We start from the raw sequence: 111,974 nt of genomic DNA, 5'->3' as shown, positions 1-111,974 counted from the left end.
GAGGACCCCGTAACAGGGCGGGCTCACACCTTCCTGGCCCCTGTTTGGGCAAAGAAGCTGGGAAAAACCCGCATGACGGCCCGGCAGATTTCCCGGCGGGGCGGCGTGGTGGCCGTCCGGCTGGAAGGAGGCCGGGTCTTCCTGGGGGGAAAGGTCGTTCTGTTTATGGAGGGGGAAATCCCCTTTGATTTGTAGGCGGGGCCTTCGGCTCTTTTCGGGAGCGTCATTTTAATGGAATCAAACGCACACAAAGGAGAAAACGCATATGAAAATTGCCGTCATCGCCGGGACTCCGGTAGACACCCAGATGGGCGTGGAGCTGCTGAAAAGCCGGGGGGCGGAGGCTCTGGGCTTCCCCATCTCCTGGACCCCGGAGGAACAGACCGCCTTTCAGGTGGGCTCCCAGTCCGCCCGGGAGGCGGCGGTGGGGGCTGTTTTAGAAAACATCAAAATCCGGGGGATGGACCGGGTGCTGCTCTACTGCAATTCCCTCAGCGCCACCATCGACGCGCACGGCCTGGCGGAAGGGAGGGGCCTTCGCATCTGGACGCCCATGGACGTCTACGGTGAGATCGCCCTCCAATACCGCCGCATCGGCGTGCTGGCCGCCAACTGCCAGGGGGCCGCCGGAGTGGAGCGGGCCATGGTGAACGCCTCCCCCGAGACTTTGGTCTTTGGGGCGGGGGTGCTGCCGCTGGTGCTGGGCGTAGAAGCCGGGACGCCGCCGGAGAAGCTGGCGGAGGACTGCGGCCTGGGGCTTCTTCTCCGCTTCTTCGAGGACAACGGGGCGGAGGCGGTGGTGCTGGGCTGCACTCACTTCCCCTATGTGAAGCAGGCCCTGGGAAAGCGGACAAGCCTCCCCGTTCTGGACCCGGCGGAGCGGCTGGCGGAGCTGGTCCTGGCCCCCTGAAGGGCGGAAATTTCCAGGTAAACGATTACGTACCGTCCCTCTGGAAAACGGAGGGGCGGCGCGTTTCTTTTTCCAGGGTCCGGGAGCCTTTGGGGCCGTAAAGGTTTCGCAAGAAAAGGCAAAAAATCCAGAAAATTTGCCGTTCACAGACTGGACATTTTTAGAAGAAGGGTGTACAATGCAAGGAAGTATGCGATGGTATGTCCAGGCACGTCAGCCCGTCCAGACGGTGGACGGCAGGACCGCCCCCCGCCCGGGCCGCTGCCAGCAGTAAAAAATGAGGTGAAATAATGGCACAAGCGTTCTTTGGCGGCGTTCATCCCCACGACATGAAAGCCGCGACCAATGAAAAGGCCATCGAGCAGCTGCCTGCCCCTGCTCAAGTGGTCATCCCCATGTCCCAGCACTTCGGCGCGCCATGCACCCCCCTTGTCAAGGCCGGCGACCATGTGAAGGTGGGCCAGAAGATCGGCGAGTTCCGCGGTCTTGGCGCCCCCATCCACGCCAGCGTCTCCGGCACCGTCAAGGCGGTGGAGCCCCGTCCCTATTCCATGGGCGGAAACGTCATGTCCGTGGTCATTGACAACGACGGACAGGACGAGGTCAGCGAGGAGGTCCAGGCCCCCGCGAACCCGGACGCCCTGAGCGTGGACGAGATGGTGGAAATCGTGAAAAACGCCGGCATCGTCGGCATGGGCGGCGCAACCTTCCCCACCCATGTGAAAATCTCCGGCGGCATCGGGAAAGTAGATACCGTCATCATCAACGGCGCGGAGTGCGAGCCCTACATCACCGGCGACCACCGGGCCATGCTGGAGCGCTCCGAGGAGATCATCGGCGGCGCGACCTACCTCGCCAAGATGTTTGGCGTGGAAAAAGTGGTCATCGGCGTGGAGGTCAACAAACAAAACGGCATCGACCGGCTGAACAAAACCATTGCCGAAAAGCACGCCCCCGTGGTGGTGGAGGGCCTCCGCTGCCGTTACCCCCAGGGCGGTGAGAAGCAGCTCTGCCAGGCCATCACCGGCAAGCAGGTGCCCCCGGGAGGGCTGCCCAGCAACATCGGATGCGCGGTATTCAATATCAATACCACCTGCGCCATCTTTAAGGCGATTACCACGGGCATGCCCGTCGTGAAAAAGGTGGTCACCGTCTCCGGCTCCGGCGTGGTGGAGCCCAAGAACGTGGAGTGCCCCATCGGCACCCCCGTGTCCCTTCTGTTTGACTTCTGCGGCGGACTGAAGGACGGCACCTATAAGCTCATCGCCGGCGGCCCCATGATGGGCATGGCCCAGTACACCGCCGACATCCCCGTGGCCAAGGGCACGGGCTGCATGCTGGCCTTCTGCGAGAAGGAAGAGCAGACCGTGGAGCATCCCCAGTGCATCCGCTGCGGCAAGTGCGTGGGCGTGTGCCCCATGCACTTAGAGCCCCTGTTCCTGTACCAGTATGCCTCCAAGGGCCTGGTGGACGAACTGAACGACGCCCACATCATGGACTGCATGGAGTGCGGCGCCTGCGCCTACACCTGCCCCGCCCGGCTGCACCTGACCCATATGTTCAAAACCGGCAAGCAGTTGGTGAAGGACGCCGCGGCCAAGGCCAAGGCCGCCGCCGAGGCCAAAAAAGCCGCCGAAGAGGCGAAAAAGGAGGTTGTCAACAAATGACGGACTATAAGAATCTCAAGCTGATCGCCACCTCCTCGCCCCATATCCGCGGAAGCGAGACCACCCAGGGCATCATGAAGGACGTCATCATCGCCATGGTGCCCGCCCTGGCGTTCGCCTGCTTCAACTTCGGCCTCCGGGCCTTGACCATGACCGCCGTGTCCGTGGCGGGGTGCATCTTCTTCGAGTGGCTGTACCGCAAGGTGATGAAGAAGCCCCAGTCCGTTCGGGACCTGTCCGCCGTGGTCACCGGCATGCTGCTGGCCTTCGTCAGCCCCGTGCAGATTCCCTATTGGATGATTCTCATTGGCGACGCCTTCGCCATCATCATTGTCAAGCAGCTCTTCGGCGGCATCGGCAAAAACTTCGTGAACCCCGCCCTGGCGGGCCGGGCCGTGCTGCTGGCCAGCTACGCCGGGTCCATGACCACCTGGGTGGACCCCGCCATGAATCAAGCGGCCCTGTTCGGGTCCAACGTGGACATCGTCACCGCCGCCACCCCCCTGGCCTACATGAAGGGCACGGACCCCGTGGCCCTGGCCGAGAGCTTTGGAAACCTCACGGGTACATACAGCGTCAGCCAGATGTTCATGGGCCAGATCGGCGGCTCCCTGGGCGAGGTTTCCGCGCTGATGCTGATCATCGGCGGCGCGTACCTCATCTGGCGGAAGGTCATCAACTGGCAGACCCCCGCGGCCTACATCGGCACCGTGGCCGTCCTCACCTTCCTGTTCCCCAAGGCCGGCAGCAGCCTGGACTGGATGCTCTACAGCATCTTCGGCGGCGGCCTCATGCTGGGCGCGTTCTTCATGGCCACCGACTACGCCACCTCCCCCGTCACCAAGAAGGGCCAGCTGATTTTCGGCGTGGGCTGCGGATTGTTCACCGTGCTGATCCGCTACTTCGGGTCCTATAACGAGGGCGTGTGCTACTCCATCATGGTCATGAACCTGTTCGTGCCCTTCATCGACAAGTACACCAAGCCCGTGCGCTTCGGCGTTGTGAAATCCGACAAGAAGGAGGGGGCCGCGAAATGAGCACCAAGAGCAAGGAAAAGGTCCAGATGGACCCCGCGTACATTATTAAACTGACCGTCACGCTGCTGGTCACCTGTGTGGTTGTGGCGGCGGCATTGGGCGGCGTCAACGCCGTCACCGAGGAAAAAATCGACGCCATCAACTGGGCTAAGACCGTGGAGGCCATGAAGGCCGTGGTGGCGGACCCGGACAACACCACCTTCTCCGACAAGCTGACCCTCACCGACGAGATGACCGCCGCCTCCGGCAGCGTCACGCTGGACTCCGTGTATGAGGCCCAGGTGGGCGGCGCGACGGCGGGCTACGCCATCAAGGTGGTGGCCAGCGGCTCTCAGGGCAAGATTGAAATGATGGTGGGCGTGGACGGAGAAGGAACCGTCACCGGCGTGTCCATCGTCAAAAACGCGGAAACCGCAGGCATCGGCTCCAAGGTCATGACCAACATGCCCACCGCCTCCGGCGTGGGCGTCCTGAGCCAGTTCGAGGGCAAGAGCGCCGCCGACGGGCTTCTGGCAGTGGGAACGAATGTGGACGCCATCTCCGGCGCCACGGTTTCCACCCGGGGCGTGACCAACGGCGTCAACGCCGCGCTGGCTGTGGCCGGCGTGATGGGCTGAGAAAGGGGGAGCTGAAACATGAATCTTGGTAAACAGCTGAAAGAGGGCCTGCTGACCCAAAACCCCGTTCTGGTGCAGATGCTGGGCCTGTGCTCCACCATGGCCATCACCACCTCCATCATGAACGGCTTAGGCATGGGCGTGTCCGTGCTTATCATTTTGACGGCGGCCAACGTGGTTATCTCCGCCATCCGGAAGATCGTCCCCGACAAGATCCGTATCGCCATGTTCATCGTGGTCATCGCGGGCTTCGTCACCTGCGTGGACCTGCTGCTTCAGGCCTTTGTCCCGGCGATTGCCGAGTCTCTGGGCGTGTTCATTCCGCTGATCGTGGTAAACTGCATCATCCTGGGCCGGGCGGAGGCCTTCTCCTATAAGAACGGCGTGGGCGCTTCCTTCTTCGACGGCATCTTCCAGGGCCTGGGCTACACCCTCGTCCTGCTGGCGATGTGCTTCATCCGGGAGCTGCTGGGCGCGGGAACTCTGGCGGGCTTCCGCATCATTCCGGAGCAGTTCCCCATCGGCATTCTGACTCTGCCCGTGGGCGGCTTCCTGGTGCTGGGCTTCCTCATCGCCGCCATGCAGTGGGCGCTGTCCAAGAGTAAGGAGGGCAAGTAAATGGATCAAATTTCAAGACTGCTGGCGATTACGCTGGCCGCCATCCTGGCGAACAACTTCATCTTCTCCCAGTTCCTGGGCATCTGCCCCTTCCTGGGCGTTTCCAAGAAGGTGGATACCGCCGTGGGCATGGGCTTCGCCGTGACCTTCGTTATGGGCCTGGCCTCCGCCATCACCTGGGCGGTGAACAAATTCATCCTGGTGCCTCTGGATCTGGAGTACATGCAGACCGTGGCCTTCATTCTGGTCATCGCGTCTTTGGTGCAGTTCATTGAGATGTTCCTCCAGAAGTCCATGCCCTCCCTGTATACGGCCCTGGGCGTGTACCTGCCCCTGATCACCACCAACTGCGCGGTGCTGGGCGTTGCGCTGCTGAACATTCAGGAGGGTTACAACTTCATTGAGTCCGTGGTCTACGGCATCACCGGCGGCATCGGCTTCCTGGTTGCCATCGTGCTGTTTGCCAGCATCCGGGAGCGGCTGGTTTTCGCCGAGTATCCCAAGAGCTTCGAGGGCTTCCCCATCGCGCTGGTCACCGCCGGTCTCATGGCCCTGGCGTTCATGGGCTTCTCCGGCTTGGTAATTTGGTAAGGAGGGCGGCTGAATTATGATGAATATTTTATTCGCGGTGGCCGTCCTGGGCGTTCTGGGCGCGATCTTCGGCCTGGTCCTGGCCGTGGCCTCCAAGATTTTCGAGGTAAAGAAGGACCCCCGTGAGGAGGCCATCCTGGGCCTGCTGGCCGGGGCCAACTGCGGCGGCTGCGGCTATCCCGGCTGCGGCGGCTGCGCCGCCGCCATTCTGGCGGGAGAAGCTCCCGTCACCGCCTGCGCCCCCGCCGGGGCGGAAAACGCCGCCGCCATCGCCAAGATCATGGGCATGGAGGCTCCCACCGGGGAGCGGCAGGTGGCTTTCGTCCGCTGCACCGGCGGCGTGAACGCGAAAAAGCGCTTTGACTATGTGGGCGTCAAGGACTGCATCTCCGCGACGAAGGTCGCGGGCGGTCCTCTGGAGTGCGCCTTCGGCTGCCTGGGCTTTGGCTCCTGCGTGGCCGCGTGCCAGTTCGGCGCCATGTCCATCGGCCCCGGCGGCACCGCCGTGGTGGACCCGGACAAGTGCACCGCCTGCATGGCCTGCGCCGCCGCCTGCCCCCGGCACCTGATTACCTCCGTCCCCGTGTCCAAGAAGGTTCACGTAGGCTGCGCCAACCAGGACAAGGGCAAGGCGGCTATGAGCGTCTGCTCCACCTCCTGCATCGGCTGTGGATTGTGCCAGAAGGAGTGCAAAAAAGACGCCATCCATGTGGAAAACGGCGTAGCGGTCATCGACTACGACAAGTGCGTGGGCTGCAAGCTCTGCACCAAGGTCTGCCCGAGAGACGCCATTCTCCCTGTGGCCACCGCCGAGGAGAAGGAAAAGTACAAGGCCATCAAGAAGGCTCAGGCCGAAAAGGCCAAGGCCGCGGAGCCCGCTGGAAAGTAACCCTTCAAGATGCTGGAAAACGCCCCGGATTCAGGTCCGGGGCGTTTTTTCGCCCGTTAAGGCGGACCTGGATTTTTATGGAATTTATCGAAGGGCCTTGTATTTTGACGGAAGCTGGTATATGATAAGGGCGTCCCCGGCGAAGGCCGGAAGGACAAAGGCAGAGTAGGGACACGCGTGTCAAAGTGCCGGAGAGACGGGGAGTTGCTCTTTGGACGAAGGAAGAAATTCCGCAGTGCGCGTCCCGCATCCCGCTGCCGCATATGGGAACGGGCTTCCTCTGTGCGGCGTGCTGCCGCAATTTTAGAGGAGGTTTTTGTTATGCCCAAAAGGAATGTGAAACGGATGTGCTACGCCGCGCTGCTGGCGGCCATGTACCTGCCCCTGTCGCTCTACGCGGCGGTGCAGGTGGGGAATGTGCGGATTTCCTTCGGCTCCCTGCCGGTGGTGGCGGCCGCCCTGCTCTTCGGCCCGGTGGACGCGGTAATCGTGGCCATGGTGGGCGAGTTCTTCAAACAGCTTTTGACCTACGGCGTCACCTACACCACCGTGCTGTACCTGATTCCCCCGGCCCTCCGGGGCCTGGTGGTGGGCCTGGGGGCCCTTGCACTGCTGTCCCTCCGGGGCCAGCGGCTGGAGGAGCGGCGGATGCTTTGCTATGCTGTTTGCATCGTGGCGGCCGTCTGCACCACCCTGGGGAACACCCTGGTGAACTGGCTGGACAGCGTGCTGATGGGCTACTATTTTCCAGGCCTGATTCTGGGGGATTTTGTCTGGCGGCTCATAGTGGGCATGATCAACGCCGTGGTGATGTCCTCCCTGGCAATTCCCCTGGTGAAGGCGCTCCGGCAGCGGAACGCGGTCAGCCTGTAAAGGAGGCGGCGCCATGACGGGAGAAGAGGCCGTGGCCTACGTCTGGTCCCACGGCTGGGAGGCTCATGCCCCGGGCCTGGACCGTATCCGGGAGCTGCTGCGCCGCCTGGGGGACCCCCAGAAGGGGCTGAGATTTATCCACGCGGCGGGCACCAACGGCAAGGGCAGCGTCTGCGCCTGTCTCGCCTCCGTGCTGGAGGCGGCGGGATATCGGGTGGGGCTGAACACGTCCCCCCATCTGGAACGCTTTCATGAGCGCATTCGGGTGAACGGGGAGGAGATTTCCGATGAAGCCCTTGGGGCGGTGATGGACCGGGTCCGCCCTGCGGCGGAGGCCATGGCGGAGCACCCCACGGAGTTCGAGCTGATCACCGCCGCCGCCCTCCTGCACTTTCAAGAGCAGGTCTGTGATATCGTGGTCCTGGAGACCGGCCTGGGCGGGGCCCTGGACGCCTCCAACGTCATCGAGACTCCGGAGCTGGCAGTCCTCACCGCCATGGGCATGGATCACGCCGCCATTCTGGGCCCCACCCTTCGGGACATCGCCGCCGCCAAGGCGGGGATTATCAAGCCGGGCGGGACCGTGGTCAGCCGGGGGGGCTGTCCCGAGGCGGACGAGGTGTTTCGCCAGGTCTGCCAAGAGCGGGGGGCGGACTTGACGGAGCTGGACCTCTCCCGGCTGCGGGTCCGGCGGCTAGACCTGGAGGGCGCGGTTTTCGACTTCGCCCCCTGGGAGAACCTGACCATCCCCCTGGCAGGGGCCTATCAGGCGGAGAACGCCGCCCTGGCCCTGACGGCCCTGGAGGCCTTGAAGAAAAAGGGATGGAGCATCCCGGAGGAGGCCGTCCGCCAAGGGCTGGCGGCGGTCCGCTGGCCGGGGCGCTTTGAGGTCCTGGGGAAACGCCCCGTTTTCCTCCTGGACGGCGCCCACAACGCCCACGGCATGCGCGCGGCGGCGGAGAGCCTGCGGGCCCTCTTTCCCGGGAAACGACTGACCTTCCTCCTGGGCGTCCTGGCGGACAAGGACGCCGGGGAGATGCTGGATCTGCTGGCCCCCCTGGCGGAGCGGGCCTTTGTCCTCCGGCCCGACAGCCCCCGGGCCATGGACCCGGCGGCGCTGTGCGCCCTTCTGGCCAAGCGCGGGGTGGAAGCCCGGCCCTGCGTTTCGGTAGAAGAGGGGCTGAACGCCGCCCTGGCGGCGGCGGGGGAGGCAATCTGCGCCCTGGGTTCCTTGTACCTCTGCGGCGAGGTGCGCGCGGCTTATACCGGGAAATTCCCGCCGCCGGGGACATGCCGCTGAACGAAGAAGCCTGAACAAGAAGCAGGTCCGCCGGGCGGGCCTGCCCTTGTTTTATGGAAGGAAAATTCTGCCATTTCTCAGAAAACAAGGGAAGAAAGCCCGCCTGACGGCTTGACAAGCCCGGCGGATCCCTTTATGATAAGAAAGAATCTACATTTTGCCGCGGCGACGGGGGTGGATTTCCGTCACTATGCCGGTACCGGCAGGAGAGGAGGCGCACCGTTATGGAGACCATCACCAGCAAGTCAAATCCCCTGTGCGTCCATCTGCGGAAGCTGGCCTCCTCCCGTTCCTACCGCGAGGAAACGGGAGAATTTTTGTGCGACAGCCCCAAGCTCCTCCAGGAGGCGGCGCTGTGGGGCGCGCCCATCACGGCGCTGCTGTACACCCAGGGAGCGGCGCTGCCCCCTGGGCTGGAAGGGCGGGTTCCCCGGATGGCGGAGGTCAGCGAGAGCGTCATGCGCTCCGTCAGCCCCATGGAAACCCCCCAGGGGGCCGTTTTTTCCTGCCGGTCCCCGGGCTGTGCCCCGCCGGAGCGGCTGGGGCCCGGCGCGGGGGGGCGGCTGCGCTTCCTGGTGCTGGACGGGGTGCAGGACCCCGGCAATGTGGGCACCATCCTTCGGACGGCGGACGCCTTCGGGGCACGGGTGATCGTGCTCCCCGGCTGCGCCGACCTCCATAATCCCAAAACCCTCCGGGCGGGAATGGGAGTCCATTTCCGTACCGAGATCTACCGCTGTACCCTGGAGGAGCTGACGGCTCTTTTGAAAGAGGCGGGCCTGCCCCTCTACGGCGCGGCCCTGCGGGAGGACACGGCGGATGTGCGGGAGGTGGATCTCCGCCGCTGTGCCATGGCCGTGGGCAGCGAGGGCCGGGGCCTCTCGGCGGCGGTGCTGGCGGCCTGTGACAAGACCGTCCGCATCCCCATGGACCCCCGGTGCGAGTCCTTGAACGCCGCCTCGGCGGCCTCGGTGCTGCTGTGGGAGGCGGCCCGGGGAGAATATTAAAAATTTGACGCTTGCAATTTGCTTCTATTTAATATAGTATAAAGAACCTTGGAAAAAGGAGGGGCGGGATATGCTGAAATATTGGGTGTGGCTGGCAGAGCTTCCGAGGCTGAAGGGCCCCTTCCGGCTGGCGCTTCTGCGGCACTTCGGTTCGCCGGAGGATATTTTCTTCGCCGACCGGGAGGAGCTGCTGCTGGCGGAGGATGTGCCCCCGGGCCAGGCGGAACTGGCCTTGAACCGGGACCTTTCCGCCGCAGACCGTATTTTGGCGGACTGCCAGCGCTTAGGCCAGCGGATTTTGACCATTCAGGACGCGGAGTATCCCCAGCGTCTGCGGAACATCTTCGACCCGCCCCTGGTGCTCTACGTCAAGGGCCGGATGCCCGCAATTGATGAAGAGGCGGCCATCGCCGTGGTGGGCACCCGGGAGTGTACGCCCTACGGCGTCGCCTCTGCGGAGCGGCTGAGCCAGGAGCTGGCGGCCTCCGGCGCGGCGGTGGTGACGGGCCTTGCCAAAGGCGTGGACGCCGCCGCGGCCAGAGGGGCCCTCCGGGCGGGAGGAACCGTCGTGGGCGTGACGGGCAACGGGCTGGACGTCTACTACCCCTGGGAGAGCCGGGACCTGTACGACGACGTCGCCGCCGCCGGAGTCCTGCTGTCCGAGTACCCGCCGGGCTCCGAGCCGGAGAAGCACCATTTCCCCGCCCGGAACCGGATTATGTCCGGCCTCAGTGTGGCCGCTCTGGTGGTGGAGGCCCCGGAGCGCAGCGGCGCGCTCATCACCGCCCGGCTGGCCCTGGAGCAGGGCCGGGAGGTTTACGCCGTCCCCGGTCCCATCGACGCCCCGGACAGCGTGGGCTGCAACCGCCTGATCCGGGACGGCGCGGGCCTGGCGGCGGAGGGCTGGGACATCCTCCGGGATTTCCAGGAGCGTTTCCCGGAAAAGCTGCGTCCCGCTCGGAAGCTCCCGGCCTGGACGCCCCTGCCCACCCGGCGGCGGGCCGAGCCCCGGCGGAAGCCTGCTCCGGAGCCGGAAAAAGCGCCCGCGCTCCGGGCTGTGAGCCGGGAGGGCCTGACGGACGATCAGATCGCCCTTCTTGGGGTGCTGGAGCCGGAGGGCCCCGTTCAAGTGGACGATTTAATCGAAAGCACCGGCATTCCCGCCCGGCGGGTCTCGTCGGCCCTGACCATGCTGGAGATTGACGGCTGCGTACGGCAGCATGACGGCAAGCGGTACACACGGACCGTGGCGCTGACGGAATAACGCGAATTTCATTCCCCCTCCCGCGGGGCGGGAAACAACGGAGGTAACTATGTCAAAGCAGTATCTGGTCATCGTGGAATCCCCGGCGAAGGCCAAGACCATCGGAAAGTATCTGGGGAAGGAGTACACCGTTAAGGCCTGTATGGGCCACCTGCGGGATCTGCCCAAGAGCAAGCTGGGCGTGGACCCGGAGCAGGATTTTGAGCCGGTTTACCAGCCCATCAAGGGCAAGGAAGATATCATCAAGGACCTGAAAAAATCCGCCAAGGCAGCGGACACCGTGTTTCTGGCAACCGACCCGGACCGGGAGGGGGAGGCCATCTCCTGGCACTTAAAGCACCTTCTGGACCTGCCGGACGAGAAAACCCGGCGGGTGACCTTCAACGAAATCACAAAAAAAGTGGTCCAGGAGAGCATCCAGTCCCCCCGGGCCATCGACCAGAACCTGGTGGACGCCCAGCAGGCCCGGCGCATCCTGGACCGGCTGGTGGGCTATGAGCTGAGCCCCCTCCTGTGGAAAAAGGTCCGCCGTGGCCTCTCCGCCGGGCGGGTCCAGTCCGTGGCCACCCGGATGGTGGACGACCGGGAGCGGGAAATCGAGGCCTTCCAGCCGGAGGAGTACTGGACCCTGGACGTGAACCTCCTGGGCGGCCACAAGCCCTTTGCCGCCCGCTACCACGGGAAGGACGGGAAGAAGGCGGAGCTGAAAAGCCAGGCCGAGGTGGACGCGGTGGTCCGGGAGACGGAAAACGCCGCCTTCTCGGTGAAGAGCGTGAAGCGCACCGACAAGCAGCGCAGCCCCTCGCCCCCCTTCACCACCTCCACCATGCAGCAGGAGGCCTCCCGGAAGCTGAGCATGACCCCCCGGCGGACTATGGCCATCGCCCAGCAGCTCTATGAGGGCGTAGACATCGCCGGAGAGGGCACCGTGGGCCTTATCACCTATATGCGTACCGACTCCCTGCGCCTTTCCGAGGAGGCCCTGGCGGAGGCCAAGAGCTTTATCCTGGGCCGCTACGGGGACGCCTACGCCAAAACCAACCGCTATAAGGCCAAGGCCAATGCCCAGGACGCCCACGAGGCCATCCGCCCCAGCAACGTCCGCTGGACCCCGGAGGATTTGAAAGCCGACCTCACCGGGGAGCAGTACCGGCTCTACCGCCTGATTTGGAGCCGCTTTGTGGCCTGCCAGATGTCCAACGCCGTGTACGACAGCGTGTCCGTGGAGATCGAGGCCAGCCGCCACGACTTCCGGGCCAGTTCCTCCAGCCTGAAATTCGCGGGTTACACCGCCGTTTATGAAGAAGGCAAGGACGAGGAGAAGGAGGAGAAGGAATCTCCCCTGCCGGAGCTCCAGGAGGGGGACGCCCTGGAGCTGAAGGACTTCGCCCCCAGCCAGCACTTCACCCAGCCCCCCGCCCGGTATACCGACGCGTCCCTCATCCGGGCCATGGAGGAGCAGGGCATCGGCCGGCCCTCCACCTACGCCCCCACCGTGTCCACGATCCTGGACCGGATGTATGTAGAAAAAGAGGGCAAGTATTTAAAAATCACCAACCTGGGCCGGGTGGTGACGGAGCTGATGAAGGATAAGTTCACCGACATCGCCGATCTGAAATTCACCGCCCACATGGAGGAGAAGCTGGACTCCGTGGAGGGGGGGAGCATCCCCTGGAAGGGGGTCCTGCGGGACTTCTACGGGGACTTCGACAAGAACCTCAAGCAGGCGGAGCAGGACCTGGAGGGCGTGCGCATCAAGGTGCCCGACGAGGTGTCCACGGAAGTGTGCCCCGAGTGCGGGCGGAACCTGGTGGTGAAAATGGGCCGGTTCGGACGCTTCCTGGCCTGTCCCGGCTTCCCGGATTGCAGCTTCACCATGCCCCTGGTGGTGGAGATGCCGGGCCGCTGTCCCAAGTGCGGCGGGCGGCTGATGAAGCGGACGGGCAAGAGCAAGAAAAACGGGAAGCAGTACACCTACTACTGCTGTGAGCACACCACCAGCAAGGTGGAGGCGGAAAAATGCGACTTCATGACCTGGGACGTGCCGGTAAAGGACGACTGCCCGGCCTGTGGGCAGACCATGTTCAAGAAAGCGGGCAAGGGAGCCCGGAAGCCCTTCTGCATCAACCCGGCGTGCTCCAACTTCCTGCCGGAGGATAAGCGGGGCTATCCCCGCTTCGCCGCCCGGAAGGAGGGGGAGGAGCCCCCCGCGGCGGAGGAGGCGCCGGAGAAGCCCGCCGCCAAAAAGGCCGGGAAAACGGCCTCCGCCAAGAAACCGGCGGCGAAAACCGCGAAAGCCTCCACGGCGAAGAAACCCGCGGCGAAGAAACCCGCCGCGAAGAAACCCGAGACGCCGGAGGAGGGCTAAGAGAGCTCTTTCGCGGCGGCGAAAGCGGCCTGGAACATGGCTTCCTGCTCCATGAGGGCGCGGGCGTTCAAGGCAAGGACGTACTGCTGGAGGATCGCCTGGAAGCACTCCGGCAGGGCGGCGGACAGCGCGCCGTAGAGCTGGGCAAGCTCGGCGGCGTAGGCGTCCCGCTCGAAGCCGTCTATGTAGCGGTCCAGAGCGTAGGCACGGAGATCGTCGCAGATGGTTTGCATTAAGGGTGACATGGGGTTGCCTCCAATCTGAAACTTAGTTGCATATTATTATATATGCAACTAAGTTGCCTGTCAAGAGGAAATTATGGAGATTTTTGCAAAGCGGCTCAAAGGATTGCGAAAAGAGAAGAAACAGACTCAGGCACAGATGGCAGACTATCTGCAATGCAGTTTGCGGGCCTATCAGTATTATGAATCCGCAACACATTATCCTGAGATCCCCGATTTGTTGAAGCTGGCCGATTTCTTTGGAGTGTCTACCGATTATTTGTTGGGAAGGTCCCAAGAGAGATCGGTGGAAACCTGGGGGAGGGCGGACACATAGGTCCGCCCCTACAGGTCCGTTTATCGGAGCATCAGCGGCAGCGAAAAGAGAAGGACAGGCCTTTCGACAACCACCAAAACCCCCGCTAAGGCTACGCCGCGGGCTGGAGACATTCGTAAAAAACGGAAGCACGCCTTGCGCGTCCCCCGTCCTTCGTCCCCCCGCAGGGGCGATACTTCTTTTTCTCTTTTGGACCGTGCACGGCCCGTTTTCTCGTTTTCTTCTGGAAGAAAAAGAGAAAATGGGGGGTGCAATGAACCAGCCATCGCTGGTATCCACCCCCCCCGCCCGAAGGGCGAGTACAACCCCCCACCTAGGAGGTGACCCCCATGCAGGTAACCGTAATCGGCGCCGGCCTGGCCGGCAGCGAATGCGCCTGGCAGCTTGCCAAACGAGGCGTCAGCGTGACCCTCCGCGAGATGAAGCCCGAAAAAAAGACCCCTGCCCATGAGACGGCGTACTTCGCGGAGCTCTGCTGCTCCAACTCCCTGCGGAGCGACCAGCTGGAAAACGCCGTAGGCCTTCTCAAGGAGGAGCTCCGCCGCCTGGACTCCCTGATTTTGTCCTGTGCCGACGCCACCCGCGTCGAGGCCGGAGGGGCTCTGGCGGTGGACCGCCACGGCTTCGCCCGGCTGGTGACGGAGCGGATCGCGGAACATCCCAACATCACCGTGGTCCCCGGGGAGGTCACCGAGCTCCCCGAGGGCGAGGTGGTGATTGCCTCCGGCCCCCTGACCTCCGACGCCCTGGCAGAACGCCTCCAGGCTTTGCTGGGGGACGATTCGGCCCTCCACTTCTACGACGCGGCGGCCCCCCTGGTCTCCGCCGAGAGCATCGACATGGAAAAGGCCTGGATGGGCTCCCGCTATGACCGGGGCACCGCCGACTACGTGAATTGCCCCATGTCCGAGGAGGAGTACGAGGCCTTCTGGCAGGCCCTTACCACCGCCCGGGAGGCGGAGGTCCACGGCTTCGAGGACCAGAAGGTCTTCGAGGGCTGCATGCCCGTGGAGGTCATGGCCCGGCGGGGCCGGGAGACCCTTTGCTACGGGCCCTTGAAGCCCCGGGGCCTGACGGACCCCAGGACGGGGAAGGAGCCCTATGCCGTGGTCCAGCTGCGGCGGGACAACCGGGAGGGCAGCGTCTATAACCTGGTGGGCTTCCAGACCCATCTGCGCTTCCCGGAACAGCGGCGGGTGTTCTCCATGATCCCCGCCCTCCACGACGCGGAATTCCTCCGCTACGGGGTGATGCACCGGAACACGTTTTTAAACTCCCCCCGGCTTCTGGACCGCTATTACCGCCTCAAGGCGGAGCCCCGCATCTCCTTCGCCGGGCAGATGACCGGGGTGGAGGGGTATGTCGAATCCGCCGCCAGCGGCTTCCTGGCGGGGGTGGAGACGGCCCGGCGGCTCCGGGGGCTGCCCCCGGTGGACTTCCCCCAGGAAACCGCCATCGGGGCCCTGGGGCTGTATGTCTCCAACCAATCCGTGGTGGCTTTCCAGCCCATGAACATCAACTTCGGCATCATGCCGCCCCTGGGCCGCCGGGTCAAGGGGAAGCGGAACAAGAACGCGGAGCTCAGCCGCCGGTCCCTGGACATCATAGAGAAGCTGCGGGAGACCGTGCTGGAATAAACAGAAACGACTCAGGGGAGGGTTCAAGCATGAAAATCATCGTGGACGCTATGGGAGGAGACAACGCCCCCCTGGCCCTGGTTCAGGGGGCCCTGGAGGCCCATAAGGAATACGGGACCAACGTGATCCTGGTGGGCCGGATGGCGGATATCCTGAAGGCCGTGGAGCAGTGCGGGGAGAAGAATCTCCCCTCCGGCGTGGAGATCCGGGACGCCGCGGAGGTGGTGGAGATCGCCGACGACCCCGCCACGGCCTTCAAGAAGAAGAAAGACTCCTCCCTGACGGTGGGCCTGAACCTGCTGAAAAACGGGGAGGGGGACGCCTTTGTCTCCGCCGGGTCCACGGGGGCCCTGCTGGCGGGAGCCACGCTGGTGGTCAAGCGCATCCGGGGCGTCCGCCGGGCGGCCATGGGGCCCGTCCTGCCCACGGCGGAGGGGCGGATGCTCCTGTGCGACTGCGGGGCCAACGCCGAGTGCACGCCGGAATACCTGCTCCAGTTCGCCTACCTGGGGAATTACTACGCCAAGCGGGTGCTGGGGGTGGAGCGGCCCCGGGTGGCCCTGCTGAACATCGGCGCGGAGGCGGAGAAGGGGGACGGCCTCCGGCAGGAGGCCCGCGCCCTGCTGGCCCAGGCGGCGGAGGCCGGGCGGCTGAACTTTGTGGGGAACCTGGAGGCCAGCGACGCCATGCTGGGCGGGGCGGACGTGCTGGTGGCCGACGGCTTCACCGGAAACGTCATGCTGAAGTCCCTGGAGGGCACCGCCAAGTTCCTTTTGAAGGAATTGAAGAAGGTGTTCCTCTCCAGCATGAAGACCAAGATCGCCGCGGGGCTGGTGAAGGGGGACCTGGCGGAGATGAAAAAGCTGCTGGACCCCAGCGAGGTGGGGGGGACCCCCTTCCTGGGCATTTCCAAGCCCGTCATCAAGGCCCACGGCTCCTCGGACGCCCGGGCCATCCGCAACGCCATCCTCCGGGCGGAGGAATACGCCGCCAGCGGCTTCATCGCCGACGTGGAGGAGAACATCGAATTGATGAAAGTTGGAACAAACAGGCAAAATTTGCCGGATGCCCCTTGACAGCACGGCGGCTGTTGCCGTATGATAGGCTTCATGAAAGGGCTGTTGTTTCAAGGCAGTCAAGTCTATAAGGAGTGAAACGGCAATGTCAAACGAAGAGATCTTAAGCGTACTTCGGGGACTGGTGGCGGAGCAGTTCGCCAAGGAACCCGAGGAGATCAACATGGACACCGCCTTTGAAGGAGATCTGGGCGCGGACTCCGTGGACCTGGTGGAGCTGGTCATGGCCATGGAGGAGGAATTCGAGGTCGGCGAGATCGAGGAAGAGGAGCTCTCCTCCCTCAAGACCGTGGGCGACGCGGTGAACTACCTGGCGGGTAAGCTGAATAAGTAAAAAGCGCGCCTTGGAAAGCAGGCGCGGAGGAAGCCCGCCCCGTGCCCCTGCGGGGCGTCCTTTCAGAGAGGACCGGACATGCAGGAACTGGAGAAAAAACTGGATTACGTTTTCCGGGACAAGGCGCTGCTGGAGGAGGCCCTGTGCCACAGCTCCTACGCCAACGAGCACCGGGCGGACCACCTGTCCAGCAACGAGCGCCTGGAGTTCCTGGGGGATTCGGTACTGGGCTTCGTGACGGCGGAATTTCTCTTCGCCCAGCACCCGGACCTGCCGGAGGGGGACCTGACCCGCATCCGGGCGGCCCTGGTGTGTGAGCAGAGCCTCTATGAGGTGGCCCGAAAGCTGAACCTGGGGGCCTATCTGCGCCTGGGCCGGGGCGAGGAGTCCGGCGGCGGCCGGACCCGGACCTCCATCCTGGCGGACGCCACGGAGGCGGTCTTCGCCGCGGTCTATCTGGACGGGGGCATCGCCGCCGCCTCGGCGCTGATTCACCGCTGCGTGCTGGACGCGGAGCGGGAAGAGGTAGTGGAGGAGCGCCGCCGGGACTACAAGACGGCCCTCCAGGAGCTGGTCCAGCGCCAGGCGGACCAGGTGCTCTCCTACCGCATGGTGGGGGAGCGGGGCCCGGATCACGCCAAGACCTTCGCCGCGGAGGTGCTGCTGAACGGCGCACCCATCGGCTCCGGCTCCGGCCACAGCAAGAAGGAGGCCGAGCAGGCCGCCGCCCGCAGCGCGTTGGAGGGCCTTTCTGAATAAGAAGACATCCCCGGCGGAAGTTTCCGCCGGGGATGCTCCTGTCTATGGGCGGAAAAGAACGCGCCTCATCGTTTCAGAAAAGCGTCAGGCCAGCAGGGCGTTGATCTCCTCGATCTCCAGGTCCTGAAGGGCCCAGTTCACGCCGTAGCCCACCACCTTGCTCAGCTCCCGGACCTGCTGGTCCACGTCCCGGGTGGTCACCGTCAGGGGATTTTTCCCATGGCGGAGCCGGGTCTCGTCCAGCTCGGCGACGCCCGACTCCTCCAGCAGATCCGCCGCCAGGGTGGCGGCGTCCACCACCGTGGGCACGCCGACGGCGAAGACCGGCACGCCCAGAGTCTCTTTGTTCAGCGCCGCCCGGTGGTTCCCCACGCCGGAGCCGGGGACGATGCCCGTGTCCGAGAGCTGCACCGTGGTGCACATCCGGCCCACCCGCCGGGCGGCCAGAGCGTCGATGGCGATGACCAGGGAAGGCTTCACCTGTGCCACCAGGCCCCGGACGGCCTCGGCGGACTCCACGCCGGTGGTGCCCAGCACCCCGGCCCGGAACACCGCCACGGGCCGGAACCCGGCGAAGTGCTTGGGGCTGGCGGCGATGAGGTGCCGGGTGACCAGCACGCTGTCCGCCGCCAGGGGGCCCACGGCGTCCGGGGTCATGGCGGCGTTCCCCAGGCCCACGATGAGGGCGGGGCCCTTTTCGGGGAGCATGGCCTTCAACTGGGACCCCACGGCCCGGACGGCCCGCTCAAAAAAGTCCGGCTTCCGCTGCCAGAAGCTGGTCAGGTCGATGGTGAGATAGGTCCCCTGGGGCTTTCCCAGGGCCTCCTCCCCCCGCCGGTCCAGGATATCCACCCGGGTGACGGGGTAGCCCTCCTCCTTGGACTTCGTGGCCTTTACGCCGGAGAGCCGGGTGGTCTTCTCCGTGGACTCCTGCCAGAGCTCCCGGGCCTCCAGGGCCAGATCGGTGCGCTTTGCAAACATAGGACCGCCTCCCAAACCGAAAATGATCGGCCTTAGGTTTTGCGCAGAGAGGCGAAATATGCGGAAAGAGCCTTGAAAAAATTCAAGGCTCCTTCAAAATTAAGGGCAGGTCCACGATGGGGACCCGGCGGCTCATGGCGTACTGCATAGTGTACCGGGTGCCGCCGGGGGTGCCGTCAAAGGCGGCGATGAGCAGGGAGGAATGGTCCACCATGTAGCGGTCCCGCCGCTGCATGCAATAGGGCGTGTACTTGGCGGAGACCAGGGTCTCGAAGTCGCAGGCTTCCACCAGCCTTTTGTACCGCTCCCGCTGGTCCGGGGCCCAGGCGTCCGCCTGGGTGGGGCAGGGGACGGCGGCCTCTACCGTCACATCCGGGCGCCGATCCCGGAGGGCCAGGACCGTCTCGCAGAAATAGAGGTCGCAGCCCAGGGCCATGCCGCAGAGGAAGTGGCGGTGGCCCTCCTCATAGGCGGTCTCCACCGCGGCGGCGATGCGCCGTTTCAGGGAGAGGCACCGGGGGTCCGCCTCGTCGTAGCGCCAGGGCAGCTTCTCGGGGCGGTGGCCGGTGAAGCAGCAGCTGATTTGTCTGGACCGCATGGGGAGGCCTCCTTTCCCGGCAAAGTGATGGAATCATTATAGAACATTCGTTCTGAAATGTAAAGCCTTTTCTTTTCCGGCCGGGAGGAGTATAATGAATTTTAGAGCAGCACCCAAAAATCATGAGAAACGTTCAGCGGTCCAGGAATCGCAGGGCCGCGCTGCCGCGGGAAGGAGAGGACGGCACATGCTGTATTCCACCTTGTGCTATCTGGAGCGGGGAGACGAGTACCTGATGCTCCACCGGGTGAAGAAGGAGCACGACGTGAACCAGGGGAAATGGATCGGCGTGGGGGGGAAGTTTCAAGACAGAGAGAGCCCCGAGGACTGCGTCCTCCGGGAGTGCTTTGAGGAGACGGGCCTGACTTTGACGGACTACCGCTACCGGGGGCTGGTGACCTTTGTCTCCGACCAGGCCCCCACGGAGTACATGCACCTTTTCACCGCCTCCGCCTGGACCGGAACGCCCCACCCCTGCGACGAGGGGGAGCTTCAATGGATCAAGAAGGCGGACCTCCTGTCTCTGCCCCTGTGGGAGGGGGACAAGATCTTCCTCCGCCTCCTGGAGGAGGACGCACCCTTTTTCTCCCTCAAGCTCCGCTACGAAGGGGACAAGCTGGCCGGGGCAGCGCTGAACGGGAAGCCCCTGAACTGAGAAAGCCGCCCCTTTCGGAGCGGCTTGAAAGTCCTCAGGCCCCCCGGTGTTCCCGGAGGGCGGCTTCCCACTTCTCCCGGTCCGCCTCCGTCAGGGGGCGGATCACCCGGCAGGGATTTCCTCCGGCCACCACCCGGGGCGGGATGTCCCGGTTAACGATGGACCCGGCGGCGATGACTGCCCCTTCCCCGATGGTCACCCCGGGGAGGATCACCACGTTGCCCCCAATCCACACGTTGTCCTCAATGGTGACGGGGCGGCCGTATTCCAGATCCGTGTTCCGCACCTCCGGCACCATGGGGTGGTTCACCGTGTAGATGCAGACCCGGGGGGCGATGTAAACCCGGCTGCCGATGGTGATGGGGGCGATGTCCAGGAAGATGCAGTCGTAGTTGGCGAAGAAATAGTCCCCCACGGAAATCTGGGTGCCGTAGTCGCAGTGGAAGCTGGACTCCACCCAGGCGTCCTTCCCGGCGCGGCCGAAGAGCTCCCGGATGGTACTGTCCCGGCCCTGGAAATCATCCGGGGCCAGGGCGTTCAGCCGGTGGCAGAGCCGCTTGGCCCGCATCCGGGCCTCCGTCAGCTCCGGGTCCGGGGGATAATAGAGCTTTCCCGCCAGGCGCTTTTCCTGTTCGGTCATAGAGATCCCCTCCTGCAAGATTATTTGGGCCATTATAACAGAGCCGGGGAGGGCGGTCAAGAAGGGCTTGCAATTTTTGGGGGATCTGGTATAGTGATGGAAGACAAAAAACGAGCGGAGCCGAAGCTCCGCCCGTCTTGAGGCTAGGATGGTTTTTTCCGGGAAGACTGCCCTTACAGCGTCTCCTTCCGCTTGGGGGAGTTGATGGCCACCAGCCAGGACACCAGCAGGATCACCGCGCCGATGCAATAGCCGATATAGTAGACGCTCTGTCCCTGGGTCTCGGCGTCCATGGTGAAGAAGTCGCCGATCTGGCCGCCCAGGATGAAGGCCATGGCAATGGGGACAATGAATTTCAGGCAGATGTCCATGAACCGGTTCAGCCAGTGAATCTGCTCCGCGCCGTGGTGAATCTCGTCGGTGATGGGCTTGGTCCGCAGCTCCCAGCCAATCATGATGCTCATAATCAGCGCGCCGGCGGGCATGGCCAGACCCTCGGAGAAGGCGTCCATGAAGTCCAGCCAGCAGTCGTTCCAGGGGCCGACGCCAATCATCTGCTGGAAGGGGACGGGCACAAACTTGTTGCTGCCCAGGCCGTCCAGGGCCACAATGGCGGCCTCCACCATGATGGCGGCGCACACCCAGAACACGGTCTTGGAGCGGTTGCCCTGCTTGCCCTTGCTCTCCGCGTGGTCCAGCAGGAAGGTGACGACCACCTCGATCAGGGCGATGGCGGAGGAAATGGCGGCCACCAGCACGAACAGGTAGAAGATCACGCCGAACAGGGGGCCGATGGCGCCCATGGCCTGGAACACGTCCTGAAGGGTGATGAACAGCAGCTTGGGACCGCTGAGGGTGGCGCTGGGGCCGTAGGTTGCCACGGCGGCGGGAATGACGGCGATGCCCGCCATGATGGCCACCAGGGTGTCCGCAAAGACCACCACCACAGAGTTCTTTACGATGTTCTGGGATTTTTTCATATAGGAGCCGTAGGTGATGGTGATGCCCATGGCCAGGGACAACGAGAAGAACATCTGTCCGCCCGCCGTAGCCAGGACGGAGATGATGCTGGGCGCCTCCTCAATGAAGCCTGCCTGCACCGCGTAGCCGGGGAGGAACATGAATTTCAGGCCCTCCGCCGCTCCGGGCAGGGTGACGGAACGGATGATGATGATGACCAGCATCACGAACAGGGCGGGCATGCCCACGTTGTTGAACTTCTCAATGCCCCCGGAGATGCCGCCCCGGTTGATGAGATAGCAGAGGATCATGAACAGGAAGGTGAACATGACGCAGCCGAAAGGATTGGTCAGCATGGCGCTGAACAGGTCCGACCCGGTTTTGATCTCCGCACCGGCGAAAGCCAGGTTGCTCAGGTTCAGGGACATGTACTCAATGCAGTAGCCGCCCAGAACCGTGTAGAAGCTCAAAATGACGAAGGGGGAGAACACCGCCAGCCAGCCCACCCACTTAAAGCGCGCGGACAGGGCGTGGTATGCGCCGATGGTGCCCTTGCCGGTTTTCCGGCCCATGGCCAGCTCGCTCATCATAATGCTGAAGCCCACGAAGATGGCCAGCAGCAGATAGATGACCAGGAAGGCGAAGCCGCCGGACTTGCCCATTTTGTAGGGGAATCCCCAGATGTTGCCCAGACCCACGGCGGAGCCGATGGCAGCCATCAGGAAGCCTAAGTTGCTTCCCCACGAACCTCTCTCATTTTCCACAAAAAAACCTCCTCTTATCGGTAATTATTAACAAATATACTATACCCGAATCCATTCGTCAAGAAAAAATACAAAAAAAATTCACAAAATGTTTTTACTAGATGGAAAGCTGTCCATTTCACGCTTTGACGTGGCATGGTTTTCTATACAATACGCACAAAATACGGCTGTGTATGATGCTTATGCAACAGTTTAAATCCGCGCGGCGTGGTAAGCTTTTTCATGGCGTCATGACAAACGAACACTAAGGATGGGACTTATGCAACAGTTTAAACCGGTGACCAAACAGGACGGCGCCAAGCTGCGGCGCTATTATAAGGACTGCAATTACGGCCTCTGCGAGTACTCTCTGGGGACCAAGCTCATGTGGAAGAAGGCGCTTCACCCGGCCTGGGCGGAGATCGCGGGCTGCCTCGTGGTCCGTAACCGGGACGCGGGCGGGTGGAACTTCGACTACCCGGTCCCCGGGCCGGAGGGGGACGTGGACGCGGCTCTGAGGGCCATTGAAGCCTACTGCCTGGAGGCGGGGCAGCTTCCGGTCATTTCCATGGTGCCGGAGCACAAGGCTGGGGAGCTGCTGGGCCGCTATCCCTATGTCCGGGTCAGCGATATCCGCACCTGGCGGGATTACGTGTATTACCGGGAGGACCTCCAGTATTTCACCGGGCGGCGCTACTCCGGCCAGCGGAACCACATCAAGAAATTCCGGGCCCAGTGGCCCGAGGCGGAGGTCCGCCCCCTGACGGCGGAGAACGCCGGGGCGGTGGAGCAGTTTTGGAAGGACTATGAGGCGGAATTTCCCAAGGGGGACAACGCCAAGGCCCTGGACGAGCTGAAGCTGGCGAAGAAAATGCTGAAGCTGGCGGGAAAGCCCTGGTTCACCGCCGGGGGGATGTTCGACGGGGACAAGCTCATTGCCCTGGCCCTGGCGGAGCGCTGCGGGGACACCCTCATTATCCACATTGAGAAGGCGCTGTATTCTTATACCGGCGTGTATCCCGCCTTTGTCCAGGCCTTCGCCCTGGCCTTCGGCGGAAACTGCCAGTGGATTGACCGGGAGGACGACGCGGCGGACAAGGGCCTGCGGACCTCCAAGCTCCAGTACGGCCCCGCCAAGCTGGCCCCTAAGTACCGTTTCGAGCCTATGAACGAGCTGATGCGCCACATCAAAGAGATCCCCAAGGTGGAGACGGCCCGGCTGACCCTCTCCGCCCTGACGGAAAAGGACATTCCCGCCTACAACGCCCTGGTGCTGGACCAGGAGCGGAACCGCTGGTGGGGCTATGACGACGTGGCGGGCCTGGGGGGCCCGGTGGAGGAGCGGAGCTTCTTTGACGTTGCCAGGCGGGACTTTGAAAACCATCTGGCGGTGAACTTCGCCGTCCGGCTGGAGGGAAAGCTCATCGGCGAGGCGGTGCTGTATAATTTCGACTGCCGGGGCGGCGCGGAGCTGGGCTGCCGGATTGACAAGGCCTGCGCCGGGAACGGCTACGGCGTGGAGGCCTTTACGGCGGCGGCGGAGTGGGGGCTTTACAAGCTCCACCTGGGAAGGGTTTTCGCCAAGTGCTTCAAGGAGAATCAGGCGTCCTATAAGATGCTCTCCGCCTGTATGCGGAAGCACGGGGAGGACGAGACGTTTTTCTATTTTGAGAAGCTGGTGTAAAAAAGCGGGCCCCCGGCGAAAAACCGGGGGCCCTTGCTATGCGCAGGCTCAATAAAATTCCTTGATGTACGCGTCCACGTCCGCCCGGGTGCCCATGTAGGGGCCCGGGGTCTCCATCTTGAGGGAGACCAGCGCCGTGGCGGTTTGAAGGGCGGCGGGGATGTCCTGGGTCAGCCGCTCGTTGATGTAGCAGGCGAAGGTGGTGTCCCCCCGTCCGGTGCGGCCCCCCAGGCTCCGGGCCTTGATGGGGCAGGTGTAAATCTCCTTGCCGTCGTAGACCAGCACTTCCGTGTTGTGGGTGATGAGGATTTCCTTCGCGCCCCAGCCGTAGAGGACCTTGGCGGCCTCCACCCGGTCCGCGAGGCCGGTGAGGATTTCCGCCTCGGCGGCGTCGGTTTTCAGGAAGCGGACATAGGGGAGCAGTTCCTTCTTGGCCTCCCAGTCCCGGTAGACCATGCCGCCGTTCTCCTCCCAGCGGAGCATGCACTGCACGTCGATGGCCAGCATGGCCTTCTTGGCGGCGAAGGGCAGAAACTCGTTGGGGATGTCGCCCCCCACCAGGCCCGCCAGGTGCCAGATTTTCGCGTCGATTTCCTCCGGGACCTCCTCGGGCCGGTAGGGGTCGATTTTGCTGTCCACGGTGGAGGTCCGGCGCTCCCGGTCCGGGGTGTGGTAGACGTTTTTGGTGACGAAGGAGTGGGTGCTGTGGAGGGGGAACACCGTGATGTTGGGGGCGGCGGCGAAGGCGTCCTTCAAGTCCACCTGGGCGGTGTCCGCCTTGGGCAGGACGGCGGTCTTATGGCCCATGTTGGCGGCCGCAAAGCCGGAGTAGTACACCGCGCCTCCGATGGCCTGGACGGTGGTTCCGTCATAGTCCACATTGGTGTCCTGGGCAATCTCTCCGATAATCAGGGTATTGAACTGGCTCATTTCGCTTCCTCCTTACGGATGGCCTCGTCGGCCTCTACAAATTCCTGGAACGCGGGGCTCCAGAGATGGAATTTATGGCTTTCAATCATGCGCTTGTAGGCGAAGGAGTCGTGGACCCGCTCCGGCAGGAGGACGGCGGTCCGGGCCTCATCCCCGTCCCGGTGGGTGTCGGACCCGGCCAGGCGGTAGTACTCGGGGTGGCGGCGGCAGAGCTCCAGGGCTTTGTCGTTGTTGTTTTCATGCCGGGGGTTTCCGTTGATGATCTCCGCCCCGTGAATGGCGGTTTCCTGAACCGGGGCGCTGCCCTTGCGGAAGGGGTGGGCGTGGATGATGAGGACCTGGCTGTGATACTTGTCGAAAAACTCCTGGGCGCTCATGCAGCAGATATAGGGGTTGGAGCGGAGCCACTGCTCGTCGATGCCGTAGACCAGGTAGTCGTTGTCGTTTTCCGGGAAGCGGAGCTCCGCCCCCAGGATGACGTCCAGCCCCACCTCGTCGCCCCGGCGCTTAGAGGCGTGGTAGCCGCTCAGGTAATGGTCGCAGACCAGGTCCCAGTTGTGCTCGGTGTCGATGCGGGAGAGGTACTCCGGGTGGAGGTGATCCGTGACCACCAGGCCGGTGAAGCCGTTTTGGACATAGCGGTCCACCACGTCGGCGGCGTAGAGGTGGCCGCAGCGGCTGGTTTCGGCGGTGTGGGTGTGGGGGTCGTAGCGATAGCCGTTCATAGTGAAAATTCCCTCTTTCCTCACGGGGAGCGGAAGCTCCCTGTGTGTGATAATTTAAGACGCGTGCAGATCCCGGCAGGTGCTGCGCTTGATCAGCGTCGGCATCAGAATCTGATGGACATAGCCCTGGGTGCCGTTTTCAATTTTGTCCCGGAGCATATCCACCGCCTGGACGGCCATGTCCCGCTTGGGCTGTTCCATGGTGGTCAGCTCAATCCGGGGCAGGGCGGTGGAGGAGATGTTGTCGAAGCCGATGAGACTCAATTGACCGGGAATATTAATGCGGGCGTCGTCCGCCGCCTTCAAAACGCCCAGGGCGTTGGAGTCCGTGGAGGCGAAGATGGCGGAATAGTCGATGGGCTTGGCAAAGAGCTCCTTGGCCAGCTGGTAGCCGCCGGTGATGGAGGAGCGGGTGAATTCGCTGTTGAAGAACCGGGGGGTCAGCCCCAGCTCCCGGCAGGCCCGGATATACCCCTCCGCCCGGAACTGGTGGGTGGTGGTGTGGCGGCGGCCAAAGTAGAGGATATCCCGGTGGCCCAGCTCATAGAGGTACTTCGTGCCGATATAGGTCCCCCGGCTGTTGTCCACGGCCACGTAGCTTTGAGGCTGGTCCCGGAGGTTCTCGCTGAGGAAGACCGTGGGCACCTGGTCCGTGTAAGCCCGGATGTTCTCATAGGTCTTTGGGCTCTGGGGGACGATGAGGATGCCGTCCACCTGCCGGCTGAGAAGGAGCTTCACCACCGTCTTCTCCTGCTTCAAATCCGGCCCGGAGTTGCAGAGCATGATGTTGTACCCATGCCCCCTGGCGCTCATCTCGGCGTAATAGGCCAGCTCCGACATAAACTGGTTGTCGATGGAGGGAACCACCAGCCCGATGAGCCCCGTGCGCTTGGTCACCATGGAGCGGGCCACGTAGTTGGTAGTATAGCCCATCTCGTCGCAGAGCTTGATAATGCGCTCCCGGGTGTCGCTGCCAATCTGGTGGCTGCCGGAAAGGGCGCGGGAGACGGTGGCGTAAGATACGCCGGCGGCTTTGGCCACGTCCTTCAAAGTTACACTTTTCATAGCTTTTCATCCTTTCCGCGCCACTGGAAATTGTAAACGTTTCCGCTTTATTTTTTGGAACCGGCCAGACTCCGGCCGGTTCAAGTTGTCAAGTAAAGAATATCTGATTTTCCCGGCAATGTCAATAACAATCTGGATTTTTCCCATCTTTGGGCAGAAAAACGAAAAATGATCGAAGTCTTCGGCGTTTGGCATATTGACAAAGGACCTGTGTTTCATTTAGAATAAAGCTGAAAAGGCCGCAAACGTTTACGGTTGGGCCGGAGACGGCCCGGCCGCCTCCTGGAACGCCGTTCCAGGGACCCGCGACGTCTACCATATTATAAGGAGGAATTCTTATGACCCCCGATATCAAAACGATCTTTTTCGACGTTGGCAACACGCTGCGCATCGTGCTGAAGGAGCAGGACTTCATCGACCGGGCCGAGGCCGGGCTGATGGAGCTCATCCACACCACCGAGACCCATGACGAGCTCTTTGCCAAGCTGGAGGAGCGCTGGAAGAAGTACCGCAAGATGTCCAAGGAGACCCTGCTGGACGCCTCTGAGGGCGAGCTGTGGACCCAGTACATGCTGCCGGAGTACGACGCCAACATGATCTTTGCCAACGCGGCGAAGCTGACCCGCCTGTGGCGGGATCACGACGGCCGCCGGGTGGCCCGGGCCGACGCCGTGGATACCATCAAGGAGCTCTGCGCCCGGGGCTATACCCTGGGCATCATCGCCAACACCGTCACCGAGACGGAAATCCCCGACTGGATGGCCGCCGACGGCGTGGCCCAGTGCTTCAAGACCACCATCCTCTCCTCCAAGGTCCGCCTGCGCAAGCCCAACCCGGAGATTTACCACCTGGCCTGCCGCTGCATCGGCACCCCGGAGGCCAACTGCGCCTACGTGGGCGACAATCCGGTCCGGGACGTGGAGGGCACCCAGGCCGCGGGCTTCGGCATGATGATCCGCATCGACGAGCCGGACACCCTGAACATGGAGCACGCCACCGGCAAGGAGTTCACCCCCGACCATGTGATTACCGCCCTGAGCCAGCTTCTCGATATTTTCCCCGCCCGCGCTTAAAATACATAAAGATACACAAGGAGGGAACACGCCATGGATACGACTAAGCGTTACAAGGCCGTCTTCTTCGACCTGGGAGGCACCCTGCGCATCGCCCTGCTGGAGGAGGCTTGGATGAGGCACGCCCGCCGGAAGATGGCGGAGATTGCCGGGTCCCCCGTGTCCTACGAGGAGTTCTACCAGATGATTGAGGAGCGCTACGAGCCCTACCGGGACTGGGCGCTGCGCGAGAATAAGGAGTCCGGGGACGAGGAGCTTTGGTGCAAGTGGCTGCTGCCGGACTATGACCAGGCCCGCGTCAAGCAGGTCTGCCATGAGCTGAGCTACCAGTACCGCCAGTGCAAGGGCCGCCGGATCGTGGTGGACGGCGGCGTGGAGGTCATCAAGGGGCTCCATGAGCGGGGCTACAAGCTGGGCATCATCTCCAACCTCATCGGGGAGAACGAGGTCCCCGACTGGCTGGAGGAGGACGGCCTGGCGGAGTACTTCGACACCGTTATCCTCTCCTCCGTCTGCGGTCTGCGCAAGCCCTGCTCCGAGATTTACAACGTCGCCTGCAGGGACATCGGCGTGGCGCCGGAGGACTGCGTGTCCGTGGCGGACAATGTGAAGCGGGACATCACCGGGGCCAAGGAGGCGGGAATCGGCTGCAACATCATCTTCCGCTCCCCGGAGAAGAAGCACGCCGTGGAGTTCACCGAGGCCAACCGCCCCGACGCGGTGATCAGCGGCTTCCGGGAGATTCTGGATTTGCTTCCCCCCTTGAATTAAAACCAATTTGGGATGCGTCCGGGGAGACCCGGACGATCCCGCGTTTCAGAGGAATAGACTGAACAAGGAGGCCGATAGGAAATGAACACCGATATTCGTTACATCTTCCTGGACCTGGGAGGCACCTTCCGGGTCATCGACGAGGACCCCGCCTATCTCTCCGCCGCCCGGGCCAAGATTGCCGAGCTCTGCGGCGTGGAAACCGACAACCCCAACCAGTGGTTCAGCGATGTCATCGACAAGCGGTACGACAAGTACCGGGACTGGGCCCTGAAATTCATGTGCGAGGCGCCGGAGGAGGTCCTGTGGACCCGGTGGCTGGCCTATGACATGGACCGGGAGCGCATTTTGAAGAACGCCGCCGAGCTGACCTACCAGTACCGCCAGACCAAGGGCCGCCGCACGGTGGTGGAGGGCGGCGCGGACACCGTCAAGGAGCTCTGCGCCCGGGGTTATACCATGGGCATCATCAGCGATCTGGTTGGCAAGCGGGAGGTGGACGAATGGCTGGACGCCGACGGCCTCCGGCCCTACTTCAAGACCGTCCAGCAGTCCTCCATTACCTATATCCGCAAGCCCGGCCCCGCCATCTACTACTACGCCATGGAGGAAGCGGGAGCCCAGCCGGAGAACTGCTGCTACGTGGGCGACAATTTGAACCGGGACATTGTGGGCGCCAAGGCCGTGGACTTCGGCATGACGGTGGCCGTGCAGTACGACCGGAGCAAGCCCCTGAAGCTGACGGAGGAGAACATGCCCGACGGCAAAATCTACACCTTCCCCCAGCTGCTGGACATCTTCCCCGAGGGGGGCAAGGTGGCCGTGGATAAGCTCATCTCCCCCAACGACGGACAATAAGGATTTGATTGGCTAATTGACTATAGGAGGTTTTTCATATGGCAGACATGAAACGCGGCGGCGCTCAGCTGGCTGAGGCCGTCAAGAAGGCATACGAGCTGGGCCAGGACGACTATCATCTGGAGCCCATGGTCCTGGTGGAGGACGGCAAGCCGGTGGGCAAAATCGGAGACGGCGACGCGGCCATCTTCTGCTGCCGCCGGGGTGAGCGGGAGATCGAGCTCACCGAGATGTTCACCGAGCCGGATTTTGACAAGGCAGATCGCCGGATGCTCCGGGATCTGGACTTCGTTATCATGACCATGTACCACGACAAGTTCAAGGACCTGCCCATCGCCTTCGCCCCCGCCAAGGTGGTGAAGCCCCTGGCCCAGGTCCTCAGCGAGGCGGGGAAGACCCAGTTCCACTGCGCCGAGAGCGAGAAGTTCGCCCATGTGACCTTCTTCTTCAACGGCGGCGAAAACAACCCCTTCCCCGGGGAGGACGACGTGTGCATCCCCTCCCCCAAGGGCATCGACTTCGACCAGCAGCCGGAGCTGTCCCTGCCCAAGGTGGCGGACACCGTTATGGACGCCCTGGGCAAATACGACTTCGTGGTGACCAACTTCGCCAACGGAGACGTCATTGGGCACACCCAGAACACCGAGGCGAAAATCAAGGCCTGCGGCTATGTGAGCCAGTACCTGGATAAAGTGGTCAGCGACGCCCTGGGCAAGGGCTACGTGGTGGCCATCACGGCGGACCACGGAAACATCGAAAAGCTCTACACCGCCGCCGGGAAGCCCGACGGGGCCCACACCACCAATCTGGTGCCCTTCATCATGATCGACCCCGCCGACAAGAGCCCCATCTCCCTGCGGGACGGCTCCCTGGGCGACGTGTCTCCCACGGTGCTGAACGTCCTGGGCATCCCCCAGCCCGCCGAAATGGACGGCAAGCCCCTCTGCGAGGGCAAAACCTGGGGCGAGGGCCGGAAGATGCTCCTCATCATCTGCGACGGCTGGGGCCTGGGCACCGGAGACGACGGCGACGCCATCCATCTGGCCGACACCCCCTACTGGGATTCCCTGCTGGCAGACCAGTCCTGGTCCAAGCTCCACGCCTCCGGCGAGTTCGTGGGCCTGGGCGCGGGCAAGGCCGGCAACTCCGAGGCGGGCCACTCCAACCTGGGCGCGGGCCGCTGCGTGATGCAGGACGACGTCCGGCTGGACGCCGCCGTGAAGGACGGCAGCTTCAAGCAGAATCCCATTTTCCTCCAGGCCATTGAGCACGCCAAGAAAAACGGCACCGCTTTGCACCTGCTGGCCTACCTGACCTACAAGTCCTCCCACGGCTGCATCGACTACCCCCTGAACATCTGCGAGATGGCCCGGGACAATGGGCTCAGCCGGGTGTATCTCCACATCATCTTCGACGGCCGCTCCACCGAGCCCGGCTCCGCTCCCGCCCTGCTGGCGGAAGTGGATGAGAGGCTGGAAGCCATCGGCGTGGGCCGCGTCGTGGACGGCGTGGGCCGGGGCGTGGTTCTGGACCGGGACAAGAACTACGACAAGGTGAAACGGGCCTACGACGCCATGGTCGAGGGCGCCGGAACCCAGTACGAATAAGGTTTTTGGAGGGAAGGCCGGGACGTATTATCCCGGCCTTCCAGAATTATGAAGATGCACGCAAATTCGAGGAAAATTGCACGCAGAAAGTTTGTTAAAAATATAATTGTCATTGACGGGAACGGCGCTGGTGGAGTAAAATAATGCCCGAGGAAAAGCTCCGCAGCGTTCAACAACAAACTTGGAAAGGAAGCGACACCCATGAATGAGAAAAAGCTAAAAGTCCTGGCGGCTGAAATCCGGCTGGAGACGCTGAAGGTGATCCACAGTCGGGGCTTCGGCCACGTAGGCGGGTCCATGGACTTGGCGGACCTGATGGCGGTGCTGTACGGCGAAGTCATGAAGTTCGACCCGAAGAATCCCCGCTGGGAGGACCGGGACTGGCTGGTTTTGAGCAAGGGCCACGCGGGACCTGTGGCCTACGCCACCTTCGGCCTGATGGGCTTCTATCCCATGGAAGACGCGTACACCCTGAATCAGCCGGGGACCAAGTTCCCCAGCCACACGGACCGCAAGCTCACCCCCGGCGTGGACCTCACCACCGGCTCCCTGGGCCAGGGCGTCTCCACCGCCACCGGCGCGGCCCTGGGCAATAAGATCGACGGACGGGACAGCACGGTCTTCTGCGTCATCGGCGACGGCGAGGCGGACGAAGGCCAGGTCTGGGAGGGCTTCCACTTCGCCTATGCCCACAAGCTGGACAACATCATCTACTTCATCGACAACAACGGCTACCAGCTGGACGGCTCTACGGACGATATCCTGGCCCACGGAGACATCGCGAAAAAGGTGGAGGGCTTCGGCCTGCACACCCAGGTCATCGACGGACACGACGTGACGGCCATCTACGAGGCCATCCAGAAAGCCAAGGAAACCAAGGGCGTGCCCTCCTGCATTGTGCTAACTACCAGCAAGGGCAAGGGCGCGACGTTTGCGGAGCCCAAGCACGACCACTCCTCCCAGCCCAAGGAGGAGCAGTGGCTGGAGGCCATCGCCGCTTCCGAAAAAGAGCTGGAAGCCGCGAAGAACGCTTAAAGGAGGGTGAGAGAAATGAATGTGAAACTGATTGGCAAGCATGAAAAGGATTCCCGGGCCTGCCGGGACGGCCTGGCTCTGACCCTGAACGAGCTGATGGCCGAGGACAAGAGCATCGTGTATGTAGACTGCGACCTGATGGGCTGCATTAATACCAAGCAGCTGGTCAAGAATTACCCCGACCGGGCCTTTGAGGCGGGCATCGCCGAGGGCAACGCCGCCGGCGTGGCCGCGGGCCTGGCCGCCACGGGGAAGAAGGTTTTCTTCCACTCCTTCGGCACCTTCTCCAGCCGCCGGTGCTATGACCAGATCTACATGAGCGCCGCCTACGCGGGCCTGAGCGTCCGGGTGCTGGGTTCCGACGCGGGCGTGACGGCGGCCTTCAATGGCGGCACCCACATGCCTCTGGAGGACGCGGCCATGTACCTGAGCATCCCCACTGCCACGGTGATCGACCCCGCCGACTACGACCAGCTGGCCAGCGTCACCAAGGGATTGGTGAATGTCGAGGGCGTGAGCTTCACCCGCTTCGTCCGCAAGGACGTGATTCGGGTCTATGACGAGGGCTCTGAGTTTGAAATCGGCAAGGGCGTGGTGCTCCACGAAAGCGATAAGGACCAGGCCACCATCATCACCTCCGGCATCATGGTGGACGAGAGCCTGAAAGCCTATGAGGCCCTCCAGGCCGAGGGGATCAGCGTCCGGGTGATCGACATGTTCACCTGGAAGCCCCTGGACGAGGAGCTGGTCATCAAGGCCGCCAAGGAAACCGGGGCCATTGTCACCGCCGAGAACCACAATACCTGCTGCGGCCTGGGTTCTGTCGTGGCCAACTGCCTGGCGAAGAACTGCCCCACGGTGCAGGAGTTCGTGGGCGTGCAGGACGAGTTCGGCCAGGTGGGCCCCCAGAACTTCCTGATGGACACCTACGGCCTCCGCGCGGCCAACATCGTCGAGGCCGTGAAAAAGGCGATTGCCCGGAAGTAATTTTAGGCAACCCTACAAAATTGGCAGGTATCGAAAGACGGGCCGCCGAGCACCCGCAAGGGGTACGCCGCCGCCGTAAGCGGCAAAGCCGCTAACGGCGGGCGCAGGGCGGCGGCCCCTACGGTACGCCTATCGTACAACGCAGCCTGTAGGGGCGGGCCCCCTGGCCCGCCTGTCCTCCGCAAATGCCGTTCTAAAAATTTAAAAGGAGACTGATTCATTATGGCTCAGAAAATGGACGCTTTTTCCGCCGCTCTGATGGCCGACAAGCGTGAAATCATCTTTGCTCCCACCGTGTACAAGTTCGACACCTTCGCCGCCATGGCGGAGGAGTTCAAGCTGGGCGAGCGGGACGTGGTGCTGACCAACGAATTCATATACACCCCCTTCATGAAGGAGCTGAACCTCAAGTGCCAGTTCGTGTTCCAGGAGAAGTTCGGCGCGGGCGAGCCCAGCGAGGAAATGATCCAGGTCATGTACGACGCCATCCCCTATGAGAGCTACGACCGGGTTATCGCCGTGGGCGGCGGCGCCATCATGGACCTTTGCAAGCTGCTGGGCTGCAAGCGCCCCGACACCGTGCACAACCTGTATTTCAAGCGCTTCCCCGTCCAGCATGAAAAGGACGTCATTGCTATCCCCACCACCTGCGGAACGGGCTCCGAGTGCACCAATATCTCCGTGGCGATTGTCAAGGACGAAAAAGACGGCGTGCTCACCGGCGGCGAGACCAAGCTGGGCCTGGTGTCCGACGGCATCATCCCCAACAAGGTGTGCCTGATTCCCGACCTCATCAAGACCCTGCCCTACAAGCCATTCGCCTGCTCCGCCATCGACGCGCTGGTCCACGCCACGGAGTCCTTCCTGAGCCCCCACCGGAAGACCATGACCAGCGAGCTGTTCTCCGAGAAGGCCATGGACATGATCCTCAAGGGCTTCAAGCTCATCGACGAGAAGGGCCAGGACGCCCGGTTCGAGTATCTGGACCAGTTCGTCACCGCCAGCTTCTACGCGGGCATCGCTTTCCTGAAGGCGGGCTGCGGCCCTGTCCACGGCATGAGCTTCCCTCTGGGCGGCACCTACCACGTGGCCCACGGCGAGAGCAACTATATGCTCTTCGGGGCCATCATGGACTACTATGACGAGAAGAACCCGGACGGGGAGATCATGCGGTTCAAGGAGCTGGTGGCCGGTATCTTAGGCTGCGAGGCCAAGGACGCCATCCCCGAGATGAACGCCCTGCTCCAGCGTATCCTGCCCCTGCGCCCCCTGCGGGACTGCGGCTTCACCGAGGAGGACTTCAAGAAGTTCCCCCAGAGCGTGGAAGCCAACCAGCAGCGCCTCATGACCAACGCCTACTATCCCTTCGACCTGGAGAGCGAGGAAGCCATCTACAGAAAGTGCTTCTAAGCGGTTCGATGTGAATGAAAAACCGCCCGGCATGTCAACATGCCGGGCGGCTTCCTGTTCTCACTGGCTTAGCGGCGCCAGGCAGCGGGCGCGTTTGTCAGGCGTGGTAGCAGCCCCCGCCGATGAACTCCCGCATCAAGGAGGTCTTGGGGATGTTGTCCGCCGGAATGGGCAGGAAATAGTTCAGGAATTTCAAAAGCCGCTTGGCCTCGATATACTCCTCGCTATCCCTGGGAACGCCGAACAGCAGGGGCTGGACGTAGGGCTTCAGCAGGGCCGTCTCATAGATGAGGGCGGAGTTGAAAATCATGTCCGCGCTGTCCTGGAAGGGGAAGATGTTGTTTTCCTCCCCCCGCCGGACGGAGGGCCACATTTTGATGGTGGCCTGGGCGCTGTAGCCCCGGGTCCGGGCGTCCCGCTCAATGCGCCGCAGGAGCCGGGCGTCGGTGGTGGGAATGCGGTTGTGGTCGTCGATGTTCAGCGTGGTGAGACAGCTGATATAGATTTTGTATTTGCTTTCCTTCGGGAGGGCATGGGTGAAAGCGTCGTTGAGGCAGTGGATGCCCTCGATGACCAGCACGTCGCCTTCCGACAGATGCATGAAATTGCCGTTGTACTCTCTTGCGCCCTTCTTGAAATTGTAGGTGGGAATTTCCACAGTCTCGCCGTTGAGGAGGCGGATGCAGTCCTGATTGAACTGCTCCACGTCCATGGCCCCCAGGCCCTCGAAGTCGTAGTTGCCGTTTTCGTCCCGTGGGGTTTTGTCCCGGTTGACGAAATAGTTGTCGGTGGCGATGGGATAGGGCCGCAGGCCGCAGGCCCGCAGCTGGGTGGACAGCCGGTGGGAGAAGGTGGTCTTGCCGGAGGAGGAGGGTCCGGCGATCATGACGAAGCGGACCTCCTTCCGGGAGGCGATTTCGGCGGCGATGTCGCCGATCTTCTTTTCCATCATGGCCTCGTGGGCCAGGATGAGGGGCGTCGCTCCGCCTTGGGAGATGGTGGTGTTCAGCTCCGCCACGTTGGAGGCGTTCAGGGCTTCGGAGCGGAGGGTGGATTCGTAGAGCTCCCGGAAGACCTTGCGAGAGGGCTTGAAGTCCCCTAAATGGTTGGGGTCCTTCTGGGTGGGCAGGCGGAGGACGAAGCCGTTTTCAAAGAGCTCCAGTCCGAAGCACCGGATATAGCCGGTATCCGGGGCCATGTAGCCGTAGAAATAGTCCACAAAGCCGTCCAGGGAATAGACGTTGACGTGGGAGTTGATGCGGAAGCTGAGGAGCTGGGCCTTGTGGATCAGCCGGGCCCTGCGGAACAGCTCCATGGCGTCGTCGGTGTTGATGGCCTGCTTCTCGATGGGCAGCGCGGCGGCGGACAGCTCCCGCATCCGCTCCTCCACCCGGTCCAGCAGGGCCTGGTCCAGGGTGAAATTTCCCCGGACCAGGAGAAAGAGGGCGCTGCTGAGGGAGTACTCCACGGAGATGCGTTCCACATTCTCCCGGCCCGCCACGTCATAGAAGGCCTTCAGCATCAGGAAGACGGCGCTGCGCTCATAGGTCTGGATGCCGGGCCTGTCCTGGGCGGTGACCATTTTCAGCGAGCAGTCCCGATCCAGAACTTTGTGGAGCTCGCAGAGCTTCCCGTCACGGTTGACCAGCAGGATGTCGTAAGGGGTCCGGCCCTGAAAATCCGCCGCAATGGCGCGGTAGGGCGTTCCGTAAGGATAGGCGTATTCCACGCCGTCCACGGTGACCTTGATCATTTTTTTCTCTTCCATAGGATGGCCTCCTTCTATATGTGATGGTTCCGCCGGGTGAAGAGACGCTTGCGCCTTCTTCAGCCGGGCTGACTCTATCATACGATATTTTGGCGGAAAATACAAGGAGGATTCCGCTGTAAAAAGGCCGGGCGGACAGTTCCGCCCGGCCTTTTGCCGCTTGGTTCCGCTCATGGCGGAAAGCCATGTTAGTCCTTGGCAAGCGCCGCTTCCTGAAGCGCGTCGAAAGCGGCCATGCACTCGTCCACCGACGCGCCTTCCAGAAGCTCCCGCACGATGAGGCAGGTGTTTCCCCACTGCTCCACATTCATTCCCGCGTTGGAGCCCAGGACGTAGATCCCTTCTTCAATCCGGTCGTTGAGGGGCCGCAGGGAGGGGACGCAGTCCACCTTCACGTTTTTGGAGGGGGAGATGACCCGGTTGGTTTCCGAATAGAGCTGGAGGGCCTCGTCCGAGGTCATGATGTCCAGGGCTTTGGCCGCGTCTTCCCGGTGCTCCGCCTCCGCGCCGATGCCGTATCCGGTCATGGGTATCACCGGCATCTGGCCCCGGCTGCTGGGGAAGCCCACAACCTGCATTTCAAAATCGGTTTTTCCATAGCCGGTTTCCGAGTTGGCCGCGCCCCAGTAGGCCATGACAATGGGGGTTTTTCCCGCCAGGAAGTCCGGCCCCTCCGCCTCGATGGCCTCGCTGACCAGAGCCGTCTCCGCGTCGATGTAGCCCCGGTCAATCAGGATTTGCAGGAACTCAAATCCGGGGCGCATATAGTCGCTGTATTTGGCCTCGCCGCTGTTGAGGGCCGCGATTTCCGCCTCCGCGTTCCCGCCGTTGTACAGGTCCGCGTAGGCCTGGGCGAAAACGAACGTCTCCAGCCACCAGCGGTTTGCCCCTATGGGCGTCTCGAATCCGTTTTCCTTGAAAACGCGGCAGCACTCCAGGAACTCCTCCGGTGTTTCCGGCTGGGATAAGCCATACTGGTTGAAAAGATCCATGTTGAGGAACAGGCCGTAGGCCACGATCTCCTGGGGGATGGCGATCAGCTTCCCGTCCACCGTGTTGGCGACCCGGATGATCTCCCGCAGATTTTTCGCGCTGTCCAGCCCCGAGAGGTCCATCAGCTTTCCCTCCGCCCCCAAAATCAGGAGGGTATCCGGGTTCAGCAGATACAGGTCGTCCATATTGCTGCGCGCCCGGTCGAGAGTGACCTCGTCATAGGTCTTGTCCTGATAGTTTTCCGCCGTGTAGGTCCTGTACATCATGCTTACGCCCAGTTTTTCCTCGGCCATTGCCACCGTCAGGTCCGACGCGGTCCGGGCGATGTTTTTCGCGTTGGGATCGGTTTTTTCCATGGGGCTGAACAGGTTCACCACCCGCGCCGCTTCCTTTTCCTGGGAAATCAGGTTTTTGGGCTTGGCGGAGCCTTGGCAGGCCGCCAGGGACAGCGCCGCCAGCACCGCCAGGAACAGAGCGGACCATTTCCGGCTCACGCTCTTGATAGGCGTCATGATCCATCTTCCTTTCGCTTGGTACATTGCGCAATAACGCTCTTCAAATGCTCCATATTCAGCGGCTTGGCCACATGGGCGGTCATCCCCGCGTCCAGGGCCGCTTTTTCATCTTCGGCAAAGGCGTTGGCCGTCATGGCGATGATGGGAATGCGCCCCGCGTCCTCCCGCTCCAGGGAGCGGATGGCCCGGGCGGCCTCGTGACCGTTCATCACCGGCATCTGCACATCCATCAAGATGGCGTCGAACGCACCCGCTTCCGCCTCCTGGAAGCGCTCCACCGCTAAACGGCCGTTTTCCACGATTTCGCAGGAGGCCCCTTCGATCTCCAAAAGCTCCGCCAGGATCTCCGCGTTGATTTCGTTGTCCTCCGCGGCGAGGAAATGGAACCCCCGCAGGCCGCTGTCTTCCGCCGGGGCGGGGGCTTCGCCGGGGTCCGCCCAGAGCTGCGCCACCTTCTCCCGGAAGGCGGAGACGAAGAACGGCTTTGTGAGAATGCCCGCGGATTTGATTTGCAGCGCTTCCTCCAGTCCCTCCGCGCCGGATTCCGCCAGGAAGAGGATGGGCATGGAAAACGACTCCCGCAGGTCCCGTGCCGCCTGGAGGCCGCAGGTCTTCCAGTCCAGCAGGACGATTTGGCAGTCTCCGCCGTTGTCCCGCAGCCAGGCGGCGGCTTCCTCCCAGCCGGCGGCGGTGTCCAGGCGGATTCCGGCGTCCTGCATCAGGGATTGAATGCTCTCCCGGCTCTCCGGATCGGCGTCCACCGCCAGCACGCGGGAAATGCCCCGCTGTTCCCAGAAGCGCCGGTCCGCGTGCCCCTCCTGAATGCGCAGTTCCAGGTCGACCCGGAAGAGGGAGCCCCGGTCCACCTCGCTGAACACCTCAATGGTGCCGCCCATCAGCTCTACGATGCTTTTGGTAATGGCCATGCCCAGCCCGGTGCCCTGCACCTTGTTGGTGGTGCTGTTTTCCGCTCTGGTAAACGCGTCGAAAATGGTTTCCAGGTATTCCGGCGTCATGCCGTAGCCGTCGTCCTCCACCTCCATGCGGATATGCTCATATTGGCTGGAGCGCTGCTTGAGCTCCATGATGCGGAAGCGGATATGCCCGCCCTCCGGCGTGTATTTTACGGCGTTGGAAAGGAGGTTGATCAAAATCTGATTGATTCGAGTTTCGTCGCCAATCAGGCGCTCGTGCCGGATGCCGGTTGCCTCCAGATGAAAGTCCTGCTTTCTGGCTTTGGCCATGGGCTGGATGATGGCGTCCACGGAGGAGATCACATCGTTCAGGGAGAATTCCTCCAGGTTCAGCACGACTTTTCCGCTCTCGATTTTGGAGACGTCCAGGATGTCGTTGATGAGGCTGAGAAGGTGCTGGCCGGAGGCCATGATCTTCTGGGTATATTCCCGGACCTTGGCCGGGTTCTCCGCGTCCTTGGAGAGGAGGGCGGTGAATCCCAGCACCGCGTTCATGGGCGTGCGGATGTCATGGGACATGTTGGAGAGGAAGGTCGTCTTGGACTCGCTGGCGATCTGAGCGGCCTGGAGGGCCTCCGCCAGCTGCTGGCTGTGCAGCTTCCGCTCCGCCTCCTGCTCCTTCCGGAGCTTATCCTGCTGCCTCCAGCTGAGGTAGTACAGCAGGATGCACAGGAAGAAGGCCGCCAGCATGGAGGCTACCACGATGAAAATATTCTGGCTGACGGTTCGCCCCTCCTGCTGGATGGCCTGGATGGGCACGTAGCCCACCAGGAAGATGGTGCCGCCGTTTACCGACCACATGTAGTTCAGCGCCTGCACGTCCCGGATATCGTGGTAGAAAAGAATGTTCTTCCCGCTTCCCAGGCACGCGTTTACCTCCGCCCGGATCTCCGGGTCCTGAATGTCGTTGGCGCGGTAGAAATCGGTCAGATTTAAATGGCCCGCGCTCCGCTGGCCCATGCCCTTGGGCTTTAGGACAAAGCGCTGGCTTTCCGCGTCCATAACGTACAAAGAGGCCTGCTTGTTGTAAAACCCCTCCGGAAGGGAGCGGTCGACGGCGTCGTAAATGTACTCGGCGTAAAGGGTGCCGATTTCCCGGCCGTCCCGTTCAACGGGGCACTTCATGGTATAGGACCAGGTGCCCATGTAATTCAGATAAGACTGGGAGATCGGCAGGCCCATAACCGTTTCGCCGGCGGAAAAATCCAGGCTGTCTTCGGTGAAGCGCTCTCCGGTATTGGAGACGCCTTCGGTTTTGCCGGAGAGAATCAAAGACATTTTGGACATGGTCTGGTTCTTCTCATACGCGCGGATATACGCCTCCGGGTCGTCCACACGGGCGATCTCCTGGGCGATCAGGGTCTGAAACTCCGCTTCGCTGCGCAGGATCGTCTCAATGGTGCTTTCAATGAGATCCAGGCTTTCGCTTAAGTTTTGTATGGCGGAATTGGACATCTCCCTGGCGGTTTTTCGCGACACCGAAAATATAATTGCCCCGAACATGCAGAAAACCAATATAATGGAGAGGAGCAGGGAGAGGCCCCTCCGCTTGATTTGCTTATTTGGAATGTTCATCATTGGCTTGCTCCATTCTAACGCTCCGGCAGTACGGCGCCTGATTGCCGGGGGAAGGGGCTCCTTCCCGTTCCGCAAACCGCGTCGAAGCCATATTACATCCCATTATACTATTCCCTTCCTTTTAGTGTCAATAGATGCGGGGCGGCGGAGCAAAAAAAGGCCGGCGCTAAAGCGCCGGCCTTCCTAAGCTGTTTCCCAAAAGCTTCCCGTGGGTGCTTCCGCCCTGGGGCGGAAGGATTATGGATGATTCAGGAAGTTCACATACCGGGCCAGCATGGCCGCCGCCTGGGCGCGGGTGGCCTTGCCGCCGGGGGAGAAGGAGCCGTTTCCGTAGCCGCTGAGGATGCCGTTTTCCGAAGCCCAGCGGACCGCCTCGCGCGCATAGCCGCTGACGGCCTCCGCGTCGCTGAACCGCAGTTCCCGCTCCGTGGCGGCGGGACTGCCCGCGCAGCGGTGGAGCATGGCCGCGAACTGCTCCCGCGTCACCGTGCTGTCCGGGTTCCGGCCGTCGCTGATCCCCTGGGCGATTGCCCAGGCGGCGCCCTGTTCATAGGCGGACGCTCCGGAGGCGCTTACGCCGTCCAGCCGGGCCAGCACCGTCATCAGCATTGCGCGGGACATGGGTGCGTCGGGGCTGAAAGCGGTGGAAGTTTTGCCGGAGAAGAGCTCCCGGGCGGTGACGAAGCCGATGGCGTCCTCCGCCCAGTGGCCCGGGGTATCGTGGAAATCCTTGCCGTTGTCCCGGAGCCGCACCGTGGCGCCGTCGGGAACGCTGACGGCAATCCGGCCTCCGCTGAGAACGGCGGTTTTGAGCAGGGTTTCGGAGCCGTCGCCGCCGGCGAGGTAAGCCACGGTGGTGCCGGCGTCTCCCTCTGCGGGAATTTCCACCCGGACAAGCCGGACGCTGCCGGTGCGGATGACAATGTCGGCGTTTGCCCCGGGCAGGGCCGGGATGGGCAGGACGATGGTCCCGCCGTTTTTCTGGCTCTCCTGAACCGCCTGGGAGGGAAGCCGCACGTCGGCCCGGGCGCCGTTCCGGTTTTCCCGGACGGTGGCGGTCAGGCCGTCGGACTGCTTCACGGTGGTTTCGGCGGTTCCGTCGGGCCGTTCCACCGTTTTGACGGTGGAGCCGTCCTTCGTCGTTTCCGTAGTGGTGACGGTGCCGTCCTTTTTCGTCTCCACCACGGTTTTGGAGCCGTCGGGCCGTCTGGTGGTCTCCGTCTCCGTGCCGGTGGTTTTGTTGACGGTGGTGGAGACGGTGGAGCCGTCGGGCCGTTTGACCGTCGTGGTATTGGAGGAGGAGCCGCCGGAGGACGAGCTCCCGCCGGAAGACGAGCTCCCGCCGGAGGATGATCCTCCGCCGCTGGAACCGCCGGAGGAGCTTCCGCCGCCGGTGGCGGGAAGCGTTTCCCGGACCATCTCGTAACCGCAGACGGTGCAGGACTTGTGGCGGGTCCCGTTCTGGGAAGATGTGGCGGGCCGGTCCACCACCCAGTCTCCGGCGGTGTGGGCGGCGTAGCCGCTCTTTGCGCTGTCCGCCGTGATGGGACAGCCGGAGGCGGTGCAGTCGTGCCAGTGGTGGGAGGCGTTGGTTTTCCAGGCGGAGCCCCAGGCGTGGGCATGGCTGGGAGTGGGGGGCGTGACGCCGCTGGGAGTCCAAATGGCGTTTAAGGTCACGTCCCGGGCGGGCATTTTAAAGCTCAGGTCCGGGCTGTTCCGGTTGTCCAGCGTCAGGTCCCCCGCGTCCCAGGCCGCGAAGGTTTTCCCAGCCTTGACGCCTGCCCGGACGGTGACGCCGGCCCCTTCCTTATAGGTGTAGGTTCCCGCGGGGGTGCCGCCCTCGCCGGTGTTGCCCACCGTCAGGCGATAGCTGGTCTCACCGGGCGGGTCAGGCTGGTCGGGAGGATCGGGAGGATCAGGCGGCTCCGTGGCGGCGGTGATCCGGACGGTGTAGGTCGTGGTCTTCCCCTGGTAGGTAATGGTCAGCGTCTGGCTCTCCGCCGCCTGATCGGAGTTGAAGCCGGAGACCATCGTCTCCGTGACATTCACCGTTTGTTTTCTTCCGTCGGAATAGGCCGCTTCAATCGTAAGGCCGGAGACGTCCAGGGCCTCGCCCACCTGATAGGCGGTCTTGTGCCCGGTGCTGTTGACGGAAATGGAGTCGAGCACAGGGTCCACGGGACCGGGGTCCGGATCTCCGCCGCCGCTTGTAACGGTGAGCACGGCGTCCTTGAAAAGCGCCTTTCCTTCAACCGTGTAGTCTTTGGGCACGATGATCTGGATGGTATAATCGCCCGGGTCACAGAGTTTATCCGTGGAAACGCAAAGTTCATTCCCGATGATCTCCATGGAGAAATAGCCGTAGGTATCGCGGTAAATGTAATAGGTGTCCCCTTCGATTACTTGCTCTGTCCGGTTGGTGGTCTTGTCGTTGATGCTGATGGTCAGGGGAATGAAGTCCAGAAGCACCCCGGCCCCGGCCGCGTTTTCGACGGTTAGAGGAAACTCGGCTTCGCCGCCCGCTTCCACGGTCTGCGCCGTTGTGTCGAAGTGGAAGTCCTGCACAAGGTCCCTGTTCCCGCCGGAGGAGTCCTCCACAGCCGTCCAATTGCCGTTTTCATCCCGGACCAGCGTCAGCTTGGAGCTGCCGTAGGGCAGAAGCTCGAAGGAGCCGCCGCTGGAGGCCGGGGTTTGGATATAGGTGTGGTCCACAATGGGTTGAGAGGTGGAGTTGGTATTGGAATAGTCTGTTCCGCCGATGGCCACCTTGGCCGAACCCTCCGCCGACTGGTCGGCAGTCATGGTTTGATCTGCGCCCATAATCAGAATGCCGCCGTCTGCGGTGAAATTATCCACCGTGAAATCGGTACCGCCTCCGGCGTTGTACAGGTTGGAAACCGTCAATTTTGCGCCGGAGGAGATGGAGAGGGAGGTGTTCCCGTTCTGCCGGAAGCTGCTGCCCTGGTCCAGGACCAGATTGCCCGAACGTACCGACAGGCTGGAGATATCGCTGTATACCTTGATGTCCTCATTCACGCCCTGGTACTCCACACGGGTTTCCGTCGCGCCCGCGCCAACCACGCCGCCCACTTTGGAGATTTTCTCGCCGGTGATGGTGACGGTTCCGTTTACGGTGTAGTTGTCAGGGTCCGGAAGCGTCACTTTTTGTCCGTTCACGTCCGGCGAATTTTTCTGCTGCGCACCTCCGGCATAGATGCGGCCCACGGCGGAGGCGCCGCCGGAGAGACTCGCGCAGCCGTCTATGCGGATGACGGGATCCCCGTCAAAGGAGTTTTCCGGGCCGTCTTGATGGCCGGTGTCCGGACCCATGCCGCCCATGCAGAGACTGCCGGCGTAGATATTGCCGCGGCCCACGACATGCTCGCTCGTGCCCTGGAGACTGGTGGTTCCCTGGATTGTGACGGTGTTGGCCGTGCCGGGGCTGGGAACCAGGAATTGCTCATAATCGTTTGGCAACAAGGTGCCGCCGAAGACATTAAAGGGATAGCCCGCGGCTGTTACGCTGTCCAGTGTCAGAGCGTACCCGTTGGCGATGACCGCGTTGCGGGTGCTGGTGGTAAAATCCAACTGGGCGTTTTGAATGGTCACGTTTCCGCCCAGCAGGACGCCTCCCGCACGGAGGGTAATTATGTGGCCCTGCCCGTCAATGGTGACGTCTTTTTCAATGATCCACGGAGCGTCCGAACCGGAATTGATCATGGCGTCCGAGGTCAGTGTGACCGTGCCGCCGCTGTCCGCTCGGTTAATGGCATCGATCAGATCAAAATAGCCTCCACTTTCCGCCGCCAGCCCCACAGGGGGGAAGAGAGAGGCGGCGATGCAGAAGGCCAATAAGGCCGCGGCCAGCCTGAAGGTTTTTTTCCTCATGAAAATTCTCCTTTTCGGTTTGTCCGGAGGGCGCTTCGCCCGCGCTTCCCGCGCCGGTTGAGGGCTGTGATTTCCTCCGCGAGTGCTGCTGGTCAACAATATATCAGAAAAAAGCCGGGTTTACAAGATTTGCCTGGCGGAAATCCCAGGAAATATTAGGAAAAACGTACATGTTCCTGGAGAAACGTCCCCGACCGCCGGAGGCGCGGGCCGCTCCATTGAAACGGGCTTTCCGCTTGGTGTGAGAAGGCTGGCGAAAACAGGGGCCATACCTTGTGTCTGTAACAAAGATGTAACATACAAATTGTGGTTTGGGCTTGCAAGGGCGGGGAAAATATCCTACAATAGAGCTTGAGTCTTTTGGGCTCAAACTTTGAAACGAAACGAGGTGCGCGCATATGAAAAAGACGCTGGCCGCTTTCTTCCTGGCCCTGGCCCTGCTGACAGGCGGCGCCGCCGCTTTCTCCGACGTGGACGAGGGGCTGTACTATGCCGCGCCCATCGCCTGGGCCGTGGAGCGGGGCATTACCACCGGAACCTCCGAGGACACCTTCTCTCCCGACGCCCTGTGCACCCAGGGGCAGATCCTCACCTTCCTCTGGCGGGCCGCCGGGTCCCCTCAGGCCGAGGCCCTGGAGACCGTATCCCTCAATCCTGCCTTTGCACAGGCCGTGGCCTGGGCCGCGGAGCAGGGCATTTTGGACAGCGCGGACGTTTCCGCCTCTGGGGGGGCCGTCCTCTTCAATCCCTCCGCCCCCTGCACCCGGGGCGCGGCCATGAGCTTCCTCTGGCGCTACGCCGGTTCTCCCGAAGCCAGCGCCCCCGGGGACTTTACCGACGTGGCCCCCAACGCCCCGTATGCCCAAGCCGTGGCCTGGGCCGTGGAGCGGGGCATCACCTCCGGCACCTCCGAGGCCACCTTCTCCCCCGGCGAGACCTGCACCCGGGGACAGATCGCCACCTTCCTGTACCGCTGCCTGAACGAGGGCGGAGAAAAGGCCGCCCTGCCGGAGGAGGTGATTCCGCAGGCCCCCGCCGGTCCCGAGCCGGAGGAGAGAGTCCAGCGGACCTATACCGGGACGGGCACGGCCCATTCCCTGGGCCTGGACGGCAGCGAATTTACCAGCGCGGGCGAGTACGAGGCGGAGGTTACCGTGGACGTTTATTCCCCCTACGAGGCGGTGTTTACCGTCAAGGTGCCCTTCCCCCTGTACCAGGCCTGCGCCTACACCGTTCGGTTCGAGGACCCGGAGAGCCCCGGAAAGGGCTACCACTTCACCTGCTTCCGGCGGGACGAGGCTTTTTCCGACATCCTTCCCTGGGTGGGGGACTCCGTACAATTTCTGTTTTCCAATATGTCCGGAGAAGAGACCCGGGCCGATTATACCGCCGCCTCCCAGGAGGAGGGACGGACGGACGGCGTGCTCTCCTGGCGGGTGGTCTTTACCAACGGAGCGGGCAACTTTACCTACGACCTTCTGGAGGGGCTCCGCCTCAGCTGCCGGGTCGACGCGAAGGTGCCAGCGGGCTGACCGCGCGCATATCAACAGGGCTGTGCCTTTTGGCACAGCCCTGTTTTTATCTTATTCCTTTGCCTGGAAAACGGCCCTCATGCCCTTGTAGGTTTCGTAGCAGTCCAGCTTGGAAACCGTCTCGAAGGGGGCGTGCATGCTCAGCACCGGAACCCCCGCGTCCAGAGTGCTGATGTTCCGGTTGGCCATATACATGGCCACGGTGCCGCCGCCTCCGGCGTCCACCTTGCCAAGCTCCGAAATCTGCCAGATGACTCCCGCCTGGTCGAAGAGCCGCCGGACATAGGCCACCGTCTCCGCGTCCGCGTCGGAGGCCCCGGACTTGCCCCGGGCCCCGGTGTACTTGCACAGGCCCACGCCGTAGTTCAGCTGGGACTCGTTCCGCTTCTCAAACACGTCGGGGTAGTTGGGGTCGTAGGCCGCCGTCACGTCGGCGCTGAGGCAGAAGGACTTGGCAAAGCAGGTCCGCAGGGCCGCGCCCTGGGCGGCGCACAAGTCTTCGATGAAGGTGTCGAAGGCGGCGGACTGCATGCCCGTCACGCCGTCGGAGCCAATCTCCTCCTTGTCTGCCAGGATGCACACGGCGGTCTTCACCGGGGTTTCCTCCAGGTCCAAAAGAGCCTTGAGGGCGGCGTAGGCGCAGACCCGGTCGTCGTGGCCGTAAGCCCCGATCAAGGAGCGGTCCAGGCCGATGTCGCAGGCCTTTACCGCCGGGACGGCCTCCAGCTCGGCGGAAGAGAGGTCGTCCTCCACTATGCCGTACTTCTCGTGGAGCAGCTTCATGACGGCCAGCTTTACCCGGCCGGACTCCTCCTCGTTTCCGATGGGCTCGCTGCCCAGCAGCAGGTTCAGCGTTTCTCCGGGGACGGCCTCCGCCAGGGGCTTCTTGTTTTGAGCGGCCCCCAGGTGGGGCAGAAGGTCCGTGATGACCAGCCGGGGCTCCCCCTCCTCCTCGCCGATGCGGACGGTGACCTTGGTGCCGTCCTTCCGGATGACCACGCCGTGGAGGGCCAGGGGGATGGTCACCCACTGGTACTTGCGGATGCCGCCGTAGTAGTGGGTTTTGAAATAGGCCAGCTCGCTGTCCTCATAGAGGGGGTTGGGCTTCAGGTCCAGCCGGGGGGAATCGATGTGGGCCGCCGCCAGCTGGACGCCCTCCGAGAGGGGCTTTTGCCCGATGTGGGCCAGCATAACCGCCTTGCCCCGGTTGCAGACATAGAGCTTGTTTCCGGGATTCACGGCCATTCCCGGCACATAGGGCCGGTAGCCCGCGGCCTCCGCCAGGCGGATGGTTTCCGCGGCGCAGAGGCGTTCCGTCTTGCTCACGTCCAAAAAGCGCTTGTAGCCGGCACAGTAGTCCTCCATGGCCGCCCGGCCGTCGTCGGTGAGGATGTCGTAGCCGTTCTTCTTTGTTGAGAGAAGCTGCTTCTTCAGCTCCTTGCAGTCCGATTTTTCCATAGCAAAATACCTCCATAAAGGGTGATCAAAGTTGCCGCCGCACCGGCTGACCTTCAAAAAGATCCCGCGGCGCAGAATCAAAGGCCGTTATAGCCTTTTGAAAAGAAGTCAGCCGTGGCGCTTTTCCTCCTGGACAGCCTCCACCAGCCGTTCGAAGAACAGGTAGGCGTCCCGGCGGAACTCCTCCGGAGACTCCGTGGCGTTGTTCAGCTCGCAGTCGCATTTGCCCCGGTAGTACTCGTCCTGCTTCTGGGCGTTGAGGCGCAGGCGGGCATACTGTTCCGTGATGTGGTCCCGGGCCATGATGCGCTTCACCCGCAGCTCCGTGGGGGCCGTCACGGCCACGGTGCGGTCGCAGAGACGGTCCAGCCCGCTTTCGAAGAGGTTGATGGCGTCCAGGGCGCAGAGGCCTTCCGCGGCCTCCACCATGGCCTCCAGCTCCGGCAGGAGAAAGCGGGAGACGATGGCGTTGAGCTGGTCCAGCCGGTCCCGCTTGGCAAACACCTCCTGGCCCAGCTTCTTCCGGTTCAGCTGGCCGTCGGCGGTAAAGACGCCGGGGAAGCGCACGTTGATGGCGTTTTTGAATTCCTCACTGCCATTCAGCACCTGGTGGTAGACCGCGTCGCAGTCGATGACGCTTCCCCCCAGCTCCCGGATGGCTTGGAGGGCGCTGCTTTTTCCCGCGCCGGTGCCCCCGGTGACTCCCAGGATGATCCGCTGGCTGTCCGCGTTGATGACGTGGAAGCCCGCGGCCTTTTTCAGCCGGTTGCCGATGGCCAGGCCCAGCCCGCGGTTGTCCGGGCACTGGGCGAAAATCTCCTCCACCTCGCAGCTGTCGAAGCTCCGCAGGGCCTCGAAAACCCGCTGGGCCTGAATCTGCTTGTCGCTGCAGGGGCCCAGGGTGCGGACCACCTGCTGGGTAAAGAGATGGGCGTACTCGTCAAAGCAGATGACGCCGCTTCCCGGGCCCGCCCGCTCCGCGATCTTCCGGGCGGAGTTCGTGGGGGAGCCGGTGACCACCGTTACCGGGGCCTTGGGGGCGTAGTGGCGGTACTTCATGCCCGGCGCGCCGGGGCGCTCGTCCGGGCGGAGGGAGGCGGCCACGGCCCGGTCCACGTCGATGTGTCCGATGAGGCGCTCAATGTCCTCCACCGGCAGTCCGCCGGGGCGCAGGAGCCGGGGAGGCTCCTGCGTCAGGTCCAGCACGGTGGACTCCACGCCCACGGCGCAGCTTCCCCCGTCGATGATCATGTCGATCCGGCCGCCCACATCCTCCAGCACGTCCTGGGCCGAGGTGCAGCTGGGACGGCCGGAGGTGTTGGCGCTGGGGGCGGCGATGGCCATCCCCGCCTCCCGGATAATGGCCAGGGTGACAGGGTGGTTGGGGCAGCGGACACCCACGGTGTCCAGACCCGCCGTAGTCTCGTCAGGGACCGTGGGCTGGCGCTTTAAAACCATGGTCAGCGGCCCCGGCCAGAACTTCCGCGCCAGGGTGTAGGCCACCGGGGGGATGTCCGCGCAGTACCGGGGAAGCCACTGGGCCCCGGTGACGTGGAGGATCAGGGGGTTGTCCTGGGGCCGCCCCTTCACCTCGAAAATGCGCCGGACGGCGGCGGGGTTGGTCCCGTCGGCCCCCAGGCCGTATACCGTTTCCGTGGGAATGCCCACCAGCCCCCCCTCCCGGAGAATCTTGGCGGCGGCGGAAATCTTGTCCTCGATCTCCTTCTGCTGTCCCTTCGTGTCCCGCAAATCATAATAAATCGTCTGCATATTGTTCGCCTCTATCTCTCCGTTCGGGCTTTTGCCCGCGTTTTCCACCACAAAACCGTCTCGCGCGCCGCCCACGCCAGGGCCCCCAGGCACAGCGGCAAAAGCAGCAGGGCGCAGATTCCCGCAATGTCCGCGTCCTCGGCGGCATAGGGGTTTTCCGCTCTTCCATAGCGTGATACATACAGCGTTCCCTGCCGCCAGGACCAGGCCAGCAAAGCCTCCAGCCCCGCCAGGACCGCCGTCAGCACCGCGCCCGCCGCCCGGGCCATGCGCCGTGCCGCCCGCTTCACGCCCCGCCGCCTTTCAGCCGCTCCGCCGTATCCGCCGTAACCAGAGCGTCGATGATTTCATCCAAATCGCCGTTCAGCACCGCGTCCAGCCGGTACACCGTCAGTCCGATCCGGTGCTCCACCACCTGGCTCTGGAGGAAGCGGTAGGTCCGGACCTTCTCGCTGCGCCAGCCGCCGCCCACCTGGCTTTTCCGCTCGGACGCGGCGGCGGCGTCCCGGCTCTCCCGTTCCCGCTGGTAAAGCCGGGAGCGGAGGACCCGCATGGCCTTGTCCCGATTCTTATACTGGCTCCGCTCGTCCTGGCAGGTGACCACCATCCCTGTGGGCAGATGGGTGATGCGGATGGCGGACTCCGTCTTGTTGACGTGCTGCCCTCCCGCGCCGGAGGAGCGGTAGGTGTCGATTTGGAGGTCCCCCGGGTCGACAGCCACGTCCACCTCCTCCGCCTCCGGCAGCACGGCCACGGTGGCGGTGCTGGTCTGGATGCGGCCGCTGGACTCCGTCTCGGGGACCCGCTTCACCTGATGGACGCCGCTTTCAAATTTCAAGCGGGAGAATACATCCTCCCCCTCCATCAGGACCACGGCCTCCTTCACGCCCCCCAGCTCCGTCTCATTGGCGCTGAGGACCTCCGCCCGCCAGCCCCGGCGCTGGGCGTACATGGTGTACATCCGCAGCAGCTCCCCGGCGAAGAGGGCCGCCTCCTCACCGCCCACCCCGGCCCGAAGCTCCAGGATGACGTTCCGCCCGTCGTTGGGGTCCCGGGGGAGGAGAAGACGTTTCAGCTCCTCCCGGAGCGCTTCCGCCTCCGCCTTGGCGGCGGACAGCTCCTCCTGGGCCAGGGCCTTCAGCTCCGGGTCCCGGAGCAGGGCTTCCGCCTCCGCCCGGCGGCGCTCCGCCGCCTCCAGGGACCCGGCGGCCTCCACCACCGGCGTCAGCTCCTTTAATTCCCGCTGAATCGCCGCCAGCTTTTTCCCGTCCCCGTAAACGGCGGGGTCCGTCAGCTGAGCCTCCAGGTTCTCCCGGCGGAGGGCCAGCTCTTTCAATCTTTCCAACATAGGGCCCCTCCTAAACAAGATGATTTGGCACGCTTTGAGGGAACCCTACCGGCCCGTGGTCTGCAAAAATTCCTGGGTCTGGCGGAGGAACTCCTCCAGCCAGAAGGCGTAGCCCACGGAGCCGCTCCGCAGGGACGCCGCCGTCCGGTGGCCGCAGGGGACGTAATGGTCCATCTGCTCGAAAATCTCCTCGTTCTTGTCCTCGCAGCCCCGGGTCAGCACATAGGAGGCGTTGCGGATATGCTTCCCGTTTTCCTTCAAAAAACTCCGGACCACGGAGCTGCACCGCCCCGCCCACACCGGGGACCCCACGATGACCAGGCGGTAGTCCGTCAGGGGAAAGCGGGCGGGGCACTTCACGGCCGGCAAAGTCCGGCGCATGGCGTCCAGGCCGCACCGGAGCCACCCGCCCCAGCCGCTCCGGTCCACGCTGTCCTGGAGTTCCACCAGTTCCGCCCCCAGGGTTTTGGCAATTTCCTCCATGGCCGCCCGTGTGTTTCCCGTCCGGGAGTAGTACACGCACAGCACGTTGTTCCATGCCACTTGGCGTTCATCTCCTTTATTTCCGTTAATTCAAGTCAAACAGGCTCGTCTTCACCACGGCGAAGGCCTCCCGTAAATAGTAATTCGCGGTGAGCCACCACCAAGGCAGCTCCGCCGGGACGTCGATGGTCTTCAAGCCCTGCCTCCGGGCAATCATATGGGCCCGGAAGCAGTGAAAATCGTTGGTCACCACGGCAATTGTGGCCGTCCCCGTATCCAGCCCCCACTCCTCCAGCAGGGCCTTGGAAAACCGGAAATTCTCCGCCGTGTTGGTGGAGCGCTCCTCCAGGAGCAGGCGGGCGTTTTCCGCCCTGTCCTCCTTCCACAGCGCCCGGCGCATGGCCTCCGCCTCGGAAATGGCCTCCCCGGCTCCCTGTCCCCCGGAGAGGACCACCGGCACGTCCGGGTGGATTTCCAGATAATCCTCCGCCGCCCGGATGCGGCTCCACAGGGCCGCGGACGGCGTTTCACCGTTGACCCCGGCCCCCAGGACGATGACCGCGTCCACGGGAATGGCGGAGTTGTCCGCCTCCCCCCGGAAGACGACGGCGGCCTCAATGCCCGCCAGGCACACGATGCCAAGGCCCAAGCCCGCGAGAAAAACGCGGTAACAAGCCTGTCCCCTTCGGGACCGTTTCCCCCAGCGGTGAAGATACATCCCGCAATACCAAATGGCCAGTGTGCCCAGAAGGAGATACCCGGTGAATTTCATCCCGTTTGGAATCGACACCAGCGCCAATCCGGCACAGGCCAGGGCCAGCCGGCCAATCCGGCGGAGCCTTTTTGCCGTCATGCCTCCCCGGCCTCCTCGCTGAGCTGCTCCCAGCGCTCATAGAGGGCGTCCAGCTCTCCCTGAGCGGCCTCCCTCTGGGCGGTGAGCTCGGTCAGCTTTTCATAGTCGCAGGCGGCGGCTTCCATGCCGGCTTCCAGGGCGGCGATCTGTTCCTCCGCCTTGGCGATGTCCCGCTCGCAAATGGTCAGCTGGCGCCGGGCGTTCTGCTGGGCCCGGTTTCCCCGGGCGGGGCGCTCGTTTTTTTCCTTAGCGGGCTTCGGCGGCTCGATTTTCGCCGCCTCCTCCTGGGCCTTCATCTGCCGGTACTGGGTAAAGCCGCAGGGGTAGTCTGTAATCGTCCCCTCCGCCAGCTCCCAGATCCGGGTGGCGAAGCGGTTGATGAAATAGCGGTCGTGGCTGACGAAGAGCAGCGTCCCGTCGTAGGACTCCACCGCCTCCTCAATCCACTCCCTGGAGGCGATGTCCAGGTGGTTGGTGGGCTCGTCCAGGATGAGGAAGTTGACCTCCCCGTCCATCAGCATGCAAAGGCGCAGGCGGCTCTGCTCTCCGCCGGAGAGCACCGACACGGGCTTAAACACGTCTTCTCCCCGGAAGTCGTAAGCCGCCAGGCGGTTCCGGGCGCTCTGGGCGGAGAGGCCCCGTTTCGAGGCCATCATGTTCTCCACCAGATTCCAGTCCGGGTGGTCAAAGCGGATGATCTGGGGCAGGTAGGCGGGCTTGGCCTGGGGCCCCAGCTTGATGCGCCCGTCGTCGGGGTACAGCTCCCCCATGATCATCTTGATGAGGGTGGACTTTCCCGTCCCGTTGTCCCCGATGAGGGCGATGCGCTCCCCCCCCTCGGCCTTCAAGGTGATGCCGGAAAACAAGCGCTTATCCCCGTAGGACTTGGCCACGTTCCGGATGCCCAGCATCTCGTCCCCGTGGAACTCGGCGGTGGAAAACCGGGCGTCCATCTTCCTTGCCTTGGTGGGCTTGGCGGTGGTGCGCATGCGCTCAATCCGCCGCTCGATGTTCACCGCCCGGCGGTAGGTCTTGTCCATGCCCATGAAGGCCCAGACCCGGAGCTGTTCCGCCGCCTTTTCCAGCTGCTCAATTTTCGCCTGTTCCTTCTGGTACTGCTTCAGCCGCTCCTGATAGCGGCGCTCCTTCTCCACGGCGTAAAAGCTGTAGTTCCCGCTGTAGAACTCTGCTTTGCCGCCCTCAATCTCAATGACCCGGGTGACCACCCGGTCCAGGAAGTAGCGGTCGTGGGAGATGGCCAGCACCGTGCCCCGGAAGCCCCGGATGTACTCCTCCAGCCACTCCGTGGCGTGAAGGTCCAGGTGGTTCGTGGGCTCGTCCAAAAGCAGGATGTCCGTGTCCTCCAGAATGAGGCGGCCCAGGTTTACCCGGGTCTTCTCCCCGCCGGAGAGGCTGTCGAAGAGCTGCCCCCGCTGCTCCGGGGAGATGGAAAGGCCGTTGGCGATTTTATTCACCGCCACGTCCGTGTCATAGCCCCCGAAGACCTCGAACCGCTCGGCAAGGGACCCGTAGCGCCGCAGCAGCGCCGGGTCCGATTCTCCCGCCGCCATGCGGCCCTCCAGGGCCTCCATCTCCCTTGCCAGGCTTTCCAGCCGGGCGAAGGCGGAGCGGAGCACGTCCTCCACGGTGTACCCCGCCGGGTAGACGGGGATCTGGGAGATGAGCCCCAGCCGGTGGCGGTCGGCGATGGAAACCTGTCCCTCGTCGTGCTCCAGCTCTCCCGTCAATATGCGAAACAGGGTGGTTTTGCCCGCGCCGTTCCGGCCCAGCAGGCCCACCCGCTCCCCTTGGTCAATCTGAAAGGTCAGGCCGTCCAGGACGTTGTGCCCAACCTCAAAGGACTTGACCAGGGAGTTGATCTGTATCTCAATCATAGCGTTTTGTCATTCATTCTCCAGTTTACGTTTCTTGCAGGCGGTCCACCAGCCAGCCGAATTTCATGGAGTGGGACGCCTTTACCAGCACGATGGTCCCCGGCCCCAGCTGCCGCCGGAGCTCCGGCAGGGCTTCCTCCTTCGTGGGGAAGTACAGCACGGACCCGCCGCTGAGGGCCACGCCGTCGGCGATTTTTCCCGCCAGGTCCCCGCTGCCGACGGCAAACACCAGATCGACGCCCAGCATGGCGGCCAGGGCCCCCATGTTGAAGTGCGCCCGGTTCCCGATGGCTCCCAGCTCTCCCATGTCGCCCAAGACGGCCACCCGCTTGTCGCAGTCCGTCCGGGCCAGAATTTCCAGGGCCGCCGCCACGGATTGGGGGTTGGCGTTGTAGCAGTCGTCCAGAATCATCCGCCGCGACCGCAGACGGAGGACCCGCATGCGGCTTCCCGCCGGGACATAGGAGGCCGCGCCGCGGGCAATCTCCTCCCGGCTCAGGCCCAGGGCCTCTCCCACCGCCGCGGCGATGGCGGCGGCGTAAGCCATGTGTTCCCCGGGGGCGGGGATGCTTAAGGAATTCCGGCCCTTTTCCGTGGAAATGGTGCAGCGGATGCCCTCCACGCCATGGTCGGAAATCTCGCTGATGCGGGCCTGGCAGTGCTCCGACTTGCCGCAGCGTATGGTCCGGAAGGGGACCGCCACGGTGTCCAGCAGGGCGTCGTCTCCGTTGAGGATGGCCAGGCCGTCTTTTTTCAGGTGAGAGAAAATCTCGCACTTGGCCTTCAGGATGCCCTGGCGGCTCCCCAGGTACTCGATGTGGGCGTCTCCGACGTTGGAGATGACGGCAATGTCCGGCTTCACCATCTCTGTAAGGTATTCGATTTCCCCAAAGTGGTTCATGCCGGTTTCGATAACCGCCGCCTCGTGCTCCCGCGTCAGGCCCAGCAGGGCGAGGGGGGTTCCCACGTCGTTGTTGTAATTTTCCGGGGTCTTCCAGACCTTGAGCTTCGCCCCCAGGACGGCGGCGATCATCTCCTTGGTGGTGGTTTTCCCCACGCTGCCGGTGACTTGAATCACCGGGATGGAAAACTGGTCCCGGTAGGCGGAGGCCAGGGCCTTGAGGGCCAGCCGGGTGTCCGGGACCTGGATGTAAAATTTGTCCTCCCGGAGCTTTTCCGGTACGCGGGCGCAGAGGCATCCCGCCGCGCCGGCGTCCAGGGCCGCGTCGATAAAATCGTGTCCGTCAAACCGTGTTCCCACCCAGGGGAGGAAGAGGCAGCCCGGCTCCGGCCTGCGGCTGTCGGTACAGACCGCGGTAACGGCGGGGGCGTTCTCTCCGGGGTTCAGCCATACGCCGTCTACGGCGCCGGCAATCTGGCGGGCAGTCATGGGCTCCATTCCATCGTCCTCCCCGCGCCCCGAGGGGCGCGCTTTCTCTTTATAATTGATGTATCAGCGGCGCTTGATATGGAGGGACAGCCGCACAATCTCCTCGCACAGCTCTCCGTAGCTCATGCCTGCGGCGGCGGCCTCCTGGGGCACGAAGCTGGTGGGGGTCATCCCAGGCAGGGAGTTGGCCTCCAGGCACCAGAGCTTTCCGTCCTTGTCCAGAATCATGTCCGTCCGGGAGTACACCTGAAGGCCCAGGGCCTTGTGGGCCCGGAGGGCCAGCTCCCCGGCGGCGGCGGCCTCCGCCTCCGTCAGGGGGGCGGGGCAGACCTCCCTGGCGCCGCCCTTTTGGTACTTGGCAGCGTAGTCGAAGTCCTTCCCGGAGGGGGTGGTCTCCACGGCGGGCAGGGCCCGGTCTCCCAGCACCGCCACCGTCAGCTCCCGGCCGTAAATCCGTTCCTCCCAGAGGATCTCTCCGCCGAACTGCCGGACTTTTACCAGCGCGTTCATCAGCTCGCCACGGTCCTCCGGCAGGAAAACCCCCAAAGAGGACCCGCCGGTGGTGCATTTGATGACGCAGGGCATGGGCAGCTCCTGGGCCAGACGGCAGGCGTCCTCCGGCCTGTATTCCAGCATGCCCCACTTCGGCGTGGGAATGCCCTCGGCCAGCATGACCCGTTTTGCCACCGCCTTGTCCATGGCCACGCCCGAGGCCAGATACCCGGACCCGGTGTAGGGCACCCCCAGCAGCTCCAGGGCCGCCTGGACCCTTCCGTCCTCCCCGTCCTGGCCATGGAGGCCCAGGAACACAATGTCCGCCCGGCGGCAGAGCTCCAGCACATGGGGGCCGAACACCTGGGGGCTCTGGTCCTTCCGGCTCCGCCGGACGGCCTCCAGATCCGGGGCCGTGCTCTCAATTTTCACGTCGGGGCACAGGCCGTCCTCCGCGTCAAAGAGGGCTTCCAGCTCCTCCGGGACCTCCTCCACCCCCAGGAACAAATCGACTAAAATGGCCCGGTGGCCCCGCTCCCGCAGGCTGCGGCAGATGCCGGTGCCCGTCACCAGGGAGACGGCCCGCTCGGTGGAGAGGCCCCCGGCCAGTACGACGATCTTCATGCGATATCCTCCAGCAATGGTATTATTTTCATCTTATTATAATCCGTTATAGTTTAGCACAAGCGGCGGGTGAATACAACCGCCAAAACGCTTTTTTTACATTCCACCCCCAAAGGGCGGAAAGGGCTTGACATGGACCATACTCCATGTGATACACTGTGGGTCAAACAACGCGGTGGCTTAGGCCTTGTTTGAAAAATGGCAAAGCGCCTTGCCCGGCAAAAAAATCCGCCCCAATCCGGCATCCCGCCAATTTCCAAACAAGGCCTAAATCCCGAAATACAACGAAAAAAGGAGAACAATGATCATGGCTGAGACGTCCAAGGTCTATTTTGCGGACTTCCGCTGCCCCAGCTGGCGGGAGAACCTGCCCCAGAAGCTGGCCCGGCTAATGATGACCGCCGGGTTCGGCGAGATTGATATGGAGGACAAATTCGTCGCCGTCAAGATGCATTTCGGTGAGCCCGGAAACCTGGCCTACCTCCGGCCCAACTGGGCCCGGGCCGTGGCGGACCTTATCAAGTCCCAGGGGGGCAAGCCCTTCCTGACGGACTGCAACACGTTGTACGTGGGCGGGCGGAAGAACGCCCTGGACCACCTGGAGTCCGCCTATGTCAACGGCTTCCACCCTTACGCCACCGGCTGCCATGTGGTTATTGCCGACGGGCTGAAGGGCACCGACGAGGTGCTGGTTCCCGTGGAAGGCGGCGAGTACGTGAAGGAGGCCAAAATCGGCCGGGCCGTCATGGATGCGGACGTGTTCGTCAGCCTTACCCACTTCAAGGGCCACGAGCAGGCGGGCATGGGCGGAGCCCTGAAAAACATCGGCATGGGCTGCGGCTCCCGGGCGGGGAAGATGGAGCAGCACAACTCCGGCAAGCCCTTTGTGAAGGAAAAGAAGTGCATCGGCTGCAAGGCCTGCGCCAAAATCTGCGCCCACGGCGCGCCCCAGTTCGGGCCGGACGGCAAGGCCTCCATCGACATGGACAAGTGCGTAGGCTGCGGCCGGTGCCTGGCGGTCTGCCCCAAGGACGCCATCGACTGTCTCTATGACGAGGCCCCCACCATCCTGAACAAGAAAATCGCCGAGTACACCAAGGCTGTGGTGGCCGGGCGGCCCTGCTTCCACGTCTCCCTGGTGCTGGACATCTCCCCCAACTGCGACTGCCACGGGGAGAACGATGTGCCCATCGCCGCGGACGTGGGCATGTTCGCCTCCTTCGACCCCGTGGCCCTGGACCAGGCCTGTGCCGACGCGGTGGTGGCCCAGCCCCCGCTGCCGGGCTCCGTGCTGTTTGACGAGGGCTTCGACTGTAACTGCGGCGACGTCTTCCAGGCGGCCCACCCGGATACCCACTGGCAGTCCTGCCTGGAGCATGCGGAAAAGCTGGGGCTTGGGTCCCGGAAGTATGAGCTTATCAAAATCTGACGGTCTCACAGGAAGAGGCGCGGCTTTCAGCCGCGCCTCTTTTTCCGGTTCTATCCTCCCCGCCCCCCTCATAGGATACGGTATCACGACCGAGAGGTGGACAACATGACGACAAAGAATGAAGTGCTGCTGGAGGGCCTGGCCCTGGGGGAGCCGGAGTGGTCCCACGAAAACCACGGGGCGCAGTTCTACCGCTTATATCTCCAGGTCCCCCGGCTCAGCGGCCAGGTGGACCTGCTGCCGGTGCTGCTGCCCGGGGGCCTGGCCGCCCAGGCGGCAGAGGGACGGCTCCTCCGCATCCGGGGCCAGCTCCGCTCCTTCAACAACCGCAGCGGCGTGGGCAGCCGCCTGGTGCTGACGGTCTACGCCCAGGAGCTCCAGCCGGGACTGGACGAGCCCCAGAATCAGATCACCCTCTCCGGCGCGCTGTGCAAGCCCCCCATTTTCCGCCGGACCCCCCTGGGGCGGAGCATCTGCGATCTGATGCTGGCGGTGCCCCGGCGCTATGGACGGGCGGACTACCTGCCGGTCATCGCCTGGGGCCAGCTGGCGGTGAAGGCCAGCCGCCTCCGGGTGGGGGACCCCCTGGCCCTGGAGGGCCGGGTCCAGAGCCGTACATACCACAAAACCCTGGAGTCCGGGGAGACGGAGGAGCGGATGGCCTACGAGGTCTCCATGATGCGCCTGCTGGACCCGGAGGAGCCGGAGGCATGAGAATGGGGCAAGGGCCCTCCGCTTACCGCGGAGGGCCCTCGCCCCGTTAAAAGGAAAAGGAAGGAAGCAAAGCAATTACAGGAAGCTCATCAGGTTGAAGGCCAGGATCAGGCCGGAGAACACGATGGACACGGTGGAGCACAGCTTAATGAGGATATTCAGGGACGGGCCGGAGGTATCCTTGAAGGGGTCGCCCACGGTGTCGCCCACCACCGCCGCCTTGTGCTGGTCGGAGCCCTTGCCGCCGTGATGCCCGGTTTCAATGTACTTTTTCGCGTTGTCCCAGGCGCCGCCGGCGTTGGACATGAACACGGCCATGGCGAAGCCGGAGACGGACACGCCGCCAAGCAGCCCCACAACGCCGGTGGGCCCGAGAATCAGGCCCGTGATGATGGGCACCACAATGGCCAGCACGGCGGGGGTCACCATCTCATGGAGCGCGCCTTTGGTGCACAGGCCCACGCAGGAGGCGTAGTCCGGCTCGGCCTTGTACTCCATGATGCCGGGGATTTCCTTGAACTGGCGGCGGACCTCCACCACGATGGACTGGGCCGCCTTCTGCACGGCGTTCATGGTCTCGGCGGTGAAGACGAAGGTCAGCATGGCGCCGATGAAGAGGCCGACCAGAACCGTGGGGCTGGTGAGGGTGAAGTTCAGGATCTCGTCGGTGTTGTCCTGGACGATGTTGACATAGCTGACCAGCAGGGCCAGGGCGGTGAGGGAGGCGGAGCCAATGGCGAAGCCCTTGCCGGTGGCGGCGGTGGTGTTGCCCAGGGAGTCCAGGGCGTCGGTCCGCTGGCGGACGGTCTCCGGCAGGCCGCTCATTTCCGCGATGCCGCCGGCGTTGTCGGCCACGGGGCCGTAGGCGTCCGTCGCCAGGGTGATGCCCAGGGTGGAGAGCATGCCCACGCCCGCGATGCCGATGCCGTAGAGCCCACGGTTGAAGGCGGCGGTGAAGTGGCCCGCGCCGTCCACGATCTGAACGGTGCCGCCGGCGGCGAAGTAGCTCACCAGCACGGCCACGGCCACGATGATGATGGAGGTCATGGTGGATTTCAGGCCCAGGGAGACGCCGCCGATGATGATGGTGGCGGAGCCGGTCTCGGAGGCCGCCGCCAGCTCCTGGGTGGGCTTATAGGTATCGGAGGTGTAGTACTCGGTGAAGTAGCCGATGGCGCAGCCGCCGGTGAGGCCGCAGAGGATGGCGATGTACACGCCCCAGCTGCCGAGAATCCAGTAGGTCAGGGGGGCCGCCAGCACGGCCGCCAGCACGGCGGCGGTGTAGGTGCCGGTGCGGAGGCTCTTCAGCAGGGACTCCTGGGTGGCGTTCTCCTTGGTCTTTACCAGGAAGGAGCCGAAGATGGAGCAGATGATGCCGCAGACCGCCAGGGCCACGGGGAGCAGCATGCCGTTCCAGCCGTAGCCGCCCACGGCGCCCAGGGCGAAGGTGGCCAGGATGGAGCCCACATAGGACTCGTAGAGGTCCGCGCCCATTCCGGCCACGTCGCCCACGTTGTCGCCCACATTGTCGGCGATGGTGGCGGGGTTCCGGGGGTCGTCCTCGGGGATGCCCGCTTCCACTTTGCCCACCAGGTCCGCGCCCACGTCGGCGGCCTTGGTGTAGATGCCGCCGCCCACGCGGGCGAAGAGGGCCATGAAGGACGCGCCCATGCCGTTCATAACCATGATGTTGCCCAGGGCGACGGGGTCGTTGATGCCGAAGGCGTAGCGCAGCAGGAAGAACCACATGGTAATGTCCAGCATGCCCAGGCCCACCACGGTGAAGCCCATAACGGAGCCGGAGGAGAAGGCCACCCGCAGGCCCTTGTTCAGGCTCTCGGAGGCGGCCTGCGCGGTGCGGGCGTTGGAGTTGGTGGCGATCTTCATGCCGATGAAGCCCGCCAGCATGGAGAAGATGCCGCCGGTGACGAAGGCGAAGGGAGTGAACTTGGAGAGCATCTTGCCTCCGGTGGCGAAGGCGATGACCAGAAGAATGACGAAGACCACGATGAAGACCTTAAACACCGTGGTGTACTGCTGCTTTAGGTAAGCGTTTGCGCCAGAGCGGATGTTTGCCGCGATTTTACGCATTTTTTCGCTGCCTTCTGAGTAGGAAAGTACTTTTTTTGCCTGTATAACGGCAAAAAGTCCGGCGACCAGCGCGCCTATAAAACCGATCCAAAACAAGTTTTCCATCAATTTCTCTCCTCCTTTTGGTTTTGCAGCCCTTGAGTGGGTAGCCTTATTGTAACATATACGAACATTTTTTCAAGAGATTAATTCACTTTTTCTTACGCAAACGTTGTATTTCTTACAATTGGACAAAAATAACCCGGTAAATATGGGCATATTGCTTTAGTATCCGGGAAAATTTTCGTAAAATTGCTGATTTGATAGCGCAAATTCTGATATTTTTATAACAATCTGCTTGACCTTCCTTGGCGGAATTTCAAAATGTTACGCAAAGAAAGAGAATTTTGCGTAGTTTTTTGCGTTGGACTCCGGACGAAGTGGCTTTGACCTACGCACCTCTTTACGAAAAGCGCCCCTTGGACCGTAATTCGTCCAAGGGGCGCGCGTTTTTCTGCTTTTATTGAATTAGGCCTTGTTTGAAAATTGGCGGAATGCCGGATTGGGGCAGATTTTTTTGCCAGGCAAGGCGATTTGACGCGGGAATCCTGACGGATTTCAAGTCAAATCAACGCAGTCCTGGCGGAAAAAGGTGCCCAAAGACGGCGTTTTGCCATTTTTCAAACAAAGCCTAATAGACCAGCCGGAAATCCGTGAAGACCCAGCGGTCGTTTACGAAAGCGTAAGGAAACGACCAGCTCTCCAGCCCCACGACGGTTTCTCCGTCCTCGCCCAAGAGCTCCACCATCACGTTAACGGAATAGAGCGTTTCCTCCAGCTGTTCCGCCTCCACGCGAATCCGGCCCTTTCCGGCGTTGTGCTCCCGGCTCTCGCCGCAGACGCAGAGAATGCCGTTTACGTCCTGGTATGAGATCCGGGCGGCCTCTCCGCTCAGCAGGCGGTCCGTCAGCTCCTGGGAGAACACGCCCCGCAGATAGGTCCGCAAATCCTCCAATTCCACGATGCCCTCCATGTCGACCGGGTAGTAGGTCCTGCCGTTTACGGAGGAGGGCTGGCCGGAGGAGGGCAGGGGGGCCAGGTCAAACCAGCCGTAGATCCGTTCGGCCCGCTCATAGGCCGCCAGGACTTCCTCCTCCGGTAAGGGCCGGGCGGAGGACTCCACCATGGAGGAGCTCATATTTTCCACCTCCGGCGCGGACGCGGCCCGGACGGCGGAAGCTGTTGAAGCGGAGGCGGGCGCTTCCCCCGCGGGCGCGGCACAGCCCGCCAGCAGCAGCGCGAAGAGCATCACGGCTATGGTCTTCCGCATAATGCCGTCCCCCTTTCATCGGACTGGCTGCTCCGGCTCTCCGGAAAGCGGCTGTCCGCAACCTTTTCCTAGGCCTTGTTTGAAAATTGGCGGAATGCCGGATTGGGGCAGATTTTTTTGCCAGGCAAGGCGATTTGACGCGGGAATCCTGACGGATTTCAAGTCAAATCAACGCAGTCCTGGCGGAAAAAGATGCCCAAAGACGGCGTTTTGCCATTTTTCAAACAAGGCCTAGTTCAAATGTATCATATCCGTCGGCAAAACGCCATGAAAATTTTTCAAAAAAACCACGATTTTTCGAGCCTTTTTTTGACGTGTTCATACATCATTTGGCACCCGGCGGAAAAAAGCGCCCCGGCCCGCCGCAGCATCTGGCGGCAGGCCGGGGAAGGCTCCCGGCAGGCGGAAAAACTCCGATAAAATGAACGGAACCCGTCGTGGGTTCCGTTCGCGGTGGTCTTTCTTGCAAGGGGTCTCAGTGCGAGGCAATATGATAGAGGCTGCGGCCGCCGTTTTCCGGGGACCGTCATATCGTCAACGGGCGCGGGGGCCCGATTCGCGGAAAAAGAAAAATCCACGCCGACGGCGTGGCTTCCGGTTTTCAGCGATCGCTGTGAGTCCAAGGCTCATCCAGAAAGATCATGTCGTCCAAATCGTCAGGCAGCGCTTGTGCAAAAATTCTCATATCTGTAATCTCCTCTCTTGAAATATCTGTAAAGTACTATACCACACCGGTCAACATAACGCAAGTGGAATTTTCTGTATTTCATAAAAATTTCACATTTCTCCCCGACAGGTTTCGTCACCCCGCCCTAAGGTCGTCCTTTTTGCGGCGGGGCGAACGAAGTTTTCTGTATCCCTCTGCCCTTCTTTGTGTATTTTTCCTCTCGCCAGGGAAATACTCCCTGTGCTATACTTAAAAAATCAAGGCAACATCGCCGTTTGACGGCACGGAGGTGTCTATGGAGAGGCGTTCCAAACCACGTCGGCGGCGGGGGCGGGGACTGCTGTTTCTGCTGGTTTTCGCGGCGCTGACAGGACTCTATGTCCGCTGGGACAACACGGCTTTGCAGGTGTCCTCCTTCAGCGCCGTCCTCCGGGACCTGCCCCCGGGCTTCGACGGCTGCCGGGCCGTGGTGCTGGGGGATCTGCACTCCACCTGGTTCGGCGGGAAAAACGGGAAGCTCCTGGAAGCCGTGAAGGCCCAGGAGCCGGAATATATCTTTTTGGTGGGGGATCTGCTGGACGCCTTCCGTGATGTGCCGGAGGGCTACGCGGAAGAGACGGCGGCGGGCCTGGCGGGCATCGCCCCCACCTACTACGTCACCGGAAACCACGAATGGGCCGTGGGGGACGTGCCCGAGCTGAAAAAGGCCCTGGAGGCCCGGGGCGTGACGGTGCTGTCCAACGAGTTTTTGGCCCTGGAACGGAACGGGGACACGGCGGTGCTGGCGGGAATCGACGATCCCAACGGCTACGCGGACCAGAAGTCCCCGGAGGCAGTGGCGGAGGAAGTCCGCGCCGCCTATGGAGAAAACGCTTTTTGGATGCTGCTGGCCCACCGGAACGACCATTTCCCGGAGCAGTACAGCCTCCTGGGAGCGGACCTGGTGCTATCCGGCCACGGCCACGGCGGCGTAATCCGCCTGCCTTTCACCGACGGGCTGGTGTCCACGGACCGATCGCTGTTCCCCAGCTATACGGCGGGGCTGTATGAGAAAAACGGGTCCACGCTGTTCGTCACCCGGGGCCTGGGGAACACGGGGCCCAGCTTCCGGCTGTTCAACCGCCCGGAGGTGGCGGTGGTCACTCTGCGCCGGGGATAAACGGTATTTCCCGCAGGGCGCTGGAAATCTGCGCACCCATGCGGAGGCCGTAATAAAAGGAATAGAGGCCCCGGATAACCGCCGGGTTCCCCTGGAGATAGTCCGGCCAGTCCTTTTTGTCCGGGATGGTGACTTGCTGGAAATAGAGGCCTTCCACGATTTGGGGGATCTCTGTCATGATAAAGCCTCTGTTTGCTCAAATTCTTGTATGATTTTATAATAGCGCAAATACTCGCGTATTATCGAGGGGGATTTATGGAATTTTCTGATAGAGTCCGCATGCTGCGAAGAGAGCTGCACATGTCCCAAACCGCCGTGGCGGCGGAAATCGGAATTTCCTTCCGGGGCTATCAGGACATGGAATTAGGCGGCTACCCAAGATATGAAAAACTGCTTCGGATTGCCGACTATTATGATGTCTCCGTAGACTGGCTGATGGGCCGGACGGAGAACCGATCCGCCCACAGGAGCTGAAGCGATGCGGGAATTTCACGCCGGAACATTCGACGTCGCCGTTATCGGCGCGGGCCACGCCGGCATTGAAGCCGCCCTGGCCGCCGCTCGCCTGGGGATGGAGACGGTTATCTTCACCATCAACCTGGACGCGGTGGGCAACATGCCCTGCAACCCCGCCATCGGCGGCACGGGCAAAGGGCACCTGGTCCGGGAGCTGGACGCCCTGGGGGGCGAGATGGCAAAAGCCGCCGACGAATGCTGTATCCAATACCGTCTCTTAAACAAGGGCAAGGGCCCCGCCGTCTGGTCCCTCCGGGCCCAGGCGGACCGAAGGAAGTATCAGGGCCGCATGAAGCGCGCCCTGGAGCGGCAGGAGCGCTTGACCGTCCGCCAGGGGGAAGTGGCGGCCCTCCGCCCGCTGGAGGGCGGGGGCTTTGCCGCCGTCCTGGCCACCGGGGCGGCGTTCCATGCCCGGGCGGTGATCCTGGCCACGGGGACCTACCTCGCGGGCCGGACCATCGTGGGCGAGTGGGTGGAGGACTCCGGTCCCGACGGCATGCACGCCGCCGGGAGGCTGACGGACTCGCTCTTAAAACTGGGCCTCCCCCTCCGCCGCTTCAAGACCGGAACGCCCCCCCGGGTACACGCGGCGACGGTGGATTTTGACGAGATGGAGGTCCAGCCCGGAGACGGGCTGCCCGTGCCCTTCTCTTACTCCACCAAGGACCCGCCCTTTAACCGGGCCGTGTGCTGGCTCACCTGGACCACGGAGGAGACGAAACGGGTGGTCCGGGAGAACCTGGACCGGGCGCCCATGTACTCCGGCCTTATCGAGGGCGTGGGGCCCCGGTACTGCCCCTCTTTTGAAACAAAAATCGTCCGCTTTCCAGACAAGCTCCGCCACCAGCTCTTCGTGGAGCCCATGGGCCTGGACACCGAGGAGCTTTACATCCAGGGCTTCTCCTCCTCCATGCCGGAGGACGTGCAGATCCAGATGCTCCACAGCGTCCCGGGCCTCCGCCGGGCGGTGATGACCCGGCCCGCCTACGCCATCGAGTACGACTGCATCGACCCCCTGGCCCTCAGCGCCTCCCTGGAGGTCAAGGCCGTCCCCGGGCTTTACGGCGCGGGGCAGTTCAACGGCTCTTCCGGCTATGAGGAGGCGGCGGTCCAGGGCTTCATGGCCGGGGTCAACGCCGTGCGGAAGCTCCGGGGGCAGGACCCCTTCGTCCTCTCCCGGGCGGAGAGCTACATCGGCACCCTCATCGACGACTTGGTGACCAAGGGCACCAACGAGCCCTACCGCATCATGACCTCCCGGAGCGAATACCGGCTCCTGCTCCGCCAGGACAACGCGGACCTGCGGCTGACCAGGCGGGGCTATGAGGCGGGCCTTGTGAGCGGGGAACGCCTCCGGGCCGTGGAGGAGAAGTACGCCGCGGTCAGCCGGGAAATCAAGCGCCTGGCCCGCACCGGGGCCTCTCCGTCGCCGGAACTGTCGGCCTTCCTGGCCTCCAAGGACACGGCGGACGCCGCCGGGGGCAGCCCGCTGGACGCCCTGCTGCGGCGGCCCCGGATTCACTATGACGAGCTGGCTCCCTTCGACCCGGGAAGGCCGGACCTGCCCCCGGACGTGCGGGAACAGGTGGAAATCTCCGTGAAGTACGAGGGCTACATCCGCCGCCAGCAAAGCCAGGTGGAGGATTTCAAAAAAATGGCCTCCCACCGTCTGCCGGACGGCATTGACTACAGCTCGATCCAGGGCCTCAGGCTGGAGGCCAGGGAGAAGCTGGCGGCGGTCCGGCCCCTGGACCTGGGGCAGGCGTCCCGCATCTCCGGAGTCTCCCCGGCGGATATCGCCGCCCTGATGATTTACCTGGAAAAGTGAAGGCCGCGGTTTTCAGGCCGCGGAAACCGTCCATACTGAATATGAATCGGAAAGGAAGCGCCGCCCTATGCTGATCGACATGACCCACACCATCACCCAGGAGATCCCCATCTTCCCCGGCACGCCGGTCCCCGCCCTGGCTCCCGCCTGCACCCTCACCCGGGACGGCTTCCGGGAGACCCTGCTGACCCTCTCCTCCCATACCGGCACCCACATGGATGCCCCCGCCCACCTTTTGCAGGACGGGCGGACCTTGGACGATATGCCCATGTCCCAGTTCTCCGGCCGGGCCACGGTGCTGGACGTGTCCCAGGAGGGCCCCGTTATCACGGAGGAGTTCCTCCGGGCCAACTATGAGGCCATCCACTGCGCGGACTTCATCCTGTTCTACACCGGCTGGGAGGGCCGCTGGGGGACGGAGGGCTTCCTGGAGGACGCCTTCCCCGTCCCCGACGAGGCGGCGGCGAGATACCTGGTCTCCCGGGGCTTGAAGGGCGTGGGCACCGACGCTATCAGCATCGACCGGATGTCGGACAGCCATCTGCCCATCCACCACATTCTTTTGAAGGACAGTGTGGTGAGCATTGAAAACCTGTGCCTGAAAAAGGTCCGGGGACGGAAGGACTTCCTGTTCTTCGCCCTGCCTATGAAGTTTGAGGACGCCGACGGCGCTCCCGTCCGCGCGTTCGCGGAGCTGCGGGAGGCCAATGAGGCGGAAAGGAGGAGACGGTGAGAAAGCTTTTTGCCATCATAGTCTGCAAGCTGGGGCATTTTGTGGGTAAGCTCATCGGCAAGGGAAGCTCCATGCCGGGGAAGTTCGCCCTGAAAATCTGCCCGGACATCCTCCGGAGGGTGGAGCTGCCCCGGCACATCATCGCCGTCACCGGGTCCAACGGAAAGACCTCCACGGTGGAAATGATCGCCGCCGTCCTCCGGGCGGACGGAAAGACCGTGGTCTACAATGAGGAGGGCTCCAACCAAATCGAGGGCGTGACCACCCTGGTGCTGACCCACGCCACGCTGGGGGGAGCGGTGAGGGCCGACGTGCTGCTCATCGAGTCCGACGAGCGCTACGCCGCCCGCACCTTCCAGTTTTTCCACCCCACGGAATTCGTCATCACCAACCTCTACCGGGACCAGCTCACCCGGAACGGGCACCCGGAGTGGGTCTATGACGCGATCCTCCCGGCCCTCCACCCCGAGACGAAGCTGATTCTGAATGCCGACGACCCCCTGTCCTCCTGCTTTGCCCGGGGGCGGGAAGCGGTCAAATGGTTTGGCCTGGACAAGTGCTCCATCTCCGCGGACGCTCCCACGGGGGCCTATCACGACGGGGCCTATTGCCCGGTGTGCCATGCCCCCATGGAGTATGACTACGTGCATTACAACCACATCGGGGCCTTCCGCTGTACGAAATGCGGCCATAAAAAGCCCGCCGCGGACTACGCCGTCACGGCGGTGGATTTGGAAAAGGCCGTGGTGACCATTGACGGCGGCGTGGAAATCGCCCTGGCCTTCCGCAGCATTTACAACATCTACAACATCCTGGCGGCTTACTCCGCGTGCCGGGAGTGCGGCGTGTCCGGCGATACCGCCGCCGCCGTCCTGGGCAATTATTTGCTGAAAAACGGCCGGATGCAGACCTTCCGCCTGGGGGCCCGCCACGGGACCCTGCTGACCAGCAAGCACGAAAACTCCATCGCCTACGATACGAACCTGCGCTACATCGCCGCCTCAAAGCGGGACTGCGTGGTGCTGGTCATTGTGGACGCGGTGAGCCGGAAGTATTTCACCAGCGAGACCAGCTGGCTGTGGGACATTGATTTTGACCAGCTGAATGTCCCGCACGTAAAGCGGGTGGTGCTGGCGGGCCGGTACGGCAACGACCTGGCGGAGCGGTTTTCTTACACGGCGCTGGAGAACTGGTCCGTGGAGACGGACATCGCCGCCGCCGCGGCGGCGCTGAAAAGCGCCGGAGACGAGGAGCTCTACGTGGTTACCTGCTTCTCCGACCGGGACAAGATCCTCAGCCGCGTGGAAAAGGAGGGGTGAGGCATGGACGTGCGGATCATCCATTTTTACCCGGACCTGATGAGCCTTTATGGAAGCTATGCCAACGTGCTGGCGTTGAAGCGCTACCTGGAGCGCCTGGACTGTGACGTCACCGTGGAGTCCGTCCTCCCCGGCGGCGGGACGGACATTGCCAAGGGGGACTTCTTCTGCATGGGCGCGGGCACCGAGCGGGCCGCCAGGGCCGCTATGGAGGACTTCGCCCGCTACGCGCAGCCGCTGAAGGCCGCCGCCGGGGACTGCGCCGCCATGCTCTTCGCCGGGACGGCCATGGATCTTATCGGCAAGACCGTGAAGGAGGCGGACGGAAGCGCCTATGAGGGCTTGGGGCTGGCCTCTTTCACCACGGAGCACGGCAAGCGGCGCATCGTGGGGGACGTGTACGGCCATACGGACCTGTACCCCGAGGCGGTGGTGGGCTTCATGAACAAGTGCGGCGTGGTCACCGGCGTGGAGACGCCGCTGCTGACCGGGCTGGACCTGGGCTTTGGCAACGGGAAGGAGCGGGGCCCGGAAGGCTTCCACTGGAAGAACGTCTTCGCCTCCCAGCTGACGGGTCCCCTGCTGGTGAAGAACCCCAAGCTGCTGGAGACGGTGGCCGCCGCCATCTACGCCCGCCGGGGGAAGCCCCTCCCCGTGGACCGGCCCCTGGACCGCTGGGCGGAACAGGCCTACGCCGTCACGGAGGAGCAGCTCCGCCTGCGGGCCCAGGCGAAATAAGCGAGGACAGGAGGAGCCGGGACGTCCCGGCTCTTCCTTTTTTCCAGCCCCTCCCTCGATCTCCAGATTTTGAGGGTTGCCCCGAGGCGGCGTTTCCGGTATCTTGAAAGGGTGCGAAAGAATGCAGACTTGAAAATCCGCACAAGAAAGGAAACGATATGAAACGAAGATTCTTTGTCGGACTTCTCGCCGCCGCCGCCCTGTGCCTCCCCGTCCAGGCTGCCCGGCCCGCCAATTTCCAGGTGGACGGCGAGTTTTTGGGGGTCTCCGCCTATGTGGAAGAGGGGACCACGTACGTCCCCCTTCGGGAGCTTTTGGAGTCCCTGGGGGACTGGTCCGTCTGGTGGGACGGCTCTGCAGGCTGCGCCCGGGCCGCTTCTGAGGACGCGTCCCTCTCCGCGGACCCGGACGGCAATCTCCTCACCGTCAACGGAACCGGCTATCCCTGCGTGATAGACGTGGTGGAGGGCCAGACCTACGTGCCCCTGCGCCTCACGGCGGAGGCCCTGGGCGCGGATGTCCGATGGGACCCCTGGCTGGGGGGCGCGGCGGTGACCTCCCCCGGCGCGGCGCACGACGCCATGGATTACTACTGGCTCTCCCGCATCATCCACGCCGAGAGCGGCGGCGAGGTCCTGGAGGGACAGATCGCCGTGGGCAACGTGGTTTTGAACCGGGTGGCCAGCGGGGACTTCCCCGACAGCGTCCCGGAGGTCATTTTTGACGATGAACACGGCGTGCAGTTCGAGCCCGTGGCCAACGGCACGGTGCGAAGCGAGCCCACGGAGCTTTCCCGGGAGGCGGCCCGGCGGGCCCTGTCCGGGGAGAACACCGCCGGGGACGCCCTTTACTTCTTCGCCCCGGCCCTGTCCCAGGGAAGCTGGATCGACTCCAGCCGCACCTACCGCCAGACCATCGGCTGCCACCGCTTCTACCTGTGACCGAAAGCCCCGGCGGGCCTCCGCCGGGGCTTTTTTGTGATAATCGCTTTATAATAGGAATAAATTTCTTCTGCATTTTAGGAAATTTATTTCTTGTGCGGACCCCCGTTTTTCCTATATTCTATAAGCAAGAAATTTCCCGGCCTGTTTTTGCGCCAAAGCTCCCAGAAAATGGAATATTCTCCCTTGCCGCGGGCATTCTACAAGACGGCGGACAGGGCCGGACAAAGGGGCGGTTTTATGTTGAAGAGCGAATATTTACAGCGGGTTTACTCCCAGGTGGTCACCCGGGACCCGGACCAGAAGGAGTTCCACCAGGCGGTGCTGGAGTTTCTGGAGAGCCTGGACCAGATCATCGACCGGCATCCCGAGTATGAGAAGAAGGGGATCGTGGAGACCTTTGTGGAGCCCGAGCGGGTCATCACCTTCCGGGTGCCCTGGGTGGACGACCAGGGGAAGGTCCAGGTGAACCGGGGCTACCGGGTCCAGTTCAACTCCTCCATCGGCCCCTACAAGGGCGGGCTCCGGTTCCACCCCACGGTGAACCTCTCCATCCTGAAGTTCCTGGGCTTCGAGCAGATTTTGAAAAACAGCCTCACCACCCTGCCCATGGGCGGGGCCAAGGGCGGCAGTGATTTCGACCCCAAGGGCAAGAGCGATGAGGAGGTCATGCGCTTTTGCCAGAGCTTCATGACGGAGCTCCAGCGGCACATCGGCCAGTTTGTGGACGTGCCCGCCGGGGACATCGGCGTGGGCGCCCGGGAGATCGGCTACCTCTTCGGCCAGTACCGCCGGGTCCGGGGGACTTACGCCGCCGGCGTGCTGACGGGCAAGGGCCTCTCCTTCGGCGGCTCTCTGGTCCGCACGGAGGCCACGGGCTATGGATTATGCTATTTGACCCAGGAGATGCTGTCCAAGATGAAAAACGACAGCTTCCAGGGCAAGACGGTGGTCATCTCCGGCAGCGGCAACGTGGCCATCTTCGCCTGCCAGAAGGCCACGGAGCTGGGCGCGAAAGTCGTGGCCCTCAGCGACTCCAACGGCTACATCCACGACCCCAAGGGTATCGACCTGGACGTGGTGAAGGACATCAAGCTGGGCCACCGGGGCCGCATCAAGGAGTATGCGGACCGGGTTCCCGGCAGCACCTATACCGAGGGCTTCCGGGGCATCTGGAACGTGCCCTGTGACATCGCCCTGCCCTGCGCTACCCAGAATGAGATCGACGGGGAAACCGCCAAAATCATCGTGAAAAACGGCTGCCTCGCCGTGGCGGAGGGGGCCAACATGCCCTGCCGTCCGGAGGCCATTCAGGAGTTCCAGCACGCGGGCGTCCTCTTCGCCCCCGCCAAAGCCGCCAACGCCGGCGGCGTGGCCACCAGCGGCCTGGAGATGAGCCAGAACTCCATGCGCTACGCCTGGAGCTTCGAGGAAGTGGACCGGCGGCTGAAAACCATCATGACCAACATTTTCCACAACATCTACACCGCCGCCGAGGAGTGCGGAAAGCCCGGCGACCTGGTGCTGGGGGCCAACATCGCGGGCTTTATGAAAGTAGCCGACGTGATGCTGTCCCAGGGCTTGATCTGACAACATACAAGAAACGCGGCTCCTGCGGTTTGTCCGGAGGAGCCGCTTTTTTTGCGCCTGGGCGTGGAAAAGGCAATTTTGTACAAGGCACGCCCGGCGCTTCGTGGTACGCTGGCAGCAGACAGACGCCTGTCACATTGGAAAGGAGCATTGCATATGGAACATCCAAATTTGTTTGACCAGCTTGACGCCTCTGGGCGCCTGCGCCTGCCGGGGGCGGACGCCGCCTTCGGGGACCTGCCCTGGAACCCGCACCCGGATTTCGAGGGCGTGGAGCTCAAGCACCTTATCACCAAACGGGAGACTGGCGGGCTGTTCAGCTGCCATCTGGTGCGCGTCGCCCCGGGCAAAGCCATCGGAACCCACGCCCACCCCACCCAGACGGAGCTTCACGAAGTCGCCGCCGGAAGCGGCGTCTGCCTGAGCGGCGGAGCCCGGCTCGTCTATGAGCCAGGCGTCGTTTCCATCCTTCCCAAGGAAGAGCCCCATCGGGTGGAGGCGGGGCCGGAGGGACTCTGCCTGTTAGCCAAATTCATCCCGGCCCTTCTTTAAGGTCCGGAAAACGCGGTGCAGGACCGCTTGTAGGCCGCCGGGGTCAGGCCCACCAGGCGCTTGAACTGACGGTCGAAGTGGCTCTGGTCGCAGAAGCCCGCCGCAGCGGCGGCCTCCGCCACGGTAGCCGGTCCCGCCAGCAGCCGCTGGCCCTTCCGGACCCGGTTCTGGAGCTGGAACCGATGGGGCGTCAGCCCCGCCTCCCGCTGGAAGGCCCGGACCAGGTGGTATTTGCTCATGCAGGCCAGCTCCGCCATGTCCTCCAGGCTGCAGGGAAGCTCCGGTTCCCTCTCCAAACGCGCCCGGAGCTCGGCCAGAGGACCCTCTCCTTCTCCGCTTCTCCGCCCGGACAAGAGGGACAACTCCTCCAGCAGCCGTTCCTCCACCTCCGGCAGTCCAACAGCCCTTCTCAAAAGGGCGGCGGCGCTCTCCCGCGCTTCCCGGAACACGCCGGAGGCCGCCGGGGCCTTGCGGACGCACAGGCTCACCAGCGTATAGGGAGATCCGGCTTTCAAGCTGTGGGGCATGTAGGGCGGAAGGGCAAACAGGCCGTTCTCCCGGTAAATCCCTGTGCCCTGGTCCGTCTCCAGCTCCACAACCCCTTCCAGAACGGCGCCCAGGGTCAGCGTTGAAACGTGGCTGTGCCAGGGATAGGACAGCGCAGACCCCTGGCAGACAATCACTTCCGCCCCGCCGCCCTGGAAATATTCCACCATACTGTTCCCTCCCCGGAAACGAAACCAGCCAGGAGTGCGCTCCCGGCTGGTTTCTGTTTATTCCTCCGGCTCTTCTGCCGGCGCCTTTCCGCCGTAGACCTCCAAAAACGCATCCCGCTCCATGGTTTCATGCTCCAGAAGGTACGCCGCCACGGCGTCCAGGATGGCCCGCTTCTCCGTCAGGATGTCCTCGCAGCGCCGCCCGGCCTCGTCCACCACCCGGCGGACCTCCTCGTCGATCTGAGCGGCCACGGCCTCGGAATAGCTCCGGCCCTGGCTCATGGTCCGGCCGATGAAGACCTCGTCGTGCCCTCCCTCAAAGCAGACCGAGCCGATGGTTTCGCTCATGCCGTACACCGCCACCATCTTCCGGGCGATATCCGTGGCCCGCTGGATGTCGCTGCCCGCCCCGGTGGAGATGTCCCCCAGGCACAGCTTTTCCGCCATCCGCCCCCCCAGCAGGGCTACAATCCGGTCCTCCAGATAGCGCTTGGAAAGGAAGCTCCGGTCTTCCTCCGGCAGGGCGATGGTCATGCCTCCCGCCTGGCCCCGGGGGACGATGGTGATTTGATTTACCGGGTCGTGCTCCGGCAGGGTCTCCATGACCACGGCGTGGCCCGCCTCGTGCCAGGCGGTGAGCTCCCGCTCATGGGAGGAGATGACCCGGCTCCGCTTTTCCGGCCCGGCGATGACCTTGATCTCCGCCTGGCGGAAGTCCTCCATGGTGATATAGTCCCGGTCCCGCCGGGCGGCCAGCAGGGCCCCCTCGTTCACCAGGTTTTCCAAATCCGCCCCGGTGAACCCGGCGGTGCCCTGGGCCAGGGTCCGGAGGTCCACATCCTCGGACAGGGGCTTGCCCTTCACATGGATTTTCAAAATGTCCTCCCGGCCCTTGATGTCGGGGAGGCCCACGTAAATCTGCCGGTCAAACCGCCCGGGCCGCAGCAGCGCCGGGTCCAGCACGTCCGCCCGGTTGGTGGCCGCCAGGACCACCACGCCCTCGTTGGCGGCGAAGCCGTCCATCTCCACCAGGAGCTGGTTCAGGGTCTGCTCCCGCTCGTCATGGCCGCCGCCCACGCCGGTGCCCCGCTGGCGGCCCACGGCGTCGATTTCGTCAATGAAGACAATGGCGGGGGAGGTCTTCTTGGCCTGGTCAAAGAGGTCCCGGACCCGGGACGCGCCCACGCCCACGTACAGCTCCACAAAGTCGGAGCCGGAGATGGAGAGGAAGCCCACCCCGGCCTCCCCGGCCACGGCCTTGGCAAGCAGGGTCTTGCCCGTGCCCGGAGGGCCCACCAGCAGCACGCCCTTGGGGATGCGGGCCCCCAGGGAGATGAACCGCCGGGGGTCCCGGAGGAACTCCACAATCTCCTGAAGCTCCTCCTTTTCCTCCTCCGCCCCGGCCACATCCTCAAAGCGGACCTTCTTGTCCTTCTCCGAGAGGACCCGGGTCCGGGCGGAGCCGAAGCGGGCCATGCGGTCCGCCCCCATGCCGCCCCCCTGGCCCCGGAGGAGGAAGAGGTAGCCCATGCCGCCGATCAGCGCCGCCGTCAGGAGGAAGGGCAGGAGGATCTCCAGCCAGTTCGTCGAGTGGTCCTGCTGGTAGTCGTAAGAGGTGATGATCCCCTTGGCGGCCTGCTTCTCCACCAGTTCCCCCAGGCTGTCGTAGAACAGGTCGAAGTCGTAGAGCTCATAGCGCAGGGTGTTCCGGCCCTCCGGCTCTCCCCGCAGCGTCATCAGCAGGGTGTTGTCCCGGATGACGAAGGACTCCACCTTCTCCTGGCGGAAAAGCTGCTCCACTTGGGAGAACTCCATCCGCTCGCTCTGGCTGTTCAGCTGCCAGACCCAGCTCAGGCACAGCAGGATCACCAGCCCCAGCATCAAAAAGCTGAGGTTGGACGTACGGTTTTGCTTGGACACGACGGCATTCCTCCTTTAGGCTGTCCCGTGACAGCGGGGTGTTACTTCCCGGCGTAGACCTCCGGCTTCAGCACGCCGATGTAAGGGATATTCCGGTACAGCTGGGCGTAGTCCAGGCCATAGCCCACCACGAACTCGTCGGGCACCGTGAAGCCGGAGAGATCGGCGGTGATGGCCTTCTCCCGCCGGGCGGGCTTGTCCAGCAGCGTGACGATGGTGATGGACGCCGCCCCCTTGGTCAGGAAATACTGCTTCAAAAAGGCCAGGGTGTTGCCGGAGTCCAGGATGTCCTCCACGATGATCAGATGCCGCCCGGTGATGTCCTGGCGGAGATCGTGGTCAATCTGCACCCGGCCGGAGGAGGCCGTCGCGTTTCCGTAAGAGCTGACGGCGATGAATTCCACGTCGCTCTTGAGCTGGCAGGCCCGGACCAGGTCCGTCATAAAGACGAAGCTGCCCTTCAAGACCCCCAGGAACAGCGGTTTTTTCCCCTGAAACTTCTCATAGAGCTCCTCGCCCATCTCCGCTACCCGGGCCTTCAGCTCCTCCTCGGTCACCAGCACCTTCAGAATATCTTGCTCCATTTCACTGCGCATCATGTCCGTCCTCCTCAATCTGTTGTTTTGTTTTCTCAATTTTGATAAACCGGCAGGGCTCCCGGCCTTCCGGCGCGAAAGCAGCATCCACGTCCAGCCGCCACACGGCGGCCAGTTTGCCTTCCACATAAATGGCGGGCAGGCGGTCCCGCTCCGCCAGGGAAATGCGGCGGTCCAGGCAAAGCCGCTTCACGCTCCGGCTTCCCCGGGCCCCCGGCAGGGTCAAACGCTCTCCCGGCGGGCAGGGGGCTGCCGTGACCACCGGGCTCTGCCCCGGCCTTCCCCGCCAGAAGAAGGAAATTCCCTCTCCCTCCGGTCTGTCCAGCAAAGTCAGGGTATAGTCCCCCCAGTGAAGGGCCCGCCCCGGGACCAGCTGGACCTCCGTCAAAATCTGGGGCCGGGTCTCCAAAATCAGCCACCGGCGGCAATAGCGGGCGGTGACGCCATGAGGGAGGCTCAGCCGCCCCTCCTTCCCCCAGGCTGTGCGGCGGGCCAGGTCCATCAACGCCTCCAGGTGGGCCGCTCCGACATCCTTCCGCCCCACGCCTAAAAGGTCAAAAAGCCGCAGCAGCATCCGGGGCCGGACCGCTGCCGGAGCCGCCGCCAGCGCCTCCATGGAGAGGGTTACCCGGCCCTCCTGCACCTCCGCATGGGCTGTGCGGGCGGCGGCATCCTGTTCCAGGGAGCGGTCTACGCCCCGGAGCCGCCGCGCCGTGCCGCAAATGTGTTCCACCGCCCGGGGATTCAGTTCCTTTAATAGCGGCATCACTTGGAGCCGCAGGAGGTTTCGGGCGGCGGCCTCCGGGTCGGCGTTGGTCGCGTCTTCGATATGGGGAATTTTCCATTCGGCGGCGTAAGCTTCCAGCTCCTCCCGGGTCACGCCCAGCAGGGGGCGGCAGAGCCCGTCCCGCTCCCAGTCCATGCCCGTGAGGCCCGTCAGGCCCGTCCCGCGGATCAGGTTCAGCAGGACGGTTTCCGCGTTGTCGCCGGCGTGGTGGGCGGTGTAAAGGCGTTCGCACTCCCGCTCCGCCGCCGTCCGGCGCAAAAAGGCATACCGCAGATTCCGGGCGGCCTCCTCCATGGAAAGCCCCTCCCGCTTGGCGTATTCCCCCACGTCCCCCCGGCCCACGGACAGGGGAATCCCCCACCGGGCGCAGGTCTCCCGGACAAATTCCTCGTCCCGGTCCGCCGCCGCGCCCCGGAGCCGGTGGTTGAAGTGGGCGGCGGCGGCCTGCCCGCCCCGCTCTTCGCACCACGCTTCCAGCATGTGGAGCAGGCACATAGAGTCCAAGCCCCCGGACACGGCGCAAAGCACCCGCTGTCCCGCCCGGGGCAGAACCGTCCGGGGGGCCCGCTTCAAAAGCTCAGTCCTCGTCGTCATAGCGCTTGTCCAGGGTGGAGAACTGGGTGTACTCCGGCATCCAGCGGAGCTCCACCTTGCCGGTTTCCCCGTGGCGGTTCTTCGCCACGATACACTCCGCAATATTGTGCTTTTCCGAATCCTCGTTGTAATAGTCGTCCCGGTACAAAAACAGCACGATGTCCGCGTCCTGCTCGATGGCGCCGGATTCCCGGAGGTCCGAGAGCATGGGCCGCTTGTCGTCCCGCTTTTCGTTGGCGCGGGAGAGCTGGCTCAGGCAGATGACCGGCACATTCAGCTCCTTGGCCATGATTTTCAGCATCCGGGACATGTCGGACACCACCTGCTGGCGGTTCTCGCCGCCCCGGCCGCCCCCGGCGGAGGTCATCAGCTGGAGGTAGTCCACCACCACCAGAGCCAGGCCCTCCAGGCGGCGGCACTTGGCGTTCATGTCCGCCACGGACAAAAGGGGGTTGTCGTCAATGCGGATGTCCAGCCGGTTCAGCACCGTGGCCGCCCCGGCGATCTTCTCCCAGTCCGTCTCCCGGAGGAGGCCGGTGCGCAGGCGGTTGTTCTCCACCAGGGCCTCGGAGCTGAGGAGCCGGGTGGCCAGCTGCTCCCGGGACATCTCCAGGGAGAAGACCGCCACGGTCTTTCCCTCCCGGGCCACGTTCAGCGCCACGTTCAGCGCCAGGGAGGTCTTGCCCATGCCGGGCCGGGCCGCCAGGAGAATGAGGTCCGACTTGTTCAGCCCCGTGATCTTCTGGTCAATGGCGGAGAGGCCTGTGGAGAGGCCGGGGAGATGGTTCTCGTGCTCGCTCATCTCGCCCAGCCGGTCCAGCACGTCGGGGAGGACCTGCCGCAGGGGCACCATCTCCTGGGCGCTCTGGCCCCGGCGGATGGCGTAGATCTTCTGCTCCGAGGCCTCCAGGATCTCCCCCGCCTCGCCCATGCCCTCCTGGACCAGGGCGGTGATCTCCCCCGCCGCCTGGGCAACTTGCCGGAGCAGGGCCTTGTCCCGGACGATGGCGGCATATTCCAGCACGTTGGCGCTGGTGGGGGTAATCTCCATCAGCTGGGCCAGGTACGACCGGGTGTTGCCGTCGGTGAGCCCGGCCTTTTCCATCTCCCCAAAGACGGTGATGCCGTCGATGGGCCGGGCGTAGGAGAACATGGTGTAGATCGTCTCGAAAATCTCCCGGTTCTGCCGGAGGTAGAAGTCCCCGGGACGGAGCCGGTCCATCACGTTCTTCACGCAGTCCGGGTCGATGAGCATGGACCCCAGCACCGCCTGCTCCCCCTCCAGGCTGTGGGGCATCTGGCGCAGGAGCAGGTCTTCGTTTGCCATGGCGAACCGCCTCCCTCTCTATCGGGCGTTATTTTTCCTCAAACACGGATACGTAGACGGTGGCAACCACCTCAAAGCCCAGGCGGGCCTTGACCTCGTAGTTGCCGAAGGCCTTGATGGGGTCCTCCAGCACCAGCTTCTGCTTGGGAATGTCAATGCCGAACTGCTTCTGAAGCCCCTCGGAGATTTCCTTGGTGGTGACAGCCCCGAAGAGCTTGCCGCCCGCCCCGGCCCGGGCCGTGAGCTTCACCATGCACTCCTTGAGCTTTTCGGCGGTCTCCTCCGCCAGGGCTTTTTGGCGGGCCTCCTCGGCCTTTTTCGCCTTCTCTTTCAGGTTCATGGTGTTGATGGCGTCCGCCGTGGCGGGGACGGCCATCTTCCGGGGCAGGAGGAAGTTCCGGGCGTAGCCCTCGGAGACCTCCACCATCTGGCCCTTCTTGCCCTGGCCTTTGACGTCCTGCTGTAAAATGACTTTCATATGGATAACTTCCTTTCCGGTTTTTTATATTGCTTGATTCCTATGGGCCTGGAGCTTCCATGGGAATGGCCTGACCAGGGGGTCAGGCCCCACAGAGAAGGTCTTTGCCGCTAAAGGAACATGCTGCATCAAAAAGCTGGTGCTTCTAAAGAGTGCTTCTACAGGGATCTTTCCGCTGTCAGGAGAAGTGAAAAGCGAGATGCTGAGCACTATCAAAAGGAGCTGGGGCTTCCTTTGTGGGGCCTGGTCCCCTGACCAGGCCATTCTCCCAGGTCTGCTGGCATTTGGACAGAACTTTCTCACTTCTCAAAATAAGCGTCGATGGCCTGGGTCAGCCGCTCCCGCACGTCCAAAATGTCCCCGTTTTCAATCCGGCCTCCGGCGGTGGCGGAGTTGCCGCCGCCGCCCAGGGCCTCCAGAATCACCTGGACATTGATCTCCCCCAGGGACCGCCCGCTCATTAAAATGGCCGTCCCGCTGCGGTACACCACAAAGGAGGCCTTGACCCCCTTCAAGGTCAAAAGCTCGTCCGCCGCCTGGGCGGCGGCCACCCGGTCCACGCCGTCCTGGCCTACCACGGCCAGGGCCACGTCGGGCCGGTACAACTCCGCCTGGCGGACAATATCGTACTTGGACACCATGCCCTCCAGGTCCCCCTGGAAGAGGCGCTGCACGTCCGCCGTGTCGGCCCCCGCCCGGCGGAGGAAGGCCGCCGCCTCGAAGGTCCGCCCTCCGGTGCGGAGGACGAAGTGCTTCGTGTCCAGCACGATGCCCGCAAGCAGGGCCTCCGCCTCCTCCCGCAGGAGGTTGGACGGCTCGATGAGGTATTGCAGCAGCTCCGTCACCAGCTCCGACGCCGAGGAGGCGTAGGGCTCGTGGAAGCTGAAGGCGGCGTTTTCAATATAGCTGGCGGCCCGGCGGTGGTGGTCGATGACCGCCACCCGGCTGCTGGACTCCAGAATCTGGGGGCTCTCCACCAAATCCGGCCGGTTGGTGTCCACCACCACCAGCAGCGTCCCGGGACGCATCTTCACAAAGGCCTCCGCCGGGTTTACGAACACGCCCTCATACTCCGGCAATGCCCGGAGCATGGCCAGCACGGACTGGGCGGCGTTCTTCTCCGGCTCAATGACGATCTGGGCTCTCCGGCCCAGCTTCCGGGCGGCGCAGCAAACGCCCACGGCGGCGCCCACCGCGTCCATGTCGGCGAAGCTGTGGCCCATGACGTAGATGTCCTGGGAGTCCGCCAGAAGCTCTCTCAAAGCGTTGGCCATGACCCGGGACTTGACCTTGGTGCGCTTTTCCGTGGTCTTGGCCCTTCCGCCGTAAAAGGCGAAGTCCGTTTTCCCCCGGACCACCGCCTGGTCGCCGCCCCGGCTCAGGGCCATCTCCAGGGAGAGGGCGGCGTTCTTGTGGAGCGCCGGGATGCTGTCCGCCTCCCGGCCCAGGCCGATGGAGAGGGTGGGGTGTCCGCCCTCGCCCACCTTGATGTCCCGCATGGCGTCCAGGACGGAGAATTTCTCCTCCACGAAGTGATTGTAGTACCGCTCCTCGAAGAGGAAGAGGTAGTGGTCCCGCTCGGTTTTGATGAGCAGGCCGTTTCCCACGGCGGCCCAGCTGCTGAGCTTTTCGTCAATCTGGGCCAGGACGGCGCTGCGCTGGGTGTCGGCGCAGGCGTTCATCAAGTCCTCGTAGTTGTCCACCATCACGATGCCCACCACCAGCCGGGTGGCGTCGAAGTCCTCCCGGAGGCGGTCCATCTCCGTGGTGTCCACCCAGTAGGTGGTGGCCACCAGGTTCTGCTCCCCGCTGCGGCCCTTGGCCCGGACCAGGCTGCCGTAGACCCGGAAACGGCGGTTGTTCATGTGGACCCGCTCCGGGCACTCCTGCCGCCCCTCCAGCAGCCACTGGACCGGGAATTCCGGGGCGGCGTCCTCCACCTTCATCTCAAAAAGATGCTCCCGGACCCCCGCCAGCTGGAGGAAGTTCTCGTTGCTCCAAATGACCTCCCCGGTGTCGGGGCGAAAGACCATGATGGGCAGGGGGGAGTTGATGAGGGTGGATTTGCTGGCGGTGTCCACGTTTCCGGTGACGTTGTCGATATACTGCAAGACGCTCTGGCGGCGCTTTTTGTTGCTGCGGACGAAGTAGGCGTACAGCGCCACGGTAGCCACCCCCTCCGCCAGGGCCAGAGGCGGGCTGACGGTGACGGCGGCCAGGGTGAAGGCCAGGAGGCAGAGGAAGTAAAATTGTAAATTGGGCTCCAGCAGGCGGGAGAGTTTTTTATTGTTCATGGCGCGCTCCTTGATTCCTTGATGAAGAAGTGGGCATACCAACAGATTTTATTAGTATAGCAGTTTTGGGCGGAAAACACAAGTCTTGAACCCGGGCAATTTTCCCCTTGACATTTCCCCGATTTTCCTGTAAACTAAGCAACGTTGTAAAGCGGCACAACTTTACACGGCGGAAGGGGGCGTTTCCCGTGATGAAGAACCAGACCTATCGCATGACGATGCTCTACGACTTTTACGGGGAGCTCCTGACCGAGCGGCAGAAGGAGTTTTTCGACCTCTATTATAATGAGGACCTCTCCCTGGCCGAGATTGCCGAAAACGCCGGCATCTCCCGCCAGGGCGTCCGGGACGTCATCGTCCGGGCGGAGGCCGCCATGCAGGAGGTGGAGGACAAAACCGGCATCATCAAGCGCTTCCTCAGCCGGAGCGCCCATGTGGACGCCATTACCGCCGCCGCCGAGGAGATCTCCACCCTGAACTACCGCTATTACGAGGACCGGCGGCTGACGGAGCTGGCGGATCAGATCCGCCGGGAAGCCGCCGCCTTAAAGGAATGAGCTTATGGCATTTGAAGGATTAACCGAAAAACTGAACGCCGCCTTTAAACGCCTCCGGGGCAAGGGCCGCCTGACGGAAAACGACGTCCGGGAGGCCATGCGGGAGGTCCGCCTGGCCCTTTTGGAGGCCGACGTAAGCTACAAGGTGGTCAAGGACTTTGTGGCCTCCGTTACGGAGCGGGCCGTGGGCAGCGACGTGCTGGACAGCCTCACCCCCGCCCAGCAGGTGGTGAAAATCGTCAACGAGGAGCTCACCGGCCTCATGGGCGGGGCCAACGCCAAAATCACCATGGCCAACAACGGCCCCACGGTGGTGATGATGGTGGGTCTCCAGGGCGCGGGCAAAACCACCACCACCGCCAAGCTGGGCGGCTTGATGCGCAGGCAGTACCAGAAGCGGCCCCTGCTGGCCGCCTGTGACGTGTACCGCCCCGCCGCCATCGAGCAGCTGAAGGTCGTGGGCGGGCAGATGGACCTCCCGGTCTTCGAGGAGGGCCGGGGGGACCCGGTGAAGATCGCCCAAAACGCCATCCGCCACGCCCGGGACCACGGCAGCGACATGGTGTTTTTGGACACCGCCGGACGGCTCCATGTGGACGAGAACCTGATGGACGAGCTGAAGCGGATGAAGGCCGCCGTCCATCCCAACGAGATTTTACTGGTGGTGGACGCCATGACGGGCCAGGACGCGGTAAACGCCGCCACGGCCTTCGACGAGGCCCTGGGCATCGACGGCGTCATCCTCACCAAGCTGGACGGCGACGCCCGGGGCGGCGCGGCCCTGTCCATCCGGGCTGCCACGGGCAAGCCCATCAAGTTCGCGGGCACCGGCGAGAAGCTGGACATGATCGAGCCCTTCCACCCGGACCGCATGGCCTCCCGCATCCTGGGCATGGGCGACATGCTGTCCTTCATTGAGAAGGCGGAGCAGGCCTATGACGAAAAGCAGGCCGCCAAAATCGAGGAGAAGCTGCGGAAAAACCGCTTTACCCTTCAGGACTACTACGACCAGCTCCAGCAGCTGAAAAACATGGGGGATCTGAGCCAGCTTCTGGGCATGATGCCGGGGGCCTTAGGCAAGCAGATGCAGGGCGCGTCCATCGACGAAAAGGCCATGGCCCGGACCGAGGCCATCATCCTCTCCATGACCCCCCTGGAGCGGGAGAACCCCCAGGTGCTGAACGCCAGCCGGAAAAAGCGCATCGCCGCCGGCTGCGGCCTGGAGGTGGTGGACGTGAACCGCCTTTTAAAGCAGTTCGACATGATGCGGGAGCTCACCCGCCAGATGACCAAGGGCGGGCGGATGCCCGGCCTTGGGGCCCTGGGCGGCATGGGGGGAAAAGCTCCTTCCCGGCTTCACGGCTTCGGCCGGAAGAAGCGGTTTCGCTAATCTATAAGTGCGGAGCATTCACGAAGCTGAAATGCGGCATTTATAATAAATCAACTTATTTTAAAACTTTTGGAGGTACAGCAACATGGTCAAGATCAGACTGCGCCGCATGGGCGCGAAGAAGGCTCCCTTCTACCGGGTCGTGGTGGCGGACTCCCGTTTCCCCCGGGACGGCCGCTTCATCGAGGAGATCGGTACGTACAACCCCTGCGTTTCCCCCGCCGAGATCAAGATTGACGCGGAGCGGGCCCAGGCCTGGATCAAGTCCGGCGCCCAGCCCACCGATACCGTCCGGGCTCTGCTGAAAAAAGTGGACGTCCTCTGATCCGGAGGGCGGAGCATGAAGGACTTGCTGCTCTATATCGCCCGGAACCTGGTGGACGACCCGGACGCGGTCACCGTTACGGAGACCGCCTCCGGCGATCAGGAGCTGACCCTGGAGTTGCGCGTCGCCCCCGACGACATGGGCAAAGTCATCGGACGGCAGGGCCGCATCGCCAAGGAGATCCGCACCGTAGTCCGCTCCCGCGCCCAGCGGGAGGGCTTTAAGGTCTCCGTCGATATCATGGATTGACGCGTTCTTGAAAAAGCGCGTCCAAAGAGCGCTGCGCGCTCCGGCTGCCGGGTGCTTCTCCGGGCTGGGGCGGCGGCGAAGAAATCCTTACAGGAAGCACAAAAGACCGGCGTGGGAATCCCACGCCGGTCTTTCATGTCTTGTTCAGGCCAGGATACCGGCCGCCAGAGCGTCCGCCAGGGCCTCCAGCGCCTCCCGCTGGGGCTCCTTCGCAGAGGATTTCAGGCTGACGGTCCCTTCCAGAATGGTCATGTCCTTCATGGCCCCCAGCAGCTCCGCCATCTGCTTGCCGGACACGGGAGCCCAGGTGCCGTTTTCAATGAGGCCCACCGTCCGGTTCCGCAGGCCGTGGGACTTCAAATCCCGGAGGAAGTTGTCCATGGGGGTGTAGATCTCCCCGTTGTACGTGGCGGAGGCGAACACCAGATGGCTGCACCGGAAGGCCTCGGCCACCAGCTCGGACACATGGGTGTGGGACACGTCGTAGAGCCGCACGTCCCGCACGCCCTTCTCCGCCAGACGGGCGGCCAGGAGCTCGGCGGCGTTTTCCGTGTTGCCGTAGATGGAGCCGCAGAAGATGGCGGCGGTTTTGTCCTCGGGGGTGTAGCTGCTCCAGCGCTGGTATTTCTCCACGAACCACGCCGCATCCTCCCGCCAGATGGGGCCGTGGAGGGGGCAGAGATATTGGATATCCAGTCCCGCCGCCTTTTTCAGCAGGGTCTGGACCTGGGCGCCGTACTTGCCCACGATGTTGGTGTAATACCGCCGGGCGTCGGGAAGCCACTCGGTTTTGAAGTTCACCTCGTCTGCGAAGATGTTCCCGTTCAGCGCGCCGAAGGTGCCGAAGGCGTCGGCGGAGAAGAGGACCTTCTCCGCGGCGTCATAGGTGACCATGACCTCCGGCCAGTGGACCATGGGGGCCATGACGAAGGTGAGGGTATGCCGCCCGGTGGAGAGGGTGTCCCCCTCCTTCACGGCGAGGCAGCGGTTCGTGACGTCGGCGTCGAAAAACTGGCCGATCATGGAGATGGCTTTCGCGCTGGCCACCACCTGGGCCTTGGGGTGGGTGCGGAGCACAGCTCCCAGGGTGGAGCAGTGGTCCGGCTCCATGTGGTTGATAACAATGTAGTCCAGGGGCCGGCCCTGGAGGGCATGCTCCAGGTTCTCGTAGAAATGCGCCCCCACGGCGCTGTCCGCCGTGTCCAGCAGGACGGTCTTCTCGTCCCGGACCAGATAGGCGTTGTAGCTGACGCCCCGGGGGACGGGGAACACGTTTTCAAACAGGCTCAGCCGCCGGTCGGACCCGCCGATGAGCAGGATGTCGGATGTAATATTGCGCACGTTATGCATAACGCTGGTCCTCCTTCATGTAGCTTATCGCTTTTGCAAGGTTAATCTACCCCAATTTCCCCGGTTTGTCAAGGGTTGAGGGCCATTAACATTAAGAAGGACGCGCCGGTCAGACGCGTCCTTGTACGTTATTCCAAAAACCGGGAGGGGTCCCGCAGGGCCTCCGCCGTCTCCGCCGGGACGTCGATGGTGAAGGTCAGGAAATCTCCCAGATCCACATGCAGCAAAGAGGGCAGCTCCTCCAGAATCACCAGGGTCACCACGTCCTCCGACGCGGAGACGGTGAAGCGGACCAGCTCCTCGTACTTCCGGTCCTCCTCCTTCTGGCCCGCTTTCAAAGTCTCCTGCTGGCAGTAGATATAGCTGTACGCCGGGTCTCCGGGGTCCTCGGCCAGCCGGTCTCCCCAATGGCCGTCGTCGTTGAGGAGATCGTCTATGGCCTTGACCTGTTCCGGGTCCGTAACGGTCCCGGCTTCGTTGTCTTTCTCGTCCAGGACCTTCCAGTAGTGGTCCTTTTCCACGCCGTTCTCGTCCTGGGTACTCCAGGATCGCGCGGCTTCGTCAATGGCGGCCTCCCAGTCCTGTGCCCACTCCTCGGCGGCCTCTTCCATGGAGTCCGCCCAGGCCTCCTGAAACTCCTTGTCGCTGGGAGAGGTTATCACGACGCCGTGCATACAGCCGGACAGCAGGGACATGGACAGGGCCAGAACGCAGAATATCGCGAGTCGTTTTTTCATCATGTACTCCTTAAATAGTCAAGCAGTCAAATCAGCAGATTAAATACCCCCAGGGTGACGGCGGTGGTAATCCCCGCCGCAATCAGCAGCCCCAGGAAAATGGCGGGCAGGGCGTGGCGCATGCGGATATCCAGCACCGAGGCCACCAGCGCCCCGGTCCAGGCCCCGGTCCCCGGCAGGGGGATGCCCACCAGGATCACCAGCCCCGCCAGCCGGTACTTCCGCACCAGCCGCCCCTTGAGGTGGGCCCGCCGCTCCAGCCAAATGATCTTGGGGCCGAAGAACCGGGTGCCCCGGAGCCAGTTGGCAATCCGCCGCCCCAGCACGATGATAAAGGGCGCGGGGACCAGATTCCCGGCGATGGCGGCGATGCAGGCCAGGGCCGGGGGCAGCCCCGAGGCGATTCCCGCCGGGATGGCCCCCCGGAGCTCCACCACCGGGGCCATGGCCACCAGGAAGGTCATCAGCAGATCGCCGGATACCGTTTCTAAAAAGCTTTCTGAGAACAGCATGGGATTCCTCCATAATGTATGGCATTATGGAATCTAGTTTACTCCAGGTTCAGGTGCTTTTTCAAGAAGAATGTGGTGATGGCGTAAAAAATTGCGCCGTAGATGATTACGCACCCAATGGCCATCAGCAGACCCACATGAATCGCCACGGTGGGCGAGGGGTCCCAGTGGGAGAAGAGGCGATTGAACACATCCAGCTCGTTCGAGCCGATTATCAGCAGGGAGCCCGCGAACTGCAAAGCAAACTGAATCCCGAAGAACCAGACCACAGACCACAGCAGCTTGTGGTTCGCCTGGCTGTGCCCCGCCGCCAGGGCGGCGTAGAACTGGAGGGAGAAGGCCACCAGGGACAAAAACATCAAAACGGCAAACTCCGCCAGATAGATGGTGCCGTTAAACGCCTCGCTGACTTCCAGCTTCCGCAGCCCCTCCAGGAAATACCTGAGGAAGTCCAGCAGCTCCCGCAGGAATCCTCCCTGATAGGCCACCACCAGGCTGGCGGCGATGATGGCCAGCACCGTGACGATGAACCACACGGAGGAGACAATGAGCTTAGACCAGATGTGCTGGTGGACGGAGGCCGGGAGGGTGAACATCAGATAGCCCTCGTCCTGGAGGAGGTTCTTGTAAAACCGCTGGATCATCAGCACAAAGGACATCAGCAGCGCGCCGCAGATGGCGATGCCGAAGGCCGTGACAATCAAAACGCCCAGGATATTCAGGATGTGGTACCGTCCGTCCAGCATCCCCCGGCCCGCCAGGTTGGAGCCCACGGCGGTCACCAGCAAAATCAGGTACATGGGCAGCATGATCCGCCCCGTGGCACGAAACTCGTGCTTCAGCAATTTCCTCAGCATTTGAACACCTCCCGGAACAGCGCGTCCACGCTCATGCCTTTTTCCTCCCGGATGCCGTCCACGGTGGACTGGAGGGCCACGCGGCCCTGGCTGATAAAGATGACCTCGTCCAGCACCTTCTCCACGTCGGCGATGAGGTGGGTGGAGATCACCACCGCCGCATCGGGGTTGTAGTTGCCGATGATGGTGGAGAGAATGTAATCCCGGGTGGCGGGGTCCACGCCGCCGATGGGCTCATCCAGCAGATAGAGCTTTGCCGCCCGGCTCATGACCATGATGAGCTGCACCTTCTCCCGGGTGCCCTTGGACATCTGCTTCACGGCCTGCCGGGGCTGGATGCCCAGGTGGTCCAGCATCTCCTCCGCCGCCTCCCGGCGGAAGTCCTGGTAGAAATCCCCGTAGAAGTCCAGCAGCTGCCGGGCCGTCATCCAGGTGGGGATGGCCGTCCGCTCCGGGAGGTAGCTCACCAGGCTGTGGCTCTCCCTCCCCGGCGCCGTGCCGCACACGGCGATATAGCCCCCGTCGGGGGTCAGCAATCCGTTGGCCAATTTAATGAGGGTGGTCTTGCCGCTTCCATTGGGGCCCAGAAGGCCCACGATGCGGCCCGGCTCCACGGTGAGGCTCACCTCGTCCAGGGCCGCGGTCCTCCCGAACCGCTTGGTCAGTCCCTTGCACTCAAGCACTGGCATGGTCCGCTTCCTCCTCTCCCAATTCCTTTGAAATCAGATCGATGATCTCGTCCTTTTGGAAGCCCAGCCGGAGCATCGCCTCCAAAAACGTCTTGACATGCCGCTCGGCAAGGCTCCGCTTCGCCTGGTTAATCATGGTGTTGTCCTCCGTCACAAATCTTCCCGCGGTCCGCTGGCTGTACACCAGGCCGTCCCGCTCCAGCTCCGCCAGAGCCCGCTGCATGGTATTGGGGTTTACCCCGGCCTCCGTGGCCATGTCCCGCACGGAGGGCAATCGTTCCCCCGGAGGAAACGCGCCGGTGACGATGCCCACCTTCACCTGCTGGATCAGCTGGGTATAGATTGGGGCGTCGTTGGAAAACTGCCATTGCATTGTACGCACCTCCTGTTTGTGTGCTGTTGTCTTATGCAATTAATACAATAGCACATTTTCAGGAAATGTCAAGGGGTTTTGCAAAATTTTCTCCGGCGGACCCCTGCCTTGCAAATTCCGCCGCTCTGTGCTATGATCACCAGGCTATAACAGCGATCCGTTTTTAAAAGGAGGTTCTCATGTCCAAGCTCAGCAAGCAAGATCTAAAACGCGCCAAGCGGCGGGAGAAGAAGAATTTCCGCCAGGCCATGGAAAAGGAGCTGCGGGAGCACAAAAGCTCCTTCATCGTCTTCTACACCCTGCGGCTTTTGGTCATCGTCATCTTTATCCGCCAGATCTTCATCGGCGGCTATGAGAGCGCGTTCTACTGCGCCCTGGCCTATCTGCTCCTCTATGTGCCCAGCTGGATTCAGGTGAAGTTCCACATCGAGCTGCCTCCCGCCCTGGAGATCACCGTCCTGTGCTTCATCTACGCGGCGGAGGTTTTGGGAGAGGTCAACGCCTTTTACGTGGTGGTCCCCCATTGGGACACCATGCTCCACACCCTCAACGGCTTCCTGGCCGCCGCCGTGGGCTTTGCCATGGTGGTGCTCCTCAACGACGACGAGCGCCTCACCTTCGATTTGTCCCCGGTGTTTTTAGCCCTGGTCGCCTTCTGCTTTTCCATGACCATCGGCGTCCTGTGGGAGTTCTTCGAGTTCGGCATGGACATGTTTTTCCATACCGACATGCAGCGGGACACCGTCGTCAACGCCATCTACTCCGCCAGCCTGGATGTGACCCGGTCCAACAAGGTGGTGGCCGTGCCGGGCATTCAGGAGGTCCTGGTCAACGGCGAGAGCCTGGGCCTGGGGGGGTATCTGGACATCGGCCTCATCGACACCATGAAGGACCTCTTCGTCAACTTCATCGGTGCGGCGGTCTTCTCCTTCACCGGCTTCTTTTACGCCAAGAGCAAGGGCAAAAAGCGCACGGCGGCCCAGGGCTTTGTCCCCAGCAGGAAGACGGCGGACCGTGACTATCTCAACCAGGCCCGGGAGGAGAACGGCGGCCAGCCGGAGGACTGAGGGTTTTCTGTTAAATTTTTGTAACCCGGTTGCATTTTCCCAATTCAGTGGTATGATATGTGCGGAATCAAAATAAAAGCAAAGGATTTGATACCATGACAAAGATCGACATTATCTCCGGTTTCCTGGGGGCGGGTAAGACCACCCTCATCAAAAAGCTGCTGGCGGAGGCCTACCAGGGGGAGAAGCTGGTCCTCATTGAAAACGAGTTCGGCGAAATCAGCATCGACGGCGGCTTCCTCAAGGAGTCCGGCGTGCAGATCTCCGAGATGTCCTCCGGCTGCATCTGCTGCTCCCTGGTGGGGGATTTCAACAAGGCCCTCAAGGACGTGGCGGAGCAGTTCCACCCGGACCGCATCCTCATTGAGCCCTCCGGCGTGGGCAAGCTCTCCGACGTCATCGTCGCCGTGGAGAACACCGCCGCCGAGGCCCCGGACTTGAAGCTGAACAGCTTCGTCACCGTGGCGGACGCCTCCAAGGTGAAGGTCTACATGAAAAACTTCGGCGAGTTCTACAACAACCAGATTGAGTCCGCCGGGACCATCGTCCTCTCCCGGACCCAGAAGCTGAGCCGGGAGAAGCTGGAGGCCGCCGTGGCCCTGCTCCGGGAGAAGAACCCGGACGCCGCCATTCTGACCACTCCCTGGGATGAGCTGGATGGCAAAACCATTCTTTCCGCTATCGAGAAGGTCTCCCTGGCGGACGAGCTGCTGGCGAAGATGCGGGCGGAGCACGAGGCCGAGGAGGCGGAGCACGCCCACCACCACCATGACCACGGGGAACATGGGGACCACGAGCACCGCCACGGCCATGGGGAGCAGGAGGAGTGCTGCCATGGGGAGCATGGGCACCATGAGCACCACGGCCATGGTGCCCACCACCATGACCACGAGGAGCACGGGGCCCATGAGCACCACCACAGCCATGAGTGCAGCGACCCGGACTGCTCCTGCCACCACCATCACCACCACGCCGACGAGGTCTTCACCTCCTGGGGCAAAGAGACCCCCAAGGCCTTCACAAAGGCGGGCATTGAACAGATCCTCGCCGCCCTGGACTCCGGTGAGTACGGCAGCATCCTCCGGGCCAAGGGCATCGTGAACGGGGAGGACGGGTCCTGGATTGAATTTGACTTCGTGCCCGAAGAGCACGAGGTGCGGGCCGGGCGGCCCGATTACACCGGCCGCCTCTGCGTCATCGGAGCGGAGCTGAAGGAAGACAAGCTCGCCCGGCTCTTCGGCCTCTAAGCCGGGAAAGGAAACGCGCGTTCATGGATATTCCCGTTTATCTGGTGGCCGGGTTCCTGGATTCCGGCAAGACCAATTTCATCAACGGCGTCCTGGAGGACGGCTTCGCCCGCCAGGACAAAACCCTCCTCCTCCGCTGCGAGGAGGGGGAGGAGGAATACAACCCCAAGGCGCTGGACAACGTGACCGTGGTGGATATTGAGGACGAGGCGGACCTGACCTGCTCCCGGATGAAGGAGCTGGAAAAGAAAGTCCGGCCCAAGCAGGTCCTCATCGAGTACAACGGTATGTGGCAGATGGAGCGCTTATACCGGGAGGTTCTCCCCGCCAACTGGGTGCTCTATCAGATTATGACCTTTGTGGAGGCGGGGACCTTCGAGCTTTACGCCAAGAACATGGGCCAGCTGATGATGGAGAAAATCACCAACGCGGACCTCCTGGTCTTCAACCGGGCCACGCCGGAGCTGCGGGAGACCCTGCGGAAGCGGAACCTCCGCATGGTGAACCGCCGGGCGGACATCTATTTTGAAAATGTGGACGGCACCAGTGAGGACTACCTCACCGGGGACGAGTGCCCCTTCGACCTGGACCAGCCCGTGGTGGACGTCCCCGACGACGACTTTGGCGTGTGGTACGTGGACGTGATGGACCACCCGGACCGCTGGGCGGGGAAGGAGGTCCACATGAAGCTCCTCATGTGCCATTCCAAGAAGTACCCCGGCATCCACTGTCCCGGCCGCTTTGCCATGGTCTGCTGTGAAAACGACATCCAATTCCTGGGCCTGGTTGCCAAGGGCATGGGCCTGAAGGACTACAAGAACCGGGACTGGGTGGAGGTTTCCGCCCGCATGGCGGTGGAGAACCACGACGCCTACCAGGGCAAGGGCCCGGTGATGCACGTCATGACCATCGCCCCCTGTGGGAAGCCCGCCCAGGACGTGGTGACTTTCTGATACGATTTGTAATAAGAAGCAAAAAGGCTCCCCTCCGTTTTCCGGCGGAGGGGAGCCCTTTGTTATTTCATGTCCCGGGGAATATAAGCTCCGTTAATGTCGTAGAGCGGAAGGGGGATGGCGGAGGGCTGCTCCTGATTCATGGGCAGAGCCGTGACAAAGATGTCCAGCGCAGTCCGAAGGTCCGTGTTTACCCAGCTCCTCAGTGTGTAGTGATCTCCCCCATATTCATAGAAGTATGCCTCCTCCGGCAGCTCCACCCCGGAGGCCACAAGGACGGGCTGCTCCTGGGTGCCGAAGTTCCACTCCAGCAGCCCCCAGGCCCCCGGATCGATCCGGGAGCGCCCGCCCGCAATACGGAAACGCTCCGGGTATACCTCGTCCCTCTGCCAGAAGCTCATGCACCACGCTCCCTCCCGGTCCGAGAAGAGGAAGGCCAGATAGTCCCCCGCGGCGGCCCAATCCCGGACCTTCAGGCTATGGGGGTTAAACCGGGTTTTCATGCCCTGTTCCTCAAAATAGGCCGTCGTGGCCTCCACCAGTTCTTCCTGGGAATTGGGGTTGACGGAGCTGGCGTAGTGGGCCCGGCGCTCCGCGTGCTCCTGCTCCGCCCGTTCCGCCTCCCGCTGGGCCTGGACGGATACGCCGGCGCCCCAAATCGCCAGCACGGTCACCGCCGCCATGGCGGCCCACGCCAGCCACTTCCAGCGATTCTCCCGCTTCATGCTCTCCATAATCTGTCCTCCCGCCGCTTTCGGCAATTCCTCCCGCGTCAATTCCTTCCCGCTCAGCAGCTCGCTGACCGACAGGCCAAGAGCTTCGGAAAGAGGCTCCAGGCTGTCCAGGCCGGGCATGCCCCGCCCGGTCTCCCAGCGGCTGACGGCCTTGTCCGTCACGTGGAGCCGCTCCGCCAGCTCCGCCTGGCTGAGGGCCAGCGCCTTCCGCCGCTGGGCAATCAGCGCGCCCGTGGCTTTCGTGTCCAAATTCCATCAACTCCTTTGGCGACAGTATGCCACGGCGGCGGGGAAATGTCACCCTATGATTCGTAGAGCGGGGGAATGCGCCGGTTTTCCCAGGCCCGCCGCCCCGGCCAGGACGGAAGCGAAATCGGCGCTTGCGGAATCGCTCCGGCTCTGGTATCTTAGTATAATGCAATAGAACGTACCTGTCCCTTTAGGGGACGGGAAGACATGGAAACAAAGGTGAGCATATGAAAGATATTTTTTCGGGAACCGACCAATACGTAGCCTCCGGCGAGCTGATGGCGGCGGTGAACATCGCCGTGACGCTGGAAAAGCCGCTGCTTATCAAGGGCGAGCCGGGCACGGGCAAGACCATGCTGGCGCAGGCCGTGGCCCAGGCCCTGGGAAAAGAGCTGATCATCTGGAATGTGAAGTCCACCACCAAGGCCCAGGACGGCCTTTACGTCTACGACGTGGTCCAGCGGCTCTACGACAGCCAGTTTGGGTCCCACGGCGTGGACGACATCGCAAGTTACATCAAGCTGGGCAAGCTGGGGGAGGCCTTCTCCGCAGAAGAGCAGGTGGTCCTGCTGATCGACGAGATCGACAAGGCGGACCTGGAATTCCCCAACGACCTTCTGTGGGAGCTGGACCAGATGGAGTTCTACATCCCGGAGACCCGGGAGACCGTCCGGGCCAGGAAGCGGCCCATCGTCATCATCACCTCCAACGCCGAGAAGGAGCTGCCCGACGCCTTCCTGCGCCGGTGCATCTTCCACTATATCGACTTTCCGGACCAGGAGCAGATGGAGCGCATCCTCTATGTCCACTTCGACCACCTGGAGGAGGAGCTGCTCCGCCAGGCCATGGCGGCCTTTTACTGGATCCGGGAGCTCCGGGGCATTGACAAAAAGCCCAGCACCTCGGAGCTGGTGGACTGGCTCCGGGCCCTCACGGCCGGGGGCGTGGACCCGGCCCGGGTCCGGAAGGAGATTCCCTTTGCCGGGGTCCTGCTGAAAAAGGACAAGGACCTGCGGACCCTGCGGGGCAGCCGCTGAGACCATGTTTCTTTCCTTTTTTTACCTCCTCCGGAGCCGCGGGCTGGACGTGACGCCGGACGAGTGGATGGTTCTGCTGGAGGGCCTGTCCCGGGGGCTCCACCAGTCCAGCTTAACGGGGTTTTACCGGCTCTGCCGGGCGGTGGTGGTGAAAAGCGAGGCGGATTTCGACCGCTTCGACCAGGCTTTCCTGGAGTTTTTCCGGGACATACCCTGGAACGGCGAGCTGCCCAAGGAGCTGCTGGACTGGCTGGACCGCCCCTCCGAGAATCTGGGCCGGACCCTGGAGGAGCTGAAGCGGGCGGGCTTCTCCGAGGAGAAGGCCGAAGAGCTGCTGCGCCTTTTGGAGGAGCGCCTGAAGGAGCAGACGGAGGAGCACAACGGCGGCAGCTACTGGGTGGGCACCCAGGGCCGCTCTCCCTTTGGTAACAGCGGCTGGCACCCCGGCGGCATCCGCATCGGCGGCCAGGGCCGTCACCGCACCGCCATGATGGTGGCCGGGGAGCGGCGCTTCCGGGATTTTCGGAAGGACAACACCCTGGACACCCGGCAGTTTCAGACGGCTTTCCGCCTGCTGCGCCAGCTCTCCGCGCAGGCGGACGAGAGTGAGGAGGTCCTGGATGTGGACGGGACCATCCGCGACACCTGCGACAACGGGGGGCTTTTGAAAATCCGAAAGACCCACCCCCGGAAAAACGCCGTCAAGGTCCTGCTGCTGATGGACTCCGGCGGGTCCATGGAGTACTACGCCGGACTCTGCTCCCGGCTGTTCCAGGCGGCCCAAAAGTCCAACCACTTCAAGGAGCTCCACACGTATTACTTCCACAACTGCGTCTACTCGGAGCTCTATACCGGCCCCGCCCTCCGCTGGAAGGAGGCGGTGCCCACGGACTGGGTCCTCTCCAACTTCGACGGGAACTACAAGGTCCTGGTGGTGGGGGATGCCGCCATGAGCCCCTATGAGCTGCGGGAGAAGCGCTATGACTGGGAGCGGCGGACCTACGGCCCCTCCGGCCTGGAGTGGCTGGAGCGGATGAAGAAGCAGTACCCTTACCTGGTCTGGCTGAACCCGGAGCCCATGCCGGAGCGGCCGGATTACTGGGGCCAGACCCACTGGCAGCTGGGGCACATGTTTCCCATGTACGACCTCACCGCCGAGGGGCTGGAACGGGCCATGAAGCGGCTGAAAGGTCGGAAATAGCGCAAGCGGAGGCCGCGCAAGGCGGCCTCCGCTTGTTTGTTCTTACCGTGCTTCCGGCATCCCTTACCGGAAGAGCTGGCGCACATCGTCCTTCCCCCGCTTGCCGTGGGTCCGCATGGCCTGGGAGGAGGGGAGGGGAATGGACCGCCGGGCGTCTTCCAGCAGCGAGCCCGCCGCCCCGGCATCCCGCACCGGGCCCCCGCCGCTGAGGTACTGCTGAACCCCCAGCAGTCCGTTCCAGCTGCGCTCCAGCCGGTGGTAGAGCACGTTGTAGGCGTTTTGAATCTGGGCCACCCAACGCCGGTCCCGCTCGACAATGGCTTGCGCGGCCTTGGCGGCCTCCTTGGTGGCCACGCTGAGCCGATCCAGGCCCAGGGTCCGGGAGGACAGCCGGAACTGGGGCAGGGTCACGGTTTCCGCCCCCATCTGGAGGGGAACGCCGGAGCGCGTCCAGAGCCGGGCCCTGCCGATATCCGCTCCGCCGGTGATTTGGACCTTTCCGCAGCCGCCGAAGAGGCAGGCCCCGATGTCCGCCCCCGGATCGCCGCCCAGGGCCTTTTGAATCCGGGCCGAGCCGGTGATGAGGATGTCTCCGCAGGGCCCCTGTGCCCCCGCGCCGATGGCGGCGGCGTGTCCCAGGGCCAGGGCGGCGACGCTGCCGCCCCGGATGGTGATGTCTCCCGCCGCCGCCCCCAGGGCTCCGCCGATGCCGGCCCCGCCGCCGGATTCCCCGGTGGCGGAAACGACGCCGCCCAGGATGTCCACGGGCCCTATAGCGCCCCGTTTCCCGGCGCCGATGCCCGCGCCGCCTCCGGCGCCCGTGGCGGTGACCGCGCCGCCGCGGATTCGAATGCGGCCGGATTGGGTTCGGCCTCCGCCGCTGTCCCGTCCGATGCCCGCGCCCCCCGGACCGCCGGAAGCGGTCAGGGTTCCGGCGGGGTTGCGGCTGTTGTCCCGGGCCTCGGGGCAGTCCACCAGCAGGGAAGTGCCGTCTCCCAGGGAGATGCCCGCCCGGCCCGCGCCGCTTTCAAAGCGGTTGTCCGTGCCGCTTTGCAGGAACAGCGTCACGTCGTTTTCCCGGCCCAGGTCGAAGGCTCCGCCCTCGGATACCCGGCAGACCACGCCCCCCAGGGTCAGCTCCAGCTTCCCGATGCCGTCCGCCAGAACCAGCCGCCCGCTGAAGGGCTCCTGGTTGGCGTCGGTTCCCATGCCGCCGGAGACGGAGGAGACCCGGTTGGTCAAAATGCGGAGCGTATGCGTCTCCTCCTCGTAAATCCAGTCCTTTCCCGGCTCCCCGCCGGTGACGGTGAAGGGATTTGGGTACAGGACGGTTTTCTCAAAAGCGCCCGCGCCCTCGTTCCAGCGCAGATAGGCGTAGCGGGTTTTAAGCCGCTCGGCCTCGTCCTTCCCCCGGAGGACCACGGTGTGAACCGCCGGGGAACCCTGGTCCCCCTTTTGCAGCCACAGCCGGGCGGGCTCGCCGCTTAAAAGCATGGCCCGTCCGTGACGGCCGTCCACCGCCAGGGCGGTTATGGCGCTCCAACCCGGCAGCAGCGTCCGCCAGACGACGTCGAAGGGGGCCAGGGGCTTTCCGTTCCCGTCGGTCACACGGGCTGCCTGCGCCGCCAGGAACACGGGCCCGTCGACGACCACGGGGACAGGCAGGGTTCCAAAGGCTTTGCCGTCCGTCTCCGCGAGGAGGACCGCGCCGCCCGTCAGGCGCAGGAGGCTGCTTTCCTCCCCCCGGAGGACGCCGATCCGCACGGTTCCGCCGCCGCCCAGGGTCAGGGACGCGCCGGGGCGCAGCAGAACCTCATCCAGCTCGGCCTTTCCCGGGACGGACAGTTGGACAGCGGCGGAGGCCGCGGTCAGCATAGGGGCGCGGCCCTCCCGCAGCGTTACCGTCCCGGACCCGGCGAGCAGGAGGGGCCGCCCTTCCGGTCCGTTGGTTTGGAGGGTTATGTCCGCCGTTCCGCCGACCGCTGCTTCCCCGGTGGAGGCGTCAACGGACAGGCCGGAGAGGTCCCGGCCCGCCGCCTTCATATCCCCCAGGTCCATGACGGCAGTTTGAAGCGGGGTTCCGTCCGCCGGGGCCGCCTGGCCCTGCGCTTCTCCGGCGGCGTTTTCCAGAGCGGCCTCCGGTCCGGCGCCGGAGGCCTGGACCGCCGCCAGCAGGCCCATCATCAGCTCCAGGTTCATCCCTTCCAGCCCCGCCAGGAGGGTCAGCATGGAAGCGCTTTCCAGGAAAGCGGCGGCGTCCCCGCCGTACAGCAGCATTCCCGTCAGGAAATCCTCCATCCCCGGGGCGGCGCCGCCGGTGAATTGAGCCTCCAAGTCCGCGAAGCTGGAGAACATGCCGTTTGTCAGAAGGTCGACCGCTTCGTCCGGCGAATAGCCCTGGGACACCTTTTCCAGAAGCTGCCGCAGGCCCTCCAGGGCCTCCTTCAAATCGACAGCCTTGGAGGCGGAGCCCCCGGCGATGACGCTGCCCAGGTACAGCGCGGCAAGATACCCCACGGCGGCGTTGCTGTCCAGGGATTTCCCGGAGATGGCCGCCAGAATGTCCGAGATTCCGGCGGTCTTGTCCAGCCCCAGCATATCCAGCAGCCGCTCCGGGGACAGGCCGCTTTGGGCGATTCCCCGCAGCAGCCAGTTGGGGAACGTTTGGACCCGATCCGGGTTTTCGTCCTCCAGAGCGGCGTCCGGCGGGGGTTCCACCCCGTCTTCAATCTCCTCGTCCCCCTCCAAAAACAGCCGCGCATCCCCGGCGAAGGCTCCGCCGGTCATGCGGTCGATTTCCTCCGCCAGCCGCGCCAGCTCCGCTTGCAGGGCGGCCCGATCCGCGCCGCCTCCTCCGGCGGCTTTTTCAGCCAGTCCGGCTATGCGGTCCAGGGCGTCCTGGACCTCCGCCAGCACGGCTTCCCCCACCTGGAGCGTCCGGTGGCTCTCCCGGGTGTGGTTTTCCGCCTGGCCGATCTTGCTCATGAGGGCTTGGAGAGTCTCCGAGACGGTGGCCCCCGGCGTTTTGGCCGGCGGGCGGCTTTGCCCGGCGGCGGCTGTCCTCTCCGTTTTCTCCGCCGCCTGATACCGGGGCCCGGACACACCGCGCTCTCTGCGGATGGTCAGCTCGCCCATGCAGACGCCTCCTTTCTTGAATCCGTTTCCAGCGTGGATTCCTATATATACAATATCGGCACGCGGACGGGAAAGATAAGAACGTCTCTCGCCGGGCAAAAAAGGGGAAAGCGCCCCGCGCTTTCCCCTCCCGGTGTGGTTATCGCTTTTGCCCCAGGGCCAGGTCCTTGACGGCCTCTCCCGCCAGGATCAGTCCCGCCGCCGCGGGAACGAAGGCCGCGCTCCCCGGCAGCTGCCGCCGGATTTCTCCCTCCAGGGATTCCTGGTAGAGCGCCCCTTCCGGGTTCCGGGGGGGCTCCTGGGAGTAGACCACCTTCAAGCGCCGGACGCCCCGGCGCTTCAGCTCCTTCCGCATCACCCGGGCCAGGGGGCAGACGGAGGTCTCGTAAATGTCTGCCACCCGGAAGGCGGTGGGATCCAGCTTGTTCCCGGCTCCCATGCAGCTGATGATGGGCGTTCCGGCCGCCAGGGCCTGTTGAATCAGAGCCAGCTTGCCGGTGACGGTATCGATGGCGTCGATCACGTAGTCATATTGGGAAAAATCGAAGTCTCCGGCGGTGTCGGGGCCATAGAAGACCCTGCGGGCAGTTACCCTGGCCTCCGGGTTGATCTCCAGCGCCCGGTCCCTAGCGGCGTCGGCTTTGTATTGGCCCAGGGTCCGGTGGGTGGCCAGAATCTGGCGGTTCAGGTTTGTCAGGCTCACCCGGTCGCTGTCGATTAGGTCCAGGGCTCCCACGCCGCTGCGGACCAAGGCCTCCGCGGCATAGCCCCCCACGCCTCCCAGGCCGAACACCGCCACATGAGCCCGGGCCAGGCGCTCCACGCCCTCCCGGCCCAGCAGCAGCTCTGTCCTTGAAAACTGGTCCAGCATGGCGTCACTCCTCGATTCCTTGAATCTCAATCTGCTCCAGGATCTCCTGGCCCCGCCCGGTCAGGGCGATGCTGCCGTGAAGGGGATAGTCCCGATAGGCGGCGTAGTCGAAGTTTTTCAGGGGGATGTCGTAGTCCAGGCAGAGCAGCCCCTTTGCCGCCAGGCCCTGGATGGCGGCGGCGGACTGCTCCCGGGGACGTTCCGGGTCTTCCAGGTACACCGGCGTCTTCCTGTCGAAGGCCGCCGCGATGGGGAGGAAGGGCGTTTCCCCCAAGCGCCGCAGCAGCGCCAGCTCCGCCTCCGTCAGCAGCAGGCCGCAGCCTCCCCGGCAGCTTCCGCAGTTTTCACAGCTCATGACCGTTCTCCTTTTCCGTTCCGGCTTCCACAATGGTTCCGCCGCCCACGACGGCGTCCCCGCTGTAAAATACCGCCGCCTGGCCCGGCGTTACCGCTCTTTGGGGCCGGTCAAACACAACGCGGACCTGCCCTCCGGACTCCGGGAAAATTTCCGCCGCCTGTTCCGCTTGGCGGGAGCGGGTTTTGGCTCCCACGCGCAGGGGAGAATCCAAACCCTCTATGGCAATCCAGTTCAGATCCTCCACCAGGATCTCCCGGACGAAGAGTGCGCTTTCCGGCCCTACGGTGACGGTGTTGGCGGACATGTCCTTTCCGCAGACATAGACGGGCTCGCCCATAGAAAGGCCCAGCCCCTTCCGCTGGCCCAGGGTGTAGCGGATCGCTCCCCGGTGCCGCCCCACGGCCCGGCCCTCCCGGTCCAGAAAGTCCCCGGCGGGAAACGCCTCTCCGGTCCAGGATTCGATGAACGCGCCGTAGTCCCCTCCGGGGATGAAGCAGATGTCCTGGCTGTCCCGCCGCCGGGCGTTGACAAAGCCCAGGCGCTCCGCCAGTTCCCGGACCTGCCGCTTTTCCATGCCGCCCAAGGGAAATTGGACTCTGGACAGCTGGCTTTGGGTGAGGGTGTAGAGGAAATAGCTCTGGTCTTTCCCGGCGTCCAGCGCTTTTTTCAAAAGCTGGCGGCCCGTCCCGGCGTCCCGGCCCACTCGGGCATAGTGCCCGGTGGCCACGTAATGAAGTCCCGCGCCGTCCGCCGCCTCCATCAGCCGGGAGAATTTCATGCGCCGGTTGCAGTCCACGCAGGGGTTCGGGGTGCCCCCGGCCCGATAGACCCGGACAAATTTTTCAATAACGTCTTCCCGGAATTCCCGGGCCATGTCCAGCGTCATGAAGGGAATGCCCAGCCGCCGGCAGACGGACTCCGCGTCGGCGGCGTTCCGGCCGTCGTCCGATTCCAGCAGGCGCATGGTAGCCCCCTGGCAGCGGAAGCCCCCCGCCTGCATGAGATAGGCCGCCGCCGAGCTGTCCACGCCGCCGCTCATGGCGATCAGCACGCTCAGATTGTTGTGTTCTTCCATTGTTTACCTCCCGGCTCGGGGCCTTTTTGCGTTTTGCGGCTCTTATTATAGTACGGTTCCGCCGTTTTGTCACGCAATATATCATTCCCGCTGGACGGATTTATCCGCACGTCTTGCATGATTGCTTTCACGCCCTGGTTTTTTTCCGTGGAAGCTTCCCCTTTTTCAACAAAAAATCCGGATGTCCAGAGCGAGTTTTCAAAAGTGGTGGAGAAATTTTTGCAAATTTATGTTTTATGTAAACTAAACTACCAAAAGGCGGATGGCAGGAGTGTGTATGTAAATTTTTTCCAGCCCGAAAGACAACCGGAGAAACCTGAAAACTTTGGGAAACAGCCCTGTGGAAAACTCTGTGGAAAGTGTGAATAACTTTTTGTAGAAGCCTTTTATGAAAAATTTTATGTAAATTACGAGAGACTGGGCGGCTTTTTCGGGAAGCGGCGGAAAAACGCACGGAAAGGGAAGAAAGCTGTAAAAATACCGGCGGAGCGAAGGACGTTCATGCGCCGGATTGTGACATGTTTCCTGGCGGCGTGTCAAAAACCGACAAATTGCTCAAAGGCGAAACGCAGGATTTCCTGCGATAATACGAAAGGTAATCGCGGCGCGGGGGAGGCCGGGCCATGCAAAAAAGGCTTGCGCCGGGCCGCTGGCCGTGCTATAATCTTGTTACAAACTACATAAGATCGTGAACTGGGGAGCTCGCGGAAGCGGGCTGAGAGGAAGCGAACGCTTCGACCCACAACCTGATTTGGGTAATGCCAACGTAGGGAGCCGTCATGAACCGACATGCTTTTTTCCGCATGAGGAACAGCCCTCCCGGTTTCGGGAGGGCTTTTTGGATTGCCGTCAGTTTCGCGGTCGGAACAAGGAGGAACATCATCCCATGCTGAACCTGTTTGTCAACGGTGAGGGAGGCCTCACCACCGCGGGCTACGCGCTGAGCGCCGCGCTGCTGGTGCTAAGCATTCTGGCGGGCCTGGCCCTGGCGGACCGGGGCGGGAAAAAGGGCTTTGCCGCCAAGCAGCTGGCTTACTGCGCCATGGCCGTGGCCCTGGCCTATGTAACCAGTTTCATCAAGGTGTTCAAGCTGCCCTACGGCGGGTCGTCACATTGCTGAGCATGCTTTTCATCGTGCTGGTGGCCAACTGGTACGGCGTCAAGACCGGCATGCTGGTGGGCTTTGCCTACGGCATTCTGCAATTTTTGCAGGAGCCCTATTTCCTGACGCTGTTCCAGGTCTGCTGCGACTATGTGCTGGCCTTCGCCGCCCTGGGGCTGGCGGGGCTCTTCCGGGGGAAGAAGAACAGCCTCCTCACCGGCTACATCGCGGCGGTGCTGGCCCGGGGGGTGTTCCACTCCATCGGGGGCTACCTCTACTGGATGGACTACATGCCGGAAAACTTCCCCCTGGCCCTGCGGAACCTTTACCCCATCATTTACAACTACAGCTATTTACTGGCGGAGGCGGCCGTCACCGTCCTTGTCATCAAGATTCCGGCGGTGGAGCAAGCCTTGGAGCGGGTGCGCAAAGCCGCGCTGTAAGGGCGCGCGCCCTCTTGTTCCAGGCAAAACACGGCCCAAGGAAGACTGCGGACCGTCCTCACCACAAACGAACCCCCCGCTTTTCCAAGGAAAAGCGGGGGGTTCGCTTAGCAGTATTTCGCGATAGCGGCCTGGATCATCTCGTGGGCCTGAACAATGATGGCCTGATCGCCGGGCTCCAGCGCCAGCAGAGGCGCCCGGACGCCGCCGATATCCGGTCCGCCCTGAAGGCGGAGGATCTCCTTGATGACGGCGTACATGTTGCCCTGGGTGGAGCACATCTTGTAGATGATGCGGCAGCACTCGTTCTGGACCTCCCGGCCCTTTTCCATCTCCCCGGCCTTAAAGCAGCGGAAGATCTCCAGGTACAGCTCCGGCATGGCGGCGTAGGTCCCGCCGATGCCTCCGGCGGCTCCGGCGGCCAGGCCGCTGAGAAGCTGCTCGTCCGGGCCGTTGAAGACCAGGGCCCCCTCGTCGTGCCACATCTGGATGTCCTGGACAGGCATGGAGGAGTTTTTCACCCCGACGACCCGGGGATTCTTCAGCATCTCCTGAAGCAGGGGCACCGACAGCGCCACGCCCGCCAGCTGGGGAATGTTGTAGATGATAAAATCCGTGTTGGGGGCCGCGTCGGAGATGTCGTTCCAGTACTTGGCGATGCCCTTGGGGGGCAGATGGAAGTAGATAGGGGGAATAGAGGCCACGGCGTCCACGCCCAGGCTCTCGGCGTGGGCCGCCAGCTCCCGGCTGTCGGCGGTGTTGTTGCAGGCCACATGGGCGATGATGGTCAGCTTGCCGCCCACCTCCGCCATGACGTTTTCCAGGGTCTCCTTCCGCTCGGCCACGCTCTGGTAGATGCACTCGCCGGAGGAGCCGCCCACATACAGGCCCTTTACTCCCTTGTCCAGCAGGAACTTCGCCAGGGCCCGGACCGCCGGGGCGCTGACCTTGCCGTCCTGGTCATAGCAGGCGTAAAAGGCGGGGAAGATACCCTGGTATTTGGAAAGGTCTTTCATGTTGTCACTCCTAGTCATAAATTTTCACCTTGAAGACCACCTTGCTCACGGTCTTCGGCCCGTCCACCTGCATCTTGATGCGGTGCGCGTCGCCGGGGAAAACCACCAGGAAGTCCCCGGGGGAGAGGATCAGCTTATAGTCTCCCTCACCCCGGTAGGCGTAGAAGTCGTTGGCCTCTACCCGGTCGAATTCCGCCAGGGTCTCCGGCGGGGCGATTTCCACCTTTTCGGAGCCCTCCGCCATGATGTGGATGTCCAGGTACTTTTTGTGGGCCTCGAAGAAGCTCTCTTCCGCCGGCACGGTCTCATAGGTGAACCGGGTGGCGTAGACGCCGCCCTTGAGCTCCACCCGCTCCGAACCCACGGAGGCCAAAAACTCCGGCGTGATATGCTCCAGCGCCAGGTCCAGGTTGGGGTGGATGCCCCGGTAGGCCGGGGCGTCCTTGTGTTTGGCGTAAATCATCGCGCTATCCTTTCACCGCGCCCATGGTGATGCCCTGGGTGAAGTACTTCTGGAAAATCAGGAAGACGATGATGATGGGAGCCGCCGCCAGGGTGGCGCCGGCCATCAGCAGGCCGTTGTCCACCGAGGTCTCCGCCTGGAGGGTGGCGATGCCCAGGGGGATGGTGAAGTTGCTGCCGCTGGCCAGCATGACCAGCTGCATGAAGTAGTCGTTCCAGCAGTTGATGAAGGTGAAAATGGCCAGGGCGCCGATGCCCGGCTTAATCATGGGCATGACCACCGTGGAGAAGGTATTCCACTCGCTGGAGCCGTCAATTCTGGCGGCCTCCAGAATCTCTCCGGGGATGCTCTCCGAGAACTGCTTCATGAGGAACACGCCGAAGGGCCAGCCCACGGTGGGGAAGATCACCGCCCACAGGCTGTCGTACAGACGCAGGGCGGACATCTCTTTCAGCAAAGGGATCAGGATGACCTGCTTGGGCAGGGCCATGGCGCAGACGATGAGGGAAAACAGGATGGCCCGGCCGTTGAAGCGCTTCTTCGCCAGGGCATAGCCCGCCATAGCCGCCGTGAGGCAGGTGATGAGCATGGCCAGCACGCACATGAGCACCGCGTTGATGAGCCAGCGGATGGCGGCGGGGGCCTCCGGCCCGGCGGTGAGAAGCACCTTTTTCCCGCCGTTGAAGAAGCTGCCGAAGGGCAGGTAGATCTCCCACAGGGGGACGCTGCGCTGCTTCATCAGCTTGTCAAAGTTGTTCATGACCCATTCGGTGGGAATCCAGATGGGTTTGGTGGCGTTGATATCCCCGCCGTTTTTGAAGGCGCCGGTGACGATCCAATACAGCGGGAAGGTGAAGAGGAACGCCAGAATGACCAGGATGATGATGGAGGCGATTTTATACGCCCGGCCTTGTCCAGTTTCGATTTTCATACCAGCACCCCCTTACTTTTCTTTCGCCAGCTTGAACTGGAGGGCGGACAGCAGTCCGATGAAGATGGCCAGCACCACGCCCATGGCGTTGGCGTAGCCGAAGTGGCCCGCCTGCTCCGTCAGCTTGAAGGCGGTCCAGTAGATATGGTACATCACCGTGTTGGTTCCCGCGCCGCCCTTGGTCAGCAGCTGGATGAGGGCGAAGCACTGGAAGGAGTTGATGGTGGTGATGACCAGGATATACAAGGTGGTGGGCATCATCTGGGCCCACTTTACCTTCCAGAAGACCTGGAAGCCGTTGGCCCCGTCCACCTCGGCGGCCTCAATGAGGGTCTGGTCCACATTGCCCAGGGCGGAGACGTACAGCACGATGGGCTGGCCCACGGAGGTGGTGAACAGGATCAAAATGATGCACCAGAGGGCGTACTTGGAGTCGCCCAGCCAGTTGATGTTTTGGTCGATGAGCCCCGCGCCCTTGAGGACATGGTTGAAAATGCCGGTGTAGTTGTCGTACATCCACTTCCACACCACGGTGACGGCCACGGAGCCGGTGACCACGGGGAGGTAGAAGATGCAGCGGAAGGCGGAGAGCACGGGCCCGCTGAGCTTGTAGATGACGGAGGACACCCACAGGGAGAATGCGCACACGGTGGGGACGCTGACGATGACGATGATGAAGGTGTTTTTCAGCGCCTCCAGGAAGGTTTCGTCGCTTAGCAGATTGGTGAAGTTGGAAAAGCCGATGAAGTTTCCAAACATGCCTTGGTCATGCATGTTGGCGTCCGTGAGGCTGGTAACGATGCAGATAATCATGGGGATGACCACGAAGCCGATGAAGAAAATCAGGCTGGGCAGCAGGAAGAGGTAGCCGGAGATGTTCTCCCGCCGCTGCAGCGCGCGGCTCATGGTGGGATGGGACTGTCTTGCCAAGATCAACACTCCTTTACGACTGGATTCGACAGGGCAGGGCCTCCTGAGGTAGAACGCGCCCCTCTCCCGCCCTTCGCGGGAGAGGGGCGCAAAAACCCTTATCTCTTTGACGGTGTATGGAAATGCTTAGCCGGCTGCGTTGGCTTTTTCGGCGTGGATGGAAACAGCCTCGGCGATAGTGGCTCCCTCGCCAACCTCCTGGAGCATGGTCCACCACTCGGTACGGGCGCCGGCCCAGCCCTTGGTGACCTGGTAGTAGTCGCCCAAGTAAGGCATGAGGACCTGGTACTCGTTCATGATCTCGTTGTCGGCCCAGATGTCGGAGAGGTCGGTGCCCTCGGCGGCGGAACGGGCGGCGAAGTAGTTGGCGGTCTTTACCGCTTCCACGGTGTGCTCAGAGTCGCACATCCACTTGATGAAGGTTTTCGCGTCGTTGATTCGGGCTTCATCCCCGTTGTCGAAGATGCCGAAGCCCCAGATGCCGCCCTGGAGAGCGGGAGAACCGCCCTGAGAGGGGAAGCCCATGAAGACGATCTCTTCACCGTTGGCGGTGAGGCCCGCGCCGGTGTCGGCCTGGTTGGGGTTGAGCTGCTGGGCAATGTTCCAGCAGAAAGCCATCTTCAGAATGCCCTGATAGAAGACCTTGATCTCGTCGCCGCCCTCAAGAGAGGCGTCGAAGGCGATGCCGGGCATGCTTCTGAGCTGCTCCAGCGCCTTGATGTTGGCGGGGTCGCTCCAGGTGTACTGGTCGTGGGTGGCGGTGGCAAAGGTGCCGCCGTAGAGGTTGTTGACGAGGGCGCGGGTGCCCTGGTCGCCGCCCTGGCCCTTGCAGTACACGGCGCCCACAGGAGCCTGGAAGTGCTCATACAGCGCGTCCACGGCGTTGATGAAATCGCTGGTGGTCCAGGTGTGGGTTTCCAGGTTCAGGAACTGGTCGGCGCCCGCTTCCTTGAAAGCGTCCAGGTTGATGGCCATGCAGTGGGCCGTGACAACCAGGGGATACTCATAGACGGAGCCGTTGGGGTGGGTGCAGGCGGCCATGGCCGCCGCGTTGATTTCGGACTTGTCCGTGTCGTCGAACATGTCGCTCAGGTCCACCAGATAGCCCTTGTCGCCCCAGTTGGTGACCAGGCGCTCGGGGCCTTCCATGATCAGGTCGGGCGCGTTTTTCGCGGTGATGGCGGAGTTGACCTTGTCATCGCCGTCGGCGTAGGCTAAGTACTCCACTTTCACGGAGATGCCCGTGTCGGCCGTGAAGGCATCGGTGATGGCTTTGACCTTGTCTTCCTTGCCCCAGTCGCCGATGGGGTAGGTCCACAGGGTAATTTCGCCGGCGGCGGCGGGCTCCTCAGGGGTCTCGGGGGTCTGGGTGTCGGACTGGGTCTGGTCGTCGTCGGGGGGCGGGGTATCGTCCTTTTTGCCGCAGGCGGCGAGCCCCAGGACCATAACCATGGCCAGCAGCAGAGCAAGCATTTTTTTCATCGCAAATCCTCCTTTTAATCCTTACAAAAAATGAACCGGCCGATCGCCGGCTCACTGTGTAAATTATACAAGGACTCCCTTCTTTTGTCAATTGAAATCGGACGGATTTTCGTAAGACAAGAATATTTAGGGAAAGTTTCAAAAATAATTTCGATTTTTGGTGAATTTACCCTCAAAATTCGGAAAAGAATTTGATTGTATGCCTTGACAAACCGGAAAAACCTGCTAACTTATACCACATAGGGTAAATTTCAGGCTGGCTTACCGCAGACAGAAAGGAAGATGGACGATGAAAAAGCACATCCTCTGCTTAGGAGATTCCAACACCCACGGCTACTGCGCCGACCCGGCCGACTGCGCCGACGGAGGCAGCCGCTTCAACGAGGACGAGCGCTGGACCTGCCTCCTCCAAAAGGCCCTGGGGCCGGACGTCCTGGTGACGGAGGAAGGCCTCAGCGGCCGGACCACTGTGTTCCAGGACCCCCTCCATGAGACGATGGACGCCCTCACGGTTGTGTACTCTCTGCTGAAAAGCCACGAGGCGGTTGATCTTCTCATCATTATGCTGGGCACCAACGACTCCAAAGAGCGTCTGGGGGCCAACGCCTCCTGCATCGCCATCGGCATGGAGCGGCTGGTCCGCAAGGCCCAGAGCGTGGACTGCTGGGGGGATCACGCGCCCAATATTCTGATTGTCTGTCCGCCTCCCATCCGCCCGGAGATGGAGCTGGCGGAGTGCGGGGAGCCTATGGGAAAGGGCTGCCTGGAAAAGACGCGGGAGCTGCATAAGTACTATAAGAAGACCGCCCGGCTGGTGGGAGCCCACTACTTAGACGCCAAGGACTGCGAGTTTAACGCCGTGGACGGGATGCACCTGACCCGGAAGGGCCATGCCCAGCTGGCGGCACTGCTGGCGGAACTCGTGCCGGGGCTGCTGCCGGGATAACGGTTTGCCGGATCTGGTTGAAAGGCGGGGGAACTTGTTGTATACTGTAGACGAGCGGCAGGCGCCCTGCCGCCGTCTGCCCGTGAGAGCGCGGGGAGAATCACGGCCGGCGGCGTAAGGAACGCCAAGAACAAAAGAATGGGAGGAAAAACCCATGGCCACGACTCAGGAGCGTATGAACGTCCCCATATTTGTGTCGTCTACCTATGAGGATTTAAAGGCCTATAGGGATGAGGTGGAACGGAGCATTATTTATATGAACCAGACCATCAAGGGAATGGAGTTTTTCGGCTCAACGCCTGAGAGACCTTTGGATAAGTGCCTACAGACTGTGCGTGAATGCAAGCTTTATATCGGGATCATCGGCATGCGTTACGGAAGCGTGGAGGAGGACAGCGGGAAATCGTTTACGGAGCTGGAGTATGACGAGGCGGTAAAAAACAGGATTCCGGTGCTGATCTACATATTGGATGAAAACCATCCGATTGCTTCCAGATTTGTGGATAAAGGGGAGGGCGCGGAAAAATTAGAAGCGTTTAAAACCCGCTTAAAGAAGGCGCATGTGGTCAGCTCGTTCACAACTCCCGCCGATCTTGGCAAAAAAGTAACCCAGGATTTGATGAACGAACTGAAAAAAGATCGTGCGATCGAGGACTCTTTGCGGACTCTGCCCTCCGATACGGAGGGCGGCGACTACGAAATTCTGAGAGGCTTTTTGCGCCGGCCTTATAAATACTACGGACAAGAGATTATACTGGATATGCTGCTGACTCCAAATCAGACTAGTTCTGTAAAGGTAGCTCTTTGCAAGGGCTTGGGCCTGCAGGTTGGAGACGTCTCCGGCATCCGCGCCACTGCAAAATCGCCTGATGGAAAAGAATCCAGTTCCATTCAATTGTTTGGCGAAGGGGAAATGGCCGACTGGATCGACAGCGTTCGTGAGCCCCGAAGCGCCAGGCTGAAGGGGCGCTTGTCGTACTGCGTATTGAAAGAGGATACGAAGCATGACGACGGGGTGATACTGAAAGACTTCATGTATACGCGCATGATTCTTCTGGATGTTATAGAAGACAGTCTGCCGGAATAGAGGGCAGGCGGGCGCGGAAAATCTCGACGCGGTGGGACCGCCTCGAAACGGACATGAAAAATGCGCCTCCCCGGCGGATTTTTCCGCTGGGGAGGCGTTCTTTTGCCGATATCTTATGTGTGCCGCCGGAAAAGGTCCGGGCGCTTATTTCTTTGCCTCGCGGCGCAATTCGCGGCGCATCCGGTTCAGCTCCTGATAGCGGATGCTGACAAGGCTTTGGAACCATTTAAACATACGAATCGCCTCCTTCATACTTGGGATTGCAGTTCTTAGGATATCAGGTTTTCACAAAAAGTCCAGCGGCAAACCGGACGATTCGCACAAATTTTGAAGAGAAAAACTGTGCACAATAAACAAAGCCGGCTGGCGTGGTTTTCAAATATTGCGGCTGAACGTTGGCGTTCGAAATAATTGGGAGGAATGAGCATGATTCAAATCTGCGGCGCACCTTGCTGCTGGGGCGTGGACGACCCCCAAAATCCCTATCTGCCCCCCTGGCGGCGGGTACTGGAAGAGGCCGGCCTGGCGGGGTACAGCGCCATTGAGCTGGGGCCTTATGGTTATCTGCCCATTGACGCGGAAACGGTTTCCGCCGAACTGCGGAAGAACGGCGTGGCCATTGTGGCGGGCACCATCTTCCACGACCTGCTGGACCCTGCCAACCAGGAAAGCGTCCTGAAAGCGGCAGACGACATCTGCCGCCTGATTACGGACCCGGCCCTGCCAAAGCTGCCGGTCCATCAGGGGCAGAAATTTCCCACGCCCTACATGACGGTTATGGACTGGGGCCATGACCGGCGGGACTACGCCGCAGGCCACCCCGACCGGGCCCCCAGACTTTCCGCCGAGGAGTGGTCCGGCTTTATGGAGAACCTCCGGGCAGTGTGCGAACGGGCTAACAAGTACGGCGTCCGGCCCGTCATTCACCCCCACGCCGGAAGCTATATTGAATTCGAAGACGAGATTGCGGCGGTGGTCCGGGACATCCCCTATGAGACGGCGGGGTTGTGCCTGGATACGGGGCATCTCTACTATTCGCATATGGACCCGGCGGAATATTTGAAAAAATACGCCTCCCGGCTGGATTATGTCCATTTTAAAGACGTCAATGAGAAGGTCTACCGGGAAGTGCTGAACGAGCATATCCGCTTTTTTGACGGCTGCGGCAAGGGAGCCATGTGCCCCATCGGTACGGGAAGCCTGGATTATCCCGGCATTAAACAGGCGCTGGAGGATATCGGCTACAGCGGCTATATTACCATCGAGCAGGAGCGGGACCCCAGGAATGTGGAAGGGAGCCTGCGGGACGTGAAGGCCAGCGTGGAATATTTGAAAAGCGTGGGCTACCACATTTGACCTGTTGATAAGCTTATAAGGAAATGGCTTCCCAAAATCGGTTTGGAACAACGCCGGCGCCACGCGGGTATGACTGCCGCCGTTGAGATAGAGGCTTTCCGTATCGCCCTGCCCCCCCAGGACACGAAGGGCGGAAGATATGGTTCCTTTGACCGCTTCTGTTCGCCGCGTTTCTTTGTCCCTGTCAATTTGCGCCGGTGAGCTTTTCGAATATTCAAATAAAATAGAAGTAGAACCCAACAGTCGGATACCGGATAAATACGCGTGAATTGTCAAGAGTAAACGAACATTTTCCCCAAAAATTTTTCAGTAAGGAGAGATGGGGGTAGGAGCAGGGGCCAGAGCGAGGACGGGCCCCGAGCCGGAGGCGATGGGGCGTGTTGGCAGAACCCCGGCGAGGCGGGGCCTAGACGGAGGCCGGGGCGGCGCTGTCCTGGCGGAGGCAGGCAAGCTCCTCCTCAAAGAGCTCGGCGGCGGTCCGGTAGCCTAAAACTTTGCGGTGCATGTTGTTCATGTAGCGGGCAACTGCATCGCAGTCTTTTTGCCTTACGTTCCGCATACTTTTTCCTTTGGGGAGGAAACGGCGGATAATGCGGTTTGCGTTTTCATTGGAGCCACGTTCGCAGGACGTGTACGGGTGGCAGTAGTAAAGGCCAGGAACCAGGACCTGAATACCGTCTGCGTCCTGGAACTCAGAGCCGTTGTCTACGGTGAGGGTTTTGAAGGTGCCTTCCGGGAAGCGGGAGACGATACGGGAGAGGGCGGAGACCGTGGCGGCGGAAGTCTTGGCGGAGGTCCGGAAGATGATTTCAAAGCGGGTCCGGCGTTCGGTGAGGACCAGAAGTGACTGCTTTTTGCCTCTGGCCTTGCCTATCACGATATCCATTTCCCAATGTCCGAAGGTAGAACGGCTGTCTATGACCAGGGGGCGGCGTTCAATTCTGGTCCCCTTGGGGGCCTTGGAGGCTTGGACTTTTCTATGCTTGCGCTTCTTCCTCTTGGACTTCTGCCAGAGGTCCTTGCTGGTTACGCCTGGGATATAGCCTTTGTCTATGTAGCGGTAGAGGGTAGACGTGGAAACGGTCCATTGGTCTTGTGTCTGGAACGCTCCTACAATCTGGTCCGGGGATTCACCGGAGAGGATACGGGAGGAAACCGCCTTAGCGTAGGCGTGATTATGGCCCAGCTTAACGGCGCCGCCTTTAGCGGAGGCCTGCCAATCTGCGTTATCCTGGGCTATCATGGCGGAATAGCGTTTTAGGGTGTTCCAAGTTTTGCTGTCCAGATGGTCATATAAACCACGCTGAACCTCATAGTGAAGGGAGGAAACGGAGAAGCCCAGTTTACGGGACATGGCACGGTAGGAGGCTCCGGCATTGAATACTTTCTCGATGTTGAGGCGGTCTATCCATGTCATGCGGCTGTATCTCTTTTCCTTGTGCATGTTGGAACCTCCAATTTTTGAAAGTGTAGATTCAAAAAGATATGGATAAGACAGAACGCCGGGGCTAAGCCCTGGCGTTTTGCTTTGAGGTTATGGGAAGATTTTTCCGTGGGAAAAAGAGGAGCGTCCAGAGAGGCGGGGGTATCCGGGCAACGGTCAGGGTTCAGAGGGCGCAGAGGGGCCTTTATGGGGCTCCTGGGCGGGGTCTGCGGAGGAGGCGGGAGCGTCAATGATTTCCTCTGCGTGGACGTATGCGCCCTCGACACGGCTGACAATGTAGGCGGTCAGGGATTTTCCTTCCTGCTCCGCAAGAGCACGCCAGCGGTCACGGGTGCCTTTGGGAGTCGCTATTTGTATCATGTCATACGCTTTTGCACGGTATTTATTGCTTGCCTTGCTTTGAGCCTTGCTTACCATAGGAACCACCTTCTTTGCTACAGGATAGCACAGAAAACCGTTACACGTCAAGCCGTCAAATTGCACAAATTCATGAAGCATATTTGTACTCGAGCGGATGCTTCATGAGGCATAATTTTCTTGACTTTATATGCTTCATGCATTATAATGATAAATGTAAGGAGAGCACGGAAGTGCCTGGGAAATATGGGAGAGGCCTAAGGGCCGGAAAAGCTGATTTGCCCTTGTTGCGGGCAGAGCGTGCGAGCTACGAAAGCGGTCAATATCCTTTGCGGGGACTGCATGGAGAAGATGATGGAAGGGCTATCCAGAATACATACTTCATGTAAATAACCTCAAATCATTGAAAGTGCACGCTCAAAAAGGAGCGGAGGGGGCGGGGCGGGCTTTCGCTCCGCCGCCGCCCCCATGCGGGTCACATTCTGAACATCCGGCGGAACAGGCCGACGCCAACGCCGATGAAGCCGAGCACACAGCCCACCAGCAGGAGGGGGTGCGCCATGATGGTATCGGCAACGACGCTGACCCAGCCGATAGCGGCTTCAAATACCTCGCCAATCATGGAGAGCATCGAAGCCAGAGTGACGGTGGTAGCAGTAGAATCGCCCATTTTTTCACTTCCTTTTTTGAATTATCGTTTTTATTGAAAGGGCTGTTTTTCCGGCCGGGAAAAACTATGTTAAGGCAGGAGCTGCCGAAACACCTTGATAAGCTGGGACAAGCAGATAAGGGCAAAGAGATAAATCACCGGGTCACGGCCCAGGAAATCAGCTATGGTGGTAAGCACAACTGTAAAAAACTCCGTCATATTAACCATACTTTACACTTCCTCCCAGGAGCCGGAACAGGCAATACAGAATGAGCAGGAACACGGCGAACCCGGCTAACCACTCGAAATCCATTCCGGCAACGCCGGGGACGTATTGCTCCTCGACGGCGATAGGCTCACCGTCCATATACGTTGTGACGGTCTGGACCTTGGGGGTATATGTACCGAACAAATCCCGAACTACCTGGGCCATCGTATTGCCAGCATCAAATTCCAGCGCCGCACGGGCAAATTCCGGGATAGTGGTGATAGTGAAAATCTGGTGATTCTCCACGGCGGGGGTTTCCTCGATACCGACATTCGTAATAGTACCAGGGACTAAAGGAGTACTGGGAATGACATAGGACGGCGGAAGTTCTACGGGAAGGTCCGGGAGAGGGTCTACAGGCGGGTTCGGGTCTACGGGCGGGTCCGGGTCCACGGGCGGGTCCGGGTCCACGGGCGGGTCTGGGTCTACAGGCGGGTTCGGGTCTACG

General features: G+C 62.7%; 105 protein-coding genes and 2 riboswitches (1 of these 107 running past the window's edge). Of the genes, 54 read left to right on the top strand and 51 right to left on the bottom strand.

Annotated elements, in window-relative coordinates; all coding sequences use genetic code 11:
• The 13 genes from Q1M04_RS03400 to topA all read left to right on the top strand — a co-directional run.
• Positions 1–195: the end of a PhzF family phenazine biosynthesis protein gene (locus Q1M04_RS03400; protein ID WP_297997176.1), read on the top strand. 615 nt of this gene lie to the left of the window's left edge; only the last 195 of its 810 coding nucleotides appear in the window; its start codon lies off the left edge, out of view; it ends in the stop codon at positions 193–195.
• Between the two features lie 70 nt (positions 196–265).
• A complete protein-coding gene (locus tag Q1M04_RS03395; protein WP_297997174.1) occupies positions 266–910 on the top strand; it encodes an aspartate/glutamate racemase family protein in 645 nt (214 codons plus the stop codon).
• 290 nt (positions 911–1,200) lie between these two features.
• Positions 1,201–2,577, top strand: a complete 1,377-nt coding sequence (gene rsxC / locus Q1M04_RS03390; protein WP_295754692.1) for an electron transport complex subunit RsxC — start codon at positions 1,201–1,203, stop codon at positions 2,575–2,577.
• Complete coding sequence (locus tag Q1M04_RS03385; RefSeq protein WP_295754693.1) at positions 2,574–3,614, top strand: RnfABCDGE type electron transport complex subunit D; 1,041 nt, start codon at positions 2,574–2,576, stop codon at positions 3,612–3,614. Before rsxC ends, Q1M04_RS03385 begins: the two co-directional genes overlap by 4 nt.
• Positions 3,611–4,231 (top strand): FMN-binding protein, encoded by a 621-nt coding sequence (locus Q1M04_RS03380; RefSeq protein ID WP_295754695.1) that lies wholly within the window; start codon positions 3,611–3,613, stop codon positions 4,229–4,231. The genes Q1M04_RS03385 and Q1M04_RS03380 overlap by 4 nt, the downstream gene beginning before the upstream one ends.
• Positions 4,232–4,249: 18 nt before the next feature.
• Positions 4,250–4,849 (top strand): electron transport complex subunit RsxE, encoded by a 600-nt coding sequence (gene rsxE / locus Q1M04_RS03375; protein ID WP_295754697.1) that lies wholly within the window; start codon positions 4,250–4,252, stop codon positions 4,847–4,849.
• Entirely contained in the window at positions 4,850–5,440 is a 591-nt protein-coding gene (rsxA, locus tag Q1M04_RS03370) for an electron transport complex subunit RsxA (RefSeq protein ID WP_295754699.1), read from the top strand. It begins immediately after the preceding gene.
• Between the two features lie 16 nt (positions 5,441–5,456).
• A complete protein-coding gene (locus Q1M04_RS03365) occupies positions 5,457–6,329 on the top strand; it encodes an RnfABCDGE type electron transport complex subunit B (RefSeq protein WP_297997171.1) in 873 nt (290 codons plus the stop codon).
• Between the two features lie 159 nt (positions 6,330–6,488).
• A riboswitch (THF riboswitch) is annotated at positions 6,489–6,588 on the top strand.
• Positions 6,589–6,650: 62 nt separating this feature from the next.
• A complete protein-coding gene (locus Q1M04_RS03360) occupies positions 6,651–7,202 on the top strand; it encodes a folate family ECF transporter S component (protein ID WP_204790262.1) in 552 nt (183 codons plus the stop codon).
• A 13-nt stretch (positions 7,203–7,215) separates the two neighbouring features.
• Positions 7,216–8,502, top strand: a complete 1,287-nt coding sequence (locus Q1M04_RS03355) for a folylpolyglutamate synthase/dihydrofolate synthase family protein (protein WP_297997169.1) — start codon at positions 7,216–7,218, stop codon at positions 8,500–8,502.
• A 224-nt stretch (positions 8,503–8,726) separates the two neighbouring features.
• A complete protein-coding gene (locus tag Q1M04_RS03350; RefSeq protein ID WP_297997167.1) occupies positions 8,727–9,509 on the top strand; it encodes an RNA methyltransferase in 783 nt (260 codons plus the stop codon).
• A 70-nt stretch (positions 9,510–9,579) separates the two neighbouring features.
• Entirely contained in the window at positions 9,580–10,773 is a 1,194-nt protein-coding gene (gene dprA / locus Q1M04_RS03345; RefSeq protein WP_297997165.1) for a DNA-processing protein DprA, read from the top strand.
• A 49-nt stretch (positions 10,774–10,822) separates the two neighbouring features.
• A complete protein-coding gene (gene topA / locus Q1M04_RS03340) occupies positions 10,823–13,141 on the top strand; it encodes a type I DNA topoisomerase (RefSeq protein ID WP_297997163.1) in 2,319 nt (772 codons plus the stop codon).
• Here topA and Q1M04_RS03335 read toward each other — a convergent pair.
• Positions 13,138–13,386, bottom strand: coding sequence for a hypothetical protein (locus Q1M04_RS03335; protein ID WP_295754712.1), 249 nt, complete (start codon positions 13,384–13,386; stop codon positions 13,138–13,140). The genes topA and Q1M04_RS03335 overlap by 4 nt on opposite strands.
• Positions 13,387–13,459: 73 nt before the next feature.
• Here Q1M04_RS03335 and Q1M04_RS03330 point away from each other — a divergent pair, with 73 nt between their 5' ends.
• The 5 genes from Q1M04_RS03330 (at position 13,460) to rnc (ending at position 17,505) form a co-directional block, all read left to right on the top strand.
• Positions 13,460–13,699, top strand: coding sequence for a helix-turn-helix domain-containing protein (locus tag Q1M04_RS03330; RefSeq protein ID WP_297997160.1), 240 nt, complete (start codon positions 13,460–13,462; stop codon positions 13,697–13,699).
• Positions 13,700–14,028: 329 nt separating this feature from the next.
• Entirely contained in the window at positions 14,029–15,336 is a 1,308-nt protein-coding gene (gene trmFO / locus Q1M04_RS03325; protein ID WP_297997158.1) for a methylenetetrahydrofolate--tRNA-(uracil(54)-C(5))-methyltransferase (FADH(2)-oxidizing) TrmFO, read from the top strand.
• A 29-nt stretch (positions 15,337–15,365) separates the two neighbouring features.
• Positions 15,366–16,412 carry a phosphate acyltransferase PlsX gene (plsX, locus tag Q1M04_RS03320; RefSeq protein ID WP_297997156.1) on the top strand — a complete coding sequence of 349 codons (1,047 nt, stop codon included), beginning with the start codon at positions 15,366–15,368 and terminating at the stop codon, positions 16,410–16,412.
• Between the two features lie 85 nt (positions 16,413–16,497).
• Entirely contained in the window at positions 16,498–16,746 is a 249-nt protein-coding gene (gene acpP, locus Q1M04_RS03315) for an acyl carrier protein (RefSeq protein ID WP_204790026.1), read from the top strand.
• A gap of 78 nt (positions 16,747–16,824) precedes the next feature.
• On the top strand, positions 16,825–17,505 hold the full coding sequence (gene rnc / locus Q1M04_RS03310; protein WP_293279771.1) for a ribonuclease III: 681 nt from the start codon (positions 16,825–16,827) through the stop codon (positions 17,503–17,505).
• Between the two features lie 84 nt (positions 17,506–17,589).
• Here the strand turns inward: rnc and gpr are convergent, their stop codons facing one another.
• On the bottom strand, positions 17,590–18,486 hold the full coding sequence (gene gpr, locus Q1M04_RS03305) for a GPR endopeptidase (RefSeq protein WP_293279772.1): 897 nt from the start codon (positions 18,484–18,486) through the stop codon (positions 17,590–17,592).
• Between the two features lie 82 nt (positions 18,487–18,568).
• Positions 18,569–19,084, bottom strand: coding sequence for an SLOG family protein (locus tag Q1M04_RS03300; protein ID WP_297997153.1), 516 nt, complete (start codon positions 19,082–19,084; stop codon positions 18,569–18,571).
• Positions 19,085–19,271: 187 nt separating this feature from the next.
• On the opposite strand from Q1M04_RS03300, the gene Q1M04_RS03295 reads away from it, so the two are divergent.
• Positions 19,272–19,739 carry an 8-oxo-dGTP diphosphatase gene (locus Q1M04_RS03295; protein ID WP_204790022.1) on the top strand — a complete coding sequence of 156 codons (468 nt, stop codon included), beginning with the start codon at positions 19,272–19,274 and terminating at the stop codon, positions 19,737–19,739.
• Between the two features lie 34 nt (positions 19,740–19,773).
• Here Q1M04_RS03295 and Q1M04_RS03290 read toward each other — a convergent pair whose 3' ends face one another.
• Together Q1M04_RS03290 and Q1M04_RS03285 are read right to left on the bottom strand one after the other, a co-directional pair.
• A complete protein-coding gene (locus tag Q1M04_RS03290; protein WP_297293933.1) occupies positions 19,774–20,379 on the bottom strand; it encodes a sugar O-acetyltransferase in 606 nt (201 codons plus the stop codon).
• A 173-nt stretch (positions 20,380–20,552) separates the two neighbouring features.
• The gene (locus Q1M04_RS03285; RefSeq protein ID WP_297997150.1) at positions 20,553–22,103 is read right to left on the bottom strand and encodes a sodium-dependent transporter; all 1,551 of its coding nucleotides are present in this window, start codon (positions 22,101–22,103) and stop codon (positions 20,553–20,555) included.
• Positions 22,104–22,362: 259 nt separating this feature from the next.
• Between Q1M04_RS03285 and Q1M04_RS03280 the strand changes: the two genes are divergently transcribed.
• Positions 22,363–23,766: a GNAT family N-acetyltransferase gene (locus Q1M04_RS03280; RefSeq protein WP_297997148.1), complete on the top strand. Its 1,404-nt coding sequence runs from the start codon at positions 22,363–22,365 to the stop codon at positions 23,764–23,766.
• A gap of 48 nt (positions 23,767–23,814) precedes the next feature.
• Here the strand turns inward: Q1M04_RS03280 and Q1M04_RS03275 are convergent, their stop codons facing one another.
• Genes Q1M04_RS03275 through Q1M04_RS03265 form a run of 3 tightly spaced genes read right to left on the bottom strand, consistent with a single transcriptional unit; the run spans position 23,815 to position 26,486 of the window.
• Positions 23,815–24,696, bottom strand: coding sequence for a PfkB family carbohydrate kinase (locus Q1M04_RS03275; protein WP_297293936.1), 882 nt, complete (start codon positions 24,694–24,696; stop codon positions 23,815–23,817).
• Positions 24,693–25,421 carry a PHP domain-containing protein gene (locus Q1M04_RS03270; RefSeq protein WP_297293937.1) on the bottom strand — a complete coding sequence of 243 codons (729 nt, stop codon included), beginning with the start codon at positions 25,419–25,421 and terminating at the stop codon, positions 24,693–24,695. Before Q1M04_RS03270 ends, Q1M04_RS03275 begins: the two co-directional genes overlap by 4 nt.
• Positions 25,422–25,475: 54 nt before the next feature.
• The gene (locus Q1M04_RS03265; protein ID WP_293279780.1) at positions 25,476–26,486 is read right to left on the bottom strand and encodes a LacI family DNA-binding transcriptional regulator; all 1,011 of its coding nucleotides are present in this window, start codon (positions 26,484–26,486) and stop codon (positions 25,476–25,478) included.
• 338 nt (positions 26,487–26,824) lie between these two features.
• Here Q1M04_RS03265 and Q1M04_RS03260 point away from each other — a divergent pair, with 338 nt between their 5' ends.
• The 7 genes from Q1M04_RS03260 to Q1M04_RS03230 all read left to right on the top strand — a co-directional run bounded on the left by Q1M04_RS03260 (position 26,825) and on the right by Q1M04_RS03230 (position 34,227).
• Positions 26,825–27,559 (top strand): HAD family hydrolase, encoded by a 735-nt coding sequence (locus Q1M04_RS03260; protein ID WP_293279781.1) that lies wholly within the window; start codon positions 26,825–26,827, stop codon positions 27,557–27,559.
• A gap of 33 nt (positions 27,560–27,592) precedes the next feature.
• Positions 27,593–28,330, top strand: a complete 738-nt coding sequence (locus Q1M04_RS03255) for an HAD family hydrolase (RefSeq protein ID WP_297997143.1) — start codon at positions 27,593–27,595, stop codon at positions 28,328–28,330.
• A gap of 81 nt (positions 28,331–28,411) precedes the next feature.
• Complete coding sequence (locus Q1M04_RS03250) at positions 28,412–29,188, top strand: HAD family hydrolase (protein ID WP_297997141.1); 777 nt, start codon at positions 28,412–28,414, stop codon at positions 29,186–29,188.
• Between the two features lie 38 nt (positions 29,189–29,226).
• Positions 29,227–30,795, top strand: a complete 1,569-nt coding sequence (locus Q1M04_RS03245) for a phosphoglycerate mutase (2,3-diphosphoglycerate-independent) (RefSeq protein WP_297997139.1) — start codon at positions 29,227–29,229, stop codon at positions 30,793–30,795.
• Positions 30,796–30,996: 201 nt separating this feature from the next.
• Positions 30,997–31,830 (top strand): transketolase, encoded by an 834-nt coding sequence (locus tag Q1M04_RS03240; RefSeq protein WP_297997137.1) that lies wholly within the window; start codon positions 30,997–30,999, stop codon positions 31,828–31,830.
• 15 nt (positions 31,831–31,845) lie between these two features.
• Positions 31,846–32,817, top strand: coding sequence for a transketolase family protein (locus tag Q1M04_RS03235; RefSeq protein ID WP_293281556.1), 972 nt, complete (start codon positions 31,846–31,848; stop codon positions 32,815–32,817).
• Between the two features lie 222 nt (positions 32,818–33,039).
• Positions 33,040–34,227 (top strand): 4-hydroxybutyrate dehydrogenase, encoded by a 1,188-nt coding sequence (locus Q1M04_RS03230; protein WP_297997134.1) that lies wholly within the window; start codon positions 33,040–33,042, stop codon positions 34,225–34,227.
• A gap of 97 nt (positions 34,228–34,324) precedes the next feature.
• Here Q1M04_RS03230 and Q1M04_RS03225 read toward each other — a convergent pair whose 3' ends face one another.
• The 4 genes from Q1M04_RS03225 to Q1M04_RS03210 form a co-directional block, all read right to left on the bottom strand.
• Complete coding sequence (locus Q1M04_RS03225; RefSeq protein WP_366131480.1) at positions 34,325–35,995, bottom strand: nucleoside kinase; 1,671 nt, start codon at positions 35,993–35,995, stop codon at positions 34,325–34,327.
• Positions 35,996–36,183: 188 nt separating this feature from the next.
• Positions 36,184–37,500: an ABC transporter substrate-binding protein gene (locus Q1M04_RS03220; protein WP_297997132.1), complete on the bottom strand. Its 1,317-nt coding sequence runs from the start codon at positions 37,498–37,500 to the stop codon at positions 36,184–36,186.
• Positions 37,497–40,052, bottom strand: a complete 2,556-nt coding sequence (locus tag Q1M04_RS03215) for a response regulator (RefSeq protein WP_300345844.1) — start codon at positions 40,050–40,052, stop codon at positions 37,497–37,499. The genes Q1M04_RS03220 and Q1M04_RS03215 overlap by 4 nt, the downstream gene beginning before the upstream one ends.
• 240 nt (positions 40,053–40,292) lie before the next feature.
• The gene (locus tag Q1M04_RS03210) at positions 40,293–43,943 is read right to left on the bottom strand and encodes an S-layer homology domain-containing protein (RefSeq protein WP_297997128.1); all 3,651 of its coding nucleotides are present in this window, start codon (positions 43,941–43,943) and stop codon (positions 40,293–40,295) included.
• A gap of 398 nt (positions 43,944–44,341) precedes the next feature.
• On the opposite strand from Q1M04_RS03210, the gene Q1M04_RS03205 reads away from it, so the two are divergent.
• Positions 44,342–45,475 carry an S-layer homology domain-containing protein gene (locus Q1M04_RS03205; protein ID WP_297997125.1) on the top strand — a complete coding sequence of 378 codons (1,134 nt, stop codon included), beginning with the start codon at positions 44,342–44,344 and terminating at the stop codon, positions 45,473–45,475.
• 51 nt (positions 45,476–45,526) lie between these two features.
• On the opposite strand, the gene Q1M04_RS03200 is transcribed toward Q1M04_RS03205, so the two are convergent.
• The 9 genes from Q1M04_RS03200 to Q1M04_RS03160 form a co-directional block, all read right to left on the bottom strand.
• On the bottom strand, positions 45,527–46,933 hold the full coding sequence (locus tag Q1M04_RS03200) for an aminopeptidase (protein WP_297997122.1): 1,407 nt from the start codon (positions 46,931–46,933) through the stop codon (positions 45,527–45,529).
• A 108-nt stretch (positions 46,934–47,041) separates the two neighbouring features.
• The gene (locus Q1M04_RS03195) at positions 47,042–48,703 is read right to left on the bottom strand and encodes an L-threonylcarbamoyladenylate synthase (RefSeq protein WP_297997120.1); all 1,662 of its coding nucleotides are present in this window, start codon (positions 48,701–48,703) and stop codon (positions 47,042–47,044) included.
• Between the two features lie 11 nt (positions 48,704–48,714).
• Positions 48,715–48,993, bottom strand: coding sequence for a hypothetical protein (locus tag Q1M04_RS03190; protein ID WP_297294895.1), 279 nt, complete (start codon positions 48,991–48,993; stop codon positions 48,715–48,717).
• Positions 48,990–50,051 (bottom strand): peptide chain release factor 1, encoded by a 1,062-nt coding sequence (gene prfA, locus Q1M04_RS03185; protein WP_293280112.1) that lies wholly within the window; start codon positions 50,049–50,051, stop codon positions 48,990–48,992. The genes Q1M04_RS03190 and prfA overlap by 4 nt, the downstream gene beginning before the upstream one ends.
• Positions 50,052–50,096: 45 nt before the next feature.
• The gene (locus tag Q1M04_RS03180) at positions 50,097–50,594 is read right to left on the bottom strand and encodes a hypothetical protein (RefSeq protein ID WP_293280113.1); all 498 of its coding nucleotides are present in this window, start codon (positions 50,592–50,594) and stop codon (positions 50,097–50,099) included.
• A 25-nt stretch (positions 50,595–50,619) separates the two neighbouring features.
• Positions 50,620–51,387, bottom strand: coding sequence for a YdcF family protein (locus Q1M04_RS03175; protein ID WP_297997116.1), 768 nt, complete (start codon positions 51,385–51,387; stop codon positions 50,620–50,622).
• Positions 51,384–53,282, bottom strand: coding sequence for an ABC-F family ATP-binding cassette domain-containing protein (locus Q1M04_RS03170; RefSeq protein ID WP_297997113.1), 1,899 nt, complete (start codon positions 53,280–53,282; stop codon positions 51,384–51,386). The genes Q1M04_RS03175 and Q1M04_RS03170 overlap by 4 nt, the downstream gene beginning before the upstream one ends.
• Before the next feature lie 25 nt (positions 53,283–53,307).
• Entirely contained in the window at positions 53,308–54,681 is a 1,374-nt protein-coding gene (murF, locus tag Q1M04_RS03165; protein WP_295756753.1) for a UDP-N-acetylmuramoyl-tripeptide--D-alanyl-D-alanine ligase, read from the bottom strand.
• 54 nt (positions 54,682–54,735) lie between these two features.
• Entirely contained in the window at positions 54,736–55,788 is a 1,053-nt protein-coding gene (locus tag Q1M04_RS03160) for a D-alanine--D-alanine ligase (protein WP_297997110.1), read from the bottom strand.
• Between the two features lie 307 nt (positions 55,789–56,095).
• Between Q1M04_RS03160 and Q1M04_RS03155 the strand changes: the two genes are divergently transcribed.
• A complete protein-coding gene (locus Q1M04_RS03155; protein WP_297997108.1) occupies positions 56,096–57,217 on the top strand; it encodes a DUF362 domain-containing protein in 1,122 nt (373 codons plus the stop codon).
• Positions 57,218–57,322: 105 nt separating this feature from the next.
• A complete protein-coding gene (locus Q1M04_RS03150) occupies positions 57,323–57,931 on the top strand; it encodes a single-stranded DNA-binding protein (RefSeq protein WP_297997106.1) in 609 nt (202 codons plus the stop codon).
• Between the two features lie 75 nt (positions 57,932–58,006).
• Here Q1M04_RS03150 and Q1M04_RS03145 read toward each other — a convergent pair whose 3' ends face one another.
• Together Q1M04_RS03145 and Q1M04_RS03140 are read right to left on the bottom strand one after the other, a co-directional pair.
• The gene (locus Q1M04_RS03145) at positions 58,007–60,127 is read right to left on the bottom strand and encodes a sodium-translocating pyrophosphatase (RefSeq protein ID WP_297997104.1); all 2,121 of its coding nucleotides are present in this window, start codon (positions 60,125–60,127) and stop codon (positions 58,007–58,009) included.
• A gap of 565 nt (positions 60,128–60,692) precedes the next feature.
• Complete coding sequence (locus tag Q1M04_RS03140) at positions 60,693–61,331, bottom strand: hypothetical protein (protein ID WP_297294152.1); 639 nt, start codon at positions 61,329–61,331, stop codon at positions 60,693–60,695.
• A gap of 192 nt (positions 61,332–61,523) precedes the next feature.
• Here Q1M04_RS03140 and Q1M04_RS03135 point away from each other — a divergent pair, with 192 nt between their 5' ends.
• Positions 61,524–61,751 (top strand): hypothetical protein, encoded by a 228-nt coding sequence (locus Q1M04_RS03135; RefSeq protein ID WP_297997102.1) that lies wholly within the window; start codon positions 61,524–61,526, stop codon positions 61,749–61,751.
• A 542-nt stretch (positions 61,752–62,293) separates the two neighbouring features.
• The gene (locus Q1M04_RS03130) at positions 62,294–63,157 is read left to right on the top strand and encodes a metallophosphoesterase (RefSeq protein ID WP_295756771.1); all 864 of its coding nucleotides are present in this window, start codon (positions 62,294–62,296) and stop codon (positions 63,155–63,157) included.
• On the opposite strand, the gene Q1M04_RS03125 is transcribed toward Q1M04_RS03130, so the two are convergent.
• The gene (locus Q1M04_RS03125) at positions 63,138–63,335 is read right to left on the bottom strand and encodes a hypothetical protein (RefSeq protein ID WP_297997100.1); all 198 of its coding nucleotides are present in this window, start codon (positions 63,333–63,335) and stop codon (positions 63,138–63,140) included. The two genes, Q1M04_RS03130 and Q1M04_RS03125, sit on opposite strands and share 20 nt — an antisense overlap.
• A gap of 77 nt (positions 63,336–63,412) precedes the next feature.
• Here Q1M04_RS03125 and Q1M04_RS03120 point away from each other — a divergent pair, with 77 nt between their 5' ends.
• The 8 genes from Q1M04_RS03120 (at position 63,413) to Q1M04_RS03085 (ending at position 71,374) form a co-directional block, all read left to right on the top strand.
• Positions 63,413–63,631 (top strand): helix-turn-helix domain-containing protein, encoded by a 219-nt coding sequence (locus Q1M04_RS03120; protein ID WP_204789724.1) that lies wholly within the window; start codon positions 63,413–63,415, stop codon positions 63,629–63,631.
• Positions 63,632–63,635: 4 nt separating this feature from the next.
• Positions 63,636–65,501, top strand: a complete 1,866-nt coding sequence (gene mnmG / locus Q1M04_RS03115; protein ID WP_297997097.1) for a tRNA uridine-5-carboxymethylaminomethyl(34) synthesis enzyme MnmG — start codon at positions 63,636–63,638, stop codon at positions 65,499–65,501.
• 67 nt (positions 65,502–65,568) lie between these two features.
• Positions 65,569–66,234 (top strand): cyclase family protein, encoded by a 666-nt coding sequence (locus Q1M04_RS03110; RefSeq protein WP_204789726.1) that lies wholly within the window; start codon positions 65,569–65,571, stop codon positions 66,232–66,234.
• Entirely contained in the window at positions 66,231–67,553 is a 1,323-nt protein-coding gene (locus Q1M04_RS03105) for a Mur ligase family protein (protein WP_293280266.1), read from the top strand. The genes Q1M04_RS03110 and Q1M04_RS03105 overlap by 4 nt, the downstream gene beginning before the upstream one ends.
• Before the next feature lie 3 nt (positions 67,554–67,556).
• Complete coding sequence (locus tag Q1M04_RS03100; RefSeq protein WP_295756779.1) at positions 67,557–68,291, top strand: type 1 glutamine amidotransferase; 735 nt, start codon at positions 67,557–67,559, stop codon at positions 68,289–68,291.
• A gap of 158 nt (positions 68,292–68,449) precedes the next feature.
• Positions 68,450–69,232, top strand: coding sequence for a cell wall hydrolase (locus Q1M04_RS03095; RefSeq protein WP_297997094.1), 783 nt, complete (start codon positions 68,450–68,452; stop codon positions 69,230–69,232).
• 240 nt (positions 69,233–69,472) lie between these two features.
• Positions 69,473–70,822 (top strand): NADP-specific glutamate dehydrogenase, encoded by a 1,350-nt coding sequence (gene gdhA, locus Q1M04_RS03090; protein ID WP_297301018.1) that lies wholly within the window; start codon positions 69,473–69,475, stop codon positions 70,820–70,822.
• 156 nt (positions 70,823–70,978) lie between these two features.
• Positions 70,979–71,374 (top strand): cupin domain-containing protein, encoded by a 396-nt coding sequence (locus Q1M04_RS03085; protein ID WP_293281054.1) that lies wholly within the window; start codon positions 70,979–70,981, stop codon positions 71,372–71,374.
• Here the strand turns inward: Q1M04_RS03085 and Q1M04_RS03080 are convergent.
• From Q1M04_RS03080 to Q1M04_RS03050, 7 genes are all read right to left on the bottom strand, one after another.
• On the bottom strand, positions 71,371–72,090 hold the full coding sequence (locus tag Q1M04_RS03080) for an AraC family transcriptional regulator (protein ID WP_297997092.1): 720 nt from the start codon (positions 72,088–72,090) through the stop codon (positions 71,371–71,373). The two genes, Q1M04_RS03085 and Q1M04_RS03080, sit on opposite strands and share 4 nt — an antisense overlap.
• A 57-nt stretch (positions 72,091–72,147) precedes the next feature.
• Positions 72,148–73,971, bottom strand: a complete 1,824-nt coding sequence (gene ftsH / locus Q1M04_RS03075; protein ID WP_297997235.1) for an ATP-dependent zinc metalloprotease FtsH — start codon at positions 73,969–73,971, stop codon at positions 72,148–72,150.
• An 80-nt stretch (positions 73,972–74,051) separates the two neighbouring features.
• Complete coding sequence (gene hpt, locus Q1M04_RS03070; RefSeq protein WP_293281059.1) at positions 74,052–74,606, bottom strand: hypoxanthine phosphoribosyltransferase; 555 nt, start codon at positions 74,604–74,606, stop codon at positions 74,052–74,054.
• Positions 74,596–75,987: a tRNA lysidine(34) synthetase TilS gene (gene tilS / locus Q1M04_RS03065; protein ID WP_297997090.1), complete on the bottom strand. Its 1,392-nt coding sequence runs from the start codon at positions 75,985–75,987 to the stop codon at positions 74,596–74,598. Before tilS ends, hpt begins: the two co-directional genes overlap by 11 nt.
• Entirely contained in the window at positions 75,971–77,314 is a 1,344-nt protein-coding gene (gene dnaB / locus Q1M04_RS03060) for a replicative DNA helicase (protein WP_297997088.1), read from the bottom strand. Before dnaB ends, tilS begins: the two co-directional genes overlap by 17 nt.
• Positions 77,315–77,342: 28 nt before the next feature.
• Positions 77,343–77,792, bottom strand: coding sequence for a 50S ribosomal protein L9 (gene rplI, locus Q1M04_RS03055; RefSeq protein WP_293280549.1), 450 nt, complete (start codon positions 77,790–77,792; stop codon positions 77,343–77,345).
• Between the two features lie 299 nt (positions 77,793–78,091).
• A complete protein-coding gene (locus Q1M04_RS03050) occupies positions 78,092–80,086 on the bottom strand; it encodes a DHH family phosphoesterase (RefSeq protein WP_293280547.1) in 1,995 nt (664 codons plus the stop codon).
• 191 nt (positions 80,087–80,277) lie between these two features.
• On the opposite strand from Q1M04_RS03050, the gene ylxM reads away from it, so the two are divergent.
• From ylxM to Q1M04_RS03030, 4 genes are all read left to right on the top strand, one after another.
• Positions 80,278–80,643, top strand: coding sequence for a YlxM family DNA-binding protein (ylxM, locus tag Q1M04_RS03045; RefSeq protein ID WP_204789968.1), 366 nt, complete (start codon positions 80,278–80,280; stop codon positions 80,641–80,643).
• 4 nt (positions 80,644–80,647) lie between these two features.
• Positions 80,648–82,033, top strand: a complete 1,386-nt coding sequence (gene ffh, locus Q1M04_RS03040; protein ID WP_297294143.1) for a signal recognition particle protein — start codon at positions 80,648–80,650, stop codon at positions 82,031–82,033.
• Between the two features lie 85 nt (positions 82,034–82,118).
• Positions 82,119–82,358 carry a 30S ribosomal protein S16 gene (gene rpsP / locus Q1M04_RS03035; RefSeq protein ID WP_293280543.1) on the top strand — a complete coding sequence of 80 codons (240 nt, stop codon included), beginning with the start codon at positions 82,119–82,121 and terminating at the stop codon, positions 82,356–82,358.
• A 15-nt stretch (positions 82,359–82,373) separates the two neighbouring features.
• The gene (locus tag Q1M04_RS03030; RefSeq protein WP_293280541.1) at positions 82,374–82,607 is read left to right on the top strand and encodes a KH domain-containing protein; all 234 of its coding nucleotides are present in this window, start codon (positions 82,374–82,376) and stop codon (positions 82,605–82,607) included.
• Positions 82,608–82,751: 144 nt separating this feature from the next.
• Here Q1M04_RS03030 and Q1M04_RS03025 read toward each other — a convergent pair whose 3' ends face one another.
• From Q1M04_RS03025 to Q1M04_RS03000, 6 genes are all read right to left on the bottom strand, one after another.
• Complete coding sequence (locus Q1M04_RS03025; protein WP_297997085.1) at positions 82,752–83,957, bottom strand: FprA family A-type flavoprotein; 1,206 nt, start codon at positions 83,955–83,957, stop codon at positions 82,752–82,754.
• Between the two features lie 128 nt (positions 83,958–84,085).
• Positions 84,086–84,694, bottom strand: a complete 609-nt coding sequence (locus Q1M04_RS03020) for a hypothetical protein (protein WP_297997083.1) — start codon at positions 84,692–84,694, stop codon at positions 84,086–84,088.
• A 26-nt stretch (positions 84,695–84,720) separates the two neighbouring features.
• Complete coding sequence (locus Q1M04_RS03015; RefSeq protein ID WP_295756802.1) at positions 84,721–85,206, bottom strand: small multi-drug export protein; 486 nt, start codon at positions 85,204–85,206, stop codon at positions 84,721–84,723.
• A gap of 38 nt (positions 85,207–85,244) precedes the next feature.
• Positions 85,245–86,063, bottom strand: coding sequence for a hypothetical protein (locus Q1M04_RS03010; RefSeq protein WP_293279932.1), 819 nt, complete (start codon positions 86,061–86,063; stop codon positions 85,245–85,247).
• Positions 86,057–86,752: an ABC transporter ATP-binding protein gene (locus Q1M04_RS03005; protein WP_293279931.1), complete on the bottom strand. Its 696-nt coding sequence runs from the start codon at positions 86,750–86,752 to the stop codon at positions 86,057–86,059. The genes Q1M04_RS03010 and Q1M04_RS03005 overlap by 7 nt, the downstream gene beginning before the upstream one ends.
• Entirely contained in the window at positions 86,739–87,125 is a 387-nt protein-coding gene (locus tag Q1M04_RS03000; protein WP_295756806.1) for a GntR family transcriptional regulator, read from the bottom strand. Before Q1M04_RS03000 ends, Q1M04_RS03005 begins: the two co-directional genes overlap by 14 nt.
• 179 nt (positions 87,126–87,304) lie before the next feature.
• Between Q1M04_RS03000 and Q1M04_RS02995 the strand changes: the two genes are divergently transcribed.
• The 3 genes from Q1M04_RS02995 (at position 87,305) to Q1M04_RS02985 (ending at position 90,392) form a co-directional block, all read left to right on the top strand.
• A complete protein-coding gene (locus tag Q1M04_RS02995) occupies positions 87,305–88,192 on the top strand; it encodes a hypothetical protein (RefSeq protein ID WP_297997080.1) in 888 nt (295 codons plus the stop codon).
• 95 nt (positions 88,193–88,287) lie between these two features.
• A complete protein-coding gene (locus Q1M04_RS02990; protein WP_297997078.1) occupies positions 88,288–89,439 on the top strand; it encodes a CobW family GTP-binding protein in 1,152 nt (383 codons plus the stop codon).
• Positions 89,440–89,462: 23 nt separating this feature from the next.
• Positions 89,463–90,392 carry a GTP-binding protein gene (locus Q1M04_RS02985; protein WP_297997076.1) on the top strand — a complete coding sequence of 310 codons (930 nt, stop codon included), beginning with the start codon at positions 89,463–89,465 and terminating at the stop codon, positions 90,390–90,392.
• Positions 90,393–90,454: 62 nt separating this feature from the next.
• Here Q1M04_RS02985 and Q1M04_RS02980 read toward each other — a convergent pair whose 3' ends face one another.
• Positions 90,455–91,375 (bottom strand): helix-turn-helix domain-containing protein, encoded by a 921-nt coding sequence (locus Q1M04_RS02980; protein ID WP_297997074.1) that lies wholly within the window; start codon positions 91,373–91,375, stop codon positions 90,455–90,457.
• A gap of 227 nt (positions 91,376–91,602) precedes the next feature.
• Here Q1M04_RS02980 and Q1M04_RS02975 point away from each other — a divergent pair, with 227 nt between their 5' ends.
• On the top strand, positions 91,603–92,412 hold the full coding sequence (locus Q1M04_RS02975; protein WP_297997072.1) for a MoxR family ATPase: 810 nt from the start codon (positions 91,603–91,605) through the stop codon (positions 92,410–92,412).
• 4 nt (positions 92,413–92,416) lie between these two features.
• Complete coding sequence (locus Q1M04_RS02970) at positions 92,417–93,613, top strand: VWA containing CoxE family protein (protein ID WP_293279925.1); 1,197 nt, start codon at positions 92,417–92,419, stop codon at positions 93,611–93,613.
• A gap of 63 nt (positions 93,614–93,676) precedes the next feature.
• Here the strand turns inward: Q1M04_RS02970 and Q1M04_RS02965 are convergent, their stop codons facing one another.
• The 4 genes from Q1M04_RS02965 to mnmA form a co-directional block, all read right to left on the bottom strand.
• Positions 93,677–96,748 carry a hypothetical protein gene (locus Q1M04_RS02965; protein ID WP_297997070.1) on the bottom strand — a complete coding sequence of 1,024 codons (3,072 nt, stop codon included), beginning with the start codon at positions 96,746–96,748 and terminating at the stop codon, positions 93,677–93,679.
• A gap of 139 nt (positions 96,749–96,887) precedes the next feature.
• Positions 96,888–97,619: a ThiF family adenylyltransferase gene (locus Q1M04_RS02960; RefSeq protein WP_204790378.1), complete on the bottom strand. Its 732-nt coding sequence runs from the start codon at positions 97,617–97,619 to the stop codon at positions 96,888–96,890.
• Between the two features lie 4 nt (positions 97,620–97,623).
• Positions 97,624–97,974 carry a hypothetical protein gene (locus Q1M04_RS02955; protein ID WP_204790377.1) on the bottom strand — a complete coding sequence of 117 codons (351 nt, stop codon included), beginning with the start codon at positions 97,972–97,974 and terminating at the stop codon, positions 97,624–97,626.
• Positions 97,964–99,052: a tRNA 2-thiouridine(34) synthase MnmA gene (gene mnmA, locus Q1M04_RS02950; protein ID WP_297997067.1), complete on the bottom strand. Its 1,089-nt coding sequence runs from the start codon at positions 99,050–99,052 to the stop codon at positions 97,964–97,966. Before mnmA ends, Q1M04_RS02955 begins: the two co-directional genes overlap by 11 nt.
• A 684-nt stretch (positions 99,053–99,736) precedes the next feature.
• Positions 99,737–99,844: riboswitch (TPP riboswitch) on the top strand.
• A gap of 94 nt (positions 99,845–99,938) precedes the next feature.
• Here mnmA and Q1M04_RS16100 point away from each other — a divergent pair.
• Both Q1M04_RS16100 and Q1M04_RS16095 read left to right on the top strand, forming a co-directional pair.
• Complete coding sequence (locus Q1M04_RS16100) at positions 99,939–100,172, top strand: hypothetical protein (protein ID WP_366131461.1); 234 nt, start codon at positions 99,939–99,941, stop codon at positions 100,170–100,172.
• Between the two features lie 2 nt (positions 100,173–100,174).
• Complete coding sequence (locus tag Q1M04_RS16095) at positions 100,175–100,597, top strand: energy-coupled thiamine transporter ThiT (protein WP_366131505.1); 423 nt, start codon at positions 100,175–100,177, stop codon at positions 100,595–100,597.
• Between the two features lie 107 nt (positions 100,598–100,704).
• Here Q1M04_RS16095 and Q1M04_RS02940 read toward each other — a convergent pair whose 3' ends face one another.
• The 5 genes from Q1M04_RS02940 to Q1M04_RS02920 all read right to left on the bottom strand — a co-directional run bounded on the left by Q1M04_RS02940 (position 100,705) and on the right by Q1M04_RS02920 (position 105,419).
• Positions 100,705–101,613 (bottom strand): dihydrodipicolinate synthase family protein, encoded by a 909-nt coding sequence (locus tag Q1M04_RS02940; RefSeq protein WP_293281704.1) that lies wholly within the window; start codon positions 101,611–101,613, stop codon positions 100,705–100,707.
• A gap of 10 nt (positions 101,614–101,623) precedes the next feature.
• The gene (locus tag Q1M04_RS02935; protein ID WP_297997064.1) at positions 101,624–102,076 is read right to left on the bottom strand and encodes a YhcH/YjgK/YiaL family protein; all 453 of its coding nucleotides are present in this window, start codon (positions 102,074–102,076) and stop codon (positions 101,624–101,626) included.
• Positions 102,077–102,080: 4 nt separating this feature from the next.
• Complete coding sequence (locus Q1M04_RS02930; RefSeq protein ID WP_297997062.1) at positions 102,081–103,007, bottom strand: carbohydrate ABC transporter permease; 927 nt, start codon at positions 103,005–103,007, stop codon at positions 102,081–102,083.
• A 12-nt stretch (positions 103,008–103,019) separates the two neighbouring features.
• Complete coding sequence (locus Q1M04_RS02925; RefSeq protein ID WP_295756950.1) at positions 103,020–103,913, bottom strand: carbohydrate ABC transporter permease; 894 nt, start codon at positions 103,911–103,913, stop codon at positions 103,020–103,022.
• A gap of 150 nt (positions 103,914–104,063) precedes the next feature.
• Positions 104,064–105,419, bottom strand: coding sequence for an ABC transporter substrate-binding protein (locus Q1M04_RS02920; RefSeq protein ID WP_297997060.1), 1,356 nt, complete (start codon positions 105,417–105,419; stop codon positions 104,064–104,066).
• 289 nt (positions 105,420–105,708) lie between these two features.
• Here Q1M04_RS02920 and Q1M04_RS02915 point away from each other — a divergent pair, with 289 nt between their 5' ends.
• From Q1M04_RS02915 to Q1M04_RS02905, 3 genes are all read left to right on the top strand, one after another.
• Positions 105,709–106,365 (top strand): GDSL-type esterase/lipase family protein, encoded by a 657-nt coding sequence (locus Q1M04_RS02915; RefSeq protein WP_295756834.1) that lies wholly within the window; start codon positions 105,709–105,711, stop codon positions 106,363–106,365.
• A 154-nt stretch (positions 106,366–106,519) separates the two neighbouring features.
• Positions 106,520–107,452, top strand: coding sequence for a DUF4062 domain-containing protein (locus tag Q1M04_RS02910; RefSeq protein WP_297997058.1), 933 nt, complete (start codon positions 106,520–106,522; stop codon positions 107,450–107,452).
• A gap of 426 nt (positions 107,453–107,878) precedes the next feature.
• On the top strand, positions 107,879–108,808 hold the full coding sequence (locus tag Q1M04_RS02905; RefSeq protein WP_297997056.1) for a sugar phosphate isomerase/epimerase: 930 nt from the start codon (positions 107,879–107,881) through the stop codon (positions 108,806–108,808).
• Positions 108,809–109,214: 406 nt separating this feature from the next.
• On the opposite strand, the gene Q1M04_RS02900 is transcribed toward Q1M04_RS02905, so the two are convergent.
• The 4 genes from Q1M04_RS02900 to Q1M04_RS02885 all read right to left on the bottom strand — a co-directional run.
• Positions 109,215–110,252, bottom strand: coding sequence for an IS30 family transposase (locus Q1M04_RS02900; protein ID WP_297997054.1), 1,038 nt, complete (start codon positions 110,250–110,252; stop codon positions 109,215–109,217).
• A 156-nt stretch (positions 110,253–110,408) separates the two neighbouring features.
• Entirely contained in the window at positions 110,409–110,612 is a 204-nt protein-coding gene (locus tag Q1M04_RS02895; RefSeq protein WP_300345863.1) for a hypothetical protein, read from the bottom strand.
• Positions 110,613–111,084: 472 nt separating this feature from the next.
• Entirely contained in the window at positions 111,085–111,279 is a 195-nt protein-coding gene (locus Q1M04_RS02890; RefSeq protein ID WP_297997051.1) for a hypothetical protein, read from the bottom strand.
• Positions 111,280–111,478: 199 nt separating this feature from the next.
• The coding region (locus Q1M04_RS02885) for a hypothetical protein (protein WP_300446435.1) at positions 111,479–111,974 on the bottom strand (496 nt) is incomplete at its 5' end.

Origin of the sequence: uncultured Oscillibacter sp. (assembly GCF_950073225.1) — a bacterium.
Lineage (GTDB): Bacteria > Bacillota > Clostridia > Oscillospirales > Oscillospiraceae > Oscillibacter.
The sequence above is the reverse complement of the archived record's forward strand: the minus strand, read 5'-3'. Positions and strand labels throughout refer to the sequence as shown.

Bases quoted from the DNA above. Each gene is read 5' to 3' on its own strand.
- Q1M04_RS02955 (WP_204790377.1), bottom strand. From the start codon at position 97,974: ATGAGCTGTGAAAACTGCGGAAGCTGCCGGGGAGGCTGCGGCCTGCTG.
- Q1M04_RS03145 (WP_297997104.1), bottom strand. From the start codon at position 60,127: ATGGAAAACTTGTTTTGGATCGGTTTTATAGGCGCGCTGGTCGCCGGA.
- Q1M04_RS02960 (WP_204790378.1), bottom strand. From the start codon at position 97,619: ATGCTGGACCAGTTTTCAAGGACAGAGCTGCTGCTGGGCCGGGAGGGC.
- Q1M04_RS03025 (WP_297997085.1), bottom strand. From the start codon at position 83,957: ATGCATAACGTGCGCAATATTACATCCGACATCCTGCTCATCGGCGGG.
- Q1M04_RS03295 (WP_204790022.1), top strand. From the start codon at position 19,272: ATGCTGTATTCCACCTTGTGCTATCTGGAGCGGGGAGACGAGTACCTG.
- Q1M04_RS03170 (WP_297997113.1), bottom strand. From the start codon at position 53,282: ATGATTGAGATACAGATCAACTCCCTGGTCAAGTCCTTTGAGGTTGGG.
- Q1M04_RS03235 (WP_293281556.1), top strand. From the start codon at position 31,846: ATGAATGTGAAACTGATTGGCAAGCATGAAAAGGATTCCCGGGCCTGC.
- acpP (WP_204790026.1), top strand. From the start codon at position 16,498: ATGTCAAACGAAGAGATCTTAAGCGTACTTCGGGGACTGGTGGCGGAG.
- topA (WP_297997163.1), top strand. From the start codon at position 10,823: ATGTCAAAGCAGTATCTGGTCATCGTGGAATCCCCGGCGAAGGCCAAG.
- Q1M04_RS03255 (WP_297997143.1), top strand. From the start codon at position 27,593: ATGGATACGACTAAGCGTTACAAGGCCGTCTTCTTCGACCTGGGAGGC.
- Q1M04_RS03160 (WP_297997110.1), bottom strand. From the start codon at position 55,788: ATGAAGATCGTCGTACTGGCCGGGGGCCTCTCCACCGAGCGGGCCGTC.
- Q1M04_RS03335 (WP_295754712.1), bottom strand. From the start codon at position 13,386: ATGTCACCCTTAATGCAAACCATCTGCGACGATCTCCGTGCCTACGCT.
- Q1M04_RS03355 (WP_297997169.1), top strand. From the start codon at position 7,216: ATGACGGGAGAAGAGGCCGTGGCCTACGTCTGGTCCCACGGCTGGGAG.
- Q1M04_RS03225 (WP_366131480.1), bottom strand. From the start codon at position 35,995: ATGGAAGAGAAAAAAATGATCAAGGTCACCGTGGACGGCGTGGAATAC.
- Q1M04_RS02890 (WP_297997051.1), bottom strand. From the start codon at position 111,279: ATGGGCGATTCTACTGCTACCACCGTCACTCTGGCTTCGATGCTCTCC.
- Q1M04_RS03000 (WP_295756806.1), bottom strand. From the start codon at position 87,125: ATGCAATGGCAGTTTTCCAACGACGCCCCAATCTATACCCAGCTGATC.
- Q1M04_RS03010 (WP_293279932.1), bottom strand. From the start codon at position 86,063: ATGCTGAGGAAATTGCTGAAGCACGAGTTTCGTGCCACGGGGCGGATC.
- Q1M04_RS03150 (WP_297997106.1), top strand. From the start codon at position 57,323: ATGACGACAAAGAATGAAGTGCTGCTGGAGGGCCTGGCCCTGGGGGAG.
- Q1M04_RS03350 (WP_297997167.1), top strand. From the start codon at position 8,727: ATGGAGACCATCACCAGCAAGTCAAATCCCCTGTGCGTCCATCTGCGG.
- rplI (WP_293280549.1), bottom strand. From the start codon at position 77,792: ATGAAAGTCATTTTACAGCAGGACGTCAAAGGCCAGGGCAAGAAGGGC.
- Q1M04_RS03175 (WP_297997116.1), bottom strand. From the start codon at position 51,387: ATGACGGCAAAAAGGCTCCGCCGGATTGGCCGGCTGGCCCTGGCCTGT.
- Q1M04_RS03260 (WP_293279781.1), top strand. From the start codon at position 26,825: ATGACCCCCGATATCAAAACGATCTTTTTCGACGTTGGCAACACGCTG.
- ftsH (WP_297997235.1), bottom strand. From the start codon at position 73,971: ATGCTGGGGCTGGTGATCCTGCTGTGCCTGAGCTGGGTCTGGCAGCTG.
- Q1M04_RS03380 (WP_295754695.1), top strand. From the start codon at position 3,611: ATGAGCACCAAGAGCAAGGAAAAGGTCCAGATGGACCCCGCGTACATT.
- Q1M04_RS03100 (WP_295756779.1), top strand. From the start codon at position 67,557: ATGGACGTGCGGATCATCCATTTTTACCCGGACCTGATGAGCCTTTAT.
- Q1M04_RS03270 (WP_297293937.1), bottom strand. From the start codon at position 25,421: ATGAACGGCTATCGCTACGACCCCCACACCCACACCGCCGAAACCAGC.
- Q1M04_RS03360 (WP_204790262.1), top strand. From the start codon at position 6,651: ATGCCCAAAAGGAATGTGAAACGGATGTGCTACGCCGCGCTGCTGGCG.
- trmFO (WP_297997158.1), top strand. From the start codon at position 14,029: ATGCAGGTAACCGTAATCGGCGCCGGCCTGGCCGGCAGCGAATGCGCC.
- Q1M04_RS02975 (WP_297997072.1), top strand. From the start codon at position 91,603: ATGAAAGATATTTTTTCGGGAACCGACCAATACGTAGCCTCCGGCGAG.
- Q1M04_RS03130 (WP_295756771.1), top strand. From the start codon at position 62,294: ATGGAGAGGCGTTCCAAACCACGTCGGCGGCGGGGGCGGGGACTGCTG.
- Q1M04_RS03385 (WP_295754693.1), top strand. From the start codon at position 2,574: ATGACGGACTATAAGAATCTCAAGCTGATCGCCACCTCCTCGCCCCAT.
- dnaB (WP_297997088.1), bottom strand. From the start codon at position 77,314: ATGGCAAACGAAGACCTGCTCCTGCGCCAGATGCCCCACAGCCTGGAG.
- Q1M04_RS03030 (WP_293280541.1), top strand. From the start codon at position 82,374: ATGAAGGACTTGCTGCTCTATATCGCCCGGAACCTGGTGGACGACCCG.
- Q1M04_RS02910 (WP_297997058.1), top strand. From the start codon at position 106,520: ATGGCCACGACTCAGGAGCGTATGAACGTCCCCATATTTGTGTCGTCT.
- Q1M04_RS03135 (WP_297997102.1), top strand. From the start codon at position 61,524: ATGCCCAAAGACGGCGTTTTGCCATTTTTCAAACAAGGCCTAGTTCAA.
- rpsP (WP_293280543.1), top strand. From the start codon at position 82,119: ATGGTCAAGATCAGACTGCGCCGCATGGGCGCGAAGAAGGCTCCCTTC.
- ylxM (WP_204789968.1), top strand. From the start codon at position 80,278: ATGAAGAACCAGACCTATCGCATGACGATGCTCTACGACTTTTACGGG.
- rsxA (WP_295754699.1), top strand. From the start codon at position 4,850: ATGGATCAAATTTCAAGACTGCTGGCGATTACGCTGGCCGCCATCCTG.
- Q1M04_RS03205 (WP_297997125.1), top strand. From the start codon at position 44,342: ATGAAAAAGACGCTGGCCGCTTTCTTCCTGGCCCTGGCCCTGCTGACA.
- Q1M04_RS03300 (WP_297997153.1), bottom strand. From the start codon at position 19,084: ATGCGGTCCAGACAAATCAGCTGCTGCTTCACCGGCCACCGCCCCGAG.
- Q1M04_RS16095 (WP_366131505.1), top strand. From the start codon at position 100,175: ATGCTTTTCATCGTGCTGGTGGCCAACTGGTACGGCGTCAAGACCGGC.
- murF (WP_295756753.1), bottom strand. From the start codon at position 54,681: ATGGAGCCCATGACTGCCCGCCAGATTGCCGGCGCCGTAGACGGCGTA.
- Q1M04_RS02930 (WP_297997062.1), bottom strand. From the start codon at position 103,007: ATGAAAATCGAAACTGGACAAGGCCGGGCGTATAAAATCGCCTCCATC.
- Q1M04_RS03220 (WP_297997132.1), bottom strand. From the start codon at position 37,500: ATGACGCCTATCAAGAGCGTGAGCCGGAAATGGTCCGCTCTGTTCCTG.
- gdhA (WP_297301018.1), top strand. From the start codon at position 69,473: ATGTTGAAGAGCGAATATTTACAGCGGGTTTACTCCCAGGTGGTCACC.
- Q1M04_RS03015 (WP_295756802.1), bottom strand. From the start codon at position 85,206: ATGCTGTTCTCAGAAAGCTTTTTAGAAACGGTATCCGGCGATCTGCTG.
- Q1M04_RS03215 (WP_300345844.1), bottom strand. From the start codon at position 40,052: ATGAACATTCCAAATAAGCAAATCAAGCGGAGGGGCCTCTCCCTGCTC.
- Q1M04_RS02940 (WP_293281704.1), bottom strand. From the start codon at position 101,613: ATGAAAGACCTTTCCAAATACCAGGGTATCTTCCCCGCCTTTTACGCC.
- Q1M04_RS03290 (WP_297293933.1), bottom strand. From the start codon at position 20,379: ATGACCGAACAGGAAAAGCGCCTGGCGGGAAAGCTCTATTATCCCCCG.
- Q1M04_RS03125 (WP_297997100.1), bottom strand. From the start codon at position 63,335: ATGACAGAGATCCCCCAAATCGTGGAAGGCCTCTATTTCCAGCAAGTC.
- rsxE (WP_295754697.1), top strand. From the start codon at position 4,250: ATGAATCTTGGTAAACAGCTGAAAGAGGGCCTGCTGACCCAAAACCCC.
- tilS (WP_297997090.1), bottom strand. From the start codon at position 75,987: ATGACGACGAGGACTGAGCTTTTGAAGCGGGCCCCCCGGACGGTTCTG.
- Q1M04_RS03230 (WP_297997134.1), top strand. From the start codon at position 33,040: ATGGCTCAGAAAATGGACGCTTTTTCCGCCGCTCTGATGGCCGACAAG.
- Q1M04_RS02985 (WP_297997076.1), top strand. From the start codon at position 89,463: ATGGATATTCCCGTTTATCTGGTGGCCGGGTTCCTGGATTCCGGCAAG.
- plsX (WP_297997156.1), top strand. From the start codon at position 15,366: ATGAAAATCATCGTGGACGCTATGGGAGGAGACAACGCCCCCCTGGCC.
- Q1M04_RS03280 (WP_297997148.1), top strand. From the start codon at position 22,363: ATGCAACAGTTTAAACCGGTGACCAAACAGGACGGCGCCAAGCTGCGG.
- Q1M04_RS03085 (WP_293281054.1), top strand. From the start codon at position 70,979: ATGGAACATCCAAATTTGTTTGACCAGCTTGACGCCTCTGGGCGCCTG.
- Q1M04_RS03155 (WP_297997108.1), top strand. From the start codon at position 56,096: ATGGCTGAGACGTCCAAGGTCTATTTTGCGGACTTCCGCTGCCCCAGC.
- Q1M04_RS03005 (WP_293279931.1), bottom strand. From the start codon at position 86,752: ATGCCAGTGCTTGAGTGCAAGGGACTGACCAAGCGGTTCGGGAGGACC.
- Q1M04_RS16100 (WP_366131461.1), top strand. From the start codon at position 99,939: ATGCTGAACCTGTTTGTCAACGGTGAGGGAGGCCTCACCACCGCGGGC.
- mnmG (WP_297997097.1), top strand. From the start codon at position 63,636: ATGCGGGAATTTCACGCCGGAACATTCGACGTCGCCGTTATCGGCGCG.
- rnc (WP_293279771.1), top strand. From the start codon at position 16,825: ATGCAGGAACTGGAGAAAAAACTGGATTACGTTTTCCGGGACAAGGCG.
- Q1M04_RS02990 (WP_297997078.1), top strand. From the start codon at position 88,288: ATGACAAAGATCGACATTATCTCCGGTTTCCTGGGGGCGGGTAAGACC.
- mnmA (WP_297997067.1), bottom strand. From the start codon at position 99,052: ATGGAAGAACACAACAATCTGAGCGTGCTGATCGCCATGAGCGGCGGC.
- Q1M04_RS03120 (WP_204789724.1), top strand. From the start codon at position 63,413: ATGGAATTTTCTGATAGAGTCCGCATGCTGCGAAGAGAGCTGCACATG.
- Q1M04_RS03020 (WP_297997083.1), bottom strand. From the start codon at position 84,694: ATGAAAAAACGACTCGCGATATTCTGCGTTCTGGCCCTGTCCATGTCC.
- Q1M04_RS03395 (WP_297997174.1), top strand. From the start codon at position 266: ATGAAAATTGCCGTCATCGCCGGGACTCCGGTAGACACCCAGATGGGC.
- Q1M04_RS03250 (WP_297997141.1), top strand. From the start codon at position 28,412: ATGAACACCGATATTCGTTACATCTTCCTGGACCTGGGAGGCACCTTC.
- Q1M04_RS03240 (WP_297997137.1), top strand. From the start codon at position 30,997: ATGAATGAGAAAAAGCTAAAAGTCCTGGCGGCTGAAATCCGGCTGGAG.
- Q1M04_RS02895 (WP_300345863.1), bottom strand. From the start codon at position 110,612: ATGATACAAATAGCGACTCCCAAAGGCACCCGTGACCGCTGGCGTGCT.
- Q1M04_RS02970 (WP_293279925.1), top strand. From the start codon at position 92,417: ATGTTTCTTTCCTTTTTTTACCTCCTCCGGAGCCGCGGGCTGGACGTG.
- Q1M04_RS03200 (WP_297997122.1), bottom strand. From the start codon at position 46,933: ATGGAAAAATCGGACTGCAAGGAGCTGAAGAAGCAGCTTCTCTCAACA.
- Q1M04_RS03050 (WP_293280547.1), bottom strand. From the start codon at position 80,086: ATGAACAATAAAAAACTCTCCCGCCTGCTGGAGCCCAATTTACAATTT.
- gpr (WP_293279772.1), bottom strand. From the start codon at position 18,486: ATGTTTGCAAAGCGCACCGATCTGGCCCTGGAGGCCCGGGAGCTCTGG.
- dprA (WP_297997165.1), top strand. From the start codon at position 9,580: ATGCTGAAATATTGGGTGTGGCTGGCAGAGCTTCCGAGGCTGAAGGGC.
- ffh (WP_297294143.1), top strand. From the start codon at position 80,648: ATGGCATTTGAAGGATTAACCGAAAAACTGAACGCCGCCTTTAAACGC.
- Q1M04_RS02995 (WP_297997080.1), top strand. From the start codon at position 87,305: ATGTCCAAGCTCAGCAAGCAAGATCTAAAACGCGCCAAGCGGCGGGAG.
- Q1M04_RS03275 (WP_297293936.1), bottom strand. From the start codon at position 24,696: ATGAGCCAGTTCAATACCCTGATTATCGGAGAGATTGCCCAGGACACC.
- prfA (WP_293280112.1), bottom strand. From the start codon at position 50,051: ATGTTGGAAAGATTGAAAGAGCTGGCCCTCCGCCGGGAGAACCTGGAG.
- Q1M04_RS03210 (WP_297997128.1), bottom strand. From the start codon at position 43,943: ATGAGGAAAAAAACCTTCAGGCTGGCCGCGGCCTTATTGGCCTTCTGC.
- Q1M04_RS03195 (WP_297997120.1), bottom strand. From the start codon at position 48,703: ATGCAGACGATTTATTATGATTTGCGGGACACGAAGGGACAGCAGAAG.
- Q1M04_RS03080 (WP_297997092.1), bottom strand. From the start codon at position 72,090: ATGGTGGAATATTTCCAGGGCGGCGGGGCGGAAGTGATTGTCTGCCAG.
- Q1M04_RS03095 (WP_297997094.1), top strand. From the start codon at position 68,450: ATGAAACGAAGATTCTTTGTCGGACTTCTCGCCGCCGCCGCCCTGTGC.
- Q1M04_RS02965 (WP_297997070.1), bottom strand. From the start codon at position 96,748: ATGGGCGAGCTGACCATCCGCAGAGAGCGCGGTGTGTCCGGGCCCCGG.
- Q1M04_RS03365 (WP_297997171.1), top strand. From the start codon at position 5,457: ATGATGAATATTTTATTCGCGGTGGCCGTCCTGGGCGTTCTGGGCGCG.
- Q1M04_RS02900 (WP_297997054.1), bottom strand. From the start codon at position 110,252: ATGCACAAGGAAAAGAGATACAGCCGCATGACATGGATAGACCGCCTC.
- Q1M04_RS02935 (WP_297997064.1), bottom strand. From the start codon at position 102,076: ATGATTTACGCCAAACACAAGGACGCCCCGGCCTACCGGGGCATCCAC.
- rsxC (WP_295754692.1), top strand. From the start codon at position 1,201: ATGGCACAAGCGTTCTTTGGCGGCGTTCATCCCCACGACATGAAAGCC.
- Q1M04_RS03110 (WP_204789726.1), top strand. From the start codon at position 65,569: ATGCTGATCGACATGACCCACACCATCACCCAGGAGATCCCCATCTTC.
- hpt (WP_293281059.1), bottom strand. From the start codon at position 74,606: ATGCGCAGTGAAATGGAGCAAGATATTCTGAAGGTGCTGGTGACCGAG.
- Q1M04_RS03265 (WP_293279780.1), bottom strand. From the start codon at position 26,486: ATGAAAAGTGTAACTTTGAAGGACGTGGCCAAAGCCGCCGGCGTATCT.
- Q1M04_RS03330 (WP_297997160.1), top strand. From the start codon at position 13,460: ATGGAGATTTTTGCAAAGCGGCTCAAAGGATTGCGAAAAGAGAAGAAA.
- Q1M04_RS02920 (WP_297997060.1), bottom strand. From the start codon at position 105,419: ATGAAAAAAATGCTTGCTCTGCTGCTGGCCATGGTTATGGTCCTGGGG.
- Q1M04_RS02925 (WP_295756950.1), bottom strand. From the start codon at position 103,913: ATGAGCCGCGCGCTGCAGCGGCGGGAGAACATCTCCGGCTACCTCTTC.
- Q1M04_RS03245 (WP_297997139.1), top strand. From the start codon at position 29,227: ATGGCAGACATGAAACGCGGCGGCGCTCAGCTGGCTGAGGCCGTCAAG.
- Q1M04_RS02905 (WP_297997056.1), top strand. From the start codon at position 107,879: ATGATTCAAATCTGCGGCGCACCTTGCTGCTGGGGCGTGGACGACCCC.
- Q1M04_RS02915 (WP_295756834.1), top strand. From the start codon at position 105,709: ATGAAAAAGCACATCCTCTGCTTAGGAGATTCCAACACCCACGGCTAC.
- Q1M04_RS03140 (WP_297294152.1), bottom strand. From the start codon at position 61,331: ATGCGGAAGACCATAGCCGTGATGCTCTTCGCGCTGCTGCTGGCGGGC.